We start from the raw sequence: 84,392 nt of genomic DNA, 5'->3' as shown, positions 1-84,392 counted from the left end.
TTGATATACCGCCACGTGTTCGTGAACAGCTTCGCCAGCTCCGCCTCTTCGGGCTCCAGCGGCACGATCTGGTCGGTAAGGTTGCGGAAGAACTTTTCGGCGCGCTCGACCACCTCGGGGGTCCGCGCGGAGACGATCTGCGGCAGGTCGAACAGCTCCGTGAGCGCCTTGCCCTCGGCGATCCGCTCCGGGCAGAAGGCCACGTCGACGCCCGCGCCGAGGCCGGCGAGCAGCTTTTCGGTGAGCGCGGTCACGCCCGGGTAGACGGTCGACCGTAGGATCACGAGCTGGCCGGCGACAAGGTGGTCGGCGCACCGCTCCAGGGCCCGCGGCACCGCGCCGAGGTCGGGGTTGAGGTGCTCGTCGACCGGCGTGCCCACCACCACGACGACGTGCTCGGCCGCGCCGACGCTGGCGGGGTCGGTCGTGGCGACCAGCCGGCCCGCGCCGACCACCTCGGTGAGCAGCGGGGCGGCGCCCTCCTCGTCGAACGGCATGATGCCGTCGTTGACCGTCGCCACCGCGGCCGCGTTGATGTCGTACAGCGTCACGGAGAGTCCGCGCGAGGCGAGCGCGATGCCGAGTGGCAGGCCCACCCGGCCGCAGCCGCCGACGATCACCGCGTCCCGAGAAAACTGATGTGCCCGCACAGGCGCCCTCCCGCTGAGCATGCCGAAGACCAAACCGAAGACCGCCAGACGGGTCCAGGGAACTGCTAGATGCTATTTAGGCCTGGTTGCCGGTCCGATTCCACTGTCTGGAACGTGACACGGGTACCGGCCGACCGGTTGGACTCAGCGCTCCTGCTGGCGGGGAACCACGACCTCACGCAGGATGAGCTGGATCGCCGCGACCGCCGGGATGGCCACGAGCGTGCCGATGACGCCGAAGAGGGCGGCGCCGAGCAGGGCGGCCACGATCGCGGCCACGTCGCTGACCTCGACCGAGCGGCGCATCACCTTCGGGTAGATCAGGTAGTTTTCCACCTGCTGGTAGATGATGAAGAACACCACGCAGGCGATGCCGGCGGTCAGCGAGCTGGCGAAGCCGACGATGCTCACGATGACCGCGCCGAGCGTCGCGCCGATCTGCGGGATCAGGTCACAGACCGCGACCACCACGGCCAGGGCGAACGGGTACGCCACCCCGGTGATGATCAAGAAGATGTACGTGCTGGTGCCGGCCAGGAGCGCGACGGCGAGCGCACCCACCATGTACGCGCCGACCTTGGTGAGGATCTCGTCGGTGATCAGCCGCACCCGCTGCCGGCGGGAGGCCGGCACCAGCTGGTAAGCGCCTTCCTTCATGCGGTCGAACGCGGCCATGAAGTAGATCGTCAGCACGAGCACGGTCAGCACCCGGAACACCGTGCCGAACACGAGCGACGCCCCGCCGAGCACCCCGCCGAGCGCGCTGGTGATGTTTTGCGCGTTGACCGCCGACGACGCCCGCTGGATGATGTCGTACCGCTCGTTGAGGTCGCGGATCGTCGGGTTGTTGTTGAGCTGGTCGACGTATCCGGGGAGGTTGTCGATCACCTCGCTGGACTCGTTGACCACCGGCGGGACGAGCGCGAAGAGACCGCCGCAGAGCAGCAGGATGATGCCCAGCGCGACGGCGGCGACCGCGAGGCCGTGCGGTACGCCCCACTTGCGGAGCCGCACGACCGCCGGGTTGAGGCCCACGGCGAGGAAGAGCGCGATGAAGATCAGTAGGAGCATGCCGGCGGCGTTCTTGACCGCGATGTACGCCGTGTAGGCCAGCAGCACACCGAGCCCGAAGACGAACCCGGTGACGAAGGCGTTGCGACCCAGCGGCCGCCCCGGCGGGCCGAACTTGCCGGTCGATGGCGGGACCGGGGCTTCGTCGTCCGGCGCGTCGGCTTCGTCGTCCGGCGCGTCGGCCTCGTCTGCCCGCGGCGCGGAGCGCTCGGGCCGCTCTACGAGCTCGTCGCCGGATCCCTCAGCTGCCACTTGACCTCCCCGCCGTTACGACCCCGCAGCAGGGTAACGGCAGCGCGCCAGCGGCGCGACCGCGGGCGGCGGGTCGCGCGGGGAGGGTGAGGGAAAGGTCAGCCGACCTTCTGAGGCGTGTCGGCCCGCTCCTCGGCCTCGTCCTTTTCGTCCTGCGTGCCGGCGCTCACGACCTGGGTCTTTTCGGCGTCGCTCACCACTTGGGTCTTTTCCGAGTCGGACTCGGTCGAGACCTCGGAGGCGGCGTCGCTCGCCTTCTTGACGGTCGCCTTGGCCTCGACCACCTTGCGCTCGGCCTCCTCGGCCGTGCGCTGTGCCTCGGCGAGGCGCTGCCGCTCGGCGGCGAGCTGCTTTTGCACCTCGGTGAGCGCGCGCCGGAACTGGTCGCCCTCTTGGCGGGTGGCCACCGTCTGCTGCTTGACCTCGGCGAGCGCCTCCTGCGCGTGCGCCACCTGCTGCTGCACGTCGGCGAGGAGCTGGCCGGCGGCGGCCGTCTCCTTCTGCGTCGAGGCGAGGTGCTGCTGGGTCGCGGCGAGGTGGCCCTGCGCGGTCGCGGCCTGCTCCTCGGTCTGCCGCCGGACGGCCGCGGCGTGCTCCTCGGCCTCCCGCCGCACCGTCGCGGCCTGCTCCTCGACCTGGCGCCGGATCTCCGTCACGTAACGCTCGGCCTCGGCGCTCCGCGCGGCGACCTGCTGCTCCGCGCCCGCCCGCCACTGCGCGAGCTCCTGCTCGCCGGCCGCGCGCCGCTGGGCGAACTCCTGCTCGATCGCCGCCCGCCGCTGCGCGAAGTCGCGGTCGAAGTCGGCCTGGCGCTGGTTGATCTCCTGCTCGACGCTGCCGCGCCACTGCGCCAGCTCCTGCTGGGCCTGCCCGCGGGCGGACCGCACCCACGACTCGGTCTCCGCCCGGGAATGCTCCGCGAAGTGGGTGGCCTCCTCGCTCAGCCGCTGTGCCTTCTCCCGGGCCTGCGCCAGCGTCGCCTCCGCCTCGGCGTGCATCTTGGCGGCCTGCTCGCGCGCGCTCGCCAGGATCGCCTCGGCCTGCTCCTGCGCCTGGGCCACCGCCGCCTCGGCCGACGCGCGGCGCTCGGCGGACGCCTTTTCCTCGTCGGAACGGCGGGCGGCAAGGGCGATCTCGAAGTCACGCACCGCGTCGGCGGCGCGTGCCCGGGCCTCGCCCAGCGCCCGCTCCGCCTCGACCCGCTGCTCGGCGAGCTCCTGGGTGGCGCTGCCCCGGATCGCCTCCGCCTGCTCCTCGGCGAGCGCGAGGATTTGCTCGACGCGCGGACCGAGGTGGCGGAACGAGATCTTGTCGACGCTCGCCGCCTGGCGACGCACGTTGACCACCTCGGCCTGGAGCTGCTCCACCTGCGCGGCGAGACTCTGGATCTGCGCATACGCCTGCTCACGCTCGGTGGCGAGGGTGGCGATCTCACCCTCCGCGCGGGCGACGTAGCGGTCTACCTGGCGTTTGTCGTAGCCCCGCATGGCCGACTCGAAAGTCGGCTCCGTCGACACACCATCACCTAGACCAAAGAGCTCTCCGCCGTGCGACATGCCCCCCATCCTCACACGCTCAGCTGAATGGCGCCTGGATACACACCATTCGGCGGAGGGACGCGCGCCACTGCGTCTCCTGGCCCGGGCGGGCACGCCAACGCAGGCCGCACCGGTAAACCGGTGCGGCCTGCGATCGGTCGCATCTGCCCCGCGATGCGGTGACCGTCGTCAGCCGTCAGGGGTGGAGCCTCAGCTCGCCGTGCCCGCGTTGACGCGCTCGCCGTCGCCCTTGCCGGACTTGTCTTCCTCCGACTTGGCCGCCTGCGGCGCCGTGGGCACGATGCCCGCGAGGCCGGAGAGCATCTGGCCGAGCTGCGCGGTGACCGCGTCCTTCTGGCGGGTGAGGTCTTCGACCTCGCGCCGGGCGGCCTGCGTGGTGAGCTCGGCCTCGGTGCGGGCCTCGCTGACGAGGCGGTGCGACTCGGCGCGGGCCTCGTTGAGCGTCTTCTCCGAGAGGGCCTTGGCCTTGTCGATCGTCTCGCTGGCATTGCGCTCGGACTCGACCCGGCGGGCCTCGGCGCGCTGCTCGATCTCCTTGGCGCGGTCTTCGGCGGCGCGGGCGCGCTCCTCGGCCTCGGCGACGAGCTTTTGCGTCTGCGCCACCTGCGCGGCGTGCCGCTCGGACTCCTCGCGCTCCGCCTTCTCCCGGCGCTCGGCGAGCTCGAGCGCGAGGGCCTGGAGGTCCTTGTCGCGCTTGTCGCGGGCGTCGGTCAGCAGCTTGGTCGCCTCGGCGCGCTTTTCCTCGGCCTCGCGGGCCGCCTTCGCCCGGAGCTGGGTGATCTCCCGCTCGGCGGTGGCCCGCAGGGTGGCGACCTCACGCTCCACCGTGGACTTGAGCTCGGCCACCTCGTGCGCGGTGACCGTGCGCAGCTGCTTGGTCTCGCGGTCGGCGTCGGCGCGGAGCGTGTCGGCCTCGCGGCGGGCCTGCACCCGCACCTCGGCGGCCTCGCGCTCGGACGCGGTGCGGACCTGGCCGGCCTCGCGCTCGGCGGTGGCCTTCATGGCCGCGGCCTCGGCGCGCGCCTTGTCGGTGATCTCGCGGGCCTCCAGGCGCGCGGCGGAGAGGATGCCCTCCGACTCGCGCTTGGCCTCGCCGCGGTGGTCGTTGGCCTGCTCCTCGGCGAGACGCAGGATCTGCTCGACCCGCGTGCCAAGACCGGAGAGCGTCGGCCGGCTGTTTTCCTCGAGCTGCTTGTTGGTGTCGGTGAGCTTCGCCTCGAGCGAGCCGAGGCGCTGCTCGGCCTGGCGGAGCCGGCGCTGAGCGTCGTTCATACGCTGCTCGGCCTCGCCGCGGGCCTGCTCGGACTGGGTCAGTGCGGCGCTGAGGCGGCCGACGAAGTCGTCGACCTGCCCACGGTCGTATCCCCGGAGGACGACCGTGAAGTCGTGTTGTGAGTTCGCGTTTTCGAAGAACGCGAGGGAGGACGGCTGCTGCTGCTGGGGCATTGGGACATACTGGCAGACCCACCGGGGGGCTTCGCAAGGCCGTACGGCCCCATGTCGCCCCCACTTATAAGGTCATCTTTTCGGGTGAATGGCGACGTGACTATCGGCCCCGGAAGCGGTTGATCTCAGCCTCGTGGCGAGCCCGCAGCTCCGGGTCGCGGACCCCCAGACCGTCGGCCGGTGCGAGGCAGCGGACACCGACCTTGCCCTGATGCGCGTTGCGGTGCACCTCGTACGCCGCCTGGCCGGTCTGCTCCAGCGGATAGGTGCGTGACACGGTCGGGTGGATGCGGCCGAGGGCGACGAGCCGGTTGGCCTCCCACGCCTCGCGGTAGTTGGCGAAGTGGCTCCCGATGATCCGCTTGAGATTCATCCAGAGGTAGCGGTTGTCGTACTGGTGCAGGAAACCGCTCGTCGATGCGCAGGTGACGATCGTTCCGCCGCGTTTGGCGACGTAGACGCTCACGCCGAACGTCTCCCGACCCGGGTGTTCGAAGACGATGTCCGGGTCTTCTCCGCCGGTCAGCTCGCGCACCCGTTCGCCGAAGCGGCGCCACTCGTCCGTGTCCTGCGTCCGCTCGTCCTTCCAGAAGCGGAAGTCGCCGCGGTCGATCACCAGGTCGGCGCCCATCCGCCGGCACAGCTCCGCCTTGTCGGGGGAGGAGACCACGCAGACGGGTATTGCGCCGCCGTTGAGGGCCAGCTGGGTGGCGTACCCGCCGAGCCCGCCGGACGCGCCCCAGATCAGCACCACGTCGCCCTGCTTCATCTGCGCGCCGTGGTGGGAGACGAGCTGCCGGTACGCGGTGGAGTTGACCAGCCCGGGGCTGGCGGCCTCCTCCCAGCTGAGGTGACGCGGCTTGGGCATCAGCTGGTTGGCCTTCACGACCGCGAGCTCGGCGAGCCCGCCGAAGTTGGTCTCGAAGCCCCAGATCCGCTGCTGCGGGTCGAGCATGGTGTCGTCGTGCCCGGCCGCGTCTTCCAGCTCCACCGACAGGCAGTGCGCGACCACCTCGTCGCCGGCCGTCCACTTGGTCACGCCCGGACCGACGCGCAGCACCACGCCGGCGGCGTCCGAGCCGACCACGTGGTACGGCAGGTCGTGGCGCTTGGTGAGCGCGGAGACGCGGCCGTACTTCTTGAGGAACGTGAAGGTCGAGAGCGGCTCGAAGATGCTCGTCCACACCGTGTTGTAGTTGATCGCGCTGGCCATCACCGCGACGAGCGCCTCGCCCGGCCCGAGCTCCGGGGTCGGCACCTCCTGCACGTGCAGTGACTTGCGGGGGTCCTTCTCCTTGGTGGCCATGCCGTCGAACATGGCGGTCTCGTCGGACCGGACCACGACACCCCGGTAGCTCTCCGGCACCGGAAGGCCCGCGATGGCGGCCAGCTCCTTGGCCGGGTCGCCCGACCCCTCCGCCGCCATGATCGTTTCGAGGATCTTCTGCACAGCGCACCTCCTGGGCGATAGGCCCAGGATGTTACTGAACGGTAATTCAGGCTGGAACCGTTTTGTGAAGAACTGCACCAGGCTCGACGAGTTCGATCAATACGCCGCCGGCGTCCTTCGGGTGCACGAAGTTGACCCGCGAGCCGGCCGTGCCGCGCCGTGGCTCGTCGTACAGCACGCGCACGCCGCGCTCGCGCAGCGCGGCGGCGGCCGCCTCGACGTCCACCACCGTGTACGCCACCTGCTGCACGCCCGGCCCGTTGCGGTCGAGGAACTTCGCGATCGTGGACTCCGGTGAGAGCGGCGCGAGCAGCTGCACCTGCCCGCCCGAGGGATCCGGACCGACCGCGAGCATGGCCTCCTCGACGCCCTGCTCCTCGTTTGTCTCGCGGTGCACGCAGCGCATGCCGAAGACCCGCGCGTAGAAGCCGATCGCCGCTTCGAGGTCGGCCACCGCCACGCCCACGTGGTCGATGCGAAGGAGGCCTATGCCTGTGACATAGTCGGCAGCGGGCTCACCGTGGTCGTGTTCGTTCATAGCGTTAGTCTGACCGAACGACCGTTAAGTGGTGCGGGAGGGTGAGCAACATGACCGGCTCCGTGATCGTGAGTGGCGCGCGTACGCCGATGGGCCGCCTGCTGGGCAACCTCAAGGACTTTCCGGCTACGGCGCTCGGCGGCTTCGCCATCCGGGCGGCGCTGGAGCGGGCCGGGGTCGCCCCCGAGCAGGTGCAGTACGTGATCATGGGGCAGGTGCTCCAGGCCGGCGCCGGCCAGATCCCCGCGCGCCAGGCCGCCGTCAACGCCGGCATCCCGATGTCCGTGCCCGCACTGACGGTCAACAAGGTGTGCCTGTCCGGCCTCGACGCGATCGCGCTCGCCGACCAGCTGATCCGGGCCGGCGAGTTCGACATCGTGGTGGCCGGCGGGATGGAGTCGATGACCAACGCGCCGCACCTGCTCGTGGGGCAGCGCCAGGGATACAAGTACGGCGACGTGGTGATCCGCGACCACATGGCGCTCGACGGGCTCACCGACACCTGGGACGCCTGCTCGATGGGCGAGTCGACCGAGCGTCACGGCGCACGGTTCGGCATCTCCCGCGAGGAGCAGGACGCCTTCTCGGCGGCCAGCCACCAGCGCGCGGCGGCGGCCCAGAAGAACGGCGCCTTCGCCGAGGAGATCGCGCCGGTCGAGGTGCCCCAGCGAAAGGGCGACCCGATCGTGATCGCGGAGGACGAGGGCATCCGCCCCGACGCCACGGCGGAGTCGCTGGGCAAGCTGCGGGCCGCGTTCACCAAGGACGGCACGATCACCGCGGGCAGCTCGTCGCCGATCTCCGACGGCGCGGCGGCGGTCGTGGTGATGAGCAAGGCGAAGGCCGAAGAGCTGGGCCTGACCTGGCTGGCCGAGATCGGCGCGCACGGCAACGTGGCCGGCCCGGACAACTCGCTGCACCTCCAGCCGGCCAACGCGATCAACCACGCGCTCGGCAAGGCCGGCATGACCGTGGCCGATCTCGACCTCATCGAGATCAACGAGGCGTTCGCCCAGGTCGGCATCGCCTCCACCCGCCAGCTCGGGGTCAGTCCCGAGATCGTCAACGTCAACGGCGGCGCGATCGCGCTCGGCCACCCGATCGGCATGTCCGGCGCGCGCCTCGTACTCACGCTGGCCCTGGAGCTCAAGCGGCGCGGTGGTGGCACCGGCGCGGCGGCCCTCTGCGGAGGCGGCGGCCAGGGTGACGCTCTTATCATCAAGGTCCAGTGAGCGAGCGAGTTGGCGCGCCTTAGTCGCCGCACGAGCGAGCGAACCAGGTGGTGGAGTGAGACGAAGCCGCGACGTATCCGGATTGGTGGCGGCCGCGCGTGAGGGCGACCCCCGCGCGGTGGCCCGGCTGATCACGCTGGTCGAGAGCGGCGACGACCTGCTGCCGGAGGTGGCCGCGGCGCTCGCGCCGCACACCGGCAAGGCGCAGGTCATCGGCCTCACCGGCTCGCCCGGCGTCGGCAAGTCCACCACGACCAACGAGCTCGTGCGCGTGCTGCGCGGCGAGGGCCACCGGGTGGGTGTGCTGGCGGTCGACCCGTCCAGCCCGTTCACCGGCGGCGCGATCCTCGGCGACCGGGTGCGCATGCAGGACCACGCCACCGACCCCGGCGTGTACATCCGCTCGATGTCGAGCCGCGGCCACCTCGGCGGCCTGGCGGCGGCGACGCCGCAGGCGGTGCGGGTCCTGGAGGGCGCGGGCTGCGACGTGGTGCTGGTCGAGACCGTCGGCGTCGGCCAGGCCGAGGTCGAGGTGGCCTCGCTCGCCGACACCACGGTCGTGCTGCTCGCCCCCGGCATGGGCGACGCGATCCAGGCGGTGAAGGCCGGCATCCTCGAGATCGCCGACGTGTTCGTGGTCAACAAGGCCGACCGCGACGGTGCGGACGCCACCTACCACGACATCCAGGGCATGATCGGCCTCGGCGAGCGCGCCCCCGGCGAGTGGCGCCCCCAGGTCGTGCGCGCGGTCGCGGCGCGGGGCCAGGGCATCGACGACATCGTCAACGCGGTGCAGAAGCACCGCGCCTGGCTCGTCGAGCACGGCGAGCTGCGCCGGCGCCGGGAGGCCCGGGCCGCCGCCGAGGTCGAGGCGATCGCGCTGGGCACCCTCCGCGAGCGGCTCGGCTCGATCCGCTCGGGCACCGCCTTACAAGACGCGGCCGTGAAGGTCGCGGCCGGCGAAACCGACCCCTACGCCGCCGCCGCGTCACTCGTCGCATCGCTGCCCTGAGCTACTTTGACGTGCGCGTCATCCGGGCCGCTGAGATCGCGCGCCGGCGCCAACGTCGTCCGTCCATCGCGTCCAGCGCCCCTTTGGGCGGTCGACCCGGGATCGTCTCTCCGGAGATTGTCCCGGGTCCGCGTCAGCGGCGGGCCGCCGCTCCCGCCGGAGACCGCGCGGGCCGGCGGCTCGCCAGGGCTCACCGAGTTCCCCGGCCCACGCTGCCAGCCCCGCGCGCCAAGCCCACAATCTCCAATCCCGGGGGCATCTTCCTTGATCGTCGGCAGGCGGACGACTCGGGCGCCGATCGAGGGATAACGCCGCGCTCACCTCAGCGCCCGCGCCCGGCCCGCGGGCCCCGCTGGGTAGGTGTCCGCGCTGAATCGCCGCGGCGGAGAGGACTCTTGATGTCCATTCAAATAACTCGTATATCGTAGGCTGCTATGCAATTTAGGGCGGCATTATCTCGGCGGCTGCGGGATAATCTAGCGTATGCGGCAGCTTCAGTTGTTCACCTCGGCCGCGCTCGCCAAAATGCGTGACCACACCGCGTCGCGTAACTATTCTCCCGCCGCCGAAGAGTTTCGCCGCGCGCACGAGCGCCATCGCGCCTGGGGCTTGGCGCAACGCCACGGCGAGCGTCGGCGTCGCCTCCGTGATAGCTGCGCGCAGACGGCAAACGCGCACGCGAGCCGACAAGACCGGACCCCGCATCAGCCCTCGGTCCAAGCGTCGACGCCGCTTGGGCGGCGGCAGCACCCAGCGCCGAGCGAAAACCTGCCGACCGGCCGAGAGTCCTTAGACCGCAGCGAGCCCGCGGTCGCCGCCGCACCTGCTCCGACAGGTCAGCCCGCCTCCGCTACCGCCTCGCCGGGCAGGGGTGCTCCGGCGAGGCTGCCGCTGCGCCCGCCAACGTCCGGGCCGGGCCGAAACGGTCGAGCGCGCAAACCTCGGCCGCGGTCGATGCAGCGCCTACCGCGCCCAAGTCACAGGCCGGCAATTAATCTGTCGATCGTCATTTCCCCGCATTGCCAATTACCTGAAAGTCGCCGGCAAATGGGTGCCCGAGCAGCGATACCGACCGAGCCCGCGATGTCAGTCAAATCGCGCGGTCCACCGCTGCTTTTCCATCGGCGCCGCCGGCAATGCCGCGCGCCGCGCATCCGCTCGGCCCGCGTTGGCGTGGCCTGGAGCCGCGCCGGCCCTGCGGATCCGGCTGGGTAGGTGGGCAGGTCGTCGAACTCGCCGCTCTCCCGAGCGGCGCGGATGCGTGCCTCGATGAGGGACTCGAACCGCTCCGAGTAGCTCATGCCTCGACCCTGGCGACCGGCTAATCTCACGCCCGTGGGAACTACGGTGGTGGTCGATGGGCTCTCGGTGGCGTACGGGCGGGGCGAGCCGGTCCTGCGCGACGTGTCGGTGACCGCCGAGCCGGGGCGGGTGCTGGCCGTGACCGGCCCGTCGGGTGCGGGCAAGACCACCCTGCTCGCGGCGATGGCCGGCATGCTCCCGCCCGCCGCGGGCGGCGTGACGGTCGACGGTGAGGCGCTGCGCGACCGCGACCACGCGGTGGCCCGGGGCGTCGTGCTCGTGCCGCAGGACAACGGGCTCGCCGCGATCCTCACCGCCGGGGAAAACCTCCAGGTCGCGCTCATCGCCACCGGGGTGTCGCCCACGGAGGCGCGCCGGCTGACCGCCGCCGCCCTGGAGCGGCTCGGGCTGACCGGGCAGACCGACCAGCTCGTGGAGGAGCTGTCCGGCGGGCAGCAGCAGCGCACGGCGATCGCGCGCGGGTTGGCGCTGGCCGGTGGGGTGCTGCTGGCCGACGAGGTGACCAGCGAGCTCGACGCCGCCAACCGGCAGCGGGTGCTCGACCTGATGCACGACGAGGCGGCCCGCGGCGCGGCGGTGGTCTTCGCGACCCACGACTCCGAGGCGGCGGCGTCGTGCGACGCGGAGGTGCACCTCGTCGACGGCCGCGCGGAGCTTGTACGCGGCTGATTACCGCGGGTGAGAGCACTCCCCGCGTTCGCCCTCGGCGGGTACGCTCCGGACCCAGTGGCCTGCCAGCGACACAGGGGGAGAAGTCATGACCGACGTAGCGGCTCAGGTGCCCGCGCAGCGCGAGGAGACCACGCCCGACGAGACGGTCGTCGAGGTGGTGGAGGCGGCCCCGGCCACGACGCCCGCCCCGTCCGAGAGCAACGGCACCGTCGCCCAGGTGAGCGAGCAGATCAGCGACGCGGTCGACCGGGCCGGTGACGCGGTCGAGCGGGCCGCGGCGGCCTCCGGGCGGGTCGCCTCGCAGGTGGTCGAGCGCCTGCGCAACAACGCCGAGCTGGCCGCCGAGCGGGGCACCACCTCGATCGCCGACGAGGTGGTCGAGAAGATCGCCGGCATCGCCACCCGCGAGGTGCCGGGTGTGTACGACCTGGGTGGCGACGTGGCCCGCTTCTTCGCCAACGTCAAGGAGCGGATCGGTCTCGGCGACGCCGACGAAGACGCCGACCGTGGCATGTCGGTGCGGCTGGAGGGGCGCACCGCGGTCATCAACATCACGCTCGTGATCGAGTACGGCTTCGTGGTGCACTCCGTGACCGAGAAGGTGCGCGCCAAGGTGATCAGCTCGGTGGAAAACCTGCTCGGGCTAGAAGTCACCGAGGTCAACATCCGGGTCGACGACGTGCACGTCGACGACGCCGGCCCGGTCGGCGGCGACGAGACGCGGGCCGCGGGCTACCAGCCATAACCGCATGGCCTTAGCGATCGTTCAGTGTACCCTCTAGACTCGGTGCCATGAACGCCGAGGAGATCGCGGCAGGCCGCGCGCGCTGGCAGGCCCGGTACGACGCAGCCCGCAAGCGCGACGCCGACTTCACGACGCTCTCCGGGATGGCGGTGGATCCGGTCTACGGTCCACCACCCGGCGTCGACGTGCCCGGCTTCGACCGGATCGGGTGGCCGGGGGAGTACCCGTACACCCGGGGGCTCTATCCCACCGGCTACCGGGGTCGCACGTGGACGATCCGCCAGTTCGCCGGCTTCGGCAGCGCGCGGCAGACCAACGAGCGCTACAAGATGATCCTCGGCGCGGGCGGCGGCGGGCTCTCCGTCGCGTTCGACATGCCGACCCTGATGGGGCGCGACTCCGACGACCCGCAGGCCCTGGGCGAGGTCGGCCACTGTGGCGTGGCGATCGACTCGGCCGCCGACATGGACGTGCTCTTCGACGGCATCGACCTCACCGCCACCACCACGAGCATGACGATCTCCGGCCCGGCGGTGCCGGTCTTCTGCATGTACCTGGTGGCCGCCGAGCGCCAGGGCGCCGATCTGTCCACACTGGACGGCACGCTCCAGACCGACATCTTCAAGGAGTACATCGCGCAGAAGGAGTGGCTCTTCGAGCCCGAGCCGCACCTGCGCCTGATCGGCGACCTGATGGAGTACTGCGCGCACAACATCCCGCGCTACAAGCCGCTCTCGGTGTCCGGCTACCACATCCGGGAGGCGGGCTCGACGGCCGCGCAGGAGCTCGCGTACACGCTGGCCGACGGCTTCGGCTACGTCGAGCTCGGGCTCTCCCGCGGCCTCGACGTCAACCTCTTCGCTCCCGGGCTGAGCTTCTTCTTCGACGCGCACCTCGACTTCTTCGAGGAGATCGCCAAGTTTCGGGCGGCCCGGCGGATCTGGGCGCGGTGGCTGCGCGACGTGTACGGCGCGACCGACGAGCGGGCGCTGTGGCTGCGCTTCCACACCCAGACGGCGGGCGTGTCGCTGACCGCGCAGCAGCCGGTCAACAACGTCGTCCGCACCGCGGTCGAAGCGCTCGCGGCCGTGCTCGGCGGCACCAACTCGCTGCACACCAACGCGCTCGACGAGACACTCGCCCTGCCGACGGACGAGTCCGCCGAGATCGCCCTGCGCACCCAGCAGGTGCTGATGGACGAGACCGGCGTGACCAACGTGGCCGACCCGCTGGGCGGCTCGTGGTACGTGGAGGCGCTCACCGACCGCATCGAGGCCGAGGCCGAGGAGATCTTCACGAAGATCAAGGCGATGGGCTCGGACGGCACGATCACCTCCGGCATCCTGCGCGGCATCGAAGACGGATGGTTCACCGGGCAGATCGCGGAGGCGGCGTTCGTCTACCAGCAGGCGCTGGAAAAGGGCCTCAAGCACGTCGTCGGCGTCACCGGACACACCGGCACGGTGAGCCGCCCGCTGGAGATCCTCCGCGTCTCCCACGAGGTCGAGGTCGAGCAGCGCAAACTGCTCGGCGACCGGCGCGCCGCCCGCGACAAGGCGGCGGTCGACGCGGCGCTCTCCCGGATGGTCGACGTGGCCCGCACCGACGGCAACATCGTCCCGGCCATGCTCGACGCCGCCCGGGTCGAGGCCACCCTCGGCGAGATCTGCGACGCCCTCCGCGCCGAGTGGGGCGTCTACCGCGAGCCCGCCCGTTTCTGATCCCACGGGCGACCCATTCCAAGACAGATTCTTTGAGCTACCGCCCCAAGAGGGCAGCCCTCTTGGGCGTGAATTCCCAGCAGGGGTCCCGTATACCCGCCCAGACGGTGAGAGGGCTGCCCTCTTGAGGGCCAGGCGGGTGGGTGAGCGGGAGCGGTCTCGACAAAAGTTGGGGAGACAGGGCCTAATAGTGGCCGTGACTGGACTGGCGGTGGCGTGCCGGCGGGTGGTGCACATCTACCGGGCCGAGGGCGGCGACGTGGTGGCACTGTCGGGTGTCGACCTGTCGATCAACCCGGGCGAGATGCTGGCGCTCGTCGGCCCGTCCGGTTCGGGTAAGTCGACGCTCGTCGCGCTGCTCGGCGGCCTCATGCGGCCGTCGGCGGGGCGGGTCAGCGTCGGCACGTACGACCTGGGCAAGCTCACCGACGCGGAGATCTCCCGGCTGCGCGGCACCGAGATCGGCGTGGTGCTCCAGGGGGCGGCGCGCAACCTGCTGCCGTACGCGACGCTGCACCGCAACGTCTGGCTGGCCCAGCGCCGCGCGGCGCACACGGCCGGCATCGAGCTCGACGACCCGGAGCGGATCCTCGACCTCGTCGGCCTGCGGGGCAGGGCGGGCGCGAAGATCGGCGACCTGCCGCCGGGCGCCCGCCAGCGGGCCGCGCTCGCGGTGGGCATCGCCGCGTCGCCCGGCCTGCTGCTCGTCGACGAGCCGACCAGCCAGCTCGACACCCACGGGCGCGACGAGGTGCTCGGCGCGCTGGAGACGGTCAACGCCGAGCGCGGCACCACGATCGTGGTCGTCACCCACGACGCCGAGGTCGGCGCGCGGCTCGGGCGGGCCGTGACGATCCGCGACGGGCGGGTGGGCGCGGAGGGGCGCGACGGGCAGGACTTCGCCGTGGTGGCCGGCGACGGCACGATCCAGCTGCCGCCCGAGGTGCTGGGCGAGTTTCCGCCCGGCACGCTCTTCACCGTCGACCGCCTCGACGGTTCGGTGCAGCTCGTCGTCGGCGGCAGCCAGGCCGATTCGTGATCGGCACGGGATCGAATTCGATCGTGCCCTCGGTTTAAGGTCTCCGCATGCTTGCGGTGGTGCTGGGCGCGATCCGGGCGCGCCGGGCGCAGGCCGCCACGCTGTTCCTGCTCACCGCGCTCGCCGTCGCCGCCGCGACCGCCGCCCCGTGGTACGTGGTTTCCGCCGCCCGCTCGGTCGCGGTCGCCGACGTCACCGGCGCCCCCGCCATCCAGCGGGTCGTGCTGGCCGGCGCGCGGGTCGAGGGCAGCCCGGACGTGGTCGCCAAGGTGCGGGCGGAGATGAGCCGCGTCGTCGACATCCCGGGTGCCAGCGGCACGGCGTCGGTGCGGGTCTCCGCCCAGCTGGCGCACGAGGGTGTCAAGCAGGCGGCCACCGCCGCCTACCGCGACGAGATGTGCGCGCACCTCACGATCGCCGGCAGCTGCCCGGCCGCCGAGGGTGACGTGCTGGTCAGCGACCGCACGGCCACCCGCTTCGGGCTCGCCACCGGCGACCGGGCCGCCCTCTCCATCGCCGGCAGGAGCCCGGTCGAGCTGCGCGTCACCGGCACCTACCAGCTGCGCGACCCGCTCGGTCCGTACTGGGCGGCCAGCGCGCTGGGCCGGGCGAGCGGCACCGACACGAGCGCGGGTGCCGGCGACCCGGTCTTCACGACCGCGGAGACGGTGGCCGCGGTCGGCGCGGCGGAGCTCTTCGCCGAGTACCACGTGGTCGTGCCGGTCGAGGCATACCTCGGCATCGACGGCTACGACCTGGCCGCCGAGATCGACCGCCAGCAGGACACCTCGGGCGCACAGTGGCGGGTGGAGAGCCGGGCGCCCGCGCTGGTCAGCCGCGTCGAGCGGGAGCAGTGGCTGGTCAACCTCGGCGTGAGCATCGCCGCGATCCAGCTGCTGCTGCTGTGCTGGTTCGCGCTCTTCTTCGCGGTCCGGCACAGCGCCGAGCAGCGCCGCCCCGACATCGGCTGGCTCAAGCTCCGCGGCGGCGCGCGGTGGCGGGTGTGGGCGCTGGTCTTCCAGCAGAGCGTGCTGCCGATGCTCGCCGGCGCGGTCGTGGGTGCCGGCGCCGGCGTGGGCCTCGCCCGCCTCCTCGGCGAGGTCGACGCCGACCGGGCCGGCGTCGCCGCCTCCCTGTCTCTGGCCGCCGGTGGCGCGGCGGTGCTCGGCGCGCTGGTCGCCGCGGTCGCCGCCGACCGGGGCGGGATGGGCGCCGGCGTCATCGACCTGCTCCGCCACGTGCCCGCACGGCGCCGGGGGTGGCGCGCCGACGTCATCGACCTCGTCGTGGTGGTCGTCGCCGTCGCCGGGGTCTACCAGGCCTACGTCACCGACCGCGATCCCGGCGAGTCCACCGGCCTCGTGCTGGTGGCACCCGCACTCGTCGCCCTCGCCGTGGCGCTGGTCGCGGCCCGCGCGATCGGGCCGCTCGCCGTGCGGGCCGGCCACCGCGCGCTACGCGCCGGGCGGCTGCCGCTCGCGATGGCCGCCACCCACCTGGCCCGGCGGCCCGGCACCCACCGGGTCTTCGCGCTGCTCGCGGTCTCGGTCGCGCTGCTCGGCGCGGCGGCGAGCGGATGGTTGGCCGCGGCCACCGCGCGCGACGAGCGCGCCGCGCACGACCTCGGCGCCGACCGCGTCCTCACCGTCCAGGCACGCAGCCGCGACCACCTGCTGGCCGCCGTCCGGGCCGCCGACCCCGCGGGCTCGCAGGCCGCCGCCGTCGTGCGCAACGGCACGGGCGAGGCCGGTCAGGTGGTGCTCGCCGTCGACACCGAGCGGTTCGCGCGGGTCGCCCGCTGGCAGGAGGGGTACGGGCCGGGGCTGCCCGAGCTGCTCCAGCGGCTGCGGCCGGAGGCGCCGGCGCCCGTGCTCGTCGGTGACGGGCCGCTGGCACTCGACGCCGAGCTGGTCGAGCCGCCCGAGGCGCCCAGCGGGCAGGGCGAGGGCGGCGAGCCTACCCCCGGCATCCCGGTGCGCGCGGTCGTGCACTTCGTCACCGCCGGCGGCCTCCCGCTCACTGTCGACTCTGGACCGTTGACGGCCGGCCGGCGCTCGTACCAGATGGATCTCTCGGGTTGTGGCGGTCGATGCCGGCTGGCCGCGGTCGAGCTGGCCGGTCCCGACTCGGGTGGCGAGACACCCCCGGACCGCACGGTGCGGATCCACGCCCTGAGCGGCGGCGCCGGGCAGGTGGGCGAGGCGGTCGAGGCGGGCCGGTGGCGCGGCTCGGCGCGGGTCGACACGCGTGGCCCGACGGTCGCGGCGGCGGGCGGCGTCCTGGAGCTGACGACGCCGCCGCAGGACATGCCGACCGGCGTCAACCGCTCCGGCGTGGTCTACCTCGTCGACTCGCCGGTGCCGCTGCCGGTGGCGCACACCCGCTTCGCCAGCGCGAGCGGCACCCCCGGCGACCCGCGTCTGTCCATCTTCGGCGGCGACGAGGTGCCGGTGCGCTTCTCCGGCGCGGTGACCGCGCTGCCGCGGGTGACCGGGCGGGGCTTCCTCGTCGACCTGGAGTACGCCAACCGCCTGGCCGTCGACGCCGGACTCGGCGACGAGGCGCAGGTGTGGCTGGCGCCGGGTGCGCCCGACGGCATCGCCGACCGCCTGCGCGAGCAGGGGCTCGTCGTGCTGGCCGACGACTCGATCGGCTCGGCCCTCGGCCGGTACGCGGAGCAGGGCCCGCCGCTCGCCCTCCGCTTCCAGGTCATCGCCGGCGTGCTCGGCGTGCTGCTCGCCGCCCTGGCGCTGGCCGTCGCGGCCGCGGTGGAGCGCCCCGACCGCTCGGCCGAGCTCTCCGCGCTGCGCGCGCAAGGGCTGTCGCTGCGGGCGGTGCGGCTGATCGGCTACGGCGGGTACGCCGCACTGGTCGTCGCCGGCGTGGCGATCGGGATCGCGGCGGCCGCGCTGGGCGGCGGGCTCGTGGAGGCGGCGATGCCGGTGTTCGTCGACGACTGGAAGGTGCTCCCGCTCTCCACCGGCCCGCAGCCGCTCGCGCTGCTCGTGGCCGGACTCGGCGGGCTCGCCGTGCTGGGCGTGACCGGGGCTTTGGCCGCCGCCCAGCTGGTGCGGGCGAGCGGGGGTGGCCGTCCGTGATCGCGCTCGTGTTCGCCATGCTCGCCGCGCGGAAGGCGCAGGCCGTCGCCGTGTTGCTGCTCAGCCTCTTCGCCACCGGCGCGGCCGTGGCCGGACCCACCTACCTGCGCGCCGTCGACGACGCGGTGGTGCGCACCGAGGTGGGCGAGTCCGACCGGATGGAGCAGACCGTCAGCCTCTCCGCGTTCGTGGGGGAGGGGGAGCAGATCACCGCGGCGGGCTTCGACTCGGTGGCGCCGCGGGCGCTCGACGTCGACGGGTTCGAGCCGATCTACTCCACGACGTTCGTGGTGCTCGGCGTCGAGCCGGACCCGGCCATCTCGTGGTTCGTCTTCCGATCCGACGTCTGCTCCCATCTGCGCATGGTCGCCGGGCGGTGCGTCATGGCGGCCGGCGAGACGGTGATCGGCGACAGCACCGCGCGGCGATTGAAGATCGCGCCCGGCGCCACGGTCACGGTCGAGGCGGCCACCTACAGCGAGCAGGCCCGCCGCTACCTGCCGGCCGGCGCGCCGACCCGGCTGACCGTCGTCGGCGTCTACCAGCCGATCGACGTCGCGGATGTCTACTGGGGACGGACCGGATACTTCGCCGCGGGCAGCGCCGACAGCGAGCTCGAGCCGCTCTTCGTCAACAAGCAGACCGCCGACAGCGCCGACCATCCGCAGGACCTGCGCGCGATCGAGGGCGTGCCGGGGCCGGGCGCGCTCGACCCCGACCACCTCGACCGGGTCCGCGCCGACCTCGCCGACATGCGCGACGAGCTGGTCGGCGGTGTCGGCCCGTCCGGCTCCTTCGCCAACCTCGCCACCGAGCTCGACGCACTGCTCGACCGCATCGACAAGGCCCAGGTCCTGGCGCGGCGGGTGGTGCCGGTGGCGGCGGTGCCGCTGGTCGGGCTCTGCTGGTTCGTCATCTTCCTCGCGGTGGCGTACGGCACCGCGGGCCGCCGCCACGAGCTGGGGCTTGTCGCCCTCCGCGGCGCCCGCCGGCCGGTGCGCTGGTGGCTGAGCGCGGGCGAGAGCACGCTCGCGATCCTGGCCGGCGCCCCACTCGGATACCTGGCCGGCACGCTCGCCGTGTGGCTTGTCGCGCGGGCCCGGTTCGGCGGCGGCGAGCCGACCGTCTCCGCGGACGCGCTGCCGTACGCCGCACTGGCCGCCGGCGGTGCCCTGCTGGCCGCCCTGCTCGCCCAGCGGCAGCAGCTCGCCGCCCCGGTCGCCGACCTGCTCCGCCGGGTGCCCGCCCGCAGCGGCACGTGGCGTTCCACGGCGGTCGAGGCGGTCGTGGTGGTGCTCGCGGCCGTGGCGGTCTTCCAGCTGCGCGGCTTCGAGGGCGAGCTCGTGGGGTTGTCGCTGCTCGTACCGTCGCTCGTCGCGGTCGCCATCGCACTCGTGGCCGCCCGCCTGCTCATGCCGCTGGCCGGCCGGCTCGGTGCCCGCGCGCTGCGCCGCGGCCGCCTCGGCGCCGCCCTCGGCGCGCTGCACGTGGCCCGGCGCCCCGGCAGCCACCGCCTCTTCGTGCTGCTGGCGGTCGCGGTGTCGCTGCTCGGCTTCGCCGCGATGGCGGTCGACGTGGCCGCCCGGTCGCGCGCCGAGCGGGCCAGCGTCGAGACCGGCGCCGACCGCGTCGTCACGCTCCTGCCGGTCGACGCGGGCAAGCTGCTGGCCGCGGTGCACGCCGTCGACCCCGACGGGCGGTACGCGATGGCCGCCGCCGTGGTTCCCCCGGTCACCCAGCGAGGCGTGCGGATGCTGGCCGTCGACAGCCCGCGCCTGGGACAGGTCGCGGTGTGGCGGCCGGAGTTCGGGATGGCACCGGGCGAGGCGGCCCGGCTGCTGCGTCCGGAGACACCGGAGCCGTACGTGATGCGCGGCACCCGCGTCACCGTCACGCTCGACAACCCCGGCCAGCCCGAGGGGCAGCTGCGGCTCGCGGTGTCCCTGCGGCCGCTCGACGGGAGCGCGGCGGTCCGGATGACGTTCGGGGTGCTCGAGCGGGGCGTGCGCACGTACACCGCGGAGGTGGGCGCCTGCGCCGCCGGCTGCCGCCTGATCGGCTTCGACGGGATCTACGCGCGGAGCGGGTCGGAAACCACCAGCGTGGTCATCCGCGAAGTACACGACCTCGTCTCCACGGCGGAGCTGGCCGGCGGCGGGTGGAAGGGCACCGTGCGGGGCGACGTCACGCCGGGGCCGGGCGGGCTCACGCTCAACGTCGCCGCCACGGGCGCGCGGCAGGAGACCTGGGCGCTGGCGCCGGACGTACCCAGCCCGCTGCCCGTCGTGACGGCCGGTCCCCTCCCGAACTCGGCGTCGCTGCCCGGCCTCGACGCCGACCGGACCGTCCCGCAGGTCGTCGGCGAGGTCACCACGCTGCCCCGGCTCGGTGGCGCCGGGGTGGTGGCCGACCTCGAATACCTCGAACGGCAGACGGTCGGCGTCGCCCAGCTCGTCGAGCCGCAGGTGTGGCTCCGCCCGGACGCGCCGGCGGACACCGTCGACCGCCTCGCCGATCAAGGCCTGGTGATCGCCGGCGACGACACGGTGGCCGAGGCGCGGGCGTTGCTCGACAAGCGGGCGCCGGCGCTGGCTATCTGGTACCACCTGCTGGCGGCCGCCTTCGCCGTGCTCCTCGGGCTCGGCGGCCTCGCGCTCATGGCGGCGGTGGACCGGCGGCGGACCACCGAAGACATGCGCGCGCTGCGGCTCCAGGGCCTGTCCGGCCGGGCGGTGGGCCGGGCCGCGCTGTGGAGCTACCTGCCGGTGGTCGGCGCCGCCCTCGTGACCGGCGCGGTCGCGGCCGTGGTCGCGTGGTGGCTCGCCGGCGGATACCTGCCCGTGTTCGTCGACGACGCGATCGTGCTGGAGCTGCCGCGCTGGCCTTCGCCCGTGGCCGTGGCCCTGCCCGCCCTGCTCGCCGCCGTGGCCTTCGCCGCCGCGGCGGTGGGTGTGTCGGCGGCGCATCGCCGCTCCACCTCCCGGCCCCCGTTGGGGTGACCTTGTCGCAGCGCTGGGTGGGTTCGCGCGCGCGGCGCGCGTGCGAGACTAGGGAACCATGAGCGACCCACGGACCACTCCGTCGATCTTCACCCGCGGCGCGGTCGATCTCAGCGCGCTGCGTGCCCCCGCACCCACCCCCACCCGCGCCGAGGGCGCGCCGAGTCCGGGCGGTCCGCCGAGCGGCGGTGGCGGTGTCACTGTGATCGACGTCACCGAGGCCACGTTCCAGAGCGAAGTGCTGGAGCGGTCGCTCACCACGCCTGTCGTCATCGACTTCTGGGCCGAGTGGTGCCAGCCGTGCAAGCAGCTCTCGCCGATCCTGGAAAAGCTCGCCGTCGAGGGTGACGGCGCGTGGGTGCTGGCCAAGGTCGACGTCGACAGCAACCCGCGGCTCGCGCAGATGTTCCGGGTCCAGGGCATCCCGATGGTCTACGCCGTGGTGGGCGGCCAGCCGGTCGACGCGTTCACCGGCGTGGTGCCCGAGCCGCAGCTGCGCCAGTGGATCGACGCGGTGCTCAAGGCGGGCGGCGTGCAGGCGCCGGCCGCGCCTGAAGACCCGCGCCTGATCGAGGCCGACGACGCGCTGATGACCGGCGACCTCGACACGGCCGAGCAGGCATACAAGAAGCTCCTCGCCGACTCGCCCGCCGACGCGGCCGCCGAGGCCGGGCTCGCGCACGTCGCCCTCGCCCGCCGCGTGGTCGGCGTCGACCCGCGGGCCGCGCTCACCGACGCCGAGGCCAAGCCCGACGACGTGGCCGTCCAGCTGCTCGCCGCCGACGTCGAGGTGCTCAGCGGCCTCGCCGACCAGGCGTACAAGCGGCTTGTCGACCTTGTCCGCCGCACCTCCGGAGACGAGCGCGAGGAGATCCGCAAGCACCTGCTGTCGCTGTTCACCATCGCCGGACCCGACGATCCGGCGGTCGCCAGCGCACGGCGGGCCCTCGCGAGCGCGCTCTTCTAGCGGCCGCCCATGCGCCGCATCGCCATCCTCGACGCACCGTCGAACCTCGGCCTGCGCCCGCCGACCGAGACGTCGGTGCCGGGCTGTGCGAAGGCGCCCGGCGCGCTGCGCGACCACGACCTGGTGGCCCGCCTCGCCGCCCGCGACGCGGGCTGCCTGACCCCGCCGCGGTACGACCCGGGCGACTGGCGTCCGGGCGACGGGGTGTGCCACGCCGAGCAGATCGCGGCGTACTCGGTGGCGCTGGCCGACCGCATCGGCTCGATCATCGACGCCGGCGAGTTTCCGGTCGTGCTCGGTGGCGACTGCTCCATCCTGCTCGGCTCCGCCCTGGCCATGCACCGCCAGGGAGATGTGGTGGGCGGCCGGATCGGCCTCGTGTTCGTCGACGGTCACTCCGACTTCCGCCACCCCGGCAACGCCTCGTACGTCGGCGCCGCCGCCGGCGAGGACCTGGCCCTGGCCACCGGCCGCGGCCAGGCCGACCTCGCCGGCATCGAGGGCCGCCGGCCGTACTACCGCGACGTCGACGTGGTGGTGCTGGGCATTCGCGCGCAGGACGAGTACCGGCTCGACCTCCAGGCCGCGGGCATCATCACCCGCCCGGTGCCCGCGCTGCGCGTCGAGGGCGCGGCCCGCACCGCACAGTGGGCGCGTGACCAGCTGAGCGACTGTTCCGGCTACTGGGTGCACATCGACGTCGATGTGCTCGACCCCGCCGTGATGCCCGCGGTCGACGCGCCCGATCCGGGTGGCATCGCCTTCGCCGAGCTCGAGCTGCTGCTCTCCGGCCTGGTCGACACGCCACGCTGCCTGGGCGTGGAGATCACCGTCTTCGACCCCGACTACGACCCCGACGGCTCGTACGCCGCCGAGATCGTGGAGACGGTGGTGGCCGGCCTGGCCCCGGTCCGCATGGCCGACCCGTCCCCACCCCCGGCGGCTGGTCCCTCGCCAGCGGCAGAGCCGGTTTCGTCTCCGCCCGCGGCGGTTCCGTCTCCGCCCGCGGCGGTTTCGTCTCCGGGTGGGGTGGTTTCGCCTGCGGGCGCGCCCGATTCGTCGGAAAGCGAGGGCCCGTCGGCAGCCGGCGCCGTCTCACTGGAAAGCGAGGGCCGGCAGGCGACCGCGGGGGCCTCGCTGGAAGGCGAGGGTCCGCAGGCCACGGTGCCGAAAGCCGACGTACGCGCGGCGGAGGCGGTCGCACCGCCGGCCCGCAAGCCGCTGCCTTCGGAGTCGGATGCCGGCATCGCGTCGGCCGTGACACCGGCCGGCCGTGCGGCGGCGGGATCGGGCTTCCGCACCACGCCCGGAGTCGGTGGCTCCACTGTGGAGGGTGCGGCTCCTCCGCCGATGCTCGTCGACAGCGCCGCCGCCGAGGTGCTCGCCGCTGCCGCCGCGGCGGCGGGGATCCGCAAGCCCCCGGCCGCCCGCAAAGCCCCGGACGACGAGACAAGCGTGCGCCCGCCCGCCACCTCCGACGCGAAGCCCGCCCCGCGCAGAGAGTCCAAACCGGAGCCCGCGGGGCGCGCAAAACCGGAGTCCACCGATAGCACGAAGACCGCGCCCGCGGGTCGCGCAAAGCCGGAGTCCACCGGGCGCGCAAAGGCGGAGTCCACCGAGAGCACGAAGACCGAGCCCGCGGGACGGCCGAAGGCTGAGCCTGAGTCGCGCCGGAAGGCTGGATCCCTGCGACGCACGAAGGACGAGCCCGAGCCAGGCACACGCGATGCCGCGGAGCCGGATGTCCGTCTGCGGGGCAAGGCCGAGCCGGAGTCGGATGTCCGTCCGCGGGGCAGGGCGGAGCCGGAGCCGGATGTCCGTCCGCGGGGCAAGGCCGACCTGGAGTCGGATGTCCGCCTGCGGGGCAGGGCAGAGCCGGAGTCGGATGTCCGTCCGCGGGGCAAGGCCGAGCCGGAGTCGGGTGCCCGCCCGCGAAAGGCCGAGACGGATTCCGGGCTGCGCCGCAAAGCGGAGTCGGCGTGGATGGACGTCGCCGCCGACCTGGCCGCGCGGCGGGGTACACCGGCCGCGCGCCGGCCCGCCGACTCAGGGCCGGTCGGCCTGCGGAGAGTCGACGATCCCGGGCCGGTTGGCCTGCGGAGGGTTGACGACTTGGGGCCGGGAGGCTTGCGGAGGGCCGACGACTCCGGGCCGGCGACCCTGCGTCGTGGCGGTGCGGCGGAGCCGGCGTGGAAGGACGACCCGCCACCGCCCGCGAGCGACGACGACGACCCGGCCGCGCGTGAAGACGACGAGGAGCCGTCCGGCGCGCGGGACAACGGAGAAGGGCAGGCAGAGGGCGGGGTTTCCGTGCCGGCGTTCGAGCCGTTCGGCCCGCCGGCTAAGGCGGGGCCGGGGCGCTTGCGCCGCTCCAAGAAACCCCCGCCGGCCGAGATCGCCTAGCGCGGGGACGATGGCCGCCTCTCCGCGGCCGCTAAATAGGTGTGAGCTGCCGCGGTGTTCGTCGATGGCCGTCGGGATGACGCGGGGCTACGGGAGTGTGTGGCTCGCTTGCTCGGCGGTTGTCGTTTTGTCCCACGTTGTCTTCCTCTGGCTCGGCGGTGCGAGGATGCCGGGTGACGGCAGGTCTTTCACCAGCCCGTTATCCGAAACCCGCGCAGATCCAAGCCTGTCGTGCGGTTTCGGGCTAACGATCACGGTGCCGTCCACATCCTGAGCCGTTCTTCCAACAAGTGGGAGAGGGCTACTACTCCGCATGATCGTTAGCCCGATAGGGGCGTGGTCTTCGGCGTTTCACAGCCATTTCGGGCTAACGATCATGGCGCTTCCCGGATGCCGGGCCGATGATCCCGAAAGCTGGGACGTCGAGCCCAAGCTTGAGCCCCGGGCAAAGGATCACGGCCTCACCCGTCACGCTCACCCCGGGTCATGCCGTGCACGGTTCGTTCGTCCACAATGCCCGTTGCTGAGGCGCCGGGTGCCGGACCGGACAGAGGCATAATCACCGCGAGTAACCGCCGCGACGGCGTGAACGGGGGTCCGATGCCAGATCTTGGAGAGTTAGGGCGCCATACCAGGCCGAAGGTTTCGGCTCGCCCTGCGAGCCGCCGGCCGGGAACGGTGCCCGCGGGAGCATACGGTCCGCAGCTGACACGGACCTGGGAAATTCTGTTCCGGATTTGACCCGTGCATTGTGGAGCGACCCCGGCGGACGTCGCGGTAGCTCGGGTCTACCCACGGAGCGGGCGGACCCGGAAGGCTTGGGGTCAGCGCAGGCCGCGGAGGAACTTCTCCGCGATCGGCACCGAGCTTGTCGTCGTGCTGTCGCCCTTCTCGACGAAGACGGCGAACGCGATGTCGCCCTGCCACCCCACCCACCAGGTGTGCGCGTGAGCGGGGTTGTTGTCGTACTCGGCGGTGCCGGTCTTCCCGTACACCGGCTCGCCGGGCACGTCCTTGAGCTGCGAACCGGTGCCGCTGGTGACGACCTCGCGCATCATTGTGCGGACGGCCTCGACCGAGCCGGCGTTGAGCTCGGGGCCGGGCGCGGCCTTCGCGGCGGGCGCGGGGTCGGTCAGGATCGTGGGCTGCTGCCACTGGCCGCGGGCGACCCCGGCGGTGGCGGCGGCCATCGCGAGCGGGCTGACCACCGTGGTGCCCTGGCCGAACGAGGCCGACGCGCGCTCGGTGGCCGAGCCGCCCGTGGAGACCTTGCCGGAGAAGGCGTCCACGCCCAGATCCCACTTGCCCTCCAGCCCCAGTGAACGGCCGGTCGTGGCCAGCCCGTCGTCGCCGAGTTTGGGGGCGAGGCCGATGAACGCGGTGTTGCACGAGCGGGCGAAGTCGACCCGGAACGGGACGCTGCCGAGGGCCATGTCGTGCGAGTTCTTGTACGTGCGGCCGTCGACCGTGGCGTTCTTCGGGCAGTCGACCTTCGTGTCGAGCGTGACCGCGCCCTTGTCGAGCAGGGCGAGTGCGGAGACCATCTTGAACGTCGAGCCGGGTGGGACCGAGCCGGTGAAGGCGAGGTTGACGTCGCCGGTGTTGGCGACCGCGGCCACCGTGCCGTCGTGTACCCGGATCGCGACCAGCGCGGCGGGCTTGCCGGAGCCGCGCAGTGCGCTGTCCGCGGCCTGCTGGATCTTCGGGTCGAGCGTGGTCTTCAACGGGGTGCCGGGCTTGGGCTCGGCGCTGAACACCTCCGCCACCTCCTCGGTGGTCTTCTCGGCGCCCTCGCCGCTCTTGCGCACGATCTTCACGGTCTGGCCGGTGCCGCCGCGCAGCCGGTCGTCGTACCGCTCCTGGAGGCCACCATGCCCGATGATGTCGCCCACGACGAACTTGCCCGGATTGGTGTCGATGTCCTCTTTCTGCACCGGGTCGACGGTGCCCAGCAGCGCGCGGGCGAACTCGCGGGTCGGCGCCAGGTAGCGCGTCTCCTCGCGGAAGCGGGTGCCGGGCAGGTCGTGCAGCCGCACGGTGATCTTGTTGTACGCCTCCTTGCGGAGCGTGACCACGTCGACGAAATGGTCCGGCTTGGCGGCGGCCGCGCGGGCCGGCAGGTCATCGAGCCCGACCTCGACGCCGACCGACTTGAAGGCCGCGTCCAGGTCCTTGACCAGCTGTTTCATCCCGACGACCTCGTTGGGCTGGATGCCGACCACGACCACCGGGCGGGCCTCCACGATCGGCTTGCCGGCGGCGTCGAGGATCGACGCGCGCCCTGCGGTCTCCCGTTCGAGGGCGAACTCGTCACCCGCTGTGAGCTTCTCCTGAACGATCTTGGGCTCCCAGATCACCTGCCACTTGTCGTCGTCGCCCTTGTTGAGGCGGACGGTGGTCGGGTAGGTCCAGTGCGCGCCGCCGGGCAGCGTCCAGTCGACGTTGACGGTGCTGGTCGCGATGTCTTTGGTGACCGACGGCTCACCCGCACGGGTGACTGCCGGCGGAGTGGCGGCAAGCTCGCCGGAAAGCGCCTTGATCTGGGTCACGACGTCGGCGGCCGGGATCTTCTGCCCGCCCGGGTCGACGAAGCCCACCGCGTCGAGATTGCCCGAACGCCACCCGGACAGGAACGCGTCGACGCTCTTTTCCGGCCCGTCTCCACTCCCGCAGGCGGTCAAAACGCCCGCGGCCAGCACAATCGCCGCCACCCCGTAAGTCACACGCATTCCGTGACGGTAGTACGAGCGTGCGGGTCACCGATGCCCCGCATCCTGCCTATACCGGCTAGGTCCGGGTACTTGGGAAGGGCCTAGTCTGAACAGAGACGGCCCACAGCGTGGTGGGCGAGGGGGGAGTGTGCACCCATGGTCCGGCGAGCGGACATGCCATCGGCCGACCGGATCGGCGCCGGCGCGAGCGTCGACACCATCGCGGGCGGCACGCTCCCGGATCTGCCGAGCGTCGACGAGGTGGAGGACGCCGAGATCGACGAGCCAGTCCCCAGCACCGAGCGCCTCGTCGCGCAGGCCGTGGCGCTGGCCGGCGACGACCATGACGCGGCGGCGCTGGTCGACCGGTTCTGGCGGTTCGCGCCCGACGAGGAGCTGATCGGCTACACGGCGGCCGAGATGCTGGCCGCCGCGCGCAGCCACCGCGAGCTCGCCGAGCAGCGGGTGCCGGGCGAGCTCAAGCTGCGGATCAGCGAGCCGGGCGCGGCCGACGACCACACCGTGATCGAGATCGTCACCGACGACATGCCGTTTCTCGTCGACTCGGTGACCGCGTTGCTCAGCGCCCACCACCTCGACGTCCACCTGCTCGTACACCCGCTGATCGTGGTGCGTCGCGAGCCGCTCGGAAAGCTCGCCGAGGTCGCCGCCGAGGTGGAGGCCGACGACGCGATCGCCGGCGACATCGTCGAGAGCTGGATGCACGTCGAGGTCGACCCGGTCCGTGACGCGGTGGCCCGCGAGCAGCTGCGGCGCGAGCTCCAGCGGGTGCTCACCGACGTGCGCGAGGCGGTCGAAGACTGGCCGAAGATGCGCCGCCGGGCGACGGCCATCGCCGACCAGCTCGCCGCCGCGCGCAACACGCCGGACCGCCCGCCCGTACCCGAAAAGGACATCACCGACTCGGTCGAGCTGCTGCGGTGGCTGGCCGACGACCACTTCACGTTCCTGGGATACCGGGAGTACCGGCTGGTCGAGGGTGAGGGCGACGAAAAGCTGCTGGAGGCGGTCATGGGCACCGGCCTCGGCATCCTCCGGCAGGATCAGACCGCGCCCCGGGTGATCTCCTCGATGACGCCGGAGGCGTACGCGAAGGTGCTGGAAAAGCGCCTCCTGATCATCACGAAGGCCAACTCGCGGGCCACGGTCCACCGCTCGGCGTACCTCGACTACATCGGCATCAAGATCTTCGACGTGGCCGGTGACGTGGTCGGCGAGCGCCGCTTCCTCGGGCTCTTCTCCACGGCGGCCTACCGCACCAGCGTGCGCGACCTGCCCGTGGTGCGCCGCAAGGTCGCCGAGGTGCTCGACCGCTCCGGCCTCTCGCCGCGCAGCCACTCCGGCAAAGACCTGCTCCAGATCCTGGAGACGTACCCGCGCGACGAGCTCTTCCAGATCAAGACCGACGACCTGTACCAGGCGGTCATCGGCGTGCTGCGCATGGCCGGCCGCCGCCAGCTGCGCCTCTTCCTGCGCCGCGACGGGTACGGGCGGTTCATCTCCTGCCTCATCTACCTGCCCCGCGACCGCTTCACCACGCAAAACCGGCTCAAGATGCAGGAGATCCTCCTCCGCGAGCTCAACGGCATCGGCGTCGACTACACCACCCGGGTGACCGAGTCGACGCTGGCCCGGATCCACTTCATCGTGCGCACCGAGCCGGGCAACCCGCCGGGCGAGGTCGACCCGAACGCGCTCGCCGAGCAGCTCGCCGACGCCACCCGCCTGTGGGAAGACGACTTCCGCCTGGTGCTGGAGCGCAAGCTCGGCGACGAGCAGGCCAAGCGCCTCTACCACCGGTACGCGGACGCCTTCCCGGAGGGCTACAAGGACGAGCACGCCCCGTTCGAGGCGGTGAAGGACCTCGCCAAGCTGGAGCTGCTCGACGAGCTGGGCCAGCTGGAGATGCACCTCTACCGCAAGGACGAAGACAGCGACGACGTCCGCTTCAAGATCTACCGCTACGGCGAGCCGATGGTGCTCTCCGCCGTCCTGCCGGTGCTGCACTCGCTCGGTGTGCAGGCGATGGACGAGCGGCCGTACGAGCTGCGCCGCCCCGACGCCGCCGTCTACCTGTACGACTTCGGGCTCCGGCTGCCCGAGGCGCACCGCGCCCTGGCCGAAGTGCGACCGCACGTGGAAAACGCGTTCGCGGCCGCGTGGCGGGGCGAGGCCGAGGTCGACGGGCTCAACGAGCTGGTGCTGCGCGCCGGGCTCACCTGGCGGCAGGTGGTGGTGCTGCGGGCGTACGCGAAGTACCTGCGCCAGGCGGGCACGTTCTTCACGCAGCGGTACATGGAGACCACGTTCATCGAAAACCCGGTGATCGCGGGGCTGCTGGTGCGGCTCTTCGAGACCCGCTTCGCGCCCCGCCCGGCGCTCACCGACGAGGAGCGGGCGGAGCGCAGCGCCGAGCTGATCGAGGAGATCCGCAAGCAGCTCGACGCGGTGGAGAGCCTCGACCAGGACCGGATCCTCCGCTCGTACCTCACGCTGATCCAGGCCACGCTGCGCACCTCGTTCTTCCAGCGGGGCGGCGACCAGCGGCCGAAGTCGTACATCGCCTTCAAGCTCGACCCGCAGGCGATCCCCGACCTGCCGGCGCCCCGTCCCAAGTTCGAGATCTTCGTGTACTCGCCCCGCTTCGAGGGCGTGCACCTGCGCTTCGGGCCGGTCGCGCGCGGCGGGCTGCGCTGGTCCGACCGGCGTGAGGACTACCGCACCGAGGTGCTCGGCCTGGTCAAGGCGCAGATGGTGAAAAACGCGGTGATCGTGCCGGTGGGCGCCAAGGGCGGCTTCGTCCTGAAAAAGAAGGTGGGCGACCGCGAGGAGGCGGTGGAGTGCTACAAGCGCTTCATCGGCGCGCTGCTCGACGTCACCGACAACATCGTCGGCGGCAAGGTGACCCCGCCGCGTGACGTGGTGCGCCACGACCCGGATGACACCTACCTCGTGGTGGCCGCCGACAAGGGCACCGCCACGTTCTCCGACATCGCCAACGAGATCTCGGTGCGGCGCGGATTCTGGCTCGGCGACGCGTTCGCCTCGGGCGGCTCGGCCGGCTACGACCACAAGAAGATGGGCATCACCGCCCGCGGCGCGTGGGAGTCGGTCAAGCGGCACTTCAGAGATCTGGACGTCGACTCACAGACGCAAGACTTCACCACGGTCGGGGTCGGCGACATGTCCGGCGACGTTTTCGGCAACGGCATGCTGCTCTCCCGCCACATCAAGCTCGTGGCCGCCTTCGACCACCGGCACATCTTCATCGACCCGACGCCCGATCCGGAACGCTCCTATGTGGAGCGCAAGCGACTGTTCGACCTGCCGCGCTCGTCGTGGGCCGACTACGACGGCGAGCTCATCTCCGAGGGCGGTGGCGTCTTCCCGCGTACCCTCAAGTCCATCCAAATCACGCCACAGATGCGCGCGGCGCTCGGCATCGACGAGGGTGTGCGGGCACTTTCGCCGCCGGAGCTGATGCGTTCGATCCTGCTGGCGCCGGTCGATCTACTGTGGAACGGCGGGATCGGCACCTACGTCAAGGCGACCGACGAATCCAATGTGGAGGTCGGTGACAAGGCCAACGACGCGATCCGGGTCAACGGCGGGCAGCTGCGCGCCAAAGTCGTCGGCGAGGGCGGAAACCTCGGCCTGACCCAGCGGGGGCGGGTGGAGTTCGCGCTCAAGGGCGGTCACATCTACACCGACTTCATCGACAACTCGGCCGGCGTCGACTGCTCCGACCACGAGGTCAACATCAAGATCCTGCTCGGCGGTGCGATCGCGGACGGCGAGATGACCACGCCGGAACGCGACGCGCTGCTCGCCGAGATGACCGACGAGGTCGCCGATCTGGTGCTGCGGGACAACTACGACCAGGCGTGCGCGCTGGGCAACGCGCGGGCGCAGGCCGACTCGCTGCTGCCGGTACATCGGCGGATGCTGAGCGAGCTTGAGCGTTCCGGCGGGCTCGACCGCCAGATCGAGGGGCTCCCCGCCGACGAGGAGCTCGACGAGCGTGAGGGCGGCCTGACCACGCCGGAGTTCGCGGTGCTGCTCGCCTACGTCAAGATCGCGCTGGAAAAGGAGCTGCTCGCCGACCCGATCGCCGACGAGGAGTGGGCGGCCGAGGTGCTGGAGGAGTACTTCCCGACGCCGCTGCGCGAGCGCTGCGCCGGCCGCATGCGTGGGCACCGGCTGCGCCGCGAGATCGTCGTCACCCAGCTCGTCAACGAGGTGGTCAACCGCGGCGGTACGTCCTTTGTGTTTCGTGCCATCGAGGAGTCGGGTGCCTCGGCCTCCGACATCATCCGGGCGTACGTGGTGGTGCGCGAGATCTTCGGCCTGCGCGACGTCTGGGCGGCCGTGGAAGGGCTCGACAACCAGGTGCCCACCTCCGCACAGACGATGATCTACCTGGAGACCCGCCGGCTGCTCGACCGCGCGGTGCGGTGGTTGGTCTCATCTCGACGGTCCCCATTGGACGTGCCGGGCGAGATCGAGCGGCTGCGCGCCGGCATCGCCGACCTCCTGCCCAAGCTGGAAACGCTCTTCCGGGGCACGGAGCGGGAAACGCTGCGCGCCCACGCGACCGGGCTCGCCTCCCGCGGCCTGCCCGCGCCGCTGGCCGAGCAGACCACCCGCCTGGTGTACGGCTTCGGCCTGCTCGACGTCGTCGAGGTGGCCAACAAGACCGGACATCCGCTGGAGCGGGTGGCGGAGGTCTACTTCGTCCTGTCCGAACAGTTCCGGGTTGACGAGCTGCTCTCGAAGATCTCGCTGCTGCCCCGGGCAGACCGCTGGGAGACGCTGGCCCGCATGGCGCTCCGCTACGACCTGTACGCCGCGCTCGCCGCGCTCACCGCCGAGGTGCTCAACTCCACGCCCACGGACCTGCCCGCCCCGCAACGGGTACGCGCCTGGGAGGAGGCGAACGCGTCGTCCATCGCCCGCACCCGCAACGCGCTCGGCGAGTTCGGCGACTCGCGGGCCGACCTGGCGGCGCTTTCGGTGCTGCTGCGCCAGATCCGCACGCTCGTCCGCACCGCTTCCGCCGCGTGATCCGCACCACAGCGATGCGCGCGAAGGCGGCGGCCGGACAGGTAAAGTCGTGGCGATGCTCGACAAGCGCCTATACCACCACCTTGTGACCTGGCTGGGCCAGTGGCCCGCCGGTCAGCCGCTGGTCGTCGTCGGTTCCGACCGTCGCACCCAGCCGGCGTGGGATGGCCGGGTCTACCCGATGGTGGGTGTCGGCGCCCCGGGTGGCACCGTCATCTCGGTGCCGCCGCCCCGGGCCGCGGCCGCGCGGGTGCTCGCCGACCAGCCCCTCGACGACTTCCTCGCCAAGCTCCCCACCGCGCTCGGCCTCGACGCCGGCCGCCGGGCCTTCGGTGGGGTATTCCGCTACTCGCTGGAGCCCGAGCGCATGCCCGACGCCGGCGAGTGGCTGCCGCACGACGATCCCGTGGTGCCCCGCTGGCTGTGGCCCTTCGGCGGCGACGTGCTCATCGCCCGCGACCCGGACACCGGGGCCTATCTCGCGGGCGTCGGCATCAAGCGCCACGACGCCTACGGCAACGAGCTCTCCGTCGGCACCGAGGAGGCCGCCCGCGGCCGCGGCCTCGCCCGCCGGCTGGTGGCCCAGGCCGCCCGCCGCGTGCTCGACGAGGGCGCCGTCCCGACCTATCTGCACGCCCCCGACAACACCGCCTCCGCCAAGGTCGCCGAAGCCGCCGGCTTCCCCGAACGCGGCTGGACCGTCTACGGCCTCTAGCGACGTTTCAGGTTCGAGGTCGCTGTGGCCGTGAGGCCATTTCAAGATTTGAGCTACCGCGACGTCCGCGGTGGTCCAGACCGTTGCTCCCGCGGCCTCACCCGTCCGCTGTTGGTCACCCCGTGCTGTCGAGCTGCCCCGTTTGTGCGAGCAGGTCGACAGCCTCCCCGAGGCGGGTGGCCGCGCCCGCACGGCACGTCGCCCATCGCTTTACCTGGCGGGTAATCGACGGGTCGGGGAAGGCGTGACAGGGTCGAAACATGAGTGATTTCAAGGATCTCGCCGAGCGTTACATCGCCACGTGGAACGAGCCGGACGCCAACGCGCGCCGTGCCGCTGTCGCTTCGCTATGGGCCGACGACGGCACATACACCGACCCGCTCGCCTCGGTCGCCGGGCACGACGCCATCGCCGCGCTCATCGCCGCGGCCCGCGAGCAGTTTCCCGGCTTCACGTTCCGGCTGCTCGGGCCGGTCGACGGCCACCACGACATCGGCCGGTTCGCGTGGGAGCTGGTGCCGGAGGCCGGTGGTGAGTCCGTTGTGGAGGGTTCGGACGTGGCGGTCGTCGACGGGGACGGGCGCATCAAGGGTGTGTTCGGTTTCCTCGACAAGGTGCCCGCGTCACAGTGACTGTAGAAACTTCCTCGTCTCGTCGTCGGCGGGGAAGAAGCTCTCGATGGCCAGCTCGGCCACGGTCACGTCCAGCGGCGTGCCGAACGTCGCCGTGGTGCTGAAGAACGCGAGCTCCCGCTCCCGGAGGCGGAGCCGCAGCGGCACCGCGAAGTCGCCGGGGCTGGGTGGGCCGGCCTGGCCGCCGGGATAGCCGCGCAGCTCCTCGTAGAGCGCCGCCAGCTCCGTGTCACCCGTGACCAGTTGGCGGCGCAGCCGTTCGAGTAGGTGGGCCCGCCACTCGGGCAGGTTGGCGACACGGGGTGCCATCCCGTCCGGGTGGAGGGTGACCCGGAGGACGTTCATCGGCGGGGCGAGCAGCTCCGGCGCGACGCCCTCGGTGAGCACGGCCACGCTGCTGTTGGCGTCGACGAGCCGCCAGGCCCGATCCACCACCACCGCCGGATAGGGCTCGTGGCCGGCGAGGATCTGCCGGATCGCGGCCCGCACCGCGGTGAGGCGGGGCGAGTCGAGCGCCTCGGCCGGGTACGCGGGCGCGTACCCGGCCGCCAGCAGCAGCTCGTTGCGGTCGCGCAGCGGCACGTCGAGGTGCTCGGCCAGGTGCAGCACCATCTCCCGGCTGGGCGCCGCGCGGCCGGTCTCGACGAAGCTCAGGTGCCGCGTCGAGACCTCGGCCTGGATGGCCAGCTCCAGCTGGCTGAGCCGCCTCGTCTGGCGCCACCGGCGCAGGAGCTGTCCGACTGTCACCCTCTGATGCTAAGGAGTCGTGCACTCCGGGATCCCAGAGTCACGAAGCCTCGTCAACCGCAATGTCGCGAACGTGTCCCGGTGTGTCAGCCGGCCGGGGAGATCAATCGGTGTCGCATCGTGCCGAGACCCTCGATTGTGGTCTCCAGCACATCGCCCGGCGCCAGGAAGCGTTGTGGCGTACGGCCCTGGCCGACGCCCGGCGGTGTGCCGGTGAAGATGAGGTCGCCCGGCAGCAGCGTGCAGACACCGGAGAGATAGCCGATCAGCTCGGGGATCGAAAAGACCATCGCGCGGGTGCTGCCGTCCTGCATGACCTCGCCGTTGACCGAGCAGCCCAACGCGAGGTCGCCCGGGTCGCCGGCCTCGTCGAGCGTCACCAGGTAGGGGCCGACCGGGCCGAAGCCGGGGTACGACTTGGCGAGGCTGAACTGTGGCGGCTGGCCGCGCCGCTGCACCTCCCGCTCGGAGAGGTCCTGCCCGACGGTGAGTCCGGCCACGTGGCTCCACGCGTCGTCGGGGCGCACCGCCTTGGCGGCCCGGCCGATCACCGCGACGAGCTCGACCTCCCAGTCCACAGTGGTGCTTGGCAGCACGATGTCGCCGTACGGCCCGGCGATGGCGGAGACGAACTTCGTGAAGATCATCGGGTACTCGGGCAGGGGAAGCCCGGACTCGGCCGCGTGGTCGGCGTAGTTGAGCCCGACCGCGAAGACCTGCCGCGGGCGGGGCGAGACCGGGCCGAGTGTGGCCTCTTCGAGCTTGCCGGTGGGCGCGGGCCGCTGCGCCGCCCATGCCGTGAAGTCGTCCCACGCGTCGTACGCCGCCTGCGGATCGGGCCCGAACCGGCCCTCGCTCGCCGTGGCAACGTCGACAACCTCGTCGCCCGTCACGATGACGAGCCGTCCGTCATGATTCGCCAGCCGCATGCGAGGCACCCTAACCCCGAAGTGGATCAAACACGAACCGCGGGCCCGGTGGGGGGATGCCGGGCCCGCGGTTCGCTTGATTCCCCAGGCCGTGGTCTGCGACGTGCTCGAAACGCTACGTGCGCGTAAATGGCCTTTCAAGAGGAGAAGGGCGGAAATGGTCCGTTCGGCCGAGTAGCACGCGACTACGCAGAGTTACGCGAGCCCGAGTGCCTCGGCGGCGGCGCGGCCGTTGGCGTGGCTCGCCCCGTATGTCGTGACGAACGCCCGCGCGCCGGCCGGCCGCCACCGGGACGGCCAGCCCATCTCCACCACGGTCACCGGGTGTGCGGCGGCCAGCGTCTCGATCAGCGCGCGTGCCTCGGGCAGCCGGTGGGCGTGCCGCCCGACCACCACGATCGGCCGGGCGCCGGCGCGGACGAGCAGGTCGGCGGCAACAGCGTCGGCGGCCGCCACCCGCACCTGCTCGGTGCCGTTGATGTGCGGACCCAGCCCCCACGGCACCGGCCCCTCGGCGATGGTCGACGTGGCGACGAGCTGCACGACCAGCGGAGCGCCAAGCCCGTCGAGGCTGCCCTCGACCTGCACGGCGCGCCGCGCGGCCGCGTACCCGAGGTCGGTGGTGGACACCGGGGCCGGCGCGGAGCGTGACGCCCACGCGGCGAGTGCGTCGACGCGCGCGGCGGCCTCCTCGACCCGCGCGAGCGGGAGGCGCCCGTCGGAAATCGCGGCCACGATCTCGGCGGCGACCTCCTCTACCAGGGCCGCGTCCACCCGTGCGCCGATGCAGAGCAGGTCGGCGCCGGCGGCGAGGGCGGGCACGGCGGCGCGTGCGGTGCCGCCCGCCGCGAGCGCGGCACCCTTCATCTCCAGCGCGTCGGTGATGACCGCGCCGCCGAAGCCGAGCTCGGTGCGGAGCAGGTCGACGAGCGCCGCGCGGCTGAACGTGGCCGGCCCGTCGCCGGTCAGCTCGGGCACCCGGATGTGCGCCGTCATGATCGATTTGGTGCCGGCCTCGACCACCGCGGCGAAGGGTGGCAGGTCGCGGGCGCGCAGCAGCTCGAGCGGGGCGTCCACAGTGGGTAGTTCGAGGTGCGAGTCGGCGACGGTCGCGCCGTGCCCCGGGAAGTGCTTGGCGCACGCCGCCACGCCGGCCTCCTGAAGCCCGGCGACCGCCGCGGCGGCGTGCGCGGCCACCTGCTCGGGGTCGGAGCCGAAGGAACGCGTCCCGATGATCGGGTTTTCGTCCGCGGTGTTGACGTCGACGGTGGGTGCGAGGTCGAGGTTGATGCCGAGCGCGGCGAGTTCCCCGCCGATCGCCTCGTATACCCGCTGAGTCAGCGAGGCGTCACCCACCGCACCGAGGGCGGCGTTCCCGGGATATGGGCTGCCGGTCGCGTGGGCGAGGCGGGTGACGTCACCACCCTCTTCATCGATGGCGATCAGCGCGTCGTGGCGGGCCGCGCGCAGGGCGGCGGTAATGGCCGCGACCTGCGTAGGCTCTGCGATGTTGTATCCGAACAGCGTGTAACCGGCCAGCCCTTCGCCGACGAGGTCGACGGCCCAGGGTGGCGCGCTTGTCCCGGGAAAGGCGGCGAGCAGCGTACGCAGGGCAAGCCGGCGCAGCCCAGGATCGAGCGACATGGTGGGAACCCCTTCTGTCCAGCCGGCTGACCGCTCGCGCGGCCATAGCCGATTACGCTACGCCTACCCGGTTAAGTGAGTAAGGTTTAACTGTTAAGTCTCCTAAATACTAGAGGACGGTAGATGGGGTCTCCACGCCTGCCCGGCACGCCTCGGCTCCTGCGCGCGCTCAACGACCGCGCCGCGCTGGAGCTCCTGCTTTCCCGCGGCCCCCTCACCCGTGCTCAGCTCGGCGAGCTCACCGGGCTCAGCAAGGTGACCGCGTCCCAGCTTGTGGAACGGCTGGAGGAGCGCGGCCTCGTCACCCGGGTGGGTGAGCAGGCCGGCGGCCGGGGTCCCAACGCCCAGCTGTACGCGGTCACACCCGGCAGCGCGCACGTGATCGGCGCGGTGGTCGAAGCCGATCGCGTGGTCGCCTCCTGCGCCGACATCACCGGCAACGTCCTCGGCGGCGCCGAACTGTCCACCAAGGACACCGACGAGCCGGTCAAGGTCGTACACAGCGCCGTCGTGCAGGCCGCTGATAACGCGAACGCGGACCTGAGCTCGGTGCGCCGGGTGGTGCTCGGCACGCCCGGCCTGGTCGACCCGAGCACCGGCGACATCACCTTCGCGTGGAACCTGCCCCGCTGGCACCGCGGCCTGCTCGCCGCGCTCCGCGAAGACCTCAACACTACGGTCATGTTCGGCAACGACGTCAACCTCGCCGCCGTGGCCGAGGCACACGAGGGCGCGGCGAAAGGCGTCGACGACTTCGTGCTGATCTGGGCCGGCGGCGGCATGGGCCTGGCGGTCATGCTCGGCGGGCGGCTCCACGAGGGCAGCACCGGTGCGGCCGGCGAGATCGGCTACCTCCCGGTGCCCGGCGCCCCCATCCCGCGCGACACCTACCGCCGGTCGAAGGGCGCGTTCCAGCAGGTGGCCGGCGCCGACGCGGTGCGCGCGGTGGCTCGCGAGCACGGCTTCCGCGGCAGCAGCGCGGCCGAGGCCGTCAAGGCCGCGATCGCCGCCGGCACCCGCGGCGGCCCACTGCTCGACGAGCTGGCCCGCCGGCTGGCACTAGGCGTGGCGAGCACCTGCGTGGTGCTAGACCCCCCGCTGGTGGTGCTGGCCGGCGAGGTAGGCCAGGCCGGCGGCACCGCCCTGGCCGAACGCGTGCAGCACGAGGTTGCCGCGATCACGCTCGTCTCCCCGCGCGTGGTGGCGACCGAGGTGAGCGGCGACCCGGTGCTCACCGGCGCCCTCCGCACCGCCCTCAACGCCGTCCGCGACGAGGTGTTCGGCTCCACCGTCGGCTGATCTCTGGTTCTTATTCGCCCCGGTCCGCGTCAGCCGCGGACCGTATGCGCGGGGTCCCCACAGTGAAGCCCCGCGGCGAGTCACTGCCAGCGCCCGGCCCCGTCCGAAAGCCCGCCGGAGGCGCGGTAACCGCAACCAAGGACGGCGCCGGGCGAAGGCGGGCTTGAACCGCGAACCCGCTGGCCCGCGGGAGCATACGGTCCGCAGCTGACGCGGACCGGGGTAAATCTGCAACGTCCTACGCCAGATCCCGCTGGCGGAAGGTCGCGAACGCGCCACCGACGATCAGTGCGAGCGTGATCGCGAACACCGCCGCCGCATGCACCCAGGTCAGCGTGTACTGCCCGCTGATGTACCGGTCGTAGAAGGACACCTCGCCGTCCATCCACGCTCCGATGTAGCTGCTGAGCATGTACTGGTCGGGGCGGCCGGCCTCGACCACCTCGAAGACGATGCGGGCGCCGATCTCCCACACGATCGCGTACGTGGCGATGAGGCCCAGGGCCGCCGCCGTGTGGCGGCCGAGCGTGGCGGCGCCGAAGCCGATCGCCGCGGCGTAGAGCACCAGGCAGATGCCGCGCACGAGGGTGAGGGCGAGGTCGCTCCAGAACTCGGTGTCGAGGTCGCCGGGGACACCGGTCACCTCGGAGATGGCGTAGAACGCGCCGACGTAGAGGATGCTCGCCACGACCGAGACGGCGAGCACGCCCGCCAGCACCGTGGCCAGCTTGGTGCCGAGCACGGTGGTCCGCTGGGGTCGCCACAGCAGCAGGTTGGTCATGCCGCCGGAGGTCAGCTCCGCCCCGACGAAGGACGCCGCGACGAGGAACGCGAACAGCGCGAGGAAGGCGACCATGAAGTAGAGCAGCTCGGTGATCTCCTCGGAGAACACGAACACGCCGAAAAGGTAGTCTTCGATCCGCGGATCGCGCCCTACGTAGTCGTCGCAGAAGGCGGGGCTGATCTGCTGGTCCTCGCACTGTTGCCGGAGCTGCTCCAGCCGCAGCTCGGCGAGCATGACCTCCCGCTCGGCCTGCTGCCACTCCGCGGAGGTGGGCTGGTGCGAGCCGGCGACGGTGGTCGCCACCGTGATGCTGAACGCCGCGATCAGCAGCACCGCCATCAGCTGCACGAACCGGCGGGCGACCAGCCGGCTCAGCTCCGCCAGCGCCAGGTTCACGGCTGCTCTCCCAGGTCGATCTGGCCGGGCGGGGGCACCTCGTCCACCTGCTTTGGCGCGCCCGGCTCGGGCGTGGTGCCGGTGAGCTGGAGGAAGACGCTTTCGAGGTCGGGTGTGAGCGGGGTCAGCTCGGAGACCCACATGCCGCGCTGCCCGAGCTGCTCGCTGATCCACGCCGAGTCGCCGACGTCGGCGACCACGAGATGGTCGTCGTTTCTCGTCACCGGAAGGCCGGCGTTGGTGAGCACCTCGGCGGCGCGGTCCAGTTCGCCCACGCGTACCCGGTATTCGCCCCGGTCGAAGCCGGACAGCACCGCGGCCACCGGCCCGGTCGTCACCCGCCGGCCGCGCGAAATGATCGTCACGTGGTCGCAGATCAGCTCGATCTCGGCCAGGATGTGGCTGGAGACGAGCACCGTGATGCCGGCCGCGGCGAGCTCTCGCATCAGGTCGCGCATCTCGCGGATGCCGGCCGGGTCGAGGCCGTTGGCCGGCTCGTCGAGTATCAGCAGCTCGGGCTGCTTGAGCAGCGCGGAGGCCACGGCGAGCCGCTGCTTCATGCCCAGCGAGTAGCCCTTCACCCGCTCGTTGCCCCGGTCGCGGAGCCCGACCTGGGTGAGCACCGCGTCGACCCGCTCGGCCGGCACGCCGCCGGCGCGGGCGAGCAGGCGCAGCGTGCGGCGGCCGGTGAAGTTGCCGAAGAACTGCGGGCTCTCCACGATCGCGCCGACCCGCGGGGCGACCTCCGGCAGCGCGTCGGGCGCGGGCTGGCCGAGGATCGACATGTGCCCGCTGTCGGCGCGGACGAGGCCGAGCAGCGTGCGCAACGTGGTGGTCTTGCCAGAGCCGTTGGGACCGAGGAACCCGTGGACCTGGCCCGCCTCGACCGTCATGTCGAAACCGTCGAGCGCCACCCGCGCGCCGCCCCGGAAGGTGCGAAACGTCTTGCGTAGCCCCTCGATCTGGATGACGGCCGTCATGGGCCAGAACCATACGGTGCTGGTCACATCCATGGGGGGCGGCCGTTCGGACGTGGTTGGATGGTCGCGTGGCCTCGTCCGAAGATCTCGTGGTTGACCTCGACAGCGTCGGTGTCGTGCGCACCGGCTCGCACCTGCTGCACGACCTCAACTGGAAGGTCGAGCTGGACGAGCGGTGGGTCATCCTCGGGCCCAACGGGGCGGGCAAGACCACACTGCTCAACATCGCTTCCGCCCGCCTCTACCCGAGCATGGGCACCGCGCGCGTGCTCGGCGAGCAGCTCGGCCGCACCGACGTCAACGAGCTGCGCACCCGCATCGGCCTCGCCAGCGCGGCGCTGGCCGAGCGGATCCCCGGCGAGGAGCGGGTCGCCGACGTCGTGATGACCGCGTCGTGGGGCGTGGTCGGCCGGTGGCGCGAGCGGTACGAGGCGATGGACGAGATCCGCGCGCGGGCGCTGCTGGAGCAGTTCGGCGTGGCGGGGCTGGCCGACCGGGCGTTCGGCACGCTGTCCGAGGGCGAGCGCAAGCGGGTGCAGATCGCCCGCGCGCTCATGACCGACCCCGAGCTGCTGCTGCTCGACGAGCCGGCCGCCGGCCTCGACCTCGGCGCGCGGGAGGATCTGGTGAGCCGGCTGGCCGAGCTGGCGTACGACCCGGACGCCCCGGCGCTCGTGCTCGTCACCCACCACGTCGAGGAGATCCCGCCCGGTTTCACCCACGCGCTCCTGCTGCGCGGCGGCGTGGTGGTGGCGCAGGGCCTGATCGGCGACACGGTGACGAGTGAAAACCTCTCGAAGACGTTCGACGTGCCGCTGACGCTGGAGCGCTCGGGTTCGCGCTTCACGGCGCGGGCTGCTTAGCTTCCTGCTATGCGTGCGCCTCGGGTGGTCGTGGCCGGCAGCGCCAACATGGACCTCGTCGCCACCGCGCCGGTGCTGCCCCGGCCGGGTGAGACCGTGCTCGGCCACGACTTCGCGATGGTGCCCGGCGGCAAGGGCGCCAACCAGGCCATCGCGGCCGCCCGCGCCGGCGCCTCGTGCGCGTTTCTCGGCGCGATCGGCTCCGACTCGTTCGGCGTCACGCTCAAGGCGCGCCTCGCGGCGTCCGGAGTAGACAGTGCACATGCGAGGGTGGTTTACGGCTCGTCCGGCGTCGCGCTCGTCGTCGTCGACGGCGAGGGGGAAAACACCATCGTCGTGACGCCGGGCGCCAACACCGCGTTCACGTCGCTCACCGAGGCCGAGCTGGCGGCGATCCGCGGCGCGGACGTGCTCGTGACCCAGCTGGAGATCCCGGTCGAGACGGTGACCGAGGCGGCGCTGGCGGCCCGGGCGGCCGGCGTGCGGGTGCTGCTCAACGCCGCGCCCGCCCGCGCACTCCCCGCCGAGCTGCTCGACGCGGTCGACCTGCTTGTCGTCAACGAGGGCGAGGCGTTCACGATCAGCGGCCGGGGCCGCGACGACCGGGGCGCGTTGCTCTCGGTGGTGCCGCGCGCGGTGGTCACCATGGGCGACGAGGGCGCCTGGTACGGCGACCGCGACGGCACGTCGGCACACGTGCCCGCGGTCAAGGTGGAGACGGTCGACTCGACGGCGGCGGGCGACGCGTTCACGGGTGCGCTGGCCGTGGCGTGGGGCGAGGGCCGCGAGATGGTCGAGGCCGTGCGCTGGGCCTGCGCGGCCGGCGCCGCCTGCGCACGGCGGCTGGGTGCGTCGGTGTCGCTGCCGCAGCGCGCCGAGATCGACGCGCTTTTCACCGCCGCCGCTTGATCCGTTCAGGTGAGGAGCGAGTTGGCGCGGCGGCGTCCGGACTGAGCCGCCCGCCGACGCAGTCGGGCTTTCGGGGTGGCGTCGCCTTTGGCGCCGCACGTGCGATCGAACTTGGCAGGCTCAGGCATCCTGGTGGCATGCTCCGCTTCATCCTCAACCTGCTGTGGTTGATCTTCGGGAGCGGGATCGTGCTGGCCATCGGCTACGGCCTGGCCGCGCTGATCTGCTTCGCCCTGATCGTGACCATCCCGTTCGGCGTCGCCTCGCTGCGGCTGGCCTACTACTCGCTGTGGCCCTTCGGTCGGACGCTGGTGACCAAGCCGAGCGCCGGCCTGGCATCCGGCATCGCCAACGTGCTGTGGGTGATCGTCGCCGGCTGGTGGCTGGCCCTGATGCACATCACCGCGGGTATCGCCCTGTGCATCACGATCATCGGCATTCCGTTCGGCATCGCCAACTTCAAGCTGGTCCCGGCCGCGTTCTGGCCGCTGGGCCGCGAGGTCGTCGAGCTCGACTGACCCTCCGCCCGTAGGGCGCGCTCTTTCAAAGGCATTTGAGCTACCGCGACGGACGTCGCGGTAGCCCAAATCTCTCTTCCGATCTGGATCTCCCTCGAGACCACGGAGGTCGGCCGGGGCGGTCCGGCGCGGGTCGGTTGGAAACGAGATCGTAACGAAGGGTTGACTCGCGAGGTGATCTCGGGGCAGGCTGCTGGAAACGTTTACAGCTGAGTTCCGGAGGTACGACCTGTGGGTCGTAAACGTTTACAAGATGCTGCCGACGGGCGGCCGACGGTGCACACCGTCGCCGCTCGGGCGGGCGTGTCGATCGCGTCGGCCTCCCGGGTGCTCAACGGGCTCGGCGGCAGCGCCGAGACCACGCGGCGGGTGCGGGAGGCGGCGGCCGCGGTCGGATACGTGCCCAACGCGATCGCGCGGTCCCTCCAGTCGCAGCGGACCGGGCTGATCGCGCTGGCCGTCGAAGACATCGGCAACCCGGTGTACGTGGCGATGATGCGGGCGATCGAGGCCGTGGTCGCCGAGTCGGGACACCAGCTGCTGGTGCATGCCACGGGCGGCGACGTGCCCGGCGAGACCGCGTTACTGCGGCGGCTCGCGCACCGTTACGTCGATGGCATGATCATTTCTCCGATCCGGATCACCGACGCGCACGTGGAGGCGTTGACCGCCAGCCCGGTGCCGGTGGTCGTCGTCGGCCAGTTGCCCGAGGACGTGCCCGTGGACAACGTGCGGGCCGACTCGCGCACCGGCGTCGCGCTCGCCGTGGACCATCTGGTGGGCGTCGGCCGTAGCCGGATCGGGTTTGTGAACGGCCCGCTGGACACGGTGCCGGGTGCCGCCCGCGACGCCGGTTTCCGCGCCGCGATGGCACGCCACGGGCTCGACGTCGACCCGGCGATGGTCGAGGTCGGCGACTTCCAGTACGCGCCGGGGCGAGCCGCCGCCGAGCGACTCCTGGCACGGGCGAACCCGGACGCCATCGTCTGCGCCAACGACCTGATCGCGGTCGGTGCCCTCCACGCGCTGCTGGTCTCCGGCCGTCGGGTGCCCGAGGACGTGGCGCTGGTCGGCATGGACGACACCGAGCTCGCGCAGATGTCGTTTCCGCAGATCTCGTCCGTCTCGCTCGGCTCTGGCGAGCGTGGCCAGCTGGCCGCGCGCCTGCTGCTCGACCGCATCGCGGACGGCACGCTGAAGCCCCGGCGGGAGCACGTCGCACCCAGCCTGGCCGTCCGATCGTCGAGCACCGTCCAATGACGACATTCGCCGAGGCCCGCCGGCGGTCGGACCGGACGACCGTCTACCTCTTGCTGCTGCCCGCGCTCCTGCCGGTGCTCGTGCTCTCCGTCGTGCCGCTGCTGCGCGGCATCTACCTCGGGTTCACCGACGCGCGCGCCGGCCGCAACGTCGACACGAGCTTCACCGGCGTCGAAAACTACCGCGAGCTGATGAGCGACGACCTCTTCTGGAGCGCGTTCCGGATCGGGCTCGTGTGGTCGTTCGGCGTGACGATCCTCCAGTTCGTACTCGCGCTGGGGCTCGCCCTGCTGCTCGACCAGCCGCTGCGCTTCCGCGGCTTCGCCCGGGTGATGGCGCTCGTGCCGTGGGCGATGCCGCCGGTGATCGTCGGCATCATGTGGCGGCTCGTCTACCACCCGGACGCCGGCCTGCTCAACGAGGTGCTCTACCGGGGCGGCGCGGAAGGGTTGCGGCACAACTGGTTGGGCGACTTCAGCACCGCGCTGCCCGCCGTCATCCTGGTCGGCATCTGGGCCGGCATGCCGCAGACCACCATCGTCCTGCTCGCCGGCCTCCAGGGCGTGCCGCGCGAGCTGCACGAGGCGGCCGCGGTCGACGGGGCGTCGGCGTGGCAGCGCTTTCGCAGCGTCACGATCCCCAACCTGATGCCGGTCATCATCGCCATCACGTCGCTCGATTTCATCTGGAACTTCAACTCGTTCGGCCTTGTCTACGTGCTCACGGCCGGCGGGCCGGGTGGCCGCACGATGCTGCCGATGCTCTTCGCGTACGAGGAGGCGTTCCGCTACGGCAACTACGGCTACGCCGCCGCGCTGGGCAACGTGATGGTGGTCATCATCGTCGCGCTCCTCGCGCTGTACCTCAGGCGGCGGCTGCGGGAGGCGAACGCATGAAAGCCAGCCGCACCACGCGCACCCTCCAATACATCGCGCTCCTCGGATACCTCGTCTTCCTCGGCTTTCCGCTCGTCTGGATGCTGTCGACGAGCTTCAAGCCGCCGCGGGAGATGGTGGAGATCCACCCCACGCTCGTCCCGCACAACCCGACGCTCGACAACTACGTCGACGCGTTCACCGAGCAGGAGCTCGGCCGGGCGGCGCTCAACAGCCTCCAGGTGTCGCTGGCGACGGCGGTGCTGACCGTGCTGGTGGCGCTGCCCGCCGCGTACGCGCTGGCCCGCTTCAAGACCCGGCTCGGCACGGTCGCGCTCGGCTGGGTGCTGCTGTCCCAGCTGTTTCCGTTCGTGCTGCTGGTGATCCCGCTGTTTCTCATCCTCCGACAGGTCGACCTGGTGAACACCCACGCCGGCCTCGTCCTGGTCTACGTCGTGTGGGCACTCCCGTTCGCGCTGTGGATGCTGCAAGGCTTCGTCCGCAACATCCCGCGCGAGCTGGAGGAGGCCGCCGCCGTCGACGGTGCCACCCGCTTGCAGACGCTGCGCCGGGTGGTCGCCCCGCTGCTCGCCCCCGGTGTGGTGGCCACGTCCCTGTTCGCCTTCATCTCCGCGTGGAACGAGTTCTTCTTCGCGCTCGTGCTGCTCAAGAGCCCCGACCTCGCGACCCTGCCGGTGACGCTGGCCAGGTTTGTCGGGGTGGAGGGCATCGCCCGGCTCGGCCCCCTCGCCGCCGGCTCGCTGCTGGCGACCATCCCGAGCCTCCTCTTCTTCGCGTTCCTACAGCGCCGGCTGACGTCCGGTTCGCTCGCTGGTGCCGTCAAGGGTTAGGAGTACACCCCCATGTTGAGAAAGTTGGTCGCCGTTTCCGCGGCGCTCCTCATCGGACTGTCGGGATGCGGCAGTGGCGACGACGACACATCGTCCGAAGGCCCCGTCAAGCTTCGCTTCCTCAGCCTCGCGTGGCAGAAGGACTCGCTGGCCGCCAACCGCGAGCTCGTCGACAAGTGGAACGCCGAGCACCCCGACATCCAGGTCGAGTACGTGCAGGGCGACTGGAACTCCGTGCACGACCAGCTGCTCACCTCGTTCGAGGGTGGCGACGCGCCGGACATCTTCCAGTACGAGAGCGCGTCGATCGGCGAGTTCGCCAAGCAGGGTTACCTGGCCGACCTGTCCGGCCTCCTGAGTGACGGCTTCAAGTCGGAGGTCAGCCAGGGCATCTGGGACACGGTCACGGTCGACGGCAAGGTGGTCGGCGCGCCGTTCCTGCTCGAGTCGCAGGTCGTGCTCGCCAACAAGAAGCTGCTCGACGCGGCCGGCGTGACGGTGCCGGCGGCGGGCCAGGCGTGGACGTGGGACGAGTTCCAGGCCAACGCGCAGAAACTCACCAAGGGCGGCACGTACGGCGTCGCGTGGGCGCTCAAGTCGCCGACCAACCGGGTGATGAACCTGTCGCTCAACTTCGACGGCAAGTTCTTCTACACCGACGGCGGCAAGACCGAGGTGCGGGTCGGCGACGCGGAGAAGGAGATCCCGCGCCGCATCCACGACATGATTTACGTGTCGAAGACGGCCTCGCCGGACGCGGTCGGCATGGGTGGCACCGACCCGCTGCCCGGCTTCTTCGCCGGCAAGTACGCGATGCTGCCCGGCGGTGTCTTCCTCCGCCAGCAGATGGTCGAGCAGGCGCCGGCCGGCTTCGAATGGGTGACGCTGCCGCCCATCAAGGGCAACAGCGCCAACCAGGCGGCCAACCCGCAGACACTGTCTATTTCGGAGGACTCGGCGGGCAAGAAGCAGGCGGCGCAGTTCATCGAGTACTTCCTCAACCCGGCCAACCAGGCCCGCCTGGCGCAGGGCGACTGGCTTGTGCCGACCGGCAAGAAGGCCGGCGAGGAGCTGGTCAAGGCGACCGGCGGCAAGCAAGGCTGGGACGTGGCGGTGGCCAGCGCGGCCGACCTGACGATCGCTCCATTCCAGACGGTCAGCGGCTACCCGGAGTGGAAGACGAAGTTCGCCACGCCGGCGCTCCAGCAGTACTTCGCCAACAAGATCACGCTCGACCAGCTCGGCACGCAGCTGGTCGACGGTGGGAAGCAGGTTCTGAGGTAACCATGCAGGTCTTGCTCGACAAGTCGGTCGGCTGCCTCGTCGGCGCCGCGGTGGGCGATGCCCTCGGCGGTGCCACCGAGACCGCCCTTCCCGAGGAGATCCGGACGCGCTACGGCGGCTGGGTGGACGGCATCGTGCCCCCGTTCCACGAGAACTGGGCCACGAACCGGCCGCTCGCCCCGTACCACAAGGGCGACGGGCACATCACCGACGACACGTTGATGACCCACGCGCTGGTCCGGGCCTACGCGAAGAAGCGCGACCACCTCGACGCGTTCGACGTCGTCGAGCTGCTCGTGCCCGACCTGATCGAGCGGGAGGTCTGGATCCCCGACCTGGAGCGCGAGGCGGTGGCCTTCCACCGCCTCGCGGCCGCCGAGCGGTGGCTCGTCACCCGGCTGCACCACGCGCACGTCGACCCGCGCGAGGCGGGGGTGGGCAACATCGTCAACTGCGGCGCCGCGATGTACATGGCCCCGGTCGGTGTCGTCAACGCGGGCGACCCGGCCGGCGCGTACGCCGAGGCGGTCGAGATCGGCGGCGCCCACCAGCACAGCTACGGCCGTGAGGCGGCCGCGGTCTTCGCCGCCGCGGTCGCCGCCGCGATGGCGCCGGGCGCGACGGCCACCGACGTCGTCGACGCGGCGCTCGACCTGGCCCGGGACGGTACGCGCGGCGCGATCGCCGCCGTGGTCCAGGAGGCCAGGGGGTACCGCGCGACGCGTACCGCCATCCCGGCCCTGCGCGCGGCGGTGGCACCGTACGACACGGTGGGCGAGGACTACCGCAACCCGGGGCTCGGGGCGCGACGACCGAGCCGGCTGCACTCCATCGAGGAGCTGCCGGTCGCGCTCGGGATGCTCGTCATCGCCAACGGGGGGTACCGGGAGGCGGTACTGGGGGCGGTCAACTACGGCCGGGACGCCGACTCGACCGCCACCATGGCGGGGGCACTGGCCGGCGCGCTGGGGGGCGCGCCGGCCGTCCCCGCCGAATGGGCCACCGCCGTGGCCGAAGCGTCCAGGGTGGACCTGGCGGAGCCGGCCCGGGTGCTGGCCGCCGTCGCCGCCGAGGTGTACGAGGCCGACGCCGCCCGCTTCGCCCAACGCGCCGACCGCTTCGAGGGGTTGGCATGAGGTTGACCTGGACGCTGCCCGAGGAACTGCTGCCGTACGAGCTGATGGCCCTCCGCGACGAAGGACACGACGTGTCCGAAGTGGAGGCCCGGTGGGCGGCGGCGGGCGGCCGGCTGGCCGCGCCTGTCGAGGGCGCCTCGGTGCCCGGCGACCCGGCCCTCCGCGGGCTGGCGCTGGAGCTGCTCGACGCCGTACCCGCGCCGGTGACGCCGCCGCTGACCGTGACGCCCGAGCCGTCGCCGGGGCCGCGCCCCGATCCCGACCGGCTGCGCGGCGCGTGGGTGGGACGGGCCGTGGGGTGCGTGCTCGGCAAGCCGGTGGAGAAGATCCCGCGCCGCGGCATCCGGGAGATCCTTCGCGCGAGCGGCCGCTGGCCACTGAGCGGATACTTCACCGCCGAAGGCCTGCCGCCCGACGTCGCGGAGCGGTGGCCGTGGAACAGGCGCAGCGCGGTCGACAGCCTCGCCGAAAACATCGACGGCACCCCCGAAGACGACGACCTCAACTTCGCGCTGCTCGCGCTCCGCCTGCTGGAGCGGCACGGGCGCGACTTCACCAGTGCGGACGTGGCGCAGGCATGGCTGGACTGGCTGCCGGCCGGGCGGGTCTTCACGGCCGAGCGGGCGGCGTACCGCAACCTGCTGCTCGGCTTCACACCGCCGCAGACCGCACTGCACCACAACCCGTTCCGGGAGTGGATCGGCGCCCAGATCCGCACCGACGTCTACGGCTGGGCCGCACCGGGCCGGCCGAAGGCGGCGGCGGCGCTGGCGTACCGGGACGCGGTGGTCAGCCACGTCGGCGACGGCGTCAGCGGGGCGATGTGGGTGGCCGCGCTGACCGCCGCCGCTGTCGTGGCGTCCACCGTGGACGAGGTGCTCGACGCCGGCGAGTCGGTGCTGTCCGGCGGCCCGTTCGCGGCGGCGGTCACCGAGGCGCGGGCGCTGGCCGGTGACTGGGAGTCGGTCGTCGACGCGATCGAAAAGCGGCACGGCCACCTGCACTGGGTGCACGCCCGCAACAACGCCGCGCTCGTGGCCGCCGCGCTCGCGCACAGCGGCGGCGACTTCGACCGGGGGATCTGCGCGGTGGTGAGCGGCGGCTGGGACACCGACTCCAACGGCGCCACGGTCGGCTCGATCCTCGGCGCGCTGAGCGGTGCCTCGGCGATCCGTCCGGAGTGGACCGCGCCGCTGAAGGGGCGGCTGCGCAGCAGCGTCGGCGGCTTCGACGGGGTGACGTTCGAGGAGCTGGCCGCCCGCACCGCGGAGGTAACGCGATGACCGCGCGGATCGTCGTCGTGGGCAGCGCCAACCTCGACCTCGTGGTGGCCGCGCCGGCCCTGCCCCGGCCGGGGGAGACCGTGCTCGGCGGCGAGTTCACGACCGTGCCGGGCGGCAAGGGCGCCAACCAGGCGGTCGCGGCGGCCCGGGCCGGCGGCCACGTCGGCTTCGTCGGTGCGGTCGGCGACGACGACTTCGCCCGGCCACAGCGGGACAACCTCGTCGCGGCAGGTGTCGACGTGAGCCGGCTGCGCACCGTGCCGGGCCCCTCCGGCGTCGCGCTGATCGCGGTCGACGAGCAGGCGGAAAACCTCATCGTGGTCGCACCCGGCGCCAACGCGGCGCTCACCGACCTGTCGGCCGAAGACCTCACCGCCGTCGCCGGCGCCGACGTGCTGCTGTGCCAGCTGGAGATCCCGGTGGAGACGGTCGCTCAGGCGGCGGCGGCAGGCACCTTCACGGTCCTCAACGCGGCGCCCGCGCGCCAGCTCCCGGCCGGCGTGCTGTCCACCGTGGACCTGCTCGTGGTCAACGAGGGCGAAGCCGAGGTGCTCGCCCAGGCCGGTGATCTTCTCGACCTGGTGCCTCGCGTGGTGACGACCCTCGGCGCGCGCGGTGCCGCGTACGCCGACCGTGCCGGACTGCGGCTCGAAGTGGCCGCGCCGAAGGTGCGTGCCGTGGACACCACCGCCGCGGGCGACGCGTTCACCGGGGCGCTCGCCGTCGCCTGGGCGGAGGGGCGCCCGGTCGAGGAGGCGGTCCGCTGGGCCTGCGCGGCTGGCGCCGTCTGCGCGACGAGGCCGGGCGCCTCCAGCTCGCTGCCCACCCGCGCCGAGATCGAGGCAGCACTGTGAGCTTCAACCCGTACGTGCCGCGCCCCATCGACCTGCCCACCGAGGCACTGGGAGCCGATCTCGAAGACCTCGACGAGGCGAAGATCTTCGCGGCGCCCGACGATCCGGCGCTGTGGCCGGCCTGGCGGGAGCGGCTCGCGCAGTGGCGGGCGGACGCGCGGCGCCGCCTCGGCTACGACGGCCGGCACTACGACGAGGTGCCCGGCGACTGCCTCAGCGTCTGCCTCGCCTGGCTCTGGGACGAGACGCTGTACGACCACGAGCGCGGCGAGTTCACCGTGGACAGTTTCCTGGACGCGGCGGAGCGCGACTTCGGCGGCTTCGACGGGGTGGTGCTCTGGCACGCGTACCCGGTCATCGGGCTCGACGACCGCAACCAGTTCGACTTCTACCGCGACGTGCCGGAGCTGCCCGAGGTGGTCCACGCGTTCCAGGCCCGCGGCGTGCGCGTCTTCGTCGACTACAACCCCTGGGACACCGGCACCCGCCGCGAGGCGGTCAGCGACGAGGAGGCCGTGGCGGCGATCGTCACCTGGCTGGGCGCCGACGGCGTCTTCCTCGACACGCTCAAGGAGGGCGCCGGCAAGCTGCGGGCCGCGCTGCCGCCGCACGTCGTACTGGCCGGCGAGTCGAGGGTGCCGCTCGCGCGCATCGAGGACCACGCGATGTCGTGGGCGCAGTGGTTCGCCGACTCGGACGTGCCGGGCGTGCTGCGGGCCAAGTGGTTCGAGCGGCGGCACGTGCTGCACCACACCCGCCGGTGGCACCGTAGCCACCTCGACGAGCTGCACTCCGCCTGGCTCAACGGCACCGGCATCCTGGTGTGGGAGAGCGTCTTCGGCGTCTGGGTCGGCTGGAGCGACCGCGACCGCGCGCTGCTGCGGGCGATGCGGCGCGTGCATCGCGGCCACGCCGCCTGGCTGCGCGCCGAAGACTGGACCCCGCTCGCCGACCACGCCGGCGGCCAGGTCTACGCGTCGCGGTGGGTGCACGACGGCACCCCACTGTGGACGGTCGTCAACCGGGGCGGCGACGTGGACGGACCGTGGCTGGTGACCGAGCCGGCACCCGGGTTCGTCGACCTGCTGACCGGGCAGGCGCTGGCGGTGACGCCGGTCGAGGGCGGCAAGGTGGCGGTCGGGGGACCACTGCCGGCCGGCGGGATAGCCGCGGTGGTGTGGGCCCAGCCGACGCCCCGGCACGAGCCGGCGACCGGCGACCCCGCGTTCCCCGCCCGCGCGGCGGTCCGCGTCCCGGCGACCGTCGCGCCGCACCGCGCCGCACCGGAGGGGATGCGCGCCGTCGACGGAGGGCGGCGGGAGCTCCTGGTCCGGCACCGGGTCCGGGAGACCGGCCTCTACGGCGAGGCGCCCTACGTGGACGAGTGGAAGCCGCTCCCGCCCCGGCTACACAGCGTCGGAACGCTACGTCGCAGCGTCCACCTGAGACCGTTCGCCGTCGCGGAGCGAGAGGTGACGCACGGCGAATACGCCGCCTTCCTCGCCGCCACCGGCTACCGGCCCGTGCGCCCGGAGCGCTTCACCGCCGGGCGGGGGCCCGCGGATCGACCCGTGACCAATGTGGACCTTGCCGACGCGCGGGCGTACGCGGACTGGGCCGGGCTGCGGCTGCCGACCGAAGACGAGTGGCAGGTGGCCGCCGAGGCGGGGCTGCTGCGCCGCACCGCGCCCCTGGTGTGGGAGCTGACCGAGAGCGAGCACACCGACGGCCGCACCCGCTTCGCGATCCTCAAGGGCGGCTCTGACTTCCGCGCCGAGGGTTCCGACTGGTACCTCGACGGTGGTCCGCGGCCACCCGAGGTCTCCGTCAAGTTGCTGATCGCCGGCGCCGGGCTGACCCGCTCGCCGAACATCGGTTTTCGCTGCGCCGTCGACCTGACCGGAGACGCCCAATGAAGAGAGCATTCGTCGCCGTCCTCACCCTCCTGACCGTCGGCATGTCCAGCGCCGCCTCGGCCGGTGGCACCCACGCCGGCACGCTCACCACCGCGAAGGCCGGCGCGATCGACTACACCGTCTACCTGCCGCACGGGTACAGCGCGCGGAAGAACGCGAAGGTCCGCTACCCGGTGCTGTACCTGCTGCACGGGCGCGGCGACACTATGCAGGCGTGGACGAGCGTCAAGGCCGACCTCGACAAGCTCATCGACGACGGCACGATCGCGCCGGTCATCGCGGTGCTGCCCGACGCGCCGTGGAGCGAGCGCGGCAGCTGGTACGTCGACTCGGCGTACGACGGTGGCAGCGCGGTCGAGACGATGCTCACCCGCGACCTCGTCTCCCATGTGGACGCCACCTACCGCACGGCGGCTCACCGCGGCGCCCGGCTCGTCGGCGGCTACTCGATGGGCGGCTACGGCGCGCTCCGGTACGCCCTCGCCCACCAGGACCTGTTCGCCAACGCGCTCGTGCTCAGCCCGGCCGTGTACAACCCGCTGCCGCCGGCCGACTCCTCGGCCCGCGAGTTCGGCGCGTTCGGCCAAGGCGGCGAGCGTTTCGCCGACGACGTGTACCAGCGGCTCAACTACCCGGCCCTACTGCCCACGTTGGACCCTGATCTGCCGGTCAGGATGTTCATCGCGGTCGGCGACGACGAGTGGGCCAACCCCGACCCGGCCGACGCCAAGCACGACCTCGACTACGAGGCGGCGACGCTCTACAACAACGTGCGGCGCTCGGGCGCGGTGGCCGCGCAGTTCCGGGTCCTCGACGGCGGGCACGACTGGGGCGTGTGGCGGCCGGCGTTCGTGGCCGGGCTGACCGAGCTGAGCCCCACGCTCAGCGCCACACCGCCGACCGGGATCCCCGGGCCGCTGCGCGGCACGCCCGGCACCGACTGGGCGGGCGGCGTCACCTCGGGCGGCGTCCTCGCCTACGCGGCGTCGGGCTCGGTCGACGGGCAGCCGTACGCGGGCGGGCTCGACGCGGTGGTGCAGGCGCCACAGTGGACCCGCGAGTTCGGCACTCCCGCCAACGACCGCCTCTACGGCGCGGTGGCCACCTCCGACGGCGGGGTGATCGTCGCCGGGTACACGCGCGGCGACCTGGACGGAAAGCACCCGGGCAGCCCGGCCGACGACGCCTTCGTGGCCCGGTTCACGGCCACGGGGGAGCGGGCCTGGCTGACCCAGCTCGGCGACGCCGCCAAGGCGGACCGCTTCTACGGCCTCGCCGCCGCACCGGACGGTGGCGCCTACGTGGCCGGGTACACGAGCGGTGCGCTTGCCGCCCCGAGCGCCGGCGACAAGGACGTGGTGCTGGCCCGGATCCGCGCGGACGGCGCGGTCGCGTGGACCCGCCAGCTCGGTGGGGTGGGTGAGGACAAGGCGTACGCGGTGGCCGCCGGTGCCAGCGGGGTCTACGTCGCCGGTGTGATGTCCGGCGGCGGGTTCCTGGCGGCGTTCGATGTGGACGGTACGCAGCGGTGGGTCAAGGCCGACGGCGACATCTTCGGCGGCGTGGCCGTCACCACCGCCGGGCTGGTCGTGGCGACCGGTGCGGCCGGCGGCGACGCCCTCACCGCGGCGTTCACCAGCGGCGGCACCCAGCGTTGGCGCACGGTCAGCGGCGGCCGGGGCGTCGACGCGGGCGCCGAAGTGGTCGCGCTGCCCGGCGGCGCGGTCGCGGTGGTCGGCTTCACCGGCAGCACGTTCGGCGTGCCGGCCGGTGGCACGGACGTCTTCGCGGTGCGCCTCGACGGCCGCGGCCGGCAGCAGTCGGCGGCCCAGTTCGGCACCGCCCGCAACGACGGCGCGGACGACTTCGGCGAGGAAAACCTCTACGCGGTCCGCTCCGGGGACCGGCTGCTCGTCACCGGCCTGACGAGCGGCGACGTGTTCCTCACCGAGGTCACGCCGTGAACCCTGCGCTCAACGGCGTGCGGGTCGTCGAGACGGCCACCCTCTTCGCCGGCCCGCTCGCCACCGCGTTCCTCGGCGACTTCGGGGCCGACGTGGTGAAGGTCGAGCACCCGGCCAAGCCGGACCCGTCCCGGGGCCACGGCCCCGCGAAGGACGGCCAGGGCCTGTGGTGGAAGGTGTTGGGGCGCAACAAGCGCACCGTCACGCTCGACCTCTCGGCCGCCGAGGGCGCCGCCGTGCTCAAGCGGCTCGTCGCCGGCGCGGACGTGCTCGTGGAAAACTTCCGCCCCGGCACGCTGGAACGCTGGGGGATCGGACCGGAGGTCCTGCACGAGGCCAACCCCGGCTTGGTGATCGCGCGGATCTCCGGCTTCGGCCAGATCGGCCCGTACGCCCGGCGGCCCGGCTTCGGCACGCTCGCCGAGGCGATGAGCGGCTTCGCCGCCGCGACCGGTGAGCCGGACGGCCCGCCGACGCTGCCCCCGTTCGGCCTGGCCGACTCGGTGACCGCGCTCGCCACGGCGTACGCGGTGATGCTCGCCCTGCACGCCCGCCAGCGCACCGGCGCCGGCCAGGTCGTCGACCTCGCCATCATCGAGCCGATCATGGCGATGCTCGGGCCGCAGATCACCTGGTACGACCAGCTCGGCTACGTACAACCCCGGCGTGGCAACAGGTCCGACAACAACGCGCCGCGCAACACGTACCGGTGCGCCGACGGCCGGTGGGTCGCCGTCTCCACGAGCGCGCTGAGCATCGCCGAGCGGGTGGTACGCCTCGTCGGGCGGCCGGACCTCGTCGCGCAGCCGTGGTTCGCCACCGGCTCGGGCCGGGCCGCCCACGCCGACGAGCTCGACGCGGCGGTGGCCGCCTGGGTCGCCGCCCGCGACCGCGACGAGGTGGTGTCCGCGTTCGAGGCGGCGGAGGCGGCGGTCGCGCCGGTGTACGACGTGCGCGACATCCTCGCCGACCCGCAGTACACCGCGCTGGGCACCGCCGTCTCGGTGCCCGACGACGACTTCGGCGCGGTGCGGATGCAGAACGTCCCCTTCCGCATGTCGGCCACGCCCGGCGCGATCCGCCACGCCGGGCGGGCGCACGGGCAGGACACCGTCGAGGTGCTCAGGTCGCTCGGCTACACCGCCGAGGAGATCGAAGGGCTGCGCGAGCGCGGGGTGATCTGATGCTGCTCACCTGGCTCTACGTACCCGGCGACCGCCCGGACCGGTTCGCCAAGGCGGTCGCCTCCGGCGCGGACGCGGTGATCCTCGACCTGGAGGACGCGGTCCCCTTGCCCCGCAAGGCCTACGCGCGCACGGCGGTCGCGGAGTTCCTCGCCGAGCCGGCGCACGATGTCCCGGTGCACGTGCGGATCGCCTCCACAGAGGACCTGCCCGCCACGACCGGCGCGGCCGGGCTGCGTCTGCCCAAAGTGGAGTCCGCCGAGCAGGTGCGGGCGGTGGCCGCGCTGACCGAAGCCGAGCTGCACCCAATCGTCGAGTCGGCGCTCGGCGTGGAACACGCCTACGCGATCGCCACCGCACACCCGGCCGTGGCCGGCATCGGCCTCGGCGAGGCCGACCTCCGCTCGGACCTCGGCGTGACCGACGAGGCCGCGCTGGCCTGGCCACGCGGGCGCCTGGTGGTCGCGGCCCGGGCGGCCGGTCTGCCACCCCCGGCCATGTCCGTCTACCCCGACGTGTCCGATGTGGACGGCCTAGCGGCCTCGTGCCGGCTCGGCCGGCGGCAGGGCTTCCTCGGCCGGGCAGCCATCCACCCGCGGCAGCTTCCGGTGATCGAGGCCGCCTTCCGGCCGTCGCCGGCGGAGGTGGCGCGGGCGGAGGCCCTGCTCGCCGGCCTGGCCCAATCCGGCGATGGCCCGCTGCTCCTGCCCGACGGCCGCTTCGCCGACCGCGCGATGCTCGGCGAAGCCCGCCGACTGATCGACCTGGCCGCCCGCTACAGCACCTAGGAGCGCGTCCAGGTCGGGGATTGCCACGGCCTACGGGCCGCGGCACATTGATTTAATAGATTTGGGCTACCGCGATGTCCGCGGTGGTCCAGACCGTTGCTCCCGCGGCCTCACCCGTCCGCGGTTGGTTGCGGTTACCCCCTCTGGCGGGAGCGCTCCGGCCATCAGGACGCACGGGCGGAGGCGCGTGCGGGCGGCCACCAACCCCCGGCGAGGCTGTCGACCTGCTCGCACGAACGGGGCAGTTCGAAACCAAGTTGGAGCGCGACCAGCGGCAGACGGGTGAGGCCCGGGAGCAGCGGTCTGGACCCAATGCCACGCACCCAAGTTGATCAAGTGCTCAACTGAGCATTCCGAGACGCGAGGGTGACAGGACCGGCAAGGGCCACGGCGACGGCGGTTACTCACGGCGACGAACCCCGGTTTCGATCTCTCGCCGTCTGTTCGACAAACGAGCATTGTGGACAAACAACGCCGCACCGCGTGGCGCGGGCCGCGCATCCGTCGAGGGAGTAACCGCGACCGAACGCGAGGGTGAGCGCGACCAGCGGCGGACGGGTGAGGCCGCGGGAGCAGCGGTCTGGACCGCCGCGGACATCGCGGTAGCTCAAAAGACTTGAAATGTCTCGAAGCGGCAGCGACCCCTCTAATGCCGCGGGCCGGTGACACCGGGGACGAGGACGCTCAGGCAGGTCACGCAGCCTTCGAGTTTTTCGAACTCGCTCACGTCGACCACGACCGGCGCGAAGCCGAGGTCTTCCAGCAGCGCGGTGGTCTTCGGCGCGGCGGCGCTGATCATCACCTTGTCGCCGCCGAGGCAGACGACGTGGCAGCCGGCTTCCTCGTCGACCGTGCGTACCGCGGGGAAGATGCCCACGTCGACGAGGCCGGGGGAGGCGAGCACCGTGCCGTCCGGGAGGGCGGTCACCGCCGACTTGAGGTGGAGCACGCGGCCCAGTGGCACGGCCACCACGCGGCGGTCGCCGAGCAGGCCGCGCATCTGGCGGATGGCCGCGCCGTTGGTGCGGCCGCCCTGGCCCACGTAGACGGTGTCGCCGATCTGGAGTACGTCGCCGCCGTCGAGCGTGCCGGGGGACGCGATCTTCTCGACCTCGAGCCCCACCGCGCGTACGGCCGACTCGGTGCCGGCCACCTCCGCGCGGCGACCCGGCGCGCCAGGGCGGGCGAGGATGGCCCGCGTGCCGCTCACCACGACCGTGTCCTCGACGAAGACCGAGTCGGGGCAGTGGTCGGCGGGCACCACGTCGAGCACGCTCCAGCCGGCGTCGGAGAGGGCGGCACAGTACGCGTCGTGCTGGCGCCGGGCGAGGTCGACGTCCACGGGCGACCGTTCGATGTGGGTGACCAGCCCTTCGGCGAGGCGGCTGCTGGGCCGCCGCACGAGCGCGATGCCTCGGCTCATGGGATGTGGGACCTCCTGGATCATGGGGGTCCACATCATGACATGTCCAACTCGTGGAATTACTCAGTCTGCTCCAAGGCGCGCTGTAACGCGCGGTAAATCTGCCCGAAACGTAAGGCGTCGTCCGTGCGGAGCAGGAGGACGTCCGCGCCGTCGCACTGCACCCAGATCTCGTGCACGGCCGAGCCGCGGTCGTATGACCGTTCGAGCGCCATGAGCGGAAACTCGGACAGCGGCGTGAGCGTGAAGACAAGGCCGACCACGAGCGCGAGCCCGACCAGGGCGAGGCCCACCTTGCTGCCCCAGTCGGTGAGGAGCCAGAGCGCACCGACCGCTACCGGCGCGGCGAGCAGCGTGACCAGCGCCCACCGGCCGGCGATCCGCCCACCCACGCGGAGGTCGCGCCTGGTGCGCCTGTGCCACACATAAGAAAGATCTGAAAGCGGGTACGTGAGTCCGTACGCTTGCACCCACGACGACGTGACACGCACGGTGTCGTCGCGATAGTAAACGGTCACTCGCCCAGTGTTACGCAGAGGAGCCGCATGATTCGCACTGGACAGCTGACCGTGGCACTGCCGCCGGAGGAGGCCTTCCGGCTCTTCACTCCACTGGGTGAGCGGGAGTGGGTCGACCACTGGGACCCGCACTTTCCCGACCCGGTCGACGACGACTCGGCGCCGGGCACCGTCTTCCGCACCGCCGGCCACGACGGCGGCACCACCACGTGGGTGGTCGTCGACCGCGAGCCGGGGCGGCGGCTGCGCTACGCCCGGATAGCCACCGAAAAGACCGCCGGCACGGTCGAGGTCGTGCTGCGCGAGGCGGATGGCGGCAGCGAGGTCACCGTGACCTACCAGCTGACCGCGCTCAACGAGACCGCGGCGGCCGAGCTGGCCGGGTTCGACGCGCACTACCCGGAGTTCATCCGATCGTGGGAAGAAGCGATAGCCGCGGCTATCTGACCGTGGAGCCCTCGAGCGCGCGCTGGAGAGCGCGGTAGATCTGGCCGAAGCGGAGCGCGTCGCCCGTCTGTAGCAGCAGCACTTGCTGGCCGCGCCAGGTCGCCCAGATCTCCAGGGAGCGCGAGCCCCGCGCGTACGACCGGTCCATGCGCTCCAGCATGAAGTCGGCGAGCGGCCCCACGCCGAGCCCGACCAGGCAGGACACGCCGACGATCGCGATGGTCACGTCGACCGAGGTGTGCAGCGTGAGCGCGATGGCGAAGCCGAACGCGGCCGCCACAAGCGGGCCGAGCAGCACCATGCCGATGGCCCCGCGCCCGGCGATCGCGCGCCAGGAGCGGGCGCCCTTGGAGTGCCACACGCGGGCCAGCTCGCGCAACGGGTATCGGCGACCACCGATGCGGATGGCATCCGAGGTGATCTGCACCGACTTGTCGCTGTAGTACGTGACCATGGCACAACTAGCCTACTGGCATGGCTGACTTTGTGCGCGTGGAGATCAAGGACGGCATCGGCACCATCCGGCTCGACCGCCCGCCCATGAACGCGCTGAACATCCAGGTGCAGGAGGAGTTGCGCGCCGCCGCCACCGCGGCGTCCGGCGACCCCGAGGTCCGCGCGGTCATCGTGTACGGCGGAGAGAGGGTCTTCGCGGCCGGCGCGGACATCAAGGAGATGGCCGACATGTCGTACGTGGACATGGCCGCCCGCGCCGCCGACCTCTCCTCCGCGCTCGGCGTGTTCGCGCGCATCCCCAAGCCGGTGGTCGCTGCGATCACCGGGTACGCGCTCGGCGGCGGGTGCGAGCTCGCCCTCGCGTGTGACTGGCGGGTGGTCGCCGACGACGCGAAGCTCGGCCAGCCGGAGATCAAGCTGGGCGTCATCCCCGGCGCCGGCGGCACGCAGCGGCTGGCCCGCCTTGTCGGCCCGGCCCGGGCCAAGGACCTGGTGCTCTCCGGCCGCATGGTCGACGCCGAGGAGGCGCTGCGCATCGGGCTCGCCGACCGGGTGGTGCCCGCCGCCGAGGTGTACGAGACGGCCGTCGCGCTCGTCCGCCCGTACACGGAAGGTCCCGCTCAGGCCCTGCGCGCCGGAAAGCTGGCCATCGACGGCGGCCTGGACATGGATCTCACCTCGGCTCTTGCCTGGGAGAGCCAGCTGTTCGCGGCGCTCTTCGCGACGGACGACAAGCGGGAGGGGATGTCCGCCTTCGTGGAGAAACGCAAGCCGCGATTCAGCGGACGCTGACCGTAGTGGGCGGCTTGTAGGCTGATCGCCATGCCAGCGGACCGGACGCCGACCTCGGGTCATGCCCTGGGGATCGACTTCGGGACCTCGCACACCGTCGCCGTCGTGCGGTGGCCGGACGGGCGGGGGCGCCCGCTGCTGCTCGACGGCTCCCCGCTGCTCCCCTCCGCCGTCTACGCCGAGCCGGGCGGCGCCCTGATCGTGGGGCGCGACGCGGTGCACAGCGCCCGCCTCGACCCGGCCCGCTTCGAGCCCAACCCCAAGCGCCGCATCGACGACGGCATGGTGCTGCTCGGCGACCGCGAGGTGCCGGTGGGCGACCTGGTCACCGCCGTGCTCGCCCGGGTGGCCGAGGAGTGGGACCGCACCGTCGGCCGGGTGCGGCCGGAGATCACGATGACCTGCCCGGCCAACTGGGCGGCCACCCGCCGCCGACTGCTCGCCGACGCCGCCGCGAGGGCCGGTTTCGACGGGGTACGCCTGGTGGCCGAGCCCGTCGCCGCCGCCACATACTTCGCCAAGGTGCTCGGCCGCGAGGTGCCGATCGGGTCGGTCGTGGTGGTGCACGACTTCGGGGCCGGCACGTTCGACGCGAGCGTGGTGGCCCGCAAGGCGACCGGCTTCGAGGTGCTGGCGGTCGACGGGCGGGACGACATCGGCGGGCTCGACGTCGACGCGGCGATCATCACGCACCTCGAGAAGACGTACGCCGACCGCGACCGGGCCGCCTGGGGCCGCCTGGAAAACCCGTCGACCGCCGAGGAACGGCGGGCCAAGCGCCAGCTGTGGGACGACGTGCGGGTCGCGAAGGAGCGGCTCTCCCGCAGCCCGTCGGCCGACCTGATGCTGCCGCTGCTCGACCTGGAGGTGCACCTCACCCGGGCCGAGTTGGAGCAGCTCGCGACGCCGATCCTGGAGCAGACCGTGCGCGTGACGCAGGGCGTCATGCGCTGGGCCAAGCTGCCCGAGGGGCAGGTGGCCGGGGTGTTCCTGGTCGGCGGCTCCAGCCGTATGCCGCTGATGGCGACGCTGCTGCACCGGGCGCTCGGCGCGGCGCCCGAGGTGATCGAGCAGCCCGAGCTCGTGGTGGCCGAGGGGAGCATCCTGGCCGGCGAGGCGCTGCTGGCGACCGCGCCGCCCGCGCCGGGGCCGGCGACCTCGCAGATGCGGCTCGGTGACCTGTCCGGTGGCTCGCGGCCGGTCTCTCCGGCCGGGCCTACCCTCCAGCCCGGCTCGACGCGCGTGCTGCCGCCCGAGGAGATCCCGTCCACTCCGTCCAGCGGCCCCCCGGCCGGATCCGCATCGCCGGCCTCGACGCCGCCGGGCGGTGTCGCAGTGGGATCAGCGGGTGCTGCTGCGGCGGGCGTCGTGGCACAGCCGGCTGGTGCGGCGTCGCCGGAGAAGCCCGTCCGGAACGTCGGGCGGGTGATCGTGCCGGGGGCGCAGCCGCCGTCCGGCCGCCCGCGCGCCCAGGCGCCGCCGCCGTCCGCGACCAAGCCGCTTCCGCAGTACGAGGAGCCGTCCGCGCCGCCCTTCGTGCCGGCAAGTGGCGGGTTTACCCCGGCCAGTGGCGGCTACGCGGCGCCTTCGCCGTCCAGCCATCCCCATTCGCCACCGGCGCCGCCCGTCCAGCCGTACTCGCCGCGGCCCTACCAGCCGGCGCCGCCGCGATATCCGGCCGCCGGCCAGCCTCGCTACTCGCCGCCGCCCGCGCCCCAGGTGCCGCTTGTCGCGCCGCGGAGCCCGCAGCCGGTGCCGCGGGAGGCGCGCGCCCGGCGGCGGCCAGGGTTCATCGTGCGCACCTTCCGGGCGCTCGTGATCACCGCGTTGCTGATCATCGTGCCGGTCGGTGCGGGCATCTTCGCCTTCGCCGCCGCCCGTAACCAGAGCCCCGCCGACGTCGTCCAGAGCATCGTCGACTGGATCCAGGCCCACACCGTCCGGGACTGACTACTGGGCGGTAACCTTCCCCCCATGACATCACCCGAGCGGATCGAGGGACACGGCGGCGAGTTGGCGCTGGCGGCCCTGCGGGCATACGGCGTCAAGGAGATGTTCACCCTCTCGGGTGGCCACGTCTTCCCCCTCTACGACGCGGCGCACAAGACCGGCTTCCCGCTCTACGACGTGCGCCACGAGCAGTCGGCGGTCTTCGCGGCCGAGGCGGTCGCCAAGCTCCAGCGCCGGCCGGGTCTCGCCGTGCTCACCGCCGGTCCGGGTGTCACCAACGGCGTCTCCGGGCTGACCAGCGCGTACTTCAACGGCTCGCCGGTGCTGGTGATCGGCGGCCGGGCGCCCGCGTTCCGGTGGGGCGCGGGGAGCCTCCAGGAGATCGACCACCTGCCGCTCGTCGCGCCCGTCACCAAGTACGCGGCCACGGTCGGGGCCGGCGAAGAGATCCCGGGTGCGGTCGCCGCCGCCCTGACCGCCGCGCTCACCGCGCACCGCGGGCCCGCCTTCCTCGACCTGCCGCTCGAAGTGATCTTCTCGGCCACCGATGCGGACGCGCCCGCCGCGCCGGACGTACCCCTGGTGGAGCCCGACCCCGACGAGGTGGCGCGGGCCGCGCAGCTGATCGCCTCCGCCGAACGTCCGCTGATCATCGCCGGCTCCGACGTGTACGCCGGTGACGCGGTCGCCGCCCTCCGCGAGGCGGCCGAGACCCTCCACGTGCCCGTCTTCACCAACGGCATGGGGCGTGGCGCGCTGCCGCCCGAGCACGACCTCGCGTTCGCCAAGTCACGCCGGACCGCGCTCAAGGGCGCCGACGTGATCGTGGTGATCGGCACGCCGCTCGACTTCCGGCTCAGCTTCGGCGACTTCGGCGGTGCCCAGGTCGTGCACATCGTGGACGCGCCCACCCAGCGGGCGACGCACGTGACGCCGGCCGCCTCGCCCGCCGGCGACCTGCGGCTGATCCTCTCCGCGCTCGCCGACTACGAGGGTGTGCGCGAGGACCACGCCGGGTGGATCGCCACCCTGCGCACGGCCGAAGACGCCGCCAAGGCCCGCGACGCCGAGGAGATGGCCGCCGAGACCGACCCGATCCGCCCGGCCCGCGTCTACGGCGAGCTGCGCAAGGTGCTCGCCCGCGACGCGGTGACGATCGGCGACGGTGGCGACTTCGTGTCGTACGCCGGCAAGTACCTGGAGCCCGCCGAGCCCGGCACCTGGCTCGACCCCGGCCCGTACGGCTGCCTCGGCACCGGCATGGGCTATGCGATGGGTGCCCGCGTCACGTACCCCGATCGCCAGGTCTGCGTGCTGATGGGCGACGGCGCCGCCGGCTTCTCGCTGATGGACGTGGAGTCGTTGGCCCGCCAGCGCCTGCCGGTCGTGATCGTGGTCGGCAACAACGGCATCTGGGGCCTGGAGAAGCACCCGATGCGCGCGATGTACGGCTACGACGTGGCCGCCGACCTCCAGCCCGAGCTGCGCTACGACGACGTGGTGAAGGCGCTGGGCGGCGCCGGCGAGACGGTCGCGAAGGCGAGCGAGCTGGGCGGGGCGCTGACCCGCGCCTTCGACGCCGGCGTGCCGTATCTGGTCAACGTGCTCACCGACCCCGCGGACGCCTACCCCCGCTCCTCCAACCTGGCTTGATCTGCTCAAGTTAAATACTTGAGTTTGTCGATACGTCAAACTATTGTTAACGCACGCGGCGTGGGAGCTGAAACGTAGCTGGCGTGGGGAGAAGGGCACTCTCCGCGCCTCTTGTCTACCGTGGAGGTCCAATGTCGACAGTCAAGCACGCGCGCCGCACCGCGACGGTCGTGTTTGCCGCCCTGATCCTGCTCACGACCGCACTCGTGAGCACGCCAGGCACCGCCTCTGCACACGGCTCGGCGATCGGCCCCGAGTCCCGCAACTACGGCTGCTGGAAGCGCTGGGGCAGCGACTTCCAGAACCCGGCCATGGCCACCCAGGACCCGATGTGCTGGCAGGCCTGGCAGGCAGACCCCAACGCGATGTGGAACTGGAACGGGCTCTACCGGGAAGGGGTCGCCGGCAACCACCAGGCGCACGTGCCTGACGGCCAGCTGTGCAGTGCCGGGGAGACCGGCGGCACGCGGTACGCCGCCCTGGACAACCCGGGCAACTGGCGGGCCGCGAACATCGGCACCTCGTTCACCTGGCGGATGCACGACCAGGCGCTGCACGGCGCCGACTACATCCGGATCTACGTCTCGCGGCAGGGCTACAACCCGCTGACCACCCGCCTGCGCTGGTCCGACCTCGAGCTGCGCCACGACACCGGCAGGATCCTGCCCGGCGTCGGTACCCGGGAGCCGAACGACCCGGTGCTCCAAGGCGTCACCATCTCCGCCAACGTCACCGCGCCGGGCCGCAGCGGCCGGCACATCGTGTACGCGATCTGGAAGGCCAGCCACGCCGACCAGAACTACTACTTCTGTAGCGACGTGAACTTCGGCGGGGTGGCGGATCCCACCACGCCGCCGCCCACCACCCCTCCGCCCACGACCGCGCCGCCCACCACCCCTCCGCCGACCACGCCGGGGCCGGGTAGCGGCAGCTGCTCGGTGTCGTACGCGATCACCGGCCAGTGGAGCGGTGGCTTCCAGGCCGAGGTCAGGGTGACCGCCGGCTCGGCCGCGATCCGCGGCTGGACGGTGCGGTGGACGTACGCGAACGGGCAGACCGTAAGCCAGTCGTGGGGTGCCACGGTAACGTCCAGCGGGTCGAGCGTGACCGCCACGAACGCCGCCTACAACGGCAGCCTCGGCGCCGGTGCGAGCACGACGTTCGGCCTGATCGGCTCGTCGACCGGCACGAACGCCGTACCCACGGCCACCTGCACCGCCACCACCTGACAGGCACGCGGGGGCGCTGTCAGCGGTCTGTCAGCGCCCCCGTCCCACCGTCAGCCGGTCGTCAGCGCCGCGCCGCACGGTGGTGTCATGAGCGAACTGACCACTCACGCGATCCTCGCCGAAGGGCTGATCAAGCGCTTCGGCGACACCACCGCGCTGGACGGGGTCGACCTCGCCGTGCGCCGTGGCACCGTGCTCGGTCTGCTCGGCCCGAACGGGGCGGGCAAGACCACCGCCGTGCGCATCCTGGCCACCCTGCTGCGGCCGGACGCCGGGCGGGCCACCGTCGGCGGGTACGACGTCGTCCGCGACGCCCACCAGGTGCGCCGACTGATCGGGCTCACCGGGCAGTACGCCTCGGTCGACGAGACCCTCACCGGCCTGGAAAACCTCATCCTCATCGGCCGCCTGCTCGGCCTGTCCCGGGCCGACGCGCGGAGCCGGGGCCGGGAGCTGCTCGCCGAGTTCCGCCTGGAGGACGCGGCCAACAAGGCGGCCAAGGCGTACTCCGGTGGCATGCGCCGCCGGCTCGACCTGGCCGCGAGCCTCGTCGGCCGCCCGCAGGTGCTCTACCTGGACGAGCCGACCACCGGCCTCGACCCGCGCAGCCGCAACGAGATGTGGGACATCGTCCGCGACCTCGTGTCGGACGGCGTCACCGTGCTGCTCACCACGCAGTACCTGGAAGAGGCCGACCTGCTGGCCGACGAGATCGTGGTGATCGACCACGGGCAGGTCATCGCCACCGGCACCCCGGACGAGCTGAAGAGCCGGGTCGGCGCGCAGAGCCTCGCCGTCCGCCCGAAGCACGCCCTGGACGCCCCCATCGTCGAGTCGATCGTGGCGCAGGTGACCGGCCGCGCGCCCGAGACGCAGGGCGGGCTGCTCGTCGTACCGGTGACGGACTCGGCGGTGCTGCCGGCGGTCGTACGCCGGCTGGAGGACGCCGAAGTGGCGATCGGTGAGCTCGCGCTGCGCGGCTCCAGCCTCGACGAGGTGTTCCTCGCCCTCACCGGCCACCGCGCCGAAGACCAGAACGAGCCCGAGAGGATCCACGCATGACCACCCTCGCCGTCGATCTGCCGCGCCGGGTGAACCCGGCCGAAGGGCTGCGGCAGACGCTCACGCTCGCGTGGCGCAGCCTCGTGCAGCTCAAGCACAACCCGATGGAGCTGCTCGACCTGAGCATCCAGCCGATCATGTTCGTACTGCTCTTCACGTACGTCTTCGGCGGTGCCATCTCGGGCAACACCGGCGAATACCTGACGTTCGCCCTACCCGGCATCGTCGTGCAGAACGCGCTCTTCGCCTCGCTGACCACCGGCGTGGGCCTGAACACCGACCTGACCAAGGGCGTCTTCGACCGGCTCCGGTCGCTGCCGATCGCCCGCTCCGCGCCTCTGGCCGGGCGGATCGTCGCGGACACCGTCAAGCAGGCGTGGTCCATCGCCCTGATCCTCGGCCTCGGCATCGTCATGGGCTTTCGCGTGGAGGGCGGGCTGGCCGGCCTGCTCGGCGCGTTCCTGCTGCTGCTCGTCTTCAGCCTGGCGGTGTCCTGGATCGCGGTGCTGGTGGGGCTGCTCGCCAGCGAGCCGGAGAAGGTGCAGATCTTCGGCTTCGTGGTGGTCTTCCCGCTGACCTTCACCAGCAACGCGTTCGTGCCGACCGACACGATGCCCGGCTGGCTCCAGAAGTGGGTCGACGTCAACCCGGTGACGATCCTGGCCGACGCCGTACGCGGGCTGCTCTCCGGTGGCCCGGCGGCGACCCACGTGGGCCAGTCACTGCTGTGGGCCGCGGCGATCGCGGCGGTCTTCGCCCCGATCGCGGTCCGCACCTTCAAGCGCCGAGTATAGATCCAAATCGGAATTCGGGTCAGGCGCCGTCGCGGTCGACGCGGCTCCTATCCGTCTCCAAAAGTGACCGAGCCACCACCTCGCGCACCTCGGCGGCCGTCGCGGCCGTGCGGCCCGCCTCGAACGCCTCGGCGAAGCGCTCCTCGCCGAGGCGTTCCCACGCGGTCTGCTCCACCCGGCCCGCGTCCATAGTGGACCGATCGGGGCCACCCCGCACCTTGAACGCGGCGCCGAGCAGCCGGGCGGCGCGCTCCGGCGCTCCGATGTGGAGGGCGAGGTCGGCGTACCCGGTCAGCACCTGCCCGACCACGGGCATGTCGCGCGAGGTGATGGCCAGCTCCAGCGCCGCGTCGAGGCGCGTGCGGGCGGCGTCGAGGTCGCCCTCCGCGGCGTCGAGCTGCCCGATCGCGGCGGTGATGAGCGCGACCCACTGCGGTGCGGAGGTGTATCCGGACGCCACGGTGTGTGCCTGGACCAGCTCCGTGCGGGCCCGCGCGAACTCGCCCATCGAGCGGAGGATCTCACCGTGGTGGTACGCGACGGCCGCCCGGCCCTCGTCGGTGCCGACCCGCTCGGCGGTACGCCGCGCCTCGTCGAGCGTCGCGAACGCCTTCTCCCGCTCGCCGAGCATCCACAGCTCGTACGCGTACCGCGCCTGCATCTCCGGCACGTCTTCGGCGGCGCCGAGGGGGATCAGCTCCGACAGCGCCTGCTCGAAGTAGCCCGCCGCCCGGCCGTGGTCGCCGTCCGCGGACGTCATGTGTGCCAGGCCGGCGAGGGTGGTCGCGGCGCCCCAGCGGTCGCCGAGCGCGCGAAACTCCGCCAGCGCGACGGTGAAATGCTCCTCCGAGTCGCGGTCGTAGCGGCCGATGTTGACCTCCGAGTGGCCGTACAGCATGCGTGCCACACCGCGCACCCAGGGGTCGGGGTTGGTGAAGAGCTCCGCCAGGCCGGCCATCGCCCGCTCGCTCTCCATCGTCCGGGAGTGGCCGAAGAGCTCGGCGATCGGGCCGATCAGGCCGAGGATCGGGTGCAGGTGCTCGTAGCCGCGGGCCAGCTCGGCGCTCCGGCGGAGCAGCTCCTGTCCCCGTTCCATCTGGAAGAGGCCGGCGACGACGTTGAGCGCGGCGACCGACATGGCCGCGGCGACGACCGGCGGCGGCGTGCCGCCCGGCAGGGCCAATGCCTCCAGGGCCAGCTCACCGCCCTCGGCCCGGCGGCCGCTCATCCACCAGTACCAGCCGAGCGCGGCCGCGAAGCCCACCGCCAGCCGCGCGTCGCGGGCGGCGATCGCCCACCGCATGGCGGAGTGCAGGTTGTCGTGGTCGGCGTCGAGGCGGGCCAGCCACTCCAGCTGGTCGGCGGTGCGCAGCCGGCGGTCGGCGCGGCGGGCCAGGCGGAGGAAGTATCGGGCGTGCGCGGCCCGCGCGGTGGCCGTGGCGCCGGACTCGTCGAGCCGCTCAAGCCCGTACGCCTTGATGGTCTCCAGCATCCGGTAGCGGCCGTCCGGGTCGGCCACGACGAGCGACTTGTCGACCAGCGCGGCGAGCTGGTCGAGCGCGTCGCCGCCGCAGATCTCCTCGATGGCCTCCAGCGTCGCGCCGCCGGAGAACACGGCCAGCCGCCGCCACAGCGCCCGCTCGGACTCGTCGAGCAGCTCCCAGCTCCAGTCGATGACCGCGCGGAGCGTCTGGTGGCGGGGGAGCGCGGTGCGGCTGCCCGCGTTGAGCAGCCGGAACCGGTCGGTGAGGCGGCTGGCGACCTGCTCGGGTGTGAGCGCGCGCAGGCGGGCGGCGGCCAGCTCGATGGCGAGCGGCATGCCGTCGAGGGCGTGGCAGATGCGCACCACCGCGTCGTTGACCGCGAAGCCGGGGCGCACCGCGGCGGCCCGGTCGGCGAACAGGCGCACGGCCGGGTAGGCGAGCGCGTCGCCGGCGTCGACACCGTCGGGCGGCAGGGCGAGCGGCTCGACGGGAAAGAGCGCTTCGCCGGTGATGCCCAGCGGCTCGCGGCTGGTGGCGAGCACACGCAGGTGCGGGCAGCGGACCAGCAGGCTCTCGGCCAGCGCGGCGGCCGCGCCGACCAGGTGTTCGCAGTTGTCGAGGATGAGCAGCGCCCGCCGGCCGCCCAGCGCGCCGTGCAGCCGGGTGAGCGGGTCGACGGTCTCCTGCGGCACCCGCCCGCGGCCGGCGGGGGTGACCAGCGGGTACTCGCGGAGGCCGAGCGTGGCCAGCACGATCGACGCCAGCTCGGCGGCGTCGGTCACGGGCGCGAACTCCACCAGCCACACGCCGTCGGGCGCCTGGTCGAACATGGCCCGGCCGGACTCCATGGCGAGCCGGGTCTTGCCCGCGCCACCCGGTCCGATCAGCGTGGTGAGGCGCGACTCCGCGACGACCTTGGTGACCTTGGTCACGTCGTCGTCGCGGCCGACGAAGCTGGTCAGGGTGGCCGCCAGGTTGGTGACCGGCAGCGCCTCCGGCGCCGGCGAAGTGGTGTCTTCTTTGAGCAGGGAGAGGTGCAACGCCGCGAGCTCGGGCGAAGGGTCGGTGCCGAGCGAGTCGGCCAGCGCGGCCCGCAGCCGGTCGTACGCCGACAGCGCCTCCGCCGGCCGCCCGGCACCCCGCAGCACCCGGATCAGCTGCCCGGCCAGGCGCTCGCGCAGCGGATGGGCGAGCGCGAGGGACTCCAGCTCGGGCACGAAAGCCGCGCCGTCGCCGAGCGCGAGCGCGGCATCCACCCGGTCTTCGATCGCGGCGAGCCGCATCTCGTCGAGGCGGGCCGCGGGTGCCCGCGCGAAGTCCGCCTCGGCCACGTCGGCCAGGGCCGGCCCGCGCCACAGGACCAGCGCGCCGGCTAGCAGCTGTGCCGCACCCCCGGGATCGGTGGCAAGTCGGGCGCGCGCGGCGGCGACATCGCGCTCGAAGCGACAGGCGTCGACCGCCTCCGGTGGCACCGCGAGCCGGTATCCGGCCGGGGTCGACTCGACCGCGCCCTCGGGCAGGGCCCGACGCAGCCGCGAGACCAGGGCCTGGAGCGCGTTGGCCGCGCCCGCCGGCGGCTCGTCGCCCCACAGCGCGTCGATCAGCGCGCTGGTCGTGACCACCCGGCCGGGGTCGAGCGCGAGCCGGATCAGCAGGGTGCGCAGGCGGGCGCCACCGACCTCGACCGGCGCGCCGGAGCCGGCGCGCACCTCGAGCGGACCAAGCAGCGCGATCTGCACGACAACGATTCTCCCCCCGTGGCCAGGCGCTCCTACGAGGTGCTCTCCTCGCCGGTGTCGCGTCGGCGCAGCTCGTCCTCCCGGCGGCGCAGATCTTCCTCCCACTTTTCGAACAGCTCGCGGTCCTGCTGCGACGTGCCGGCGTCGAGCGAGTTGAGAAACTCCGGGTCGTCGTCGGGCGCCGCCGGCCGCCGCCTGGGCTCGTGACCGCCCACGTGCCATCCGCCGCCCGGTGCTCTCTCCCGTGCCGGCCGGCCGGCCAGGAACCAGGCGATCGAACCGATCAGCGGGAAGAACAGGATGATCAGCACCCAGACCAGGCGCGGCAGCGCCCGGATCTCGTCTTCCTCGGCCGACAGGCAGCTGATGAGCGCGATGACGGCGAGGACGATCTGCACCAGGAAGAGGAGCACGTACAGGCGGGCCATCCCGCAATGATGGCCCCTGATGGCCACCCTGGCTAACTGTCCAGCACCAGCAGCGTGCCGAGGGCCGCGTACCCGGCGGTGAACAGCGCGAAGAGGGGGAGGGCGGGGCCAGGGCCGGCGCGTCGCGACCGGTAGCGCCGGAACGCCACGGCGAAGAGCGCGGTCCAGCCGGCGAGGGCCAGCGCGACGATCAGCGGGTCACCGTGCGTGGCGGCCATCCGGGCGGCGAGGATCGCCACGCCGGCGGCGAGAAGGAGCGTACGCAACCACGCGAGCCCGGTGCGCTCGCGCGAGAGCCCGGGATCGCTCACTCGAAGGCCTGCACTAGGACGGCCACCACGAGCAGGGCGGCCCCGATGCCGACGAGGATCGCGAGCAGCGCGGGGAAGCGGGAGGCGGGCAGGTCGCGACCCAGGCGCATGGCCCGCTCGGTGCGCGCCCACCGGTCCACCGCGCGTACGGCCACGGCGCCGCCGAGCAGCAGCAGCGCGACAGCGATCACCTCGCGCAGATGGGCGATCGGCAGCGGCGGCAGGAACTGCGCGGTGGCCAGCCCGCCCGCGACAAGCGCCAGACCCGTGCGGATCCAGGCCAGGAACGTGCGCTCGTTGGCCAGCGAGAAGCGGTAGTCGGGCGTCGTGCCGACCCGGCGCACCTCCTCCGGGTCGAACCACTGCTTGATCGCGCCCAGCACGCCTCTGATTATCCCGGCGGCCACGGCCGTAACCTGTGGACGTGACCGAGCTGACCACCGAGGAAAAGTCCACGCTCAAGATGGCCGCGTTCGGCGCGGTCTACCTGGTCTCCGACGCCGACCCGGGGTTCTTCGCGATGCTCAAGGAGAGCTTCGCCGCCTCCGACGCGCTGGCCGGTGCGACCGGGCTGGTCAAGGAGGTGCTGACCACCGGGCCGCTGCCCAAGCTCCCGCGCGCGTCGACGGCCGAGGTGGAGGCGTTCGTCCTGCCCGCGCTGGAGCGGTCGGTGGCGATCCTGCGGGCCAAGGCGCCGTCCGAGGTGGACAACTACCAGGCCGCGGTGGTCGCCGCGGTCGAGCAGGCCGCCCACGCCGCGCACGGAGTCAACGCCCGCGAAGCAGACGCGTTGGCCAAGGTCAAGGCGGCGGTGGGGGTCGTGTCGGATCCCACTATTACTGGCGAGTAAGTTAGACGGTGGGTAACTTCAGTTAACGTGCGTTAACCCAAGCAGGAGGTCCTGGAAGCGCGATGAACATCGTCGTACTCGTCAAGCAGGTGCCCGACTCCAGCGCGGAGCGCTCCCTGCGTGCTGACGACAACACGGTCGACCGGGGGTCGGCGAGCAACGTCATAAACGAGATGGACGAGTACGCCATCGAGGAGGCGTTGCGGATCCAGGACGCGCACGGCGGCGAGGTAACGATCCTCACCATGGGCCCGGAGGGCGCGTCCGAGTCGATCCGCAAGGCGCTGTCGATGGGCCCGGACCGGGCGGTGCACGTGCTCGACGACGCGCTGCACGGCTCGTGCGCGCTGGCCACCTCGAAGGTGCTGGCCGCCGCGCTCGGCACGCTCAACGCCGACCTGGTGCTCTGCGGCGCCGAGTCGACCGACGGCCGGGTGCAGGTGATGCCGCACATGCTGGCCGAGCGGATGGGCATCGCGGCGCTCACCGGCGCCCGCAAGCTCACCGTCGACGGCACGTCGCTCACGATCGAGCGGCAGACCGAGGAGGGGTACGAGGTGGTGGCCGCCTCGACGCCCGCGATCGTCTCGGTGTGGGACACGATCAACGAGCCGCGCTACCCCTCGTTCAAGGGGATCATGGCGGCGAAGAAGAAGCCGGTGCAGACGCTCTCACTGGCCGACCTGGGCATCGCGACGAGCGAGGTGGGCACCGACGGCGCCACCTCGGCCGTGGTGGAGCACAGCAAGCGGCCGCCGCGTTCCGGTGGGCAGAAGATCAACGACGAGGGCGAGGGCGGCGTCAAGCTGGTCGAGTTCCTCGCCTCCGAGAAGTTCGTCTGAGGAGAGCTCAATGGCTGAGGTTCTGGTCGTCGTCGAGCACTCCGGCGGCGAGGTCAAGAAGGTCACCCTCGAGATGCTCACGCTGGCACGTGAGCTGGGCACGCCCGTGGCGGTCGTCCTCGGCGGCCCCGGTGCGGCCGCGCCGCTGGTCGACAAGCTGAGCGAGTACGGCGCCGCGAAGGTCTACGCCGGCGAGAGCTCCGACCTGGACGGTTACCTTGTCGCGCCGAAGGCCGCCGCAGTCGCCGACCTGGTGCGGTCGGTGTCGCCGGCGGCGGTGCTGCTCGGCTCCACCCAGGAGGGCAAGGAGATCGCCGGCCGGCTCGCGGTGAAGCTCGACAACGGGCTGCTCACCGACATCACCGGGCTGTCGCCGGACGGGGTGGCCTCGCAGACGGTGTTCGCCGGCTCCACGATCGTAAAGTCGCGCGTGACGCGCGGGCTGCCGCTGGTCACCGTGCGCCCCAACTCGCTGACCCCGGCGCCGGCCCCGGCCACCGCCGAGGTGGCGCCGCTGGAGGTCGCGCTCGACGACTCGGCCAAGCTCGCCCGCGTGGTCGAGCGGAAGGTCGAGCCCAAGGGCGCGCGGCCCGAGCTGACCGAGGCGTCGGTGGTCGTCTCCGGCGGCCGCGGTGTGGGCAGCGAAGACAACTTCAAGCTCGTCGAGGAGCTCGCCGACCTGCTCGGCGGGGCGGTGGGCGCGTCCCGGGCCGCGGTCGACTCGGGCTTCTACCCGCACCAGTTCCAGGTGGGGCAGACGGGCAAGACGGTGTCCCCGCAGCTGTACGTGGCGCTGGGCATCTCCGGTGCCATCCAGCACCGCGCGGGCATGCAGACCTCGAAGACGATCGTGGCGGTCAACAAGGACGCCGAGGCGCCGATCTTCGAGCTGGCCGACTTCGGCGTGGTGGGCGACCTGTTCAAGGTGGTGCCGCAGGCGGCCGAGGAGATCCGCAAGCGTAAATAGGACGTGCGTACGTCACACGCCGGGCCGGGGCTAGTCCCCGGCCCGGCGCATTAGGCTGATATGCGATGGCCTACATGGATCACGCCGCGACCACGCCGATGCTCAGCGAGGCGATCGAGGCATATGTCGCCGCCGCCCGCGACGTAGGAAACGCTTCGTCGCTGCACGCGCCGGGGCGGCGGGCCCGCCGCACGGTCGAGGAGTCGCGCGAGCGGATCGCCGCCGCGCTCGGCGCCCGCCCGTCGGAGGTGATCTTCACGGGCAGCGGCACGGAGAGCGACAACCTCGCGGTCAAGGGCATCCACTGGGCCCGCCGCGACGCCGCCGCCGGTCGTAACAGGGTGGTCGCCAGCGCCGTCGAGCACCACGCCGTGCTCGACTCGGTGCGCTGGCTGGAGGAGCACGAAGGCGCCGACGTCACCTGGCTCCCGGTCGACGCACAGGGGCGTGTGCCGGTCGAGGCGCTCCACTCCGTGCTGGAGGAGGCCGGCGACCAGGTGACGGTCGTCACCGCCATGTGGGCCAACAACGAGGTGGGCACCCTCCAGCCGGTGGCCGCGCTCGCCGCGCTGGCCGCCGAGGCCGGCGTGCCGTTTCACACCGACGCGGTGCAGGCCGCCGGCCAGGTGCCGGTCGACTTCGCCGCGAGCGGGGCGGCGGCGCTCACCATCAGCGGCCACAAGCTGGGCGGCCCCACCGGCGTCGGCGCGCTGCTGCTCGGCCGCGACGTCGCGTGCACGCCGCTGCTGCACGGCGGCGGCCAGGAGCGCGACGTGCGTTCCGGCACGCTCGACGTGCCCGCCATCGCCGCCTTCGCCGTCGCGGTCGAGGCCGCGGTCAAGACCCAGCAGGAGACCGCGGGCAAGCTCAGCGTCCTCCGCGACGACCTGGTTTCCCGGGTACGGCACGCGGTGCCCGACGTCGTCTACAACGGCGACCCGACCGAGCGCCTCCCCGGCAACGCGCACTTGTCGTTCCCGGGCTGCGAGGGCGATGCGCTGCTGCTCCTGCTCGACGCGCAGGACATCGCCTGCTCGACCGGTTCGGCCTGCTCCGCGGGGGTGGCCCAGCCGTCGCACGTGCTGCTCGCGATGGGCGCCGACGACGACCGGGCACGGTCCTCGCTGCGGTTCACACTCGGCCACACCTCGACCCGCGCCGACGTGGACGCGCTGGTCGCCGCCCTCCCCGGCGCCGTGGAGCGGGCCCGGCGGGCCGCCGCGCGCTGAGGCCCGTTCGCCAAACCTGGCGTCACGAGATCATGCCTGCGCCTACGCTCAGGGTGACGTCTATCACAGGAGGGCGGACTGATGGCCAAGTTCATGGACGTCCACCGGGGCATGGTCGGCATCACGCCGGACCAGCTCCACGAGGCGCACGAGGCCGACCTGCGGATCCAGGACCAGGAAGGGGTCCGCTTCGAACACGCCTGGGCCGACCCGGAGTCCGGCGTCGTCTACTGCCTGTCGGAGGCGCCGGACAAGGCCTCCGTGCAGCGGATCCACGAGCGTGCCGGGCACCCGGCCGACGAGATCCACCCGGTGCCGCTGGAGGTCTGATCACCGCGTAGCGGCGGGTGCGGCCACGGCCTGCTCGGGCGCGGCCTTCACGGGTGCCGCCGGCGGCTTGCCGACGATCAGGTAGACGCCGGCCAGCACCGCGGCCATGCCGCCCACCAGGCCGGGAGTGACCGGCTCGTCCAGGAACGCGGCGCCCCACAGCACACCGAAGACCGGGGCGAGCAGCGTCACCGTCACGGCGGCGACCGGGCCGACCCGCGCGAGCAGGCGAAACCACAGCACGAACGCCAGCCCGGTGCAGACCAGCCCGAGCGCCGCCACCGCCGCCAGCGCCTCGGCCGTGGGCGGGTGCGCGGTGCCGGCGACCGTGACCGGGCCGGCGAGTAGCACCGCGGCGCCGATCTGCTGGCCGGCGGCGAGCACGTACGGCGGGGTGCCGCCCAGCCGGCGCGAGGTCCAGACGCTGCCCACCGCGTACGAGAGGGAGGCGACCAGGCAGGCGCCGGTGGCGGCCAGCGTGCCGGCGTCGAGCGGGAGCGTGCCGAGCCCGACCGCGGCGGCGACCCCGGCCAGGCCGACCGCGCCGCCGATCAGGCGCCGGGCGCTGGCCGCCTGCCCCAGCCAGATGCGGGCCACCACGATGCCCCAGATCGGTGTGGTGGCGTTGAGCACGGCGGCCAGCGAGGCGGGCAGGCGCAGCTCGGCCGCGGCGAAGAGCGTGAACGGGAGCGCCGCCAGCAGGAAACCGACCACCAGCAGGTCGCGGTAGCGCCCGCGCAGCTCGGCGGCCAGGCGCTGGCGGGTCACCGCGATCAGCACCAGCGGCACCAGCGCGCCGAGCGCCACCCGGCCGGCGGAGACCGGCAGCGGGCCGAGGACCGGGGAGGCGACCCGGATGAACAGAAACGAGGCGCCGAACACGGCGGCGACCGACAGCAGGATCGCCAGGTCCTTGCGAGACATGCCTTCAGGGGTACGCTGTGGTGCATCCACAAGTCAAACTCATGTGACTCATAGCCAGCATGAGGAGTCTGCATGCACCTCGCCCAGCTGCGCGCCCTTGTCGCGGTGGCCGACCGGGGCGGCTTCACCCGGGCGGCGGTCGACCTGGGGCTGACCCAGTCGGCCGTCTCGCACGCCGTCGCCGCGCTGGAGCGCGAGCTCGGCCAGCGCCTCGTCGACCGCGACCGGGTGGGCGCGGTGCTCACCGCCGTGGGCAAGGCGGTGGTCGACGACGCGCGCGAGGCGGTGCGGGCGGCCGACCGGGTCGCCGAGCGGGCCGCCGCCAGCGCCGGCGAGCTGGTCGGCGAGCTGCGGCTGGGCGGCATGCCGAGCACCAACCTCGCCGTGCTCCCCGCTCTCCAGCGCCGCTTCGCCAAGCGCCATCCCGCGGCGCGCGTGTCGCTGCTGGAGGGCACCGACGACGAGATGGTCGACTGGCTGGAGCGCGGGCTCGTCGACCTGAGCTGCGTGGTCGTCGGCCTCGGCACGGTCGAGGGGCCGGTGCTGGCGGAGGACGAGTTCGTCGTGCTGCTGCACCCCGAGCATCCGCTGGCCGGCGAGGCGAGCGTGCACGTCGAGGAGCTTGTCGACGACGCCTTCGTCACCAGCAAGAGCGGATGCCAGCCGGTGGTCGAGTCGATCTTCGCGAGCCATGGGCTGCCATTTCGCTCCGCGCACCGGGTCACCCAGCTCAGCACGATCGTGACGATGGTCCGCGCCGGCATGGGCGTGTCGATGCTGCCCTCGCTCATGCTCGAGGGCGACCCGCCGGGCGTCGTGGCGATCCCGCTCCGCCCCCGCGCGCCCCGCGTCGTGCGCATCGGTCACCGCCCCGGCGGCCGCCCCTCCGCCCTCGCCAAGGCCTTCCTCGACTTCGTGGAAGAAGAGGGTCCGGTTACGGTTGTCGGGTGAGAGTCCTGGCCGCGATGTCCGGTGGGGTCGACTCGGCGGTGGCCGCCGCGCGGGCGGCCGAGGCCGGGCACGACGTCACCGGTGTACACCTGGCGCTGGCGCGCAACCCGCAGACCTACCGCTCCGGCGCCCGCGGGTGCTGCACGCTGGAAGACGCCCGCGACGCCCGCCGGGCCGCCGACGTGATCGGCATCCCCTTCTACGTGTGGGACATGGCCGACCGCTTCCACGAAGACGTGGTGGACGACTTCGTGGCCGAGTACGCGGCGGGCCGTACCCCCAATCCCTGCCTGCGCTGCAACGAAAAGATCAAGTTTGCCGCGGTGCTCGACCGGGCGGTGGCCCTCGGTTTCGACGCGGTGGTGACCGGCCACCACGCGCGTCTCGGGGCGGACGGCCTGCTGCGGCGGAGCGTCGACCTGGCCAAGGACCAGTCGTACGTGCTGGCCGTGCTCCGCCGTGACCAGCTCGACCGGTCGATGTTCCCGCTCGGCGACTCGACCAAGGCGCAGGTGCGCGCGGAGGCGGCCGAGCGCGGGCTGGCGGTGGCCGACAAGCCGGATTCGCACGACATCTGCTTCATCGCCGACGGCGACACCCGCCGCTTCCTCGCCGACCGGCTCGGTGAGACGCCCGGCGACATCGTCGACGCGCGCACCGGCGCGGTGCTCGGCGCGCACAGCGGGGCGTACGCGTACACGGTGGGGCAGCGCCGCGGCCTCGCCCTCCAGGAGCCGGCGGCCGACGGGCGGCCGCGCTACGTCCTCTCGATCACGCCGGTCACCAACACCGTGACCGTCGGCCCGGCCGACATGCTCGACGTCTCGGAGGTGGCCGCCGACCGTCCGGTGTGGACGGGCGGTCCGGCGCCGGACGGGCCGATCGAGTGCGAGGTGCAGCTGCGCGCGCACGGCGAGGTCGTGCCGGCGACGGTGGAGCTGGCCGGCGGCCGCATGCTCGCCTCGCTGCGGCGCCCGGCGCGGGGAGTGGCGGCCGGGCAGGCGCTCGTCGCGTACCGTCCCGACCCGGCCGGCGACGTGGTCCTTGGTTCGGCGACGATTGGCAGCCGTGACTGACATTCCTGGCCCGCTCGCTCACCGCGATCGTGGGCAAGCACCGTCCGCGCACGCTCGCGCCGGCGGTTACCCCTGGCCGCGCGGATCCGCGACGGGCATCGGCTCGCTGCCCGGCACCGACATCACCGAGGCGCAGAAGACCGTGCTCGGCGAGCTGCCCGACCTCCCACACCTGCCCGAGCTGCCGGCCCGCGGTCCGGGCGCGGACATCATCGGGCGGAGCGCCGCGTTCCTCGTGGAGCTGCCCGTCGAGCTGTACGCGGCCCGCTGGCGAGTGGCCGCCCGCCCGGGTCGCGACCGCCGACGCGCCCTCGACCTGCTCGAACGCGACCTCGACCAGATGGCCGAGCAGGCGGCGGAGTTCGACGGGACGTTCAAGGTGCAGGCGGCCGGGCCGCTCACCCTCGCCGCCAACATCGACCTCGCGCTCGGCGGCCGCATCCTGCGCGACCACGGTGCGGTACGCGACGTGAGCGAGTCGCTGGCCGACGGCTTGCGCGCGCACGTGGCCGACGTCCGCCGCCGGCTGCCGGCCGCCACCGTGCTGCTCCAGCTCGACGAGCCGTCGCTGCCGGACGCACTGGCCGGCCGGATCGCGACGGACAGCGGGCTGCACACGTACCGCTCGATCGAGCCGTCGACCGCCGGCTCACTGCTCCGCACGGTGGTCGAGGCGGCCGGTGCGCCGGTCGTCCTGCACTGCTGCGCCCCGGCCGTGCCCCTCGACGTGGTGCGGGCGAGCGGAGCGGCGGCCGTCGCGCTGGACGTGTCCCTTGTGGACAAGCTCGACCCGCTCGGCGAGGCGATCGACGCCGGGCTGGGCCTCTTCGCCGGGTCCGCCCAGACCACGTCGGCCGCTGTCGCCGACCAGGTGCGCGGCGTGTGGCGGCAGCTCGGCTTTCCCGAGCAGCGCCTGCCCGACCAGGTCGTGGTCACCCCGGCCTGCGGCCTCGCCGGCTCGTCACCGGCGGAGGCCCGCCGCGCGCTGACCGCCGTCCGCGAGGCCGCCCAACGCCTCCAAGAGGTCTGACCAGAGCGGATCGTGGTATGTGGCTGTATCCAGGGCCACAGCCAGGTACCACGATCTAGGCGGGCACCTTGGGCAGGGCGGCGACTGACGTCGCCACCTCGGTCTCGGAGAGCTCGTGGTCGACGAGGTCGCCGGCCAGGTACGCGCCGTAGGCGGCCAGGTCGAGGTGGCCGTGGCCGCAGAGCGCGGTCAGGATCACCTTCTCCTCGCCGGTCTCCTTGCAGCGCAGCGCCTCCTCGACGCAGGCCGCCAGCGCGTGCGTGGGCTCGGGGGCCGGCACGATGCCCTCGGTGCGGGCGAATCTTACGCCCGCCTCGAAGCATTCCCGCTGGGTCTTCGACACCGCCTCGATCAGGCCCAGCTCGTACACGTGCGAGATGAGCGGCGACATACCGTGGTAGCGCAGGCCGCCGGCGTGGATCGGGTCGGGGATGAAGTCGTGGCCGAGCGTGTGCATCTTCATCAGCGGGGTCATGCCGGCGGTGTCGCCGAAGTCGTACGCGTATACGCCCTTGGTCAGCGACGGGCAGCTCGCCGGCTCGACGGCGCGGATCGTGACGTCCATGCGGCCGGCCAGCTTCTCGCGCAGGAAGGGAAACGCGAGGCCGCCGAAGTTGGAGCCGCCGCCGGTGCAGCCGACGATCACGTCGGGTGTGAGGCCTACCTTGGCGAACTGGGCGATCGCCTCCTCACCGATCACGGTCTGGTGCAGCAGAACGTGGTTGAGCACGCTGCCCAGCGCGTAGTTGGTGTCCGGGTGCTGGGCGGCGACCTCGACCGCCTCGGAGATCGCGATGCCGAGCGAGCCGGGCGAGTCGGGGTGCGCGGCCAGCACCGCGCGGCCGGCCGCGGTCAGGTCCGAAGGGGACGGGTGGATCACGCCGCCGAACAGCTCAATCATGATCTTCCGGTACGGCTTCTGGTCGTACGAGGCGCGTACCTGCCACACCTCACAGTCCAGCCCGTACTGCGAGCAGGCGAACGCGAGCGCGGTGCCCCACTGGCCGGCGCCGGTCTCGGTGGTGAGGCGGCGGATGCCGGCGGCCGCGTTGTAGTACGCCTGCGGCACCGCCGTGTTGGGCTTGTGCGAGCCGGCGGGCGAGACGCCCTCGTACTTGTAGAAGATCTTGGCGGGGGTGCCGAGCGCCTTCTCCAGCCGGTGCGCGCGGTAGAGGGGTGACGGGCGCCAGAGCTTGTAGACGTCGAGCACGTCGGCGGGGATGTCCACGTACCGCTCGGTGGCCACCTCCTGGAGGATCAGGTCCATCGGGAAGAGCGGCGCGAGGTCGTCCGGACCGACCGGCTGGAGCGTGCCGGGGTGCAGGACCGGCGGCGGGGGGCTCGGCAGGTCGGCGAGCACGTTGTACCAGCGACGAGGCAGCTCCGACTCGTCGAGCAAGATCTTGGTCGGCTCACTCATGGTGAGTCACGTTAGTCGTACCCAGCGGTTACGGTGCAGAGGTGTCTGAGGAAGTCATCCCGCAGCAGGTCACCCCGGAGCAGGTCGCGGCGGCGGGCAAAGAGCCGCCGGCCGATGTCCGCGAGCGCCACGCCGCGCTCGCCGCCGAGCTCTCCGACCATCAGTACCGGTATTACGTGCTCGACGCGCCGACCATCTCGGACGCCGACTTCGACCGGATGCTGCGCGAGCTGGAGGCGATCGAGGAGGAGTTTCCCGCGCTCCGCACCCCCGACTCGCCGACCCAGCGCGTGGGTGGCACGTTCTCGACGCAGTTCACGCCGGTCGAGCACGCCGAGCGGATGATGTCGCTGGACAACTCGTTCGACGACGACGAGCTCTCCGCCTGGGCCGAGCGGGTCGAGCGGGACGCCGGCGGGCCGGTGCCCTACCTGTGCGAGCTCAAGGTCGACGGGCTTGCGATCAATTTGACGTACGAGAAGGGCCGCCTCGTGCGCGCCGCCACCCGCGGCGACGGGCGCACCGGCGAAGACGTCACGCCCAACGTGCGCACCATTCGCGACGTGCCCGAGCGGCTGGCCGGCGACGGCGTGCCCGAGCTCGTCGAGGTGCGCGGCGAGGTCTACTTCCCGGTCTCCGCCTTCGGCGACCTCAACGCGAGCCTTGTGGAGCAGGGCAAGGCGCCGTTCGCCAACCCGCGCAACGCGGCCGCCGGCAGCCTCCGCCAGAAGGATCCCCGGATCACCGCGTCCCGCGGCCTCCGCATGGTCGTGCACGGCATCGGCGCGCGGCGCGGGTTCCAGCCGACCGCGCAGAGCACCGCCTACGAGGTGATGAAGGGCTGGGGCCTGCCGGTCAGCGAGCGCTGGCAGGTCAAGCCGGACATGGATGGGGTACGCGAATACATCGCGTACTACCGCGAGCACCGCCACGACGTCGAGCACGAGATCGACGGGGTGGTCGTCAAGGTCGACCCGGTGGGCATCCAGGGTCGGCTCGGCTCGACGAGCCGGGCGCCGCGCTGGGCGATCGCGTTCAAGTACCCGCCCGAGGAGGTCAACACCAAGCTCCTCGACATCCGGGTCAACGTGGGTCGCACCGGCCGCGTCACGCCGTACGCGGTGCTGGAGCCGGTGCGGGTGGCCGGCTCGACGGTTGCGCTGGCCACCCTCCACAATGCCCGCGAGGTCGAGCGCAAGGGCGTGCTGATCGGCGACACAGTCGTGCTCCGCAAGGCCGGCGACGTGATCCCCGAGGTGCTGGGGCCGGTCATGGAGCTGCGGCCCGACGACGCTCGTGCGTTCGAGATGCCGGAGCGGTGCCCCGAGTGCGATTCGCCGCTGGCGCCGGCCAAAGAGGGCGACATCGACATCCGCTGCCCCAACAACCGTTCCTGTCCGGCGCAGCTGCGCGAGCGGGTGTTCCACCTGGCCGGGCGCGGCGCGTTCGACATCGAGGTGCTGGGCTACAAGGCGGCGGTGGCGCTGCTGGAGTCCGGCATCATCCACGACGAGGGCGACCTCTTCGGGCTGACCGCCGACGACCTCCAGCGCTCCGACTTCTTCGTCAACAAGGACGGCTCGCTCGGCAGCAATGCGGTCAAGCTGCTGGAAAACCTCGAAGAGGCGAAGGAGCGGCCGCTCTGGCGGGTGCTCGTCGCCCTCTCGATCCGGCACGTGGGCCCGACCGCCGCGCAGGCGTTGGCCCGTCACTTCCGCTCGATGGACGCGGTGGAGAAGGCGGCGCAGGAGGAGCTGTCCGGGGTCGAGGGCGTGGGGCCGACGATCGCCGAGAGCCTGCGCGAGTGGTTCACGGTCGACTGGCACCGTGAGGTGGTCGACAAGTGGCGGCGGGCCGGTGTGCGCATGGTGGAGGAGCAGGTCGACGAGGGCCCGCGCCCGCTCGAAGGGCTCACGGTCGTGGTGACCGGCACGCTTTCGACGTACTCGCGCGACCGGGCCACCGAAGAGATCGCCACGCGCGGCGGCAAAGTGAGCGGTTCCGTATCGAAGAAGACCGATTTCGTCGTTGTCGGCGACAATCCAGGCTCAAAGTACGACAAGGCGGTATCGCTGAAGGTGCCGGTGCTCGACGAGGCCGGTTTCGATGTGTTGCTCGAGCGGGGGCCGGAGGCGGCACGAGAAATAGCGCAACAACCTGCCGAATAGGACGCGCCTGGATCTCAAATCAGTCACGCTGATGGGGAAAGGTCCCTGCCAGGTACGCTCCCACACCTATCGTGGTGGACGGCCATGGACAGGCGCGTCGGCGGGAGGAGTGCATGGAGGCCGCAGCGTCGCGGAACTCCGTTCCCCCTGAACGGGCTCGCCCATTTTTCTCATTCGTATTGGCGGTCATCACGGTGGCCGCCCTTCTGTGTGCGGCGCCGCTCGCCCGCCTGCCGGAGCAGTTGCCCGACCTTCCGGCCGCGTTCTGGGTGATGGCGGGACTCGCCGTGCTCGTCGACTCGCGGCCCTTCACTCCACCGGGGCGGCGGCAGAGCTCGGCGGTCTTCCCGTCCATCTGCTTCACGTTCGCCATCATGCTGGGCTGGGGCCTCGCGCCGGCGGTGGCGGTGCAGGCCGCGGCGGTCGTGGTGTCCTCGTGGCGCATGCGCCACGTGTGGTGGCGGGCCGCTTTCAACATCGCGCAGTACGCGCTCGCCCTCACCGCCGCGTACGGGGTGAGCCGCTTTGCCGACCTCACCCGCATCGGGTGGGGCGACGTGCTCGTGGTGGGGGCGGCAGCGGCGGCCTGGTTCGCGGTCAAGTACAGCACGGTCACCGTCGCGGTGCGCCTGCTCTTCGGCGGCCGATGGTGGGCGATGTTCCGCCAGGGGCTGGCCTTCGAGCTGCTCTCGATCGGCGCGTTGCTGCTGCTCAGCCCGGTGCTGCTGGCCGCCGCGGAGGCGAGCGCGGCGCTGATCCCGCTGGTCGTGGTGCCGCTCTACGCCGTCTACCGGATGGCCCGCCTCTCCGCCGAGCAGGAGCACCTCTCCCGCGTCGACCCGCTCACCGGCCTGGCCAACCGCAAGGGCCTGCTCGGCGAGGTGGCCGACCAGCTGCCCGCACATGCCGAGCGGGGCGCCAAGGGCGCGGCCGAGCGCCACCTGGCGCTGCTGGTGCTCGACCTCGACAGGTTCAAGCACGTCAACGACGCGCTCGGCCACGCGGTCGGCGACCGGCTGCTGGTCGAGGTGGGCAGCCGCCTCATCGGCGCCGTACGCCCCGGTGACGTCGTCGCCCGCCTCGGCGGTGACGAGTTCGCGATCCTGGCACCCTGCCTGAACAGCGTCGACGAGGCGCGCGACCTGGCCACCCGGGTGGTGGGCGCGCTCGCCAAGCCGGTCGCGCTCGACGGCCTGCCACTCGACGTCTCCGGCTCGATGGGCATCGCGGTCTACCCCGCCCACGGCGAAGACTTCGCCACGCTGCTGCGGCACGCCGACGTGGCGATGTACGACGCGAAGCACCGGGGCGACACCATCACCGTGTACGCGCCCGAGTCCGACCACAACTCCCCGGAACGCCTCAGCCTGCTGGCCGACCTGCGCCGCGCGCTGGAGCACCCCGGCGACCGCCAGATCAACATGTACTACCAGCCGCAGATCGCGATCGACACCGGCGAGGTGGTCGGCGTCGAAGCCCTGCTGCGGTGGCGCCACCCGCGGCACGGCATGGTCGACCCGGAGGAGCTGATCCGGGTCGCCGAGCAGAGCGCGGTGATGCGCCTGCTCACCCGCCGGGTCGTCGACGACGTGGTCGAGCAGGTCGCCAAGTGGACCGCCGCCGGCCTCAACCTGCGCGCCGCGCTCAACGTCAGCGTCCGCGACCTCCACGACGGCGAGATCGCCGACCAGATCGCCGAGCGCCTCACCCGCTACGCCCTCCCCGCCGACCGCCTCCAGCTGGAGATCACCGAGGGCGCCCTGATGGCCGACCCCAGGCGCGTCCTCGCCACCATCGCCCGCCTGGACAAGATCGGCGTAGCGATCGCCCTCGACGACTTCGGCACCGGCTACTCGTCCATGCAACACCTGCGCCGCCTGCCGCTGGCCGAGGTCAAGGTCGACCGCTCGTTCGTCCTGGGCATGGCCACCGACGCCGACGACGCCGCGATCGTCCGCTCGGTGATCGAGCTGGCCGGCGCGCTCGGCCTCCGCGTGGTCGCCGAAGGCGTCGAAGACGAACGCACATGGCGCCTCCTTCACTCGGCGGGCTGCCACGTCGCGCAGGGCTGGTTTTACGCCCGCCCGATGCCCGCGGACGAGCTCGTCGCGTGGCTCTCCCGCTACCGCGCCATCAGCCCCAACGGCCCGGCCGCCTGAATTTTCGAGCTACCCCGGGTCGGCGGCCAGGGGTCGGTGAGGTTTCCGCGGTTCCCTTTGCTCTGCTCCCCTATAGCAGGCGGCCACAATGCACGGTCAATCCGAGACAGGAATTTTCCCAGGTCCGCGTCAGCTGCGGACCGTATGCTCCCGCGGGCACCGCTCCCGGCCGGCGGCTCGCGGGGCGAGCCGAAACCCCCGGCCGTCCACTGCCAGCTCCGCGGGACAAGCCCCCACCACCGCCAGCATCCTGACACAGCGTCACCAGCTGCGGTGTCGGGCTTTGGATCTAGAACGCTTAGGGTTGAAATAGCGCCCTAACTCTCCAAGATCTCGCACCGGACACCGTTCACGCCACCGCGGCGGTTACTCGCGG

General features: G+C 72.4%; 65 protein-coding genes and 2 pseudogenes. 45 read left to right on the top strand and 22 right to left on the bottom strand.

From position 1 onward, the window contains the following. The 6 genes and pseudogenes from ACTMTJ_RS41650 to mce form a co-directional block, all read right to left on the bottom strand. A pseudogene (locus ACTMTJ_RS41650) lies at positions 1–650 on the bottom strand (nucleotide sugar dehydrogenase); the annotation flags it as partial. Positions 651–794: 144 nt separating this feature from the next. Then, positions 795–1,973 (bottom strand): AI-2E family transporter, encoded by a 1,179-nt coding sequence (locus tag ACTMTJ_RS41645; RefSeq protein ID WP_441224285.1) that lies wholly within the window; start codon positions 1,971–1,973, stop codon positions 795–797. 98 nt (positions 1,974–2,071) lie between these two features. Then, positions 2,072–3,490, bottom strand: a complete 1,419-nt coding sequence (locus tag ACTMTJ_RS41640; protein ID WP_441224284.1) for a Laminin subunit beta-1 — start codon at positions 3,488–3,490, stop codon at positions 2,072–2,074. Positions 3,491–3,721: 231 nt separating this feature from the next. After that, positions 3,722–4,978: a DivIVA domain-containing protein gene (locus tag ACTMTJ_RS41635; protein WP_441224283.1), complete on the bottom strand. Its 1,257-nt coding sequence runs from the start codon at positions 4,976–4,978 to the stop codon at positions 3,722–3,724. A 100-nt stretch (positions 4,979–5,078) separates the two neighbouring features. Then, positions 5,079–6,428, bottom strand: coding sequence for a crotonyl-CoA carboxylase/reductase (gene ccrA / locus ACTMTJ_RS41630; RefSeq protein WP_441224282.1), 1,350 nt, complete (start codon positions 6,426–6,428; stop codon positions 5,079–5,081). A 46-nt stretch (positions 6,429–6,474) separates the two neighbouring features. Then, on the bottom strand, positions 6,475–6,966 hold the full coding sequence (gene mce, locus ACTMTJ_RS41625; RefSeq protein WP_441224281.1) for a methylmalonyl-CoA epimerase: 492 nt from the start codon (positions 6,964–6,966) through the stop codon (positions 6,475–6,477). A gap of 50 nt (positions 6,967–7,016) precedes the next feature. Between mce and ACTMTJ_RS41620 the strand changes: the two genes are divergently transcribed. Both ACTMTJ_RS41620 and meaB read left to right on the top strand, forming a co-directional pair. Further along, positions 7,017–8,198 carry an acetyl-CoA C-acetyltransferase gene (locus ACTMTJ_RS41620; protein WP_441224280.1) on the top strand — a complete coding sequence of 394 codons (1,182 nt, stop codon included), beginning with the start codon at positions 7,017–7,019 and terminating at the stop codon, positions 8,196–8,198. Positions 8,199–8,253: 55 nt separating this feature from the next. Continuing rightward, a complete protein-coding gene (gene meaB, locus ACTMTJ_RS41615; protein WP_441224279.1) occupies positions 8,254–9,210 on the top strand; it encodes a methylmalonyl Co-A mutase-associated GTPase MeaB in 957 nt (318 codons plus the stop codon). Between the two features lie 977 nt (positions 9,211–10,187). Here the strand turns inward: meaB and ACTMTJ_RS41610 are convergent. Further along, positions 10,188–10,511, bottom strand: a complete 324-nt coding sequence (locus tag ACTMTJ_RS41610) for a hypothetical protein (protein WP_441224278.1) — start codon at positions 10,509–10,511, stop codon at positions 10,188–10,190. A gap of 34 nt (positions 10,512–10,545) precedes the next feature. Between ACTMTJ_RS41610 and ACTMTJ_RS41605 the strand changes: the two genes are divergently transcribed. From ACTMTJ_RS41605 to ACTMTJ_RS41570, 8 genes and pseudogenes are all read left to right on the top strand, one after another. Further along, a complete protein-coding gene (locus tag ACTMTJ_RS41605; protein WP_441224277.1) occupies positions 10,546–11,202 on the top strand; it encodes an ABC transporter ATP-binding protein in 657 nt (218 codons plus the stop codon). Between the two features lie 88 nt (positions 11,203–11,290). Beyond that, positions 11,291–11,950, top strand: a complete 660-nt coding sequence (locus tag ACTMTJ_RS41600; protein ID WP_441224276.1) for an Asp23/Gls24 family envelope stress response protein — start codon at positions 11,291–11,293, stop codon at positions 11,948–11,950. A gap of 47 nt (positions 11,951–11,997) precedes the next feature. Continuing rightward, the gene (locus ACTMTJ_RS41595) at positions 11,998–13,671 is read left to right on the top strand and encodes an acyl-CoA mutase large subunit family protein (RefSeq protein WP_441224275.1); all 1,674 of its coding nucleotides are present in this window, start codon (positions 11,998–12,000) and stop codon (positions 13,669–13,671) included. Between the two features lie 196 nt (positions 13,672–13,867). After that, positions 13,868–14,710 (top strand): ABC transporter ATP-binding protein, encoded by an 843-nt coding sequence (locus ACTMTJ_RS41590; RefSeq protein ID WP_441224274.1) that lies wholly within the window; start codon positions 13,868–13,870, stop codon positions 14,708–14,710. Between the two features lie 47 nt (positions 14,711–14,757). Continuing rightward, complete coding sequence (locus ACTMTJ_RS41585) at positions 14,758–17,808, top strand: FtsX-like permease family protein (RefSeq protein ID WP_441224273.1); 3,051 nt, start codon at positions 14,758–14,760, stop codon at positions 17,806–17,808. After that, positions 17,805–20,807 (top strand): hypothetical protein, encoded by a 3,003-nt coding sequence (locus ACTMTJ_RS41580; protein ID WP_441224272.1) that lies wholly within the window; start codon positions 17,805–17,807, stop codon positions 20,805–20,807. The genes ACTMTJ_RS41585 and ACTMTJ_RS41580 overlap by 4 nt, the downstream gene beginning before the upstream one ends. Before the next feature lie 58 nt (positions 20,808–20,865). Continuing rightward, entirely contained in the window at positions 20,866–21,774 is a 909-nt protein-coding gene (locus tag ACTMTJ_RS41575; protein ID WP_441224271.1) for a tetratricopeptide repeat protein, read from the top strand. Between the two features lie 9 nt (positions 21,775–21,783). Then, positions 21,784–22,687, top strand: a pseudogene (locus ACTMTJ_RS41570) (arginase family protein); the annotation flags it as partial. Positions 22,688–25,001: 2,314 nt separating this feature from the next. Here the strand turns inward: ACTMTJ_RS41570 and ACTMTJ_RS41565 are convergent. Next, positions 25,002–26,906 carry a penicillin-binding transpeptidase domain-containing protein gene (locus ACTMTJ_RS41565; RefSeq protein ID WP_441224270.1) on the bottom strand — a complete coding sequence of 635 codons (1,905 nt, stop codon included), beginning with the start codon at positions 26,904–26,906 and terminating at the stop codon, positions 25,002–25,004. A 156-nt stretch (positions 26,907–27,062) separates the two neighbouring features. Between ACTMTJ_RS41565 and ACTMTJ_RS41560 the strand changes: the two genes are divergently transcribed. The 3 genes from ACTMTJ_RS41560 (at position 27,063) to ACTMTJ_RS41550 (ending at position 33,320) form a co-directional block, all read left to right on the top strand. Further along, on the top strand, positions 27,063–31,973 hold the full coding sequence (locus tag ACTMTJ_RS41560) for an NAD-glutamate dehydrogenase (RefSeq protein WP_441224269.1): 4,911 nt from the start codon (positions 27,063–27,065) through the stop codon (positions 31,971–31,973). Between the two features lie 55 nt (positions 31,974–32,028). Beyond that, positions 32,029–32,688 (top strand): GNAT family N-acetyltransferase, encoded by a 660-nt coding sequence (locus ACTMTJ_RS41555; protein WP_441224268.1) that lies wholly within the window; start codon positions 32,029–32,031, stop codon positions 32,686–32,688. A gap of 260 nt (positions 32,689–32,948) precedes the next feature. Beyond that, entirely contained in the window at positions 32,949–33,320 is a 372-nt protein-coding gene (locus tag ACTMTJ_RS41550; protein ID WP_441224267.1) for a nuclear transport factor 2 family protein, read from the top strand. Here ACTMTJ_RS41550 and ACTMTJ_RS41545 read toward each other — a convergent pair. The 3 genes from ACTMTJ_RS41545 to ACTMTJ_RS41535 all read right to left on the bottom strand — a co-directional run bounded on the left by ACTMTJ_RS41545 (position 33,312) and on the right by ACTMTJ_RS41535 (position 36,640). Continuing rightward, a complete protein-coding gene (locus ACTMTJ_RS41545; RefSeq protein ID WP_441224266.1) occupies positions 33,312–34,067 on the bottom strand; it encodes a helix-turn-helix domain-containing protein in 756 nt (251 codons plus the stop codon). The two genes, ACTMTJ_RS41550 and ACTMTJ_RS41545, sit on opposite strands and share 9 nt — an antisense overlap. An 86-nt stretch (positions 34,068–34,153) precedes the next feature. After that, positions 34,154–34,996, bottom strand: a complete 843-nt coding sequence (locus tag ACTMTJ_RS41540; RefSeq protein ID WP_441224265.1) for a fumarylacetoacetate hydrolase family protein — start codon at positions 34,994–34,996, stop codon at positions 34,154–34,156. A gap of 195 nt (positions 34,997–35,191) precedes the next feature. Next, positions 35,192–36,640, bottom strand: a complete 1,449-nt coding sequence (locus tag ACTMTJ_RS41535) for a glycoside hydrolase family 3 N-terminal domain-containing protein (protein WP_441224264.1) — start codon at positions 36,638–36,640, stop codon at positions 35,192–35,194. A 123-nt stretch (positions 36,641–36,763) separates the two neighbouring features. Here ACTMTJ_RS41535 and ACTMTJ_RS41530 point away from each other — a divergent pair, with 123 nt between their 5' ends. After that, positions 36,764–37,939 carry an ROK family transcriptional regulator gene (locus ACTMTJ_RS41530; RefSeq protein ID WP_441224263.1) on the top strand — a complete coding sequence of 392 codons (1,176 nt, stop codon included), beginning with the start codon at positions 36,764–36,766 and terminating at the stop codon, positions 37,937–37,939. Between the two features lie 238 nt (positions 37,940–38,177). Here ACTMTJ_RS41530 and ACTMTJ_RS41525 read toward each other — a convergent pair whose 3' ends face one another. Together ACTMTJ_RS41525 and ACTMTJ_RS41520 are read right to left on the bottom strand one after the other, a co-directional pair. Further along, positions 38,178–39,119 (bottom strand): ABC transporter permease subunit, encoded by a 942-nt coding sequence (locus tag ACTMTJ_RS41525; RefSeq protein WP_441224262.1) that lies wholly within the window; start codon positions 39,117–39,119, stop codon positions 38,178–38,180. Further along, on the bottom strand, positions 39,116–40,099 hold the full coding sequence (locus ACTMTJ_RS41520) for an ABC transporter ATP-binding protein (RefSeq protein ID WP_441224261.1): 984 nt from the start codon (positions 40,097–40,099) through the stop codon (positions 39,116–39,118). Before ACTMTJ_RS41520 ends, ACTMTJ_RS41525 begins: the two co-directional genes overlap by 4 nt. A gap of 68 nt (positions 40,100–40,167) precedes the next feature. Between ACTMTJ_RS41520 and ACTMTJ_RS41515 the strand changes: the two genes are divergently transcribed. The 14 genes from ACTMTJ_RS41515 to ACTMTJ_RS41450 all read left to right on the top strand — a co-directional run bounded on the left by ACTMTJ_RS41515 (position 40,168) and on the right by ACTMTJ_RS41450 (position 55,784). Then, positions 40,168–40,962 (top strand): ABC transporter ATP-binding protein, encoded by a 795-nt coding sequence (locus ACTMTJ_RS41515; RefSeq protein ID WP_441224260.1) that lies wholly within the window; start codon positions 40,168–40,170, stop codon positions 40,960–40,962. A gap of 9 nt (positions 40,963–40,971) precedes the next feature. Next, entirely contained in the window at positions 40,972–41,871 is a 900-nt protein-coding gene (locus ACTMTJ_RS41510; RefSeq protein WP_441224259.1) for a ribokinase, read from the top strand. Between the two features lie 137 nt (positions 41,872–42,008). Beyond that, on the top strand, positions 42,009–42,389 hold the full coding sequence (locus ACTMTJ_RS41505; protein WP_441224258.1) for a YccF domain-containing protein: 381 nt from the start codon (positions 42,009–42,011) through the stop codon (positions 42,387–42,389). Between the two features lie 231 nt (positions 42,390–42,620). Continuing rightward, on the top strand, positions 42,621–43,649 hold the full coding sequence (locus ACTMTJ_RS41500) for a LacI family DNA-binding transcriptional regulator (RefSeq protein ID WP_441224257.1): 1,029 nt from the start codon (positions 42,621–42,623) through the stop codon (positions 43,647–43,649). Next, on the top strand, positions 43,646–44,545 hold the full coding sequence (locus ACTMTJ_RS41495) for a carbohydrate ABC transporter permease (protein WP_441224256.1): 900 nt from the start codon (positions 43,646–43,648) through the stop codon (positions 44,543–44,545). Before ACTMTJ_RS41500 ends, ACTMTJ_RS41495 begins: the two co-directional genes overlap by 4 nt. After that, positions 44,542–45,375, top strand: a complete 834-nt coding sequence (locus tag ACTMTJ_RS41490; protein WP_441224255.1) for a carbohydrate ABC transporter permease — start codon at positions 44,542–44,544, stop codon at positions 45,373–45,375. The genes ACTMTJ_RS41495 and ACTMTJ_RS41490 overlap by 4 nt, the downstream gene beginning before the upstream one ends. Before the next feature lie 12 nt (positions 45,376–45,387). After that, positions 45,388–46,659 (top strand): ABC transporter substrate-binding protein, encoded by a 1,272-nt coding sequence (locus ACTMTJ_RS41485; RefSeq protein ID WP_441224254.1) that lies wholly within the window; start codon positions 45,388–45,390, stop codon positions 46,657–46,659. 2 nt (positions 46,660–46,661) lie between these two features. Beyond that, a complete protein-coding gene (locus ACTMTJ_RS41480) occupies positions 46,662–47,795 on the top strand; it encodes an ADP-ribosylglycohydrolase family protein (RefSeq protein ID WP_441224253.1) in 1,134 nt (377 codons plus the stop codon). Beyond that, positions 47,792–49,078 (top strand): ADP-ribosylglycohydrolase family protein, encoded by a 1,287-nt coding sequence (locus ACTMTJ_RS41475; protein WP_441224252.1) that lies wholly within the window; start codon positions 47,792–47,794, stop codon positions 49,076–49,078. Before ACTMTJ_RS41480 ends, ACTMTJ_RS41475 begins: the two co-directional genes overlap by 4 nt. Further along, a complete protein-coding gene (locus ACTMTJ_RS41470) occupies positions 49,075–49,932 on the top strand; it encodes a ribokinase (RefSeq protein WP_441224251.1) in 858 nt (285 codons plus the stop codon). The genes ACTMTJ_RS41475 and ACTMTJ_RS41470 overlap by 4 nt, the downstream gene beginning before the upstream one ends. Beyond that, entirely contained in the window at positions 49,929–51,848 is a 1,920-nt protein-coding gene (locus tag ACTMTJ_RS41465; protein WP_441224250.1) for an SUMF1/EgtB/PvdO family nonheme iron enzyme, read from the top strand. The genes ACTMTJ_RS41470 and ACTMTJ_RS41465 overlap by 4 nt, the downstream gene beginning before the upstream one ends. Further along, positions 51,845–53,812, top strand: coding sequence for an alpha/beta hydrolase-fold protein (locus ACTMTJ_RS41460; RefSeq protein WP_441224249.1), 1,968 nt, complete (start codon positions 51,845–51,847; stop codon positions 53,810–53,812). The genes ACTMTJ_RS41465 and ACTMTJ_RS41460 overlap by 4 nt, the downstream gene beginning before the upstream one ends. Then, a complete protein-coding gene (locus ACTMTJ_RS41455) occupies positions 53,809–54,996 on the top strand; it encodes a CaiB/BaiF CoA transferase family protein (protein ID WP_441224248.1) in 1,188 nt (395 codons plus the stop codon). Before ACTMTJ_RS41460 ends, ACTMTJ_RS41455 begins: the two co-directional genes overlap by 4 nt. Continuing rightward, entirely contained in the window at positions 54,996–55,784 is a 789-nt protein-coding gene (locus ACTMTJ_RS41450; RefSeq protein ID WP_441224247.1) for an HpcH/HpaI aldolase/citrate lyase family protein, read from the top strand. The genes ACTMTJ_RS41455 and ACTMTJ_RS41450 overlap by 1 nt, the downstream gene beginning before the upstream one ends. A gap of 646 nt (positions 55,785–56,430) precedes the next feature. On the opposite strand, the gene ddaH is transcribed toward ACTMTJ_RS41450, so the two are convergent. Both ddaH and ACTMTJ_RS41440 read right to left on the bottom strand, forming a co-directional pair. Continuing rightward, a complete protein-coding gene (gene ddaH, locus ACTMTJ_RS41445) occupies positions 56,431–57,207 on the bottom strand; it encodes a dimethylargininase (protein ID WP_441224246.1) in 777 nt (258 codons plus the stop codon). A gap of 59 nt (positions 57,208–57,266) precedes the next feature. Next, the gene (locus ACTMTJ_RS41440; RefSeq protein ID WP_441224245.1) at positions 57,267–57,725 is read right to left on the bottom strand and encodes a DUF6232 family protein; all 459 of its coding nucleotides are present in this window, start codon (positions 57,723–57,725) and stop codon (positions 57,267–57,269) included. 27 nt (positions 57,726–57,752) lie between these two features. On the opposite strand from ACTMTJ_RS41440, the gene ACTMTJ_RS41435 reads away from it, so the two are divergent. Beyond that, positions 57,753–58,172, top strand: a complete 420-nt coding sequence (locus tag ACTMTJ_RS41435) for an SRPBCC family protein (protein WP_441224244.1) — start codon at positions 57,753–57,755, stop codon at positions 58,170–58,172. Here ACTMTJ_RS41435 and ACTMTJ_RS41430 read toward each other — a convergent pair. Then, the gene (locus ACTMTJ_RS41430; protein WP_441224243.1) at positions 58,165–58,626 is read right to left on the bottom strand and encodes a DUF6232 family protein; all 462 of its coding nucleotides are present in this window, start codon (positions 58,624–58,626) and stop codon (positions 58,165–58,167) included. The two genes, ACTMTJ_RS41435 and ACTMTJ_RS41430, sit on opposite strands and share 8 nt — an antisense overlap. Before the next feature lie 20 nt (positions 58,627–58,646). On the opposite strand from ACTMTJ_RS41430, the gene ACTMTJ_RS41425 reads away from it, so the two are divergent. The 6 genes from ACTMTJ_RS41425 to ACTMTJ_RS41400 all read left to right on the top strand — a co-directional run bounded on the left by ACTMTJ_RS41425 (position 58,647) and on the right by ACTMTJ_RS41400 (position 66,108). Beyond that, complete coding sequence (locus ACTMTJ_RS41425) at positions 58,647–59,420, top strand: enoyl-CoA hydratase/isomerase family protein (RefSeq protein ID WP_441224242.1); 774 nt, start codon at positions 58,647–58,649, stop codon at positions 59,418–59,420. Between the two features lie 30 nt (positions 59,421–59,450). Continuing rightward, a complete protein-coding gene (locus ACTMTJ_RS41420; protein WP_441224241.1) occupies positions 59,451–61,370 on the top strand; it encodes an Hsp70 family protein in 1,920 nt (639 codons plus the stop codon). A 24-nt stretch (positions 61,371–61,394) separates the two neighbouring features. Further along, on the top strand, positions 61,395–63,023 hold the full coding sequence (locus ACTMTJ_RS41415; protein WP_441224240.1) for an acetolactate synthase: 1,629 nt from the start codon (positions 61,395–61,397) through the stop codon (positions 63,021–63,023). A 131-nt stretch (positions 63,024–63,154) separates the two neighbouring features. Continuing rightward, positions 63,155–64,252, top strand: coding sequence for a lytic polysaccharide monooxygenase auxiliary activity family 9 protein (locus ACTMTJ_RS41410; protein ID WP_441224239.1), 1,098 nt, complete (start codon positions 63,155–63,157; stop codon positions 64,250–64,252). Positions 64,253–64,339: 87 nt separating this feature from the next. Further along, on the top strand, positions 64,340–65,314 hold the full coding sequence (locus tag ACTMTJ_RS41405; protein ID WP_441224238.1) for an ATP-binding cassette domain-containing protein: 975 nt from the start codon (positions 64,340–64,342) through the stop codon (positions 65,312–65,314). After that, complete coding sequence (locus ACTMTJ_RS41400) at positions 65,311–66,108, top strand: ABC transporter permease (RefSeq protein ID WP_441224237.1); 798 nt, start codon at positions 65,311–65,313, stop codon at positions 66,106–66,108. Before ACTMTJ_RS41405 ends, ACTMTJ_RS41400 begins: the two co-directional genes overlap by 4 nt. 19 nt (positions 66,109–66,127) lie before the next feature. On the opposite strand, the gene ACTMTJ_RS41395 is transcribed toward ACTMTJ_RS41400, so the two are convergent. Genes ACTMTJ_RS41395 through ACTMTJ_RS41380 form a run of 4 tightly spaced genes read right to left on the bottom strand, consistent with a single transcriptional unit; the run spans position 66,128 to position 70,453 of the window. Continuing rightward, entirely contained in the window at positions 66,128–69,331 is a 3,204-nt protein-coding gene (locus ACTMTJ_RS41395) for a BTAD domain-containing putative transcriptional regulator (RefSeq protein ID WP_441224236.1), read from the bottom strand. A gap of 32 nt (positions 69,332–69,363) precedes the next feature. Beyond that, positions 69,364–69,759 carry a PLD nuclease N-terminal domain-containing protein gene (locus tag ACTMTJ_RS41390; protein WP_441224235.1) on the bottom strand — a complete coding sequence of 132 codons (396 nt, stop codon included), beginning with the start codon at positions 69,757–69,759 and terminating at the stop codon, positions 69,364–69,366. Between the two features lie 32 nt (positions 69,760–69,791). Beyond that, on the bottom strand, positions 69,792–70,070 hold the full coding sequence (locus ACTMTJ_RS41385) for a DUF202 domain-containing protein (RefSeq protein WP_441224234.1): 279 nt from the start codon (positions 70,068–70,070) through the stop codon (positions 69,792–69,794). Beyond that, a complete protein-coding gene (locus tag ACTMTJ_RS41380; protein ID WP_441224233.1) occupies positions 70,067–70,453 on the bottom strand; it encodes a YidH family protein in 387 nt (128 codons plus the stop codon). Before ACTMTJ_RS41380 ends, ACTMTJ_RS41385 begins: the two co-directional genes overlap by 4 nt. 80 nt (positions 70,454–70,533) lie before the next feature. Here ACTMTJ_RS41380 and ACTMTJ_RS41375 point away from each other — a divergent pair, with 80 nt between their 5' ends. The 5 genes from ACTMTJ_RS41375 (at position 70,534) to ACTMTJ_RS41355 (ending at position 74,288) form a co-directional block, all read left to right on the top strand. After that, the gene (locus ACTMTJ_RS41375) at positions 70,534–70,920 is read left to right on the top strand and encodes a hypothetical protein (protein ID WP_441224287.1); all 387 of its coding nucleotides are present in this window, start codon (positions 70,534–70,536) and stop codon (positions 70,918–70,920) included. Between the two features lie 62 nt (positions 70,921–70,982). Then, entirely contained in the window at positions 70,983–71,762 is a 780-nt protein-coding gene (locus ACTMTJ_RS41370) for an electron transfer flavoprotein subunit beta/FixA family protein (protein ID WP_441224232.1), read from the top strand. Between the two features lie 10 nt (positions 71,763–71,772). Continuing rightward, on the top strand, positions 71,773–72,729 hold the full coding sequence (locus ACTMTJ_RS41365) for an electron transfer flavoprotein subunit alpha/FixB family protein (protein WP_441224231.1): 957 nt from the start codon (positions 71,773–71,775) through the stop codon (positions 72,727–72,729). A gap of 65 nt (positions 72,730–72,794) precedes the next feature. Further along, positions 72,795–73,958 carry a cysteine desulfurase family protein gene (locus tag ACTMTJ_RS41360; RefSeq protein ID WP_441224230.1) on the top strand — a complete coding sequence of 388 codons (1,164 nt, stop codon included), beginning with the start codon at positions 72,795–72,797 and terminating at the stop codon, positions 73,956–73,958. 81 nt (positions 73,959–74,039) lie between these two features. Continuing rightward, entirely contained in the window at positions 74,040–74,288 is a 249-nt protein-coding gene (locus tag ACTMTJ_RS41355; RefSeq protein ID WP_441224229.1) for an SCO4226 family nickel-binding protein, read from the top strand. Here the strand turns inward: ACTMTJ_RS41355 and ACTMTJ_RS41350 are convergent, their stop codons facing one another. Next, positions 74,289–75,212, bottom strand: coding sequence for a DMT family transporter (locus ACTMTJ_RS41350; RefSeq protein ID WP_441224228.1), 924 nt, complete (start codon positions 75,210–75,212; stop codon positions 74,289–74,291). Positions 75,213–75,284: 72 nt separating this feature from the next. Here ACTMTJ_RS41350 and ACTMTJ_RS41345 point away from each other — a divergent pair, with 72 nt between their 5' ends. The 3 genes from ACTMTJ_RS41345 (at position 75,285) to ACTMTJ_RS41335 (ending at position 78,269) form a co-directional block, all read left to right on the top strand. After that, positions 75,285–76,163, top strand: coding sequence for a LysR family transcriptional regulator (locus tag ACTMTJ_RS41345; protein ID WP_441224227.1), 879 nt, complete (start codon positions 75,285–75,287; stop codon positions 76,161–76,163). Then, positions 76,160–77,239, top strand: coding sequence for a tRNA 2-thiouridine(34) synthase MnmA (mnmA, locus tag ACTMTJ_RS41340; RefSeq protein WP_441224226.1), 1,080 nt, complete (start codon positions 76,160–76,162; stop codon positions 77,237–77,239). Before ACTMTJ_RS41345 ends, mnmA begins: the two co-directional genes overlap by 4 nt. 97 nt (positions 77,240–77,336) lie before the next feature. Beyond that, positions 77,337–78,269 (top strand): methionine synthase, encoded by a 933-nt coding sequence (locus ACTMTJ_RS41335; protein WP_441224286.1) that lies wholly within the window; start codon positions 77,337–77,339, stop codon positions 78,267–78,269. 55 nt (positions 78,270–78,324) lie between these two features. On the opposite strand, the gene ACTMTJ_RS41330 is transcribed toward ACTMTJ_RS41335, so the two are convergent. Continuing rightward, positions 78,325–79,689, bottom strand: a complete 1,365-nt coding sequence (locus ACTMTJ_RS41330) for a TrpB-like pyridoxal phosphate-dependent enzyme (RefSeq protein ID WP_441224225.1) — start codon at positions 79,687–79,689, stop codon at positions 78,325–78,327. 41 nt (positions 79,690–79,730) lie between these two features. On the opposite strand from ACTMTJ_RS41330, the gene ligA reads away from it, so the two are divergent. Together ligA and ACTMTJ_RS41320 are read left to right on the top strand one after the other, a co-directional pair. Next, complete coding sequence (gene ligA, locus ACTMTJ_RS41325) at positions 79,731–81,857, top strand: NAD-dependent DNA ligase LigA (RefSeq protein ID WP_441224224.1); 2,127 nt, start codon at positions 79,731–79,733, stop codon at positions 81,855–81,857. A gap of 113 nt (positions 81,858–81,970) precedes the next feature. Continuing rightward, entirely contained in the window at positions 81,971–84,016 is a 2,046-nt protein-coding gene (locus tag ACTMTJ_RS41320) for a putative bifunctional diguanylate cyclase/phosphodiesterase (RefSeq protein ID WP_441224223.1), read from the top strand. Positions 84,017–84,392 lie beyond the last annotated feature (376 nt).

The organism is Phytohabitans sp. LJ34, assembly GCF_052068095.1.
In the GTDB taxonomy this organism is placed as follows: Bacteria; Actinomycetota; Actinomycetes; order Mycobacteriales; family Micromonosporaceae; genus Phytohabitans.
This window is presented reverse-complemented; position numbering and strand designations above follow the sequence as displayed.

Excerpts from the sequence above, each read along its gene's own strand:
- ACTMTJ_RS41600 (WP_441224276.1), top strand. The coding sequence starts at position 11,291 with ATGACCGACGTAGCGGCTCAGGTGCCCGCGCAGCGCGAGGAGACCACG.
- ACTMTJ_RS41360 (WP_441224230.1), top strand. The coding sequence starts at position 72,795 with ATGGCCTACATGGATCACGCCGCGACCACGCCGATGCTCAGCGAGGCG.
- ACTMTJ_RS41540 (WP_441224265.1), bottom strand. The coding sequence starts at position 34,996 with ATGCGGCTGGCGAATCATGACGGACGGCTCGTCATCGTGACGGGCGAC.
- ACTMTJ_RS41350 (WP_441224228.1), bottom strand. The coding sequence starts at position 75,212 with ATGTCTCGCAAGGACCTGGCGATCCTGCTGTCGGTCGCCGCCGTGTTC.
- ACTMTJ_RS41430 (WP_441224243.1), bottom strand. The coding sequence starts at position 58,626 with ATGGTCACGTACTACAGCGACAAGTCGGTGCAGATCACCTCGGATGCC.
- ACTMTJ_RS41470 (WP_441224251.1), top strand. The coding sequence starts at position 49,075 with ATGACCGCGCGGATCGTCGTCGTGGGCAGCGCCAACCTCGACCTCGTG.
- ACTMTJ_RS41400 (WP_441224237.1), top strand. The coding sequence starts at position 65,311 with ATGACCACCCTCGCCGTCGATCTGCCGCGCCGGGTGAACCCGGCCGAA.
- mce (WP_441224281.1), bottom strand. The coding sequence starts at position 6,966 with ATGAACGAACACGACCACGGTGAGCCCGCTGCCGACTATGTCACAGGC.
- ACTMTJ_RS41565 (WP_441224270.1), bottom strand. The coding sequence starts at position 26,906 with ATGCGTGTGACTTACGGGGTGGCGGCGATTGTGCTGGCCGCGGGCGTT.
- ACTMTJ_RS41330 (WP_441224225.1), bottom strand. The coding sequence starts at position 79,689 with ATGAGTGAGCCGACCAAGATCTTGCTCGACGAGTCGGAGCTGCCTCGT.
- ACTMTJ_RS41405 (WP_441224238.1), top strand. The coding sequence starts at position 64,340 with ATGAGCGAACTGACCACTCACGCGATCCTCGCCGAAGGGCTGATCAAG.
- ACTMTJ_RS41375 (WP_441224287.1), top strand. The coding sequence starts at position 70,534 with ATGGCCGCGTTCGGCGCGGTCTACCTGGTCTCCGACGCCGACCCGGGG.
- ACTMTJ_RS41620 (WP_441224280.1), top strand. The coding sequence starts at position 7,017 with ATGACCGGCTCCGTGATCGTGAGTGGCGCGCGTACGCCGATGGGCCGC.
- ACTMTJ_RS41415 (WP_441224240.1), top strand. The coding sequence starts at position 61,395 with ATGACATCACCCGAGCGGATCGAGGGACACGGCGGCGAGTTGGCGCTG.
- ACTMTJ_RS41490 (WP_441224255.1), top strand. The coding sequence starts at position 44,542 with ATGAAAGCCAGCCGCACCACGCGCACCCTCCAATACATCGCGCTCCTC.
- ACTMTJ_RS41365 (WP_441224231.1), top strand. The coding sequence starts at position 71,773 with ATGGCTGAGGTTCTGGTCGTCGTCGAGCACTCCGGCGGCGAGGTCAAG.
- ACTMTJ_RS41435 (WP_441224244.1), top strand. The coding sequence starts at position 57,753 with ATGATTCGCACTGGACAGCTGACCGTGGCACTGCCGCCGGAGGAGGCC.
- ACTMTJ_RS41480 (WP_441224253.1), top strand. The coding sequence starts at position 46,662 with ATGCAGGTCTTGCTCGACAAGTCGGTCGGCTGCCTCGTCGGCGCCGCG.
- ACTMTJ_RS41425 (WP_441224242.1), top strand. The coding sequence starts at position 58,647 with ATGGCTGACTTTGTGCGCGTGGAGATCAAGGACGGCATCGGCACCATC.
- ACTMTJ_RS41535 (WP_441224264.1), bottom strand. The coding sequence starts at position 36,640 with ATGTCGCTCGATCCTGGGCTGCGCCGGCTTGCCCTGCGTACGCTGCTC.
- ACTMTJ_RS41585 (WP_441224273.1), top strand. The coding sequence starts at position 14,758 with ATGCTTGCGGTGGTGCTGGGCGCGATCCGGGCGCGCCGGGCGCAGGCC.
- ACTMTJ_RS41370 (WP_441224232.1), top strand. The coding sequence starts at position 70,983 with ATGAACATCGTCGTACTCGTCAAGCAGGTGCCCGACTCCAGCGCGGAG.
- ddaH (WP_441224246.1), bottom strand. The coding sequence starts at position 57,207 with ATGAGCCGAGGCATCGCGCTCGTGCGGCGGCCCAGCAGCCGCCTCGCC.
- ACTMTJ_RS41505 (WP_441224258.1), top strand. The coding sequence starts at position 42,009 with ATGCTCCGCTTCATCCTCAACCTGCTGTGGTTGATCTTCGGGAGCGGG.
- ACTMTJ_RS41520 (WP_441224261.1), bottom strand. The coding sequence starts at position 40,099 with ATGACGGCCGTCATCCAGATCGAGGGGCTACGCAAGACGTTTCGCACC.
- ACTMTJ_RS41485 (WP_441224254.1), top strand. The coding sequence starts at position 45,388 with ATGTTGAGAAAGTTGGTCGCCGTTTCCGCGGCGCTCCTCATCGGACTG.
- ACTMTJ_RS41510 (WP_441224259.1), top strand. The coding sequence starts at position 40,972 with ATGCGTGCGCCTCGGGTGGTCGTGGCCGGCAGCGCCAACATGGACCTC.
- ACTMTJ_RS41355 (WP_441224229.1), top strand. The coding sequence starts at position 74,040 with ATGGCCAAGTTCATGGACGTCCACCGGGGCATGGTCGGCATCACGCCG.
- ACTMTJ_RS41420 (WP_441224241.1), top strand. The coding sequence starts at position 59,451 with ATGCCAGCGGACCGGACGCCGACCTCGGGTCATGCCCTGGGGATCGAC.
- ACTMTJ_RS41595 (WP_441224275.1), top strand. The coding sequence starts at position 11,998 with ATGAACGCCGAGGAGATCGCGGCAGGCCGCGCGCGCTGGCAGGCCCGG.
- ACTMTJ_RS41550 (WP_441224267.1), top strand. The coding sequence starts at position 32,949 with ATGAGTGATTTCAAGGATCTCGCCGAGCGTTACATCGCCACGTGGAAC.
- ACTMTJ_RS41575 (WP_441224271.1), top strand. The coding sequence starts at position 20,866 with ATGAGCGACCCACGGACCACTCCGTCGATCTTCACCCGCGGCGCGGTC.
- ACTMTJ_RS41495 (WP_441224256.1), top strand. The coding sequence starts at position 43,646 with ATGACGACATTCGCCGAGGCCCGCCGGCGGTCGGACCGGACGACCGTC.
- ACTMTJ_RS41320 (WP_441224223.1), top strand. The coding sequence starts at position 81,971 with ATGGAGGCCGCAGCGTCGCGGAACTCCGTTCCCCCTGAACGGGCTCGC.
- ACTMTJ_RS41460 (WP_441224249.1), top strand. The coding sequence starts at position 51,845 with ATGAAGAGAGCATTCGTCGCCGTCCTCACCCTCCTGACCGTCGGCATG.
- ACTMTJ_RS41410 (WP_441224239.1), top strand. The coding sequence starts at position 63,155 with ATGTCGACAGTCAAGCACGCGCGCCGCACCGCGACGGTCGTGTTTGCC.
- ACTMTJ_RS41450 (WP_441224247.1), top strand. The coding sequence starts at position 54,996 with ATGCTGCTCACCTGGCTCTACGTACCCGGCGACCGCCCGGACCGGTTC.
- ACTMTJ_RS41390 (WP_441224235.1), bottom strand. The coding sequence starts at position 69,759 with ATGGCCCGCCTGTACGTGCTCCTCTTCCTGGTGCAGATCGTCCTCGCC.
- ACTMTJ_RS41610 (WP_441224278.1), bottom strand. The coding sequence starts at position 10,511 with ATGAGCTACTCGGAGCGGTTCGAGTCCCTCATCGAGGCACGCATCCGC.
- ACTMTJ_RS41555 (WP_441224268.1), top strand. The coding sequence starts at position 32,029 with ATGCTCGACAAGCGCCTATACCACCACCTTGTGACCTGGCTGGGCCAG.
- ACTMTJ_RS41530 (WP_441224263.1), top strand. The coding sequence starts at position 36,764 with ATGGGGTCTCCACGCCTGCCCGGCACGCCTCGGCTCCTGCGCGCGCTC.
- ACTMTJ_RS41475 (WP_441224252.1), top strand. The coding sequence starts at position 47,792 with ATGAGGTTGACCTGGACGCTGCCCGAGGAACTGCTGCCGTACGAGCTG.
- ACTMTJ_RS41560 (WP_441224269.1), top strand. The coding sequence starts at position 27,063 with ATGCCATCGGCCGACCGGATCGGCGCCGGCGCGAGCGTCGACACCATC.
- ACTMTJ_RS41345 (WP_441224227.1), top strand. The coding sequence starts at position 75,285 with ATGCACCTCGCCCAGCTGCGCGCCCTTGTCGCGGTGGCCGACCGGGGC.
- ACTMTJ_RS41635 (WP_441224283.1), bottom strand. The coding sequence starts at position 4,978 with ATGCCCCAGCAGCAGCAGCCGTCCTCCCTCGCGTTCTTCGAAAACGCG.